Below are 109958 nucleotides of genomic sequence, written 5' to 3'. Positions count from 1 at the left end.
GTCTCGACCAAGCTGACCATCCTGCAAAGCCTGGCCAGCAAGGTCGACGGCCTCATCGTCGGGGGCGGCATCGCCAACACCTTCATGCTGGCCTCGGGCCTGAAGATCGGCAAGTCGCTGGCCGAGCCCGATCTCGTCGACCAGGCCAAGGCCGTCATCGAGGCGATGAAGGCGCGCGGCGCCGAAGTGCCCATCCCCGAGGACGTCGTCACCGCCAAGACCTTCGCGGCTGGTGCGACCGCCTCGGTGAAGGCGGCCGCCGACGTGGAAGACGACGACCTCATCCTCGACATCGGTCCCAAGACCGCCGCCAGGCTGGCCGAGAAGCTGCGCGCTGCGGGCACCATCGTCTGGAACGGCCCGGTCGGCGTGTTCGAGTTCCCGGCCTTCGCGCATGGCACCGAGGCCATTGCACGCGCCATCGCCGAGAGCGTGGCCTTCAGCATCGCCGGTGGCGGCGACACGCTGGCGGCCATCGCCAAGTACGGCATCGAGAAGGACGTCGGCTACATCTCCACTGGCGGCGGCGCCTTCCTGGAGGTGCTGGAAGGCAAGACCCTGCCGGCCTTCGAGATCCTCAGCAAGCGCGCCGCGGGCTGATCGCCGGCCGCCGGCGCGCCGCGCTGGCCTTGTGGCGGCCGGGGCCGCCACAATCGCGGCATGGTTCTGCGCTGGCTGCTCGCCCTGCTCGTCGTCGCGACGCTGCTGGGCCTTTTCGCCAACGCGCGCTGGATGACGCGCCGGCTGGCGCTGGACGGGCGCGGTCCGGGCCAGGGCCTGCAGCTCATCGATGACCGTGGCAGCGGCGGTGCCAGCCGGGCCGAGCTGGTCGAAGGCGCCGCGGGCGGGCCGATCGCGATGCGCTGCGAAATCCGCCGCGGCTTCGAGTGGCCCTTCTGCGAGCTGCAGATCGAGATGCTGGGCCATGACCTGAACCTCGGCGCCTTCAGCCACATCCGGCTGTGGCTGCATGCCGAGGGCCCCACGCTCGACGGTGGCCCGGCCCAGGTGCGCGTCTTCCTGCGCAACTTCGACCCGGCCTATTCGGCCAAGGGCGGCGCCATCGACCTCAAGCCTCACGAGGTCGTGCTGGCGCCCGGGGCGCAGCCGGTGCCCGTGGAGCTGCGGCTGTCGCAGTTCATGGTCAGCTCCTGGTGGGCGCAGAGCCACCCGCTGCCGGTGCCGCTGATGGGGCCGCAGCTGGACCGCGTGCGCGTGTTCAGCCTCAGCACCGGCGGCCAGGTGGCGCCGGGCCTGCACCTGATCCGGCTGGAGCGGGCCGAGCTCGTCGGCAACTGGGTGGCGCCCGAGACCTTCCGCCTCGGCCTCGTCGGGCTGTGGATGTTCAGCCTGCTGGCCTATCTGGCCTGGGAGGCCTGGGCCATGCGTGGCCGGCTGCGGCACTCGATGCGGCGCTCGCGCATGCTGGAGCAGATGGCGCTGCGCGACCCGCTGACCCGCATCGCCAACCGCGACGGCCTGAACCGCGCGCTGGACCTGCTGATGCAGGTGCAGGGCGACATGGCCTTCCCGCTGTCCGTCGTCTTCGTCGATGCCGACCACTTCAAGCGCATCAACGACGAGCATGGCCACGAGGTGGGCGACCAGGTGCTGACCCTGCTGGCCCAGACCCTGCGCGCCAACCTGCCGCGCGACGACCTGCTGGCGCGCTGGGGCGGCGAGGAGTTCGTCATCGTCATGCCGCAGACACCGGTCGAGGAGGCCGTGGCGGTGGCCGAGCGGCTGCGGCAGGTGCTCGCGCGCACCGAGTGGCCGGCCGGCCTGAAGGTGTCGGCGAGCTGGGGCGTGGCCCAGGCTTCGGCGCTGGGCGAGCTTGACCGTGCATTGCACGAAGCCGACCAGGCCATGTATCGCGCCAAGCAGGGGGGGCGCGACCGCGTGATATCGGCTTAGGCATAGATCGCCAGCAAACCTGCATCGGCCGCGGGCTGAAACCCGGCGTAACCTCATGGGTTCCCCTCTGGAGACCCGCTGCCATGGAAAAGAACAACACTCCCCTGTCGCCTGCCGAAACCGCGTTGCGCGACGCCGCCCGCGACTACCACCGCAGCCCGACGCGCGGCAAGATTTCGATCACGCCGACCAAGGCGCTCTCCAACCAGCGCGACCTGTCCCTGGCCTACTCGCCCGGCGTGGCCTACCCCTGCCTCGACATCGAGCGCGACCCGTCGCTCGCGGCCGACTTCACGTCGCGCGGCAACCTCGTCGGCGTCATCACCAACGGCACGGCCGTGCTGGGCCTGGGCGACATCGGCCCGCTGGCAGCCAAGCCGGTCATGGAGGGCAAGGGCTGCCTGTTCAAGAAGTTCGCCGGCATCGACGTCTTCGACATCGAGCTGGCCGAGCGCGACCCGGACAAGCTCATCGCCATCATCGCGGCCATGGAGCCGACGCTGGGCGGCATCAACCTCGAGGACATCAAGGCGCCCGAGTGCTTCTACATCGAGCGCGAACTGTCCAAGCGCATGAACATCCCCGTCTTCCACGACGACCAGCACGGCACGGCCATCATCTCGTCGGCTGCGCTGCTGAACGGCCTGGAGCTGGTGGGCAAGGACATCGCGAAGGTCAAGGTCGCCGTGTCGGGCGCGGGCGCCGCGGCCATCGCCTGCCTGGACGTGATGGTGTGCCTGGGCGTGCGTCGCGAGAACGTCTTCGTCTGCGACTCGCGCGGCCTCATCCAGAGCGAGCGCGAGGATGCCAAGGCCGGCAAGCTGGACGAGTCCAAGCAGCGCTACTGCCAGGTCACGGCCGCACGCACGCTGGCCGACGTCGTCGACGGCGCCGATGTCTTCCTCGGCTGCTCGGCCGCCGGGGTGCTCTCCGCCGACATGGTCAAGACCATGGCCGACAAGCCCATCATCCTGGCCCTGGCCAACCCCGAGCCGGAGATCCGCCCCGAGCTGGCCAAGGCCGTGCGCCCGGACTGCATCGTTGCCACGGGCCGCTCGGACTACCCCAACCAGGTCAACAACGTCCTGTGCTTCCCCTACATCTTCCGCGGCGCGCTGGACTGTGGCGCGACCAAGATCACCGCGGGCATGAAGCTGGCCTGCGTGCGCGAGATCGCCGCGCTTGCCAAGGCCGAGACGAGTGACGAGGTGGCGGCGGCCTATGCCGGCCAGGAGCTGGCCTTCGGCCCCGACTACCTGATCCCCAAGCCCTTCGACGCACGCCTGATCCTGCGCATCGCGCCCGCCGTCGCCAAGGCCGCGGCCGTGGACGGCGTGGCCGTGCGGCCCATCGCCGATCTCGAGGCCTATCGCCAGTCGCTGGAGCGCTTCGTCTACCAGACCGGCATGTTCATGCGCCCGGTGTTCACGGCGGCCAGGGCCGAGTGCGCCCGCGTCATCTACGCCGAGGGCGAGGACGAGCGCGTGCTGCGCGCCGTGCAGGTGGCGCTGGACGAGGGCCTGTGCAAGCCCACGCTGATCGGCCGCCCGGCCGTGCTGCAGGCGCGCATCCAGCGCGCCGGCCTGCGCTTGAGGCTCGGCGAGGACGTGGTCGTCATCGACCCCGAGGACGACCCGCGCTTCCGCCAGTACTGGGAGGCCTACCACGCGCGCATGAAGCGCAACGGCGTGACGCCGGAGATGGCCAAGTCGGCCGTGCGCCGCTCCAACACGGCCATCGGCGCGCTGGCCATCGAGCTGGGCGACGCGGACGCGATGATCTGCGGCCTGGTCGGCCGCTTCGACCGCCACCTGGAGCAGGTGCGCGACCTCGTCGGCCTGCACGAGGGCGCGCGCCAGTTCGCCGCGATGAACGCGCTGATGCTGGACAAGATGACGCTGTTCCTCACCGACACCTTCGTCAACGACGACCCGAGCGCCGAGGACCTGGCCGACATCGCGGCGATGGCCGCCGAGGAGGTGCGCCGCTTCGGCCTGCCGCCCAAGCTGGCCTTCGTCAGCCACTCCATGTTCGGCTCCAGCACGCGGCCGTCGGCGCTGAAGATGCGCCGCGCGCACGAGCTGTTCGCGCAGGCCCACCCCGAGGTCGAGTCCGATGGCGAGATGCATGGCGACGCGGCCCTGTCCGAGAGCGTGCGCCACGCCTTCCTGCCCGACAGCAGGCTCACGGGCGCGGCCAACTTGCTCGTGCTGCCGACGCTGGACGCCGCCAACATCCTGTTCAATGTGCTGAAGATCAGCTCCGGCCAGGGCGTGACGGTGGGCCCCATCCTGCTCGGCGCGGCCAGGCCCGTGCACATCCTGACGCCGTCGGCGACGGTACGCCGCATCGTCAACATGACGGCGCTGGCGGTGGCCGACGTGCGCGAGGCGCGGCTCGCCGGCGTAACCGGCGTCTAACCGGCGCGGGTTCAGACCTGTCGCCGCAGGCGTGGCGCCCCCGCCGGGCCTGCGCAGCGGGGCGGGTGGGGCTTGAAACGTCGCGAAACTTCGGCGGGGCCTGGCGGACCATAATTCCGCGCCCCTCAAAGACATTCGAGACAGCCATGACCCGCGCCACCAAGATCGTCGCCACCCTCGGCCCCGCCTCCAACACGCCGGAGGTGCTGGAGCAGATGATCCGCGCCGGCGTCGACGTCGTGCGGCTGAACTTCTCCCACGGCAAGGCCCAGGACCACATCGACCGCGCGACCATGGTCCGCGCCGTGGCCGAGAAGGTCGGCAAGTCCGTGGCCATCATGGCCGACCTGCAGGGGCCCAAGATCCGCGTCGGCAAGTTCGAGAACGGCAAGATCGAGCTCGTGCCCGGCACGCCCTTCATCCTCGACGCCGACCGCACCGAGCTCGGCAACCAGGACATCGTCGGCCTCGACTACAAGGAGCTGCCGCGCGATGTGAAGCCCGGCGACACGCTGCTGCTCAACGACGGCCTGCTGGTGCTGACCGTCGAGGCCGTGCGTGGGCCCCAGGTGCACACCGTCGTCAAGCTCGGCGGCGAGCTGTCCAACAACAAGGGCATCAACAAGCAGGGCGGCGGCCTGACCGCGCCGGCCCTGACCGGCAAGGACATGGAGGACATCAAGACCGCGATGTCCTTCCAGTGCGAATACCTGGCCGTGAGCTTCCCGAAGAACGCGACCGACATGGAGATGGCGCGCCAGCTGGCCAACGTGGCCGGCGAACCCTATCGCCACAAGCCGGCCATGATCGCCAAGATCGAGCGCTACGAGGCCATCCCCCATCTGGAAGCCATCCTGAAGGCCAGCGACGGCATCATGGTGGCGCGCGGCGACCTCGCCGTGGAGGTCGGCAACGCGGCCGTGCCGGCGCTGCAGAAGCGCATGATCAAGATGGCCCGCGAGCTGGACAAGGTCGCCATCACGGCCACGCAGATGATGGAGTCCATGATCGTGAACCCGGTGCCCACGCGCGCCGAGGTCAGCGACGTGGCCAACGCGGTGCTGGACGGCACCGACGCCGTGATGCTGTCCGCCGAGACGGCCGCCGGCAAGTTCCCCATCGAGACCGTCGAGCAGATGGCCGCCATCGCGCTGGAGGCCGAGCGCGCCGAGTTCGTCAGCCTCGACACCGATTTCGCCGGCCGCCAGTTCGGCCGCATCGACCAGTCGATCGCGATGGGCGCGCTGTTCACGGCCTACCACCTCGGCTGCAAGGCCATCCTGGCGCTGACCGAGTCCGGCTCGACGGCGCTGTGGATGAGCCGCCACCGCATCCAGGTGCCCATCTACGCGCTGACGACCCAGCCCATCAGCCAGCGCAAGATGGCGCTCTACCGCAATGTGCGCCCGCTGCTGATGCCCAAGTACGACGACCGCGACGTGGCCCTGGCCGCGGCCGAGAAGATCCTCGTCGAGCGCGGCGTGCTGATGCCGGGCGACACCTATGCCATCACCTGCGGCGAACCCATGGGCTATCCCGGCGGCACCAACATGCTGAAGGTCTGCCGGGTGGCCTGACCCACCCCCTACCGGGCTTTGCCGTGCCAAGGCCAGAGGCCTTGGCCTTCGGCAGGCACAAAGAGTCCTCAGGACCCTTTGTGTCCGGCCTCAGTCCCCTCAAGGGGGCACTGCCAGCGGCCCGGCAAAGCCGGTTCCGCGGCAGTCGCTGGAGGAAGCGCCTGCCGCAAGCGGCTAGGCGCATCGACAATGCGGAAATGAATACCGAACCCCGCCCTGCCCGCGCCAGCCTCGACGTGGTGCTGCCCGCCTACAACGAGGCGGCCTCGCTGCCGCAGCTGCTGCCCATGCTCGCCCAGATGCTGGAGCCGCTGTCGGCGCGCTGGCGCCTCATCATCGTGGACGACGGCAGCGCCGACGCGACGCCTGCCGTCGTGCAGCAGGCCATCACCGCGGGCGTGCCCATCCGCTATCTGCGCCTGTCGCGCAACTTCGGCAAGGAGGCCGCGCTGACCGCGGGCCTGGCCGTTGCCGATGCCGATCGCGTGCTGCTGATGGATGCCGACGGCCAGCATGCGCCCGAGCTGATCGCACAGATGGACGCGGCCTGGCAGCGCGGCGCCGACACGGTCTGCGCGGTGCGCGCCAGCCGCGACGAGGAAGGCGCGCTCAAGCGCCTCGGCACCAGCCTGTTCTACCGCATCGTCAACGCGTCCTCGCAGCTGCAGATCCCGCCCGACGCGGGCGACTTCCGGCTGCTGGACCGGCGCGTCGTCGCGGCCCTGAACGCGCTGCCCGAGCGCAACCGCTTCATGAAGGGCCTGTACGCCTGGGTGGGTTTCCGCACCGAATTCCTGCCCTACACGCCGCGGGCCCGCACCGCCGGCAGCAGCAGCTTCTCGATGCGCCGCCTGATCCGCCTGGCGCTGACCGGCGTCACCGCCTTCAGCAACCTGCCGCTGCGCATCTGGAGCGGCCTGGGCGCGCTGGTGGCCCTGTGCGGCCTGGGCTATGGCGCCTGGATCGTTGTCGAGCACCTGATCTTCGGCGACCAGATCCCCGGCTGGGCGACGATGGTCGTCGGGCTGATGTTCTTCGGCGGCATCCAGATGCTGTCCATCGGCATCATCGGCGAGTACGTCGGCCGCATCTTCGACGAGGTCAAGCAGCGGCCCGTCTACGTCGTCGCCCACGACACCGGCGAGCCGCGGTGAAGCGGCTGGCCGTCTGCGCCGACGACTACGGCCTCGGCCCGGCCGTCGACCGCGGCATCCTCGCGCTGGTCGGGCAGGGCCGCATCACGGCGCTGAGCGCCCTGGTCACGGCGCTGCGCTGGGCCCAGGCCGGGCCGGCGCTGCGCGAGGTCGGCGCCGACATCACCGGCCTGCACTTCAACCTGACCGAGGGTGAGCCGCTCAGCGCCGAGCTGCGCCGCCACTGGCCGCGCTTCCCCTCCCTCGGCGCCGTCATCGCCCAGGCCTTCCTCGGCCGGCTGCCGGGCGCGCTGGCCGGCGAGTTCGAGGCCCAGCTGCAGCGCTTCATCGACGTCACGGGGCGCGCGCCGGCCTTCATCGACGGCCGCCAGCATGTGCATGCGCTGCCGGGTGTGCGCCCCTTCGTGCTGGAGGCGGCAGCCCGGCTGGGCGTGCCGTTGCGCAACACCGGCCGGCTGCCGGGCCCGGGCTTCGCGTTCAAGCGCCGTGTCATCGAAGCCTGCGGCGGCCGAGCGCTGGTCGCCGAGATGCGCGCCCGCGGCCTGCGCGCCGCGCCGGCCCTGGTGGGCGTCTATGGCTTCGACCCGCAGGCCGACTATCGCGCGCTGATGCGTGGCTGGCTGGGCAGCGCGCCCGATGGCGCCCTGCTGTTCTGCCACCCGGCGCAGGGCGGGCCCGATGCCGGCGACGCGATAGGCGCGGCGCGGGTCAGGGAGATGGCCTATCTGGCCAGCGAGGCCTTTGCGGCGGACCTGGCCGAGTTCGGCGTCACCCTCAGCGGTGTCTGAAAGTCCAGGCCCGGTTTGCGGCGAAGCTGATCAGCATGACGATGACGGTCGCCGCCGCCTGGGCCAGCAGATAGTGCAGGCCGGCGCGCACGCCGAGCTCGACCAGCAGCATGCCCAACAGCGCGCCCGCGCCGGCGGTGGCGTGGAAGCGGCACCAGGCCGGCCACCAGGGGCCGCGATGGTCGAAGGTGTAGCGCCGGTTGGCCCAGAAGGCGATCTGGGCGCCGAGCAGCGCGCCGGCACCCGAGCCCAGCCAGGCCGGCCAGTGCCAGGCCTCGACCACCAGCACCAGCAGCGCGTAATGCGCCGCCGTGGCGCCGACGCCGACGCTGGCGTAGCGCGCCAGCCGCTTCATGGGCAGGTGGCGGGCGGCAGCTCGAACAGCGTGGCGCGGCGACCGGTGAACACGGGCCGCGCGTCGGGCAGGGCGTCGGTCGGTGCGGCGACGAGCCAGATGCGGCCCGGCCGGCAGCGCTCGCGGGCCAGGCGGGCCGGCGTCCACAGCACCTGATCGCCACGCACGGGGTCGAAGCGGGCCGCGTCCAGCAGCTCCTGCCGCCAGCTGTCGCCGCCCCGGGTGCGCAGCGCGTCCCAGTCGTCCAGCACGGCGGGCGGTGCATCTAGGCGGGCCTGGAAGCGCAGGTCGAAGAAGGAGCCGCCGGTCAGCAGCACGCGGTCGCCGGGCGCCAGGCGCTCGCGCAGTGCGGCGCCGATGTCGCTGTGGTCGGGCCTGCCCCAGTACACGACGGCCGGCACCGTGAGCACGCAGATCAGCGCGCCGACGATCCAGGCCGCTCGCGCGCCGCGCCGCTCGCGCCAGGCCTCGAACAGCAGCAGCGCCAGCGGCAGCAGCGCCGGCAGCACATAGCCGACCAGCTTGGAGCGCGGCATCGAGAAGAAGGCCAGGATGACGATGACCCACCAGAGATCGAAGCCCATGCGGCGCAGCGCACCGGGCAGCCGCAGGCTCAGCGGCAGCGTGCCCAGCGGCAGCACGGCGAGGAAGAACCACCAGGGCTGGGCATTGTTGAAGCGCGCCTGGGTGTAACGGGCGAAATGCTGCTCGATGATGAAGTAGTCGAAGAAGCCGGGGAAGCGCTGCTGCATGACCAGCATCCAGGGCAGCGCGATGGCCGCGAAGACGGCGAGCGCCAGTGGGTGCAGCGCGAAGCGCAGGTCGGCCCAGCGCCGGTTCAGCAGCAGCCAGGGGAGCACGATGAGGCCGGGCAGCACGACGCCGATCAGGCCCTTGGACAGCAGGGCCAGCGCCATCGCGGCCCAGGCCGTGCACAGCCAGGCGAGGCTGCGCTGCCCGGGCGCCAGCGCGCGCCGCGCCGCGACGACGGCCAGCGAGATCCAGCCGGCCACCAGCATGTCGTGGTTGGCGTACTGGCCGCCGAGGTAGAACAGCGGCAGCACGGCCAGCAGGGCCAGGGCCTGCCGGGCGCCGTCGCGGCCATAGCGCGTGCCGGCCTCGATCCACAGCGCCAGGCCCATCACCCAGGCGCCCAGCAGCGGCGCCACGCGCAGCGCCAGCGCCGTCGGGCCGAGCAGGCTCAGGGCCGCCATGTCGATCCAGTACATCAGCGGCGGCTTGTGGAAATAGGGCAGGCCTAAGAGGGTGGGCGTCAGCCCGTCGCCGCTGCGCAGCATCTCGTAGGCCACGCCGCCGTAGCGGCCCTCGTCGGGCAGGGCGACGGGGCGCCAGCCGGCCACGGCGACGAGCCACAGCGCGAGCAGGGCGAGCGGCCACCAGGGCGGCAGACGGCGGGTGAAGTCGGCAATTGAACGCATTGCGGCGGCCTGGTGAAAAGGGGGTGACGGCAGGTGCCGCTGGCGGGTGCGGGGCTGGGCCGGCTGCGTGGGTGTCCGGCGTGTCCCCGGCCTGGCCTCGCGGCCCGGCGCTGTCTGCGCGGATTATGGCGTGGGCCTGGATGAAGCCGGGGCCGGCCGGCTCACCGCGTGACGATGTCGCGGTGGTGGAAGGCGAGCCGCGCGAGCAGCCGGTTCTGCGTCGCGAAGGGCAGGCCGGCGGCATCCATCGCCTGCTGCAGGTCCTCGACCAGTGCGTCGAAATCGCCCTTGGTGATGCCCAGGCCGGCGTGGGCGTTGTGCATGCTGACGCCGTCGTAGTCGCAGGGGCCGCCGGCGCTCACGCAGAAGTAGTCGGCCAGCGCGCCCTTCAGATAGGCGGCGTTGATGCCGTCGAAGAAATGCGCGATGCGCGCGTCCTTCAGCATGCGGTCGTAGAAGTCGTCGGTGAAGCGCCGGATGGCCTCCTGGCCGCCGAGCTCGCGGTAGAGCGCATCGTCGCGGGCGCGGATCACGGTCGGCCCGCCCTGGCCGGGCGCCGACTGGGCCCGGGCCGGCACCGGGAGGCCCAAGGCCAGCGCGAGGGCGATGGAGAGCACCGGACAGGGCTTCATTGCGGGCGGCTCCAGCAAAGGCGAGCCGGCAGTCTAGGGCCCGCCGGTGAGCAATCCGGCGCGCAATCCGTGGCGGCGGGTGCGCGCTGGTTGCGCTGGCCGGCGCAACCAGCGGCATCATCGCCAGCCATGGACACGAGACCTTGGTGGGCCCTGCTCGCATCGGTGGTCGCCGGCTTCTGCGCCGCCGCGTCGGCCAAGCCCCTCGTCATGCTCGAGGACACCGGGGCGTTGATGCCCCATGCGCGCATCGAGAACGGCCGTGTCGTCGAGGGCGTCCGTGCCGACCTGGGCGCGGCGCTGGCTCGCCGGCTGGGCCGCGACCTGCAGTTGCGCACCATGTCGCGCAAGCGCATGGCCCAGGCCCTGGCGCGCGGCGAGGCCGACATGGTCTGCGGCTATCAGCGCGACTGGCTGCCCGGGCCCTTCGGCTGGAGTCATGCCTTCATCCCCGACGAGTCCCTGCTCGTGACCTCGGCCAGCGCGCCCGCGCCGCGCGGCCTGGCCGATCTGGCCGGCCAGCCGGTGGGCACGGTGCTGGGCCATGTCTACCCGGAGATGGATGAGGTGCTGCATGGTGGCTTCGTGCGCGACGACGCGCCCAACGCCGTCACCAACCTGCACAAGCTCCAGGCCGGCCGCGTGCAGCATGCGCTGATCGGCCGGCGCATGCTGGAGTACCAGCAGCGCATCGGGCATTTCCGCCTCGTGCTGCATCCGCCCGTGGTCGTGTCCAGGGTGCTGGCCCAGTGCGCGCTCGGGCCCGCCAGCCCGGTCGGCCTGCCGGCGCTGAACAGCGCGATCGACGGCCTGGTGGCCGAGGGCGAGCTGACCCGCATCCTCGCCAGATACCGTTAGGGCTGCGCTGCCTCGGGCCTCAGCCTTCGGCGATGCGCCTGGCCAGATGCGCCAGCGCCTCCTCCACCTGGTCGACCAGCACCAGGCACAGGTCGCCCGGCTGCAGGCGCGCGAGCGCCCGGTCGATGGCGATGAACTCGCCGACGATCTCCTCGATGTGCCGAGTGCGCGAGGCGCCCTGCAGGCCCTGGCGCAGCAGCGCGACGACCTCGCCGGCCGCGCGGCCGCGCTGGCAGGCGTCTTCGTAGAGGATGACCTCGTCGAAGGCGGCGCCGAGGATCTCGGTCTGCACGCGGATGTCCTCGTCGCGGCGGTCGCCCGCGCCACTGATGACGACGCTGCGCTTGTTGGCCGGCAGCGCGGCCACCGCGCCCACCAGGGCCTTCATCGCATCGCCGTTATGCCCGTAGTCGGCAATGACGGTGGCGCCCTTGTAGTCCATCACGTTGAAGCGGCCCGGCGCGTTGTCGGCGTCGTTGGCGAAGCTGCCCACGCCGCGGCGGATGGTGTCCCAGTCCAGGCCCACGCCCCAGGCGGCGGCCACGGCGGCCATCGCGTTCTCGACCTGGAAGCCGATCAGGCCGCCGCGCGTCAGCGGGATGTCGCGCAGCGGGATGCTCTCGCGCCAGACGCCTTGGGCCGCGACGAGCTGGTCGCCGTCCACATAGACGCAGCGCTTGCCCTGGGCGCGGTGCGTGGCCATCAGCGGGTGGTGGCGGTCAGCCGCGAAATAGATGGCCTGGCCGGGGCAGACGGCGGCCATCTGCGCGGTCAGCGGGTCGGTCGCGTTCAGCACCGCATAGCCGTTGGGCGCCACGTTCTGCACGATGACGCGCTTGACCAGCACCAGGTCTTCCGCGGTGTGCAGGAAGTTCATGCCCAGATGGTCGCCCGCGCCGACGTTGGTGACGACGGCGACCTGGCAGCGGTCGAAGCCCAGGCCCTCGCGCAGGATGCCGCCGCGGGCGGTCTCCAGCACGGCGGCTTCCACGTCCGGGTGCATCAGCACATTGCGGGCGCTCTTGGGGCCGGAGCAGTCGCCGCTGTCGATCTGGCGGCCGTCCACATAGACGCCGTCGGTGTTGGTCATGCCGACCTTCAGGCCGCAGCTGGCGAACAGATGGGCGATCAGGCGCGTGACCGTGGTCTTGCCGTTGGTGCCGGTGACGGCGACGACCGGGATGCGGCCATCCTCCGCCGCGCTGCCGGACTTCTGCGTGCTGCCGAACAGATGGCCGACGATGGCCTCGCCGACGTTGCGGCCCTTGCCGAAGCTGGGGCTCAGGTGCATGCGCAGGCCCGGCGCGGCATTGACCTCGACGATGCCGCCGTTGATCTCCTCCAGCGGGCGCAGCACGCTCTCGGCCACCACGTCCACGCCGCAGACATGCAGGCCCACGACCTGGGCCGCCGCGATGGCGCGGGCGGCCACCTCGGGGTGCACGTCGTCGGTCACGTCGGTGGCCGTGCCGCCGGTGGACAGGTTGGCGTTGTTGCGCAGGATGACGCGCTGGCCCTTCTCGGGCACGGATTCGGGGCTGAGGCCCTGCTGCGTGAGCCGCGCGACGGCGATGTCGTCGAAGCGGATCTTGGTGAGGGATGTCGCATGGCCGTCGCCGCGGCGCGGGTCGGCGTTGACCTTGTCGACCAGCTGCTTGACCGTGTGCACGCCATCGCCGATGACATGGGGCGGGTCGCGGCGCGCGGCGGCGATGAGCTTGTCGCCGATGACGAGCAGCCGGTAGTCCGAGCCCGGCAGGAACTTCTCGACCATCACGGGGCCGATCTCGTCGGCGGCCTTGTAGGCGATCTCGAAGTGCTCGCGCGTGACCACGTTGACCGTCACGCCCTTGCCCTGGTTGCCGTCCTGGGGCTTCACGACGACGGGCAGGCCGATCTCCTCGGCGACGGCCCAGCCGTCGTCGGGCGAATCGACCGGCCGGCCGGTGGGCACCGGCACGCCGGCGGCCTGCAGCAGGCGCTTGCAGAGATCCTTGTCCTGGGCGATGGATTCGCTGACGGCGCTGGTCGCGTCCACCTCGGCGGCCCAGATGCGGCGCTGCTTGGCGCCCCAGCCGAACTGCACCAGGCTGCCCTGGGTCAGGCGGCGGTAGGGAATGCCGCGGGCGATGGCCGCGTTGACGATGGAGCCGGTGGAGGGGCCGAGGCGGATGTCCTCGTCGAGCTCACGCAGCTGGGCGATGACGGCATCGTCGTCGAACTCGCCGCCGGTGAGGGCGGCCTGCACGAGCTTCAGGGCCTGCTCGAAGGCCATGCGGCCGACGTCTTCCTCGCTGTACTCGATGACGAGCTGGTAGGTGCCGGCCTCGGGCGTGATGTGGGTCTGGCTGAAGGTGACCGGGCAGCCGGCCTGGGCCTGCAGGGCCAGCGTGGCCTGCTCCAGCACCTGGGCCAGCGAGGCGTCGGCACGCAGCTCGCCGATGGTGGGGAAGAGCTGGCGCAGGCGGGCCTCGAAGCCGGGCAGGCGTTCGAGAGAGCGTTCGGCGTCGGTGCAATGCACGACGGCCTCGATGGCCGTGTGGCGGCTCCACATGTTCGGGCCGCGCAGCGCGCGGGTACGGGAAACGTCCATGTTCGTTCTTGTTTACGCGAGGTGGAGTTCGGGGACGAAGGTGTCCAGGCCGGCGGCGATCAGCTCGGGCGAGATGCCCAGGGCCCAGGCGGCGGCGACGGCGGCGAGCAGCGTGGCGGCGTCCACCGCAGCGCTGCCGAAACGGCGCAGCAGGGCCTCGATGTTGGCGCCGGGCGTCTCGGCCGGGCCTTGCGCCAGCACGGCGGCGCCGCCGCGCAGGAAGACGGCGCGGCCGCCGCGGTCGCGGTGGTGCAGGATGGCCTCCAGCGCGCCGTCCTCGGCGTAGAAGACGACCTCGCCGTCGCTGAGCTCGGCCATGTCGACGAGGCGGGCGTGGGCCGCGTGCAGCACGCTGGCGCCGTCGCTGAGCACGACGTCGATCTGGGTGCGCAGCACCTTGTAGAGCTGGTCGCCGTCCTGCACGTCGAACTCGGCCAGCGCGGCGATGCCGTCCAGGTCGGTGACGACGCCGACGGCCGCGCGGTCATAGGCCAGGCCGTCGCGCAGGATGGAGGCGGCGTCGTTCTCGACGACGACGGCGTTGACGCCGCGGTTCATCAGCAGGCGGTGGGCCGCGTCCCAGCGGGCGCTGTTGCGCTTCTCGACGCGGCGCGTGCCGAGGAAGAGGCCGTCCTTGCAGGCCAGGCCCACATGGCGGCCGTTCAGATGCAGCAGCCAGGCGACGAGGCGTGTGATCTGGTGGCCGCCGCGCGAGCCGGCGACGCCGACGATGGGGATGCGGCCGGACTCGTCCTCGGCGAACAGGTGGTCGATGATGGCCTGGCCCACGGGCTGGGGCGCGCCGCCGGCGGGCTTGAGGTGCATCAGCAGGCCCGGGCCGGCGTTGACCTCGACGATGGCGCCGCCGGTCTCGGCCAGCGGCTTGCCGATGTCCTCGGTGACGAGGTCGACGCCGGCGATGTCCAGGCCCACGGTGCGCGCGGCCAGCGACACGGCGTGCGCCACCTCGGGGTGGACCTCGGAGGTGCAGTCGATGGCGACGTTGCCGTTGCGCTGGATCAGCACCTGGCGGCCGGCCTCGGGCACGGAATCCGGCGTCAGGCCCTGGCGCTGCAGGTCCAGCAGGATGACGCCGTCTTCGGCGATGCGGACGCGGTTGAGCGGGAAGTCCTCCGTCAGGCCGCGGCGCGGGTCGACGTTGATCTGGCTGTCGACCAGCTGGGCGACCGTCTGGCGGCCGTCGCCGTGGACCCAGGCCGCCTCGCCGCGCGCGGCCGCGACGACCTGGCCGCCGACGACGAGCAGCCGGTGTTCGTTGCCGCGGATATAGCTCTCCACCAGCACCGACGAGCCGTGCGCGTCGGCCAGCTTGAAGGCGGCCTCGCAGTCGGCCTCGGTCTGGATGTCCAGCGTGACGCCGCGGCCGTGGTTGCCGTCGCTGGGCTTGACGACGACCGGCAGGCCGACGTCCTGCGCGGCCTCCCAGGCCTCGGCGGCGGTCTTGATCTCGCGGCCCGCGGGCACCGGCACGCCGACGGCCTTCAGCAGGGACTTGGTCAGGTCCTTGTCACTGGCGATGCCCTCGGCGATCGCGCTGGTCATGTCGGTCTCGGCCGTCCAGATGCGGCGCTGGCGCTGGCCGTGGCCGAGCTGCACGAGGTTGCCGTCGTTCAGGCGGATGTGGGGGATGCGGCGGTCCGTGGCCGCGGCCACGATGGCGGCCGTGGAGGGCCCCAGGTAGCAGTCGTCCAGCTTGTCGCGCACGCGGGCCACGGCAGCGGGCACGTCGAAGGCCTCGGCGTTGATGGTCGCCATCAGCAGCGCATGGCCCTCGGCCAGCGCCGCGCGGGCGACCTGCTCGTCGCGGGCGCGGAAGACCATGCGGTAGACGCCGCGCTGGCTGGTGGCACGGGTCTGGCCGAAGCCGGTGGGCATGCCGGCCAGGTTCAGCAGCTCGATGACGATGTGCTCCAGCACATGGCCCATCCAGGTGCCGTCGCGCAGGCGCTCGATGAAGCCGCCGCGCTCGCCGACGCCGCAGTGGTGTTCGATCAGGGCGGGCAGGGCGGTGGTCAGGCGGTCGTTGAAGCCGGGCAGCAGGTTGGAGGGGTAGTCCTCCAGCTCGCCCAGGTCCAGCCAGACCTCCAGCACCGGCCGGTAGGTCCACATATTCGGCCCGCGCAGGTAGTTGATGCGCAGCAGGCGGATGTCGTTCTTCTTGCTCATGGAGTCTGGATGTTGGGCGCCGGGAAGCGCGTGGAATTGTGCGCCGAAGTCATCGGGGAGAATTGCGACAGCCCGTAGGAAGCAAGAACAACATGCAAGACCATCCTCCCGTCATCACGCCTCATCCTCAAATGGCTGCCCTGCAGGGGCGCCTCCTGGCTGGCGAGAACGTGGTGGCGACGCTGGAGGTTGACCTGGGCGCCGACGGCCGCTTCGCCCAGGGCCTGGTTGCGCTGACGAATTCACGCCTGCTGGCCTTCGAGCCGGCCGGAGGCGGCTGGGCCGAGTTCCCGCTGGCCGTGGGCCAGAGCCTCAAGCTCAGCGACCACGGCGGCCTGGCCTTCATGGAGTTGTTCGGCGCCGACCGCCGCCTGGCGCGCTGGCGCTTCACGCTGGCCTGCAACCCGGCCGCCGTGCGCTTTGCCGACAGTTTCGACCGCGAGGTGCAGCGCCTGGCCGGCCATGTCGTGCATGACGAGGAGGAAGAGGGCGAGGACTCGGCCTTCGACTTCGGCGAGGCCAGCACGCCGCCTAGCACCTGGGTGCTGCTGCGCCTGTGGCGCTTCGCGCGGCCCTACCAGGGCCAGCTGCTGCTCGGCTTCGCGCTGATGATGGGCGCCACCGGCGCGACGCTGGTTTCGCCCTATCTGACCATGCCCCTGATGGACAAGGTGCTGATTCCCTTCCAGAACGGCCAGGCCATCGACCCCAACCTCGTCACTTGGCTGCTAGGCGGCCTGCTCGGCGCGGCACTGTTCTCCTGGGCCATGGGCTGGGCCAAGACCTATCTGCTGGCCCTCGTTTCGGAGCGCATCGCCGCGGACCTGCGCACGGCCACCTTCGAGCATCTGCTGGGCCTGTCGCTCGAATACTTCGGCAACAAGCGCACCGGCGACCTGATGTCGCGCATCGGCTCGGAGACGGACCGCATCTCGGTGTTCCTGAGCCTGCACGCGCTGGACTTCATCACCGACGTGCTGATGCTGGCGATGACGGCGTTGATCCTGTTCAGCATCCACCCCGGCCTGGCCCTGGCGACGCTGGTGCCGCTGCCCTTCATCGCCTGGCTGATCCACCTGGTGCGCGACCGGCTGCGCACCGGCTTCGAGAAGATCGACCGCGTCTGGGGCGAGATCACCAATGTGCTGGCCGACACCATTCCCGGCATCCGCGTCGTCAAGGCCTTCGCGCAGGAGAAGCGCGAGGCCACGCGCTTTCGCGAGGCCAATGTGAAGAACCTGCAGGTCAACGACCGGCTGAACAAGACCTGGAGCCTGTTCACGCCCAGCGTCGCGATGCTGACCGAGATGGGCCTGCTGGTGGTCTGGGGCGTGGGCATCTGGCTGATCGCCCACCAGAGCATCACGGTCGGCACACTGACCGCTTTCCTGGCCTACATCGGCCGCTTCTACGGTCGGCTGGATTCGATGAGCCGCATCGTCTCCGTCACGCAGAAGGCCGCGGCGGGCGCCAAGCGCATCTTCGACATCCTGGACCACGTCTCCAACGTGCCCGACCCGGTCAACCCCCAGCCCTTCGAGAACGTGAAGGGCGCGATCTCCATGCAGGGCGTCAACTTCCGCTACGGCTCGCGCTCGGTCATCCGCACGCTGAACCTGGACATCCGCCCCGGCGAGATGGTGGGCCTTGTGGGCCACAGCGGCTCGGGCAAGAGCACGCTGGTGAACCTGATCTGCCGCTTCTACGACGTGACCGAGGGCGCCATCAAGGTCGACGGCGTGGACCTGCGCCGCGTCAAGGTGGCCGACTACCGCCGCCACATCGGCCTGGTGCTGCAGGAGCCCTTCCTGTTCTTCGGCACCATCGCCGAGAACATCGCCTACGGCAAGCCCGACGCGACGCGCGACGAGATCGTCGCCGCCGCCCGCGCCGCCCATGCCCACGAGTTCATCCTGCGCCTGCCGCATGGCTACGACAGCCTGGTCGGCGAGCGCGGCCAGGGCCTGTCCGGCGGCGAGCGCCAGCGCATCTCCATCGCCCGCGCGCTGCTGATCGACCCGGCCATCCTCATCCTCGACGAGGCCACCAGCGCGGTGGACACCGAGACCGAGAAGGAGATCCAGCGCGCGCTGGACAACCTCGTGAAGGGCCGCACCACCATCGCCATCGCCCACCGCCTGTCCACGCTGCGCAAGGCCGACCGCCTCGTCGTGATGGACCGTGGCGAGATCGTCGAGCTGGGCCCGCACGACGAGCTGATCGCCCAGCAGGGCCACTACTGGCGGCTGTGGGAGGCCCAGGCCCGCCGCGTCGATGCCGAGACGGCCGAGGACGCCGGTCTGATGGTCGTGGCCCCCAACCCGAACGCGCACACGGTGAACGCATGAGCACGACGCTTCCCTTCCGCGACCTGCATCTCGATGCCAACGGCCGGCTCGTGCTGACCGACCTGAACGGCGACAGCCACGTCGGCGTGATGCCGGTGCGCGCCCACCCCATCTCCGCGCCGGACGAGGGCCTGTCCCTGGTCGGCAGCCATGGCCACGAACTGGCCTGGGTCGAACGTGTGTCGGCGCTGCCGGACGGCCCGCGCCGCCTGCTGGAGGCCGAGCTTGCGGCGCGCGAATTCCATCCGACGCTCAAGCGCCTGATCGCGGTCAACACCTTCGGCACGCCCAGCACCTGGCGCATCGAGACCGACCGCGGCGAGGTCGACTTCGTGCTGAAGAGCGAGGAAGACATCCGCCGCCTGGAAGAAGGGCGGCTGCTGATCACGTCCACGCACGGCGTGCAGCTGCAGGTGCCGGACCGCTGGGCGCTGGACCGGCATTCGAAGCGCTTGCTGGAGCGCTTCCTGTAACTCAGCTCGGCTCGCCCATCTGGGATTGCAGATAGTTCTGCGCGCCGACGGTGTCGACCAGCTCCAGCTGGGTTTCGAGGTGGTCGATGTGCTCCTCGGTGTCGTCGAGGATCTCGACGAAGATTTCCCGGGAGACGTAGTCGCGCACGCTCTCGCAGTGGGCGATGGCCTCCTTCAGGTGGGCGTGGCCGGCCTTCTCGATCTTCAGGTCGCACTCCATCGTCTCGACGGCGTTCTCGCCGATCAGCAGCTTGCCGAGGTCCTGCAGATTGGGCAGGCCGTCCAGCATCAGCACGCGCTCGATGAGCTTGTCGGCGTGCTTCATCTCCTCGATGGACTCCTCGTACTCGTGCTTGGCCATCTTCATCAGGCCCCAGTTCTTCAGCATGCGGGCATGCAGGAAGTACTGGTTGATGGCCGTCAGCTCCAGCTTGAGCTGCTGGTTGAGATGGACGATGACCTGAGCGTCGCCTTGCATGGGGCTCTCCGAAACGTGAAATCGGTCCGCAGTATCCCCAGCGGAAGCCTCCAGGCAAAGTCGCCATTATTGCAAATGAGACTGATTCGCATTAGACTTCGGTCCCATGATTGTCTGTGTCTGCCACCGCGTCTCCGATCGCGACATCGCGATTGCCGCCTCCAGCGGCTGCCCGAGCTTCGAGGCCCTGCAGGACGAATTGCGCGTGGCCACGGCCTGCGGCGCCTGTCGTGATTGCGCCTGCGCGGTCTTCGAGGAGAGCCGCGTCGAGGGCGGTGCGCCACGGGCGCGCGGCATGGCCGTTGCCATCCGGCCCCTGCGGACCGCCTGAGCGCCTACAATCCGGCACTTCGGTCGGCATCCGCCGCCGGCGTCCGCTTTGTCTGATCTTGAGTGTTGTGTTTTGCCGCAGCCGCTCGGGCTGCGGATGAATCCTGATTCAACGACACCAAGGAAATCTTTCATGAGCACCATGCAAACCGGCATCGTCAAGTGGTTTGACGACGGCAAGGGCTTCGGCTTCATCACCCCCGCCGACGGCGGCAAGGATCTGTTCGCCCACCACAGCGAGATTAAGAACAACGGCGGTTTCCGCACGCTGGCCGAAGGCGCCCAGGTCGAGTTCGAAGTGAAGCAGGGCCCCAAGGGCCTGCAGGCCGCGAACATCCGCGCGCTGTAATTCACGCGTCGCCCTGACACAAAGCCCGCGCCTGGCGCGGGCTTTGTGCTTTCCGGGGTCGCCCAACGACAATCGATGGCTATGTCCGCACTGCCCGCCACGCCCCCGAAGGCGCTGACCGCTTACCGCCCGTTCTGGGCCAAGCGCTTCGGCCCCGCACCCTTCCTGCCCATGAGCCGGCAGGAGATGGAGCAACTCGGCTGGGATTCCTGCGACATCGTCATCGTGACGGGCGACGCCTACGTCGACCACCCCAGCTTCGGCATGGCCGTCATCGGCCGCACGCTGGAGGCCCAGGGCTTTCGCGTCGGCATCATTGCCCAGCCGGACTGGAGCAGCGCCGACGCCTTCAAGGCGCTGGGCCGGCCCAACCTCTTCTTCGGCGTCGCGGCCGGCAACATGGACTCGATGATCAACCGCTACACGGCTGATCGGAAGATCCGCAGCGACGACGCCTACACGCCCGGCGGCGAGGGCGGCAAGCGGCCCGACCGCGCGACGCTGGTCTACACGCAGCGCTGCCAGGAGGCGTTCAAGGACGTGCCCGTCGTCATCGGCGGCATCGAGGCCAGCCTGCGCCGCATCGCGCACTACGACTACTGGCAGGACAAGGTGCGCCGCTCCATCCTCGTGGACAGCAAGGCCGACCTGCTGGTCTATGGCAATGCCGAGCGCGCCATCGTCGAGATCGCCCACCGCCTGGCGCGCCGCGAGCCTATCGAAAGTCTGACCGACGTGCGCGGCACGGCCTTCATGCGCCGTAGTGACGATCCGTCCGCCGAGGGCTGGTTCGTGCTGGACTCGGCCGAGGTGGACCGCCCGGGCCGCGTCGACGAGTTGATCAGCCCCTACCAGATGGTGGACGAGGGCAAGGCCTGCGCATCCAATGACGAGGTCAAGCCGATCACTATCCACAAGACCGGTCGCATCACGATGCCGCCGCGCGAGCACACGGTGGTGCGCCTGCCCGCCTACGAGAAGGTCAGGAGCGACCCGGTGCTCTATGCCCACGCCAACCGCGTGCTGCACCTGGAGACCAACCCCGGCAACGCGCGCGCGCTGGTGCAGCGCTACGACTTCAACGGCGTCGAGCGCGACCTCTGGATCAATCCGCCGCCGATCCCGCTGACGACGCCGGAGATGGATCACGTCTTCGACCTGCCATACGCGCGCAGCCCGCACCCGCGCTATGCGGACGAGGCCGGCGGCCATGACGGCGCGACCAAGATCCCGGCCTGGGAAATGATCCGCTTCAGCGTGAACATCATGCGCGGCTGCTTCGGCGGCTGCACCTTCTGCTCCATCACCGAGCACGAGGGCCGCATCATCCAGAGCCGCAGCGAAGACTCCGTGATCCGCGAGATCGAGGAGATGCGCGACAAGGTCAATGGCTTCACCGGCATCGTGTCGGACCTCGGCGGCCCGACGGCCAACATGTACCGCCTGGGCTGCAAGAGCCCCGAGATCGAGGCCGCCTGCCGCAAGCCCAGCTGCGTCTATCCGGGCATCTGCCAGAACCTGAAGACCGACCACGGCCCGCTGATCAGCATGTACCGCCGCGCCCGTGCGCTGCCGGGCGTGAAGAAGATCCTGATTGGCTCCGGCCTGCGCTACGACCTGGCCGTGCAGTCGCCCGAGTACGTGAAGGAGCTGGTCAGCCACCACGTCGGCGGCTACCTGAAGATCGCGCCCGAGCACACCGAGGGCGGGCCGCTGTCCAAGATGATGAAGCCGGGCATAGCCACCTATGACCGCTTCAAGCAGATGTTCGAGGCGGCGAGCGCGGCGGCCGGCAAGAAGCAGTACCTGATCCCCTACTTCATCGCCGCCCATCCCGGCACCAGCGACGAGGACATGATGAACCTCGCCGTCTGGCTGAAGAAGAACGGCTTCCGGGCCGACCAGGTGCAGACCTTCTACCCGAGCCCGATGGCCACGGCCACGGCGATGTACCACTCCGGGCTCAACCCGCTGAAGGGCATCAGCCGCGACGAGACGCGTGGCGAGAAGGTCGACGTCGTGCGCGGCGAGCGCCGCCGCCGGCTGCACAAGGCCTTCCTGCGCTATCACGACGCCAACAACTGGCCGCTGCTGCGCGAGGCCCTCAAGGCCATGGGCCGCGCCGACCTGATCGGCAACGGCAAGCACCACCTGATCCCGAGCTATCAGCCCGTCACCGACGGCAGCTACGAGAGCGCGCGGCGCAAGAACTCGACCATGGCCAAGGCGGCCATGCCGCGCAAGGGCCAACTGCTGACCCAGCACACCGGCCTGCCGCCGCGCGTGACCGGTGCGGCCCGCCCCGCTGCCTCGCGTCCGGGCAAACCCGGTAAACGTTGAGGGCGCCTGCGGGACATTTGCCCGCGCTTTTCGTGACATGCCGCTTGCGGATGCACTACGCTTGCGGCTCTTGACCGACGAGGCCGCTGCCGCCGTGGCTGCCGCCCGTGCCCGGAGCCCTCGCCCCCATGCAAGAAACGCCCGCCGCTGACGACGATTTGCTCGAACTGCTCGACGAGCCCGAGCACGCCGACGCGGAACATCGCCCCCACGACCGGCCCTGGCGCATCCTGATCGTCGACGACGACGGTGACGTCCACAAGGCCACCGAACTGGCCATGCAGGGCCTGACCGTCGAAGGCCAACCCCTGGTCTTCCTGCACGCCTCCTCCGCCGCCCAGGCCCGCCAGCTGCTCGCCAGCGAAGACGACCTCGCCGTCGTGCTGCTGGACGTCGTCATGGAGAGCGAAGACGCCGGCCTGCAGCTCGTGCGCCATATCCGCGAGGAACTGCGCCTGAACGCCGTGCGCATCGTGCTGCGCACCGGTCAGCCCGGCTATGCACCCGAGATCGAGACGGTGCAGGCCTATGACATCAACGACTACAAGACCAAGTCCGAGCTGACCCGCACGCGGCTCTACACCGTGCTGACCGCGGCCGTGCGCTCCTACCGCCAGATCTGTGCGCTGGAGGCCAACCGCCGCGGCCTGGAGATGATCGTCGAGAGCAGCACCTCGCTGTCGCGCATGCGCGGCCTGTCGCGCTTCGCCGAAGGCGTCGTCACCCAGCTCTGCGCCCTGCTCGGCATCCTGCCAGAGGGCCTGGTCTGCGCCCAGGTCCATGGCGACGGCGGCGACGAGGTGCGCATCGTCGCCGCGGCCGGCCAGTACAGCGGCCTCATCGACCGTCCGCTGGCCCAGGTCAAGATCGCCGCCGTGCGCGAGCGCCTGGAGCGCTGCCTGCGCGAGCAGCGCAGCATCTACGACGACGGCACCTGCCTCTACTTCGGCATGGGCCAGGGCCGTGCGATGGCGGCGCTGGTGGACGTGGGCCGCGAGCTCGACGAGCTCGACCAGCAGCTGCTGCGCGCCTTCTGCTCCAACATCGCGGTCGGCTTCGAGAACGTCGTGCTGTACAGCCAGTTGCTGGACCAGGCCTACAACGACCCGCTGCTGCGCCTGCCCAACCGCAACCGCTTCGTCGAGCTGCTCGACAAGAACCTGAAAGACCCGTCCGGCGTCACGCTTGCGCTGATCGACATCGACGACTTCTCCGACATCAACGACGCCTTCGGCCACCACTTCGGCGACCAGGTGCTGCAGGCCGTCGTGCACCGCATGAGCGAGATGCTGGGCCTGAACACGGCCATGGCCCGCGTCGGCGCCGACACCTTCGGCGTGCTTGGCGAGCATGCCAAGGTCTGCCCGGAGAGCGTGCAGGCCGTCTTCGCCGAGCCCTTCATGGTGGCCGGCGAGCGGCTGCAACTGTCGGCCACGACCGGCCTCGTGCGCCTGGGCGAGTCCAAGGCCGTCGGCTCCGAGCTGCTGCTGGACGCCCAGATCGCGCTCAAGCGCGCCAAGCAGCACCAGCGCGGCGCTTCGCAGTACTTCTCCGCCGCCATGGGCAGCGACGCGCGCGAGCGCTTCAAGCTGCTCAAGGGCCTGCGCACCGGCTTCGAGGAGAACCGCCTCTTCGTCGTCTACCAGCCCCAGGTCGACCTGGGCAGCGGGCGCGTGCTGGGCGCCGAGGCGCTGCTGCGCTGGCGCACCGACGATGGTCGCTTCATCCCGCCGGACCAGTTCATTCCGCTGGCCGAGCAGAGCGGCCTCATCATCCCGATCGGCGAGTTCGTCATGCGCACGGCCTGCCACCAGCTCAGGAGGCTGCAGGCCCAGGGCCATGCCGACTTCCGCATGGCGGTCAACATCTCGATGGCCCAGTTCCGCCACCCGGCCTTCCTGGACATGCTGGCCCGCGCGCTGAAGGACGGCGGCGTTGCCGGCCAGAACCTCGAGCTCGAGATCACCGAGTCCATGGCCATGGAGGACGCCGATCTCGTGCTGCGTGTGCTGGCCGACATCAAGCAACTCGGCTTCAGCGTCGCCATCGACGACTTCGGCACCGGCTTCTCGTCGCTGAGCCAGCTGCGCCAGTTGCAGGTGGACCGCCTCAAGATCGACCGCGCCTTCGTGCAGGAGGCACAGGCCTCGTCCGCCGGGTCCACCATCGCGCAGATGGTCGTCAACCTCGGCCATGGCCTGGGCCTCACCGTCATCGCCGAAGGCATCGAGACCGAGGAGCAGCGCCAGTACCTGATCGGACTGGGCTGCCACGAAGGCCAGGGCTGGCTGTTCGCCAAGCCCATGCCGGCGGAGCAGCTCGAAGCCTGGATGCCGAAATGAGGCCCCTCGTCCGCTTGCGCCGCTGAACGCGGGCGCATCCGGCCGGTCCCCCGAGGGGACGACGATGCTTGCGGCATTGAGCCGCAAGCACATCGCCGGCGCGGGCCGGCTTGGGCCGGCCCGGCGCTCGGCCCCAATACAAATCGTGCGCGGCGTCGCCGCGCTCCTAAACTGCGCCGTCGATTGACGACTGCCAGGAGCGTCCATGAGCCTCGCCAAGATCCTCGTCGCCCAGGGCGGCGGCCCCACCGCCGTCATCAACCAGAGCCTTGTCGGCGTCGTGCTCGAAGCGCGGCGGCAGGCCGGTGTCGGCAAGGTCTACGGCGCGCGCCACGGCGTGCGCGGCATCGTCAACGAGGACTTCGTCGACCTGATGCAGGAGACCAGCCACAACCTGGAACTGGTGGCCAACACGCCCGCCTCGGCGCTCGGCTCAACGCGCGACAAGCCCGACGCCGCCTACTGCCGCGAGATCTTCACCGTGCTGCAGGCCCATGGCATCACGCACTTCTTCTACATCGGCGGCAACGACTCGTCGGACACCGTGCGCATCGTGTCCGAGGAGGCCGCCGCGGCCGGCTATCCGCTGCGCTGCATCCACATCCCCAAGACCATCGACAACGACCTGGTCGGCAACGACCACACGCCCGGCTACGCCTCCGCCGCGCGCTTCGTCGCCCAGGCCTTTGCCGGTGCCAACCTCGACAACGCGGCCCTGCCGGGCGTCTATGTCGGCGTCGTCATGGGCCGCCACGCCGGCTTCCTGACCGCCGCTGCGGCCCTGGGCAAGAAGTTCGACGACGACGGCCCGCATCTCATCTACCTGCCCGAGCGCAGCTTCGACATCGAGCAGTTCCTGCATGACGTGAAGGCCACGCATGAACGCTACGGCCGCTGCGTCATCGCCGTCAGCGAGGGCATCCACGACGCCTCGGGCGCGCCCATGCTGGCCAAGCTCGCCGGCGACCTGGAGCGCGACGCCCACGGCAATGTGCAGCTCAGCGGCACCGGTGCCTTGGCCGACCTGCTCTGCGAGGAGATCAAGTCCCGCTTGAGCATCAAGCGCGTGCGCGGCGACACCTTCGGCTATCTGCAGCGCAGCTTCCTCGGCTGCGTCAGCGACGTCGACCAGCGCGAGGCCCGCGAGGTCGGCGAGAAGGCCGTTCAATACGCCTTCCACGGCGACCGCGACGGCTCCGTCGCGATCAGGCGCGTGGGTTATTACTCGGTCGACTACGAACTGCTGCCGCTGGCCGCCGTCGCCGGCAGGACGCGCACGATGGAAGACCATTTCATCAACGCCGCCGGCACCGACGTGACCGACGCCTTCCGCCTCTACCTGCGGCCGCTGCTGGGCTCGGGCATGCCGGATGCGTACCGGCTGCGGCCGAATCCGGTGGCCAAGGTGCTCAATCGCGGTTGAGGTTCATGCCCGCCGGCCTGCATGCCGACGGGCCTTCGGCGAGCGTCGCGCAGTGCGCAGGCACTGCGCTTGGTCCCGCCTCAGGGCTTGGGCTTGATCAGCCGGTTGTGCTGGTCGTTGACGCCGACCAGCGCGGCCGAGCCGTAGTGCTTGTGCAGCTCCGGCACCATCTCGCCGTTGATGACGACCGGGTCGGTCTCCACGGCCTTGCGGGCCACGTCCAGGTCGGCGGTGGCGAAGATGAAGAGGCCGCGCCAGCCGTCCACGCCGTCCAGCGGGCCCGCGTACACCAGCAGGCCCTCGTTGGCCAGGCGCTGGATGTTGGCGAAATGGCCCTTGAACATCTCGTCGCGCGCCGGGCCGTCGGGCATGCGCTTGGGGCCGGTCTTCAGCAGCACGAAGGTGTAGGCGCGCATGCCGTTGTCGTTGGCGCCCCAGGCCTGGGCCTTGGCGGCGTCGTAGGCGGGCGCCGCTTCCTGGGCATGGGCGGCCAGCGTGCAGAACAGGGCGAGCAGGGCGGCGGCGTTGGGCTTCATGGTGTGGCGGCGCGGCAGTGGCGGTGCGAGGATTGAACCGCAACCCCGCTTCCCGGAGACTGCGATGAAACCCACCCCGCCCGGATGGCCGCGCCTGTCGTCGGCCCTGTACTGCGAGAACGCCCGCGAGGCCATCGCCTGGTACCAGCGTGCCTTCGGCTTCGAGGTCGAGATCGTCGTGGATGCGCCGGATGGCGGCGTCATGCACAGCGAGCTGCGCTACGGCGAGGCCATCGTCATGGTCGCCGAGGGCAGCGCGGAGCGCGAGGCGCGCTTCGGCGTGCCGGGCCGTGCGCCCCGGGCCATCGGCGGCGCCAACACGCAGAGCCTCTTCCTCTACGTCGACGACGTGGACGCGCATTGCGCGCAGGCCCGCGCGGCTGGCGCCCGCGTGACCTACGAGCCGGCCGATAACGACTACGGCGCCGAGTACTGGTGTGACCGCAGCTACGGCTGCGTGGATCCGGACGGCCATCTGTGGTGGTTCAGCCAGCGCCTCAGGAACCCGCCTGTCTGATTCCTGGCAAAAGCCGCTTGCGGCGTTTGCATTGATCTTCTACATTTGTAGTACGACAACTGTAGAAGGTCGCGATGGAGCAGGATCTGGACAGTGCAGACGTGTCGCTGAGCGAACTGCAGCTTGGCCTGATGCGTGTGCTGTGGGCGCGCGGCGAGGCCAGCACGGCCGAAGTGGCGGAGGCCCTGCGGGGCGAGCGCGACCTGGCCCACACCACGGTGGCCACGCTGCTGACGCGGCTGGAGAAACGCGGCCTGCTGAGCAGCCGCCGCGAGGGCCGGGCGCTGCTCTATACGCCGCGGGTCAGCGAGGCCGACGTGCAGCGCTCCATGGTCGGCAGCCTGGTGGACAGCCTGTTCGCCGGCCGCGCCAGCGCCCTCGTCAGCCATCTGCTGGACGCGCGCGGCGTGGATGCCAAGGAGCTGGCCGCGTTGCAGGCCTTGCTGAAGCAGCGCAAGTTGGAGGCCCGCCATGACTGATGCGCTGCTGACCTGGCTGTGCAGCTATCTGCTGCACAGCAGCCTGCTGATCGCCGGCCTGTGGGCGGCCGAGCGCGCCGGCCTGCTGGGCCGCCTGGGGATGCGGACGCAGGAGGCGCTGTGGCGCCTGGCCCTGCTCGGTGGACTGGTCAGCGCCTGCCTGCCTCTGCTGCCCACCCTGCCGGCGGGCGCGCCGCCGGCCGATACCGCGCGGCCCCGCCTCGCTGCGCCGGCCCCGGTGCTGGTGGCCAGCGCCCGCCCTGCCGTCGTCGGGGTACCGGCCGCGGCCAGCCTCAGCCCCAGTGCCCGGCTCGGCGGGCTGCCGATCACGGCGCGCATCGCGCCGCAGGCCCACGATGCCGCTCTCGGCTTCGTCGCGCTGTGGCTGGCCGGCGCGCTGCTGATGCTGGCCGGCCTGATGCTGCAATGGGCCTGGCTGCGCCGTGCGGTGGGCCGCCTGCCCGAGTTGGCCGACCCGCGCTGGCAGCGCCTCGCGGCGCGGCTGGCGGCCACGATGCGCGTGCCCCTGCCGGCTCTGCGCCACGCCCGTGCCGGCTGGGCCAGCCCGTTGCTCGCGCCCGGCCGGGCGCTGTGCCTGCCGGCCTGGTGCCTGGACCTGCCCGACGACGAGGCCCGCGCGGTGCTGGGCCACGAGCTGGCGCACCTGCGCCGGCACGACCCGGCCTGGCGCCTGCTCGCCGCCGCCGTCGCGGCGCTGCTGTGGCCGCAGCTGCTGAACCGGCTGGCGCTGCGGCGCCTGGCCCTGCTGGCCGAGTTGGCCTGCGACGCCGCAGCCGCCGCGCCCGCGGGCCAGCGCCTGGCCCTGGCGCAAAGCCTGCTGCGCTGTGCCGAGGCCCTGCGGACCCAGGGCGGCCGCGCCGGCCCGGCCCTGGCCTGCGGCGCGGCGGGCAGCGGCTCGCCCTTGCTGGCCCGCGTGCGCCGCCTGCTCAGGCCCGAGGCGGACGAGGCCGCGCCGCGCGAGCGCCGCGCGCTGCGCTGGGGGCTGCTCGCGGCCATGCTCGCGGTGCTGGTCGCGCTGCCCGCCGTCGTCGTCAGCCGCACCGATGCGCGCGAGCTGCTGGAGCGCTTCAACCTGGGCGATGTCGCCGAGCCGGGCTTCTTCTCGGCCGGCACGCGCATCGTCAGCCGCTACCCGGGCGGCAGCTTCTCCGTGATGCTGGATGGGCAGGTCGGCTTCAACGAGGCCGAGGACGATGTCCAGACGCTGAGCGGCCGCCTCGTCGTGCGCGAGCGCGGCGGCGGGCAGACGCGCGAGATGTCGCTCAAGTCCACGGCCGACGGGCGCATCGAGCGCGACTACCGCGTCGGCCGCGTGAGCCGGCCCATGGACGAGGCCGCGCACCGGTGGTGGGGCCAGGCCGTGCGCCGCATGTCCGAGCAGCTGACCGACCCGCTGGTGCGGGCGCGCAAGCTGTTCGCCAAGGGCGGCATGCCGGCCGTGCTGGCCGACCTCGAGGCCGCGCAGGACGACTATCCGCGCCGCCAGCGCATCGAGGCCGTCCTCAAGCTCGGCGAGCCGCTGGACGCCGCAACGCTGGAGCGCCTCATTGCACTGGCACAGCGCGTCGGCGGCAGCTTCGAGCGGCGCGAGGCGTTGAGCGCCATCGCCCGGCTGCCGTTGGCCGATGCCCAGCAGCTCGCCTGGCTGCAGGCCGCCGCCGGCATCGACGGCGACTTCGATCGCCGCGAGACGCTCGGCGCACTGGCGCCGCGGCTGTCGATGGCGCCCGCCGTCGTCGAGGCCTGGCAGCAGGCGCTGGGCCGCATCAGCGGCGACTTCGACCTGCGCTCGACCATCGAAACCCAGGTGGCCGCCACGCCCGAGCCGGCCCTGCTGCGCGGCGCGCTGCAGGCTGCCGACAAGCTGCAGGGCGACTTCGACAAGCGCGAGGCGCTGGACGCCGTGGCCCGGCAGCTGCACGGCGACGAGGCCGAGCTGGTGCAGGCCTACGCCCGCGTCGCCGCCGGCATCCACGGCGACTTCGACAAGCGCGAGGCCCTGATCGCGCTGCTGGATCGCGCGACGCTGCCGGCGGCCGGCCTGGAGCAGGTCATCGCCGCGGCCGAGGGCATGGACGCCGGCTTCGACCGCCTGCAGGTGCTGCTGCGCGTGGCCGGCAAGCTGGCCGAGTTACCGGCTGCCGGCGCCGGCCTGACCGAGCGCCTGCGCCGCGCCGGCCGCGGCCTGGGCGAGTTCGAGCGTGGCCAGCTGGAGACGGCGCTGGACCGGTTGGGCTAGGGCCTGTTCCCCCTACGGCAGTAGGTCGCGAATGGCCTTCCCTTCGGGTTGTGACCAGAAAGCCCGCGCGCGGCGTTGCAAATCCTCGCCGGGCAGCCAGCCCGGCTCCGGCTTGCGCCTTGCTCGCGGGCTTTCTGGTCACAACGCGACCTGCTGCCCTAGTCCGAACTTTGGCGCCTCTGCGAACGTAAGTCGGCGCCCCGCTTGAACTTTGCGTTCGCGGGGTGTGCAGCTACTGGGTACAGGCCGGGTTCAGGCCGAGCAACTCGAAGGCCTTGGCCTGCACAGGTGTGGGCCGCGTGGTGAGGACGATCTTGGCCTCGGGGTTGAGTGCGGTGTGGGTGACGTTGTATGCCAGCGTGGCGAGGTCCTGCAGCAGCGTCCTGAAGCTGTGCAGCGGCAGCCCGTCATCGGCCGTCTTGCTCGCGTCCTTGGCCTTGGCCTGCTCGGAGCGGACCGCCTTGAGCACGGGCGAGGCGCGGCTGGCGCTGGCCTCGTCGAGGTGCTCGTCGTCGAAGAGCATGGGCTTGAGCCGTGCCCGCATGTGCCATTCGACGTAGTAGGCCAGCATGCACAGGAACACGTGCGAGCGCACGCGCTGGGCGTTGTAGTGGAAGACCGGGCGCACGTGCAGGTCCACCGTCTTGATCGAGCGGAACGCCCGCTCCACATGCGACAAGCTCTTGTAGGCGGCTACCGCCGCGGCGGCGTCAAGCTGCGCGGCCGGCACGCTGGTGCGGATCACGTACAGGCCGTCGAGCGCGGCCTCCTGCGCGATGGCCTCCTGGCGGCGCTGCCAGCTCAGCGACGTGTCGGTGATCGACAGCTCGAGGTGCTTGGCCATGTGAAAGCGCTCGATCACGCGGCCCACGCGCAGAGCGATCGCCTGCTCGCCGCGCAGCGGCTGGCGCTCGCGCCGCGTGGCCGCGGCGATCTTGGCCAGATCGGCCTCGGTGGCGGCGAGCAGCTCGCCGCGCTTGCGCGCGCGCTCTTCGGCCAGCAGCGGGTTGCGGCACACCACCAGGCGCTCGCCGGGGAAGTGCTCGCTGGTGAGCTCCAGCAGGTTGCGCTCGTCGAACAGCGAGGGCTGCAAGGGCCCGTGCTCGGCGGCCAGCTGCGCGATCTGCGGCGCGCGCAAAGAGCTCACCCAATCCATGCCCTGGGGCTTGAGCACTTGCTCGATGCGCGCCGAGGTGAGCATGCCGCGGTCGCCGGCCCACACGATGTGCTCGATGCCGAAGCGCTCGCGCAGCTTGCTCACCTGCGCGGCCACGGTGGCCGGATCGACGGTGTTGCCGGGGAACACCTCCACCGCGACGGGGCAGCCCGTAGCGGTGCAGATCAGGCCGAAGACGATCTGCGGATCGTCGCGCTTGCCATCGCGCGAGTGGCCGCGCGCGGCCAGCTCGCAGCAGCGCCCCGTCAGCCAGGTCGAGGTCAGGTCGTACAGCACGAGCGTGGAGCCCACCAGGTGCTGGCGCGCCAGGCGGCGCTCGATCGCCGGCTGGGCCTCATGCAGCCAGTCCAGCGCCCGGTACAAGTCATCGGCACTGCACTGGCCCACCCCGAGCACCCGCCCGAGCGAGGAGCTGGCGGTGTCGTCGTGCAGCACGCGATGCGTGGCCAGCTTGGAGGCGGGCACGATCACGCGCGCGACCAGCATCGCCAGCAGCAGCGGCTGAAGCTCCTTGGGGGCCGAGGCGAACCAGCTGGCGGCCCCGGCGCCACGCGCGCAGCCCAGCACCGCGGCCACGTGGCCGTGAGGCAGGCTGCGCTCGACGCTGAAGACCGCCTCGGCGCTGGGCACGGCGACCCCGCCGCGCAGTAGCAGCTTCAGGCCCTCGATCACCTCGGTGGGCAGGCACGACAGATTGGCCAGGGTGCGCTTGCGGACCTTGCCGTCTTCGCGATAGGACTCGCGCAGCAGGATCGCGGGGGGAGAGTCGCGGTTGGGGACAGACTCGATGTACATGGCTTCATGTATAGGCGATGCACTGCGCAAATCAAGCCAACAATGGCCTATTTACATGGGTACAAACCCGGCCCCAAAAAAGGCCGTAACCCGCATCACTGCTGGGTTACGGCCAGATCAGTCGGTCAAAGTTCGGCCTAGGGTGAACAGGCCTCTAGCCCGCGCGCTTGGCCAGCATCGCGCGCGCGACGCGCGACACCGGCGCGCGGCCCAGCACGCCGGAGATGAAGGCGCCGGCATCCACCAGCTTGTCGAGGTCGATGCCGGTGGCGATGCCGAGGCCGTTCAGCATGAACACCACGTCCTCGGTCGCGACATTGCCCGTCGCACCCTTCGCATAGGGGCAGCCGCCCAGGCCCGCGACGCTGGCGTGGAAGCTGTGCACGCCCAGTTCCAGGCTGGCGTAGATATTGGTCAGCGCCTGGCCATAGGTGTCGTGGAAATGGCCCGACACCTCCGCGAGCGGGAAGTGCTTCAGCGCGCGCTCCATCGCCGCCTGCACCTTGCGCGGCGTGCCGACGCCGATGGTGTCGGCGATGTCGATGGCGTCCACGCCCAGCGCGCGCAGCGGCTTCACGACGCGCTCAACCTGGTCGGCCGTGATCTCGCCCTCGTAGGGGCAGCCCAACGCACACGACAGCGCCGCACGCACCTTGAGGCCGGCCGCGTGCGCGCCTTCGATGACCGGCGCGAAGCGCTCCAGGCTCTCGGCGATGGAGCAGTTGATGTTCTTCTGCGTGAAGGCTTCGCTGGCTGCCGTAAAGACGAGGATCTCGTCGGGCTTGGCAGCCAGCGCCGGCTCCAGGCCCTTGGTGTTGGGCACCAGCACCGAATACCTCACATCGGCACGCCGGGCGATCGCGGCCATCACCGCCGTGTTGTCGCCCATCTGCGGCACCCACTTCGGGCTGACGAAGCTGGTGACCTCGATCTCCTTCAGGCCGGCGTCCTGCAGCATCGCGACGAGTTGGGCCTTGTGCTCGGTGGAGACGTTCTCCTTCTCGTTCTGCAGGCCGTCGCGCGGGCCGACGTCGAGGATCTTGACGTGGGTGGGGAGTGCCATGGGTTCAATCCTTGTCGTCGAGCGCTTCGAGGTCGGCCAGGTCCTTGAGCCGACCGCTCGCGCGCTTGTTGGCCTTGAAGTCGTCAAGGCCGATGAAGTTCAGGGGCAAGCCGTCGATCGCGACGACCTCGCGACGCGCGAAGCAGGCGTCGAATTCGACGCCATCGATGCCCATCAGCAGGTCGATGCGGCGGGGCGGCTGACCCAGCTGGATCACCGAGTCCGGCGCCAAGTCGGCGGCCTGCAGCTTGAGCGATCCGAAGCCGAACTCCTGCAGCACGGTGAGCAGCCGGCCGATGTTCTCGGGGCTGCGGGCCAGCCAGAAGTCGATGTCGCCCGTGTAGCGCGGGTGCCCGTGGGCCGCCAGCGCATAGCCGCCGACGACCAGGTAGTCAACGCGGTGTGCGTTGAGTAACTCGGCAAACTCTTTGAAGTCGGGGTTGAGCATCGGGATGTTCCGACAGGCCCTCGTGCTGCAGGCGCAATTGCTCCACCGCGGCCAGCCGCTCGGCAGCCGGGCGCGAGCGCCAATACGCCAGGTCTTCGTTGGTCTGGCGTTTCGCGGTGGTGATCGTCAGCGTGCGCAGCATGGCTGGATTGTCAGGCTTCCAGCTTCAGCAGCTCGGCGCCGTCGGTAACCTGGTCGCCGATGGCGAACAGCAGCTCGGCGACCTTGCCATCGCGCGGCGAGGAGATGGTGTGCTCCATCTTCATCGCCTCCATGACGGCCAGCGGCTGGCCCTTGGTGACGCTGTCGCCGGCCTTGGCCAGGAAGGCGATCAGCTTGCCGGGCATGGGCGCGGTCAGACGGCCGCCCTCGGCCGGGCCGTCGCCGGCGTGGGCGATCAGGTCCACCTCGGTCAGCACGGCCGAGCCGGTCGCGGCGAAGACGGCGACGCGCTCGCCCTGGGCATAGGTCTTCACGCGGATGCGTTCACCGGCAAGGAAGAACTCGTGCGTCTCCGCGTCGCTCGACTGCACGGCGAAGGCTATGGCCTCGCCTTCGACGGTCAGCGTCATGCCGCCGCGGTGGTGGCGCGACAGCAGCACCTCGTGATGCGTGCCGCCGGCTTCGAGGTCGAAGCGGCGCGCGGCCGAGCCGAACATGCGCCAGCCGTCGCGGGCGCTCCACGGGTCGGGCCCTTGAGTCGCGGCTTCGAGGGCCAGCGTGTGGGCGACGACGGCGGCAGCGCTGATGCGCAGCGGCAGGCCCGGCTGGTCGAACAGCACGGCCTTCTCGCGCTCGATGAGGCCGGTGTCGAGGTCGGCGCCCGTGAAGGACGCCGTGGCCGCGCAGCGGCGCAGGAAGGCGACGTTGGTGTGCAGGCCGACGATGTGGGTGTCGCGCAGCGCTGCGTCCAGGCGGGCCAGCGCCTGGGCGCGGTCCTCGCCCCAGACGATGAGCTTGGCGATCATCGAGTCGTAATAGGGGCTGATCGCATCGCCCTCGCGCACGCCGGCGTCGATGCGGACATCGCCGCGCTCGAAGGCCACATGCGCCGGCCAGCGTGCCACGTCCAGCCTGCCGGTGGCGGGCAGGAAGCCGCCGTCCGGGTTCTCGGCGCAGATGCGGGCCTCGATGGCATGGCCGTGCATGCGCAGCTCCGATTGCTTCAGCGGCAGCGGTTCTCCTGCGGCGACGCGCAGCTGCCACTCGACCAGGTCCTGGCCCGTGATCGCCTCGGTGACCGGGTGCTCGACCTGCAGCCGCGTATTCATCTCCATGAAGTAGAAGCGGCCGTCTTGTTCCGCGATGAACTCCACGGTGCCGGCGCCGACGTAGCCGACCGCCTTGGCGGCGGCCACGGCGGCCTCGCCCATCTGCGCGCGGCGCTCGGCCGTCATGCCCGGCGCGGGCGCTTCCTCCAGCACCTTCTGGTGGCGGCGCTGCACGGAGCAGTCGCGCTCGAAGAGATAGACGCAGTCGCCGTGCGAGTCGCCGAAGACCTGGATCTCGATGTGGCGAGGCTTTTGCACATAACGCTCAATCAGCACCGCGTCGTCGCCGAAGCTGTTGATGGCCTCGCGCTTGCACGAGGCCAGCGCGGCATCGAACTCGTCGGCGCCGTAGACCGCGCGCATGCCCTTGCCGCCGCCGCCGGCGCTGGCCTTGATCAGCACGGGGTAGCCGATGCGGTCGGCCTCGCGCTTGAGCAGCGCCGGGTCCTGGTCGGCGCCGTGATAGCCCGGCACCAGCGGCACCTTGGCCGCTTCCATCAGCCGCTTGGACTCGGCCTTCAGGCCCATGGCCAGGATGGCACTGGGCGGCGGGCCGATGAAGACGAGGCCGGCGTCCGCGCAGGCCTGGGCGAAGGCCTCGTTCTCCGACAGGAAGCCGTAGCCTGGGTGCACGGCCTGCGCGCCGGTGGCCTTGGCGGCTTCGAGGATGCGCTGCCACTGCAGATAGGAGTCGCGCGGCGCCGGGCCGCCGATCAGCACCGCCTCGTCGCAGGCCTGCACATGCTGCGCATTGGCGTCGGCTTCGGAATAGACCGCGACGGTCTGGATGCCGAGGCGCTTGGCGGTGGCCGCGACACGGCAGGCGATTTCACCCCGATTGGCGATCAAGATCTTCTTAAACATGGCGGTTCCTTGGGGTGAACTCGCCTGTGTGCTCGGCTGTGCCGATCACCATGCAATTTGTCGCTTGCGCGACCGCGCCAGCGGCGCGAGCACCGCGGTTGGCGATCGGGATCTTCTTGAACATCTTTGCTATCTCCTCAGCCGTCTTCTTGTGGATTCGGGATCGGCGCGCGCCGCAGGCCTGTGGGCCATCGGCGCGCTGAGCTGCAGGCGCTCAGTGCGCCCGGCACACCTCGACCTTGGCCGCCGCATCGGACGGCGTCAGCTCGGCCTCGGTCGAGCAGCGCATGCCCAGGCGCTCCAGCAGCGCGCGGTCCTTCTCGGCCTGGGGGTTGCTGGTGGTCAGCAGCTTGTCGCCGTAGAACATCGAGTTCGCGCCGGCCAGGAAACAGAGGACCTGCATGGTCTCGGGCATTTCCTCGCGGCCGGCGGACAGGCGCACCATGGCGCGCGGCATCGTGATACGGGCCACCGCCACGGTGCGGATGAACTCCAGCGGGTCCAGCGGCGCGGTGCCGGCCAGCGGCGTGCCTTCGACCTGCACGAGGTTGTTGATGGGCACGCTCTCGGGATAGGGGGCGAGGTTGGCCAGCTGCACGATGAGGCCGGCGCGCTCGCGGCGCGTCTCGCCCATGCCGACGATGCCGCCCGAGCAGACCTTCATGCCCTGCTGGCGCACGCGGTCCAGCGTGTCCAGGCGGTCCTGATAGGTGCGCGTCGTGATGATCTGGCCGTAGAACTCGGGCGAGGTGTCGAGGTTGTGGTTGTAGTAGTCCAGGCCCGCGCTTTTCAGCTGCTCGGCCTGGCCGTCTTCCAGCATGCCGGCGGTCAGGCAGGTTTCCAGGCCCAGGGCCTTGACCTCGGAAATCATCTCGCCGATGGCTTCCAGGTGGCGCGGCTTGGGCGAGCGCCAGGCGGCGCCCATGCAGAAGCGCGTCGCGCCATTGGCCTTGGCGGCGCGGGCGGCTTCCATCACCTCTTGCAGCGGAATCAGCTTCTCGGCCTTCAGGCCGGTGTCGAAGTGGGCCGACTGCGGGCAGTAGGCGCAGTCCTCCTCGCAGCCGCCGGTCTTGATGGACAACAGCGTGGACAGCTGTACCGCGTTGGCGTCGAAGTGCTCGCGGTGCACGGTCTGCGCGCGGAACAGCAGGTCGTTGAAGGGCAGCTCGAACAGGGCCGCGACCTCGGCAACGGTCCAGGGCTTGGCCTGGCGGCGTTCGGCGTCGGTGGTGGGCGTGAGCGATTGGATCTGGTTGGGGTTCATGCGAGGAGGTGTCCGAGCAGGGGGGCTAGCGACAGATGGCGTGCCATCGTGGCGTGGTCGGCGTGGGCCAGGCGGGGCACATGGCCGAGGCAGGGGGCCTGCAGGCCCGATTGCAGAGCCTGCAGATTGTCGGTGACGTGGGGCTGGTGCTCGTCCACCGTGTTGGCCACCCAGGCGGCCAGCGTCAGGCCGCGGGCGCGCACGGCCTCGGCCGTCAGCAGCGCGTGGTTGATGCAACCCAGACGCAGGCCGACGACGAGGATGACGGGCAGGCCGAGGTCGGCGGCGAGGTCGGCCGTGTCCCAGTCGTCGTTCAGCGGCACGCGAAAGCCGCCGACGCCTTCGACGAGGGCCACGTCGGCGCGGCCGCCGACCCAGCGCAGCGCATGCAGCAGCGGCTCGCGGGCGATGGCCTCGTTCTCGATGCGGGCGGCGATGTGGGGCGCGCAGGCGGTGCGCAGCTGCAGTGCGCCGACCTCGGCGGACGTGAGGCCCATGTTGCCGGCGGCGAGCAGGCGCTCGACGTCGTCGTTGAGCCAGTGGCCGTCGACGAAGTCCAGGCCGGCCGAGATGGGCTTGAGCGCGGCGACGCGCCGGCCGCCCAGCGCAAAGGCATGCGCGAGGCCGGCCGTGACGGCGGTCTTGCCGATCTCGGTGTCGGTGCCGGTGATGAAGAAGCCCTTCATCATGCAGCCCGTTCCTGGGAAGCTGCGGCGCGCTCCAGCGCAATCAGCAGCGCATCGACGTCCGCCTCCGTGTGCGTGCCGCACAGCGTGATGCGCAGCCGCGCCGTGCCGGCGGCGACCGTGGGCGGGCGGATGCCCGGCACGCGCAGGCCGGCATGCTCCAGCGCTGCGGCCAGGGCCATCACTTCGGCATTGCCGCCGACGATCAGCGGCTGGATGGGCGTGGCGGCATCGGTCAGCGCCCAGCCCAGATGAGGGTGGCGGTTGATGAGGGCCATCAGGCCGTTGCGCAACTGGGCCTGGCGTGCGACGAGGTTGGCCCGGCGCGCGGCACCGACCGGGCCGTCGATCAGCGCGAAGCTGGTCAGCAGCGCATGCTCGACGGCCGGCGGCGAGGCGGTCGAGAAGATGAAGTTGCGCGCCGCCTGCAGCAGATAGTCCACGATGGTGGCGTGGGCCGCGACGAAGGCGCCCGCGAGGCCGGCGGCCTTGCCCAGCGTGCCGACGAGGATCAGGCGCTCGCTGCTCAGGCCTAAGTGCTCCAGCGAGCCGCGGCCCTTCTCGCCCAGCACGCCGAAGCCGTGGGCGTCATCGACGATGAGCCAGGCGTCGAACTCCTCGGCCAGCGCGAGCAGGCCGGGCAGGGGAGCCAGGTCGCCGTCCATGCTGAAGACGGCGTCGGTGACGATCAGCTTGATCTTGGCGGTGCTGGCGGCCAGCAGAGTGCGCAGGCCGGTCACGTCGGCGTGTGCATAGCGCGTGATGCGGGCCCTGGCCAGACGGGCCGCGTCGATCAGCGAGGCGTGGTTGAGCTGCTCCGAGAAGATCTCGGTGTGCTCGTCGCCCAGCGCCGTGACGACGGCGAGGTTGGCCATATAGCCGGTGCAGAAGCCGATGGCGCGGGCCTGCGGGATGTGCGGCGCAAACCAGGCCGCCAGCGTGTCGGCGACGGCCTCGTGCGCGGCGCTGTGGCCGCTGACCAGGGGCGAGGCGCCCGAGCCGCCGCCCCAGCGGCGTGCGCCTTCGGCCAGGGCCTCGGCAATCGCCGGCTCGGCGGCCAGGCCCAGATAGTCGTTGGAGCAGAACATCAGCAGCTCGCGGCCGTTGATGGTCTGGCGGGGCGCGGTGCCGGTATCGGCGCGGCGCAGGCTGCGCTTGAGGCTCTGCGCCGAGATGGCGTCGAGCTTGGCGTTCAGGTGTTCAAGCAAGGACATCGTTCAAGGTCGCCGTCACGGCCCCGGCCAGGAAGGCCGCGGTCGCGTCGTCGATCAGATAAGGGGGCATCAGGTAGACCGTCGATCCGATCGGGCGGATCAGCAGTTCGTGCTCGCGCGCCTTCAGGTGGAAGGCTTCCGCGAAGCGCGGTGGCGCTTCAGGCACATCGAAGGCGAGGATCATGCCGCGCTGGCGCAGATGACTGACTCGTGAGGACAAGGGCGCGAACGCACGGGTGAGGCGTTCGGCCTGGGCGCGGTTGGCGTCGAGCTGGCCGGCGTCGAAGCGGTCCAGCACGGCATTCGCCGCCGCGCAGGCCAGCGGGTTGCCGGTGTAGGAGTGCGAGTGCAGGAAGCCGCGCGTGACGTCCTCGCTCCAGAAGGCGGCGAACACGTCATCGGTCGTCAGCACCAGCGACAGGGCCATGGTGCCGCCGGTGATGCCTTTGCTCAGCAGCAGGAAGTCCGGCCAGTCGGCTTGGGACTGCTCCCACGCGAAGAAAGAGCCGGTGCGGCCGCAGCCCACGGCGATCTCATCGGCGATCAGGTGCACGCCGAACTCGCGCGTCAGCTCGCGCAGGCCCTTCAGATAGCCCGGCGAATACATGACCATGCCGGCCGCGCCCTGCACCAGGGGTTCGACGATGACGCAGGCGATGGAGGCGTACCGCTCGGCCAGCAGCGCGCGCATCGCGGCCAGGGCTTCGGCCTCGTTGCCCAACCGCCCGTCCGGCGAGGCCACGATGTGGCTGCGCAGCAGCAGCGGGTCGTAGGCGTCGCGGAAGACCTGCACGTCGGTCACGCTGAGCGCGCCCAGCGTCTCGCCGTGATAGCTGTTCTTCAGGCAGACGAACTCGCGCTTGTCCGCATGGCCGCGGTTCTTCCACGAATGGAAGCTCTGCTTCAACGCGATCTCGACGGCGCTGGCGCCATCGCTGCCGAAGAACACATGGCCCAGCGCGCCACCGGTGCGGGCCGACAGGCGCTCGGCCAGGCGCACCGCGGGCTCGTGCGTGCAGCCGGCCAGCATCACATGGGGCAGGGTGTCCAGTTGCGCCTTGATGGCGTCGTGCAGCGGCTTGTCGCTGTGGCCGAACAGGTTGACCCACCAGGACGAGTTGGCGTCGAAATAGCGATTGCCGTCGGTGTCGAACAGCCAGGGGCCTTCGCCGTGCGCAATGGGCAGGGGCGGCACGGCGTCCAGGCGAGCCATCTGCGTGCAGGGATGCCAGACGGCCTGGCGGCTGCGGTCTTGGAGGGAAGTCATGCGGGACGTCATGCAGGAGCTGAGCGTCGCACGCGGCGGAGCAGCGCGCGCAGGAAACGGAAGCAGAACCAGATCAGCGTGGCCATGACGGCGAGCGACAGCGCCAGCAGCGGGAAGAAGACGAAGGGATGCGCCCAGGCCAGCCACAGCATGGTCGGCACGGCCACGTCGCCCATCAGCGACAGGCCGATGTTGGAGAAGGGCTCGGGCGAGGTGTTGGCCGCTGCGCGCGTGCTGGCCTTGGCCGCATGGGCCGTGGCCGCGAGGCCGCCGCCCAGCAGCGCGGCCATGGCCGTCCAGGCCTCGCCATGGTCGCCGGCCCAGCCGCTCACCAGCCCGGCCACGAGGGCCGCACCAGCCGGGATGCGAATCAGCGTGTGCAGCGCGTCCCAGGCGCTGTCCACCAGCGGGATCTTGTCGGCCAGGAACTCGATCAGTGCGAGCACCGCCGCGCAGCCCATGACCAGCGGCGAGGCCAGCACCTGCAGGCCCGGCGGCAATGTGATCCAGCCCCAGTGCCCGGCAATGCCGACCAGCAGCACCGTCAGGTACAGGCGCAGGCCGCTGGCCCAGCCGAGGGCGGCGGCGAGGGCGAGCAGGTGGGCGGTGTCGAGATTCATCCCGGCAGCCAGGACGGCCTGGACTTGTTCAGGAAGCTCTGCACGCCCTCGCGCCCCTCGGCGCTGGCGCGGATGTCGGCGATGCGCCGCGCGGTGTCGTCGCGCAGCGCCAGCGTGATCTCGCGGGGGGCCACGTCCTTGACGAGTTTCTTGCAGGCGCGCACGGCAGCGGGGCCGTTGGCGGCGATGGCGGCAGCGAGCTCGTCGACCTTGGCGTCCAGCGCATCCGCCGCGACGACCTCATGCACCAGGCCCAGGCGCTTGGCCTCGTCGGCCGAAAAGCGCTCCGCCGTCACGAAATAGCGCCGCGAGGCCTGCTCGCCCAGGGCCTTGACGACATAGGGCCCGATGGTGGCCGGCAGCAGGCCCAGCTTGGCCTCGCTGAGGCAGAAGCCCGCTGTGTCTACCGCCACGACGATGTCCGCGCAGGCCACCAGGCCCACGCCGCCGGCGTAGACGTCGCCCTGCACGCGCACGATGACCGGCACCGGGCAGCTGTAGATCGCCCACAGCATGTCGGCCAGGCGGGTCGCGTCGGCATGGTTCTCGTCCCACGAGTAGGCGGCCATGGCCTTCATCCAGTTCAGGTCGGCACCGGCGCAGAAGGCCTTGCCCTCGGCGGCAAGCACGATGGCGCGCAGGTCATCGCGGGCGCCGAGTTCGGTGAAGGCCGCGGTCAGCTCGGCGATCAGGCCCTCGTTGAAGGCGTTGCGGACCTCGGGGCGGTTCAGCGTGACGCGGGCGACGGGGCCGGCGATGGCGAGATTCAGGGCGGGAGCGGTCATGGTCGTCAGTGCAGCGGGCGCAGCAGGCGCAGGCCGAAGTGGGTCTCGAAGGGAACGAAGTCGCGGTCGCGTTGCAGCAGGATCAAGTCGTGGTCGATGCAATAGGAGGCCAGCAGCACGTCGATGCTGCTGCGCACCGTGATGCCGGCTTCGCGCAGGCGGCGATAGCGTTGCGCGGCCCGTTCCGCCGCGGCGGGGTCGACGGCGCCTGTCATCTGCAAGGCCTGAAAGGCCGCGTGAGCCAGCCGCTGGGCGCGCTCGTGATGAAAGCCGCGCAGCACTTCGAACAGCACGAGGTCGGGCACGATGAGCTGGGACGGGCTGTTGCGCAGCAGCTCGCGCAAGGTGTCGCGCTCGATCGAGGGCAGGCCCTTGAAGTAGTCGATCCAGACGCTGCTGTCGGCGACGATCACCGCGCGCTCCTGCGGTCTGGTGTGCGCGCCGGCTTGGCAGCCGCCGGCCGGCGGGCGGTGGGTTTGGCGGCCGGTTTGGCGGCCGGTTTGGCGGCGCCGGCAGGCGGGGCCGTCGTCGACCAGTTGGCTTCACCGTTCAGCCGCTCCTCGCCCTCCCAGCCCCAGTCGAGCTTGCCTTCGAGCCTCAGGAGTTCGCGCACCGCCGCCTGCTTTTCCAGCATGCGCAGCCCGGCCTCGACGGCTTCCCGCTTCGTCTTGAACGGGCCGGCTGCCATTGCGGCGGCCATCAAGTCGTCGTCAATGTCGATGTTGGTGCGCATGGTGTGTACGAATGGTGATGTTCTTGTGTATTTTATGCGTTGCGGCTCAGGCAGCGAGCCGCTTGCTCATCAGCACCGACGCATAGGTCTTGCCCTGCCACTGCACGGCGCCCACCGTGACATAGCCGCGCCGCTCATAGCGGCGGCGCAGTGCGGCGGCGGGTTCGGCCGTGTCCAGCGCCAGCTGCGCAAATCCCTGACCGAGCGCCCAGGCCTCGGCGGCGTCCATCAGCCGCTCGCCCAGGCCCAGGCCGCGGCAGTCCGGGTGGACGGCGAGCTGGGCCAGGATGGCCGTACCGGGCGTCGTGTACAGCGGCGGTGGCGGGTCGGCGATGTAGGCCTCGCCGGCGGGCTTGGGGCCGCGCACGGCCACGGTGCCGACGATGCGGCCATCCAGCTCGGCGACGAAGCCCTGGGCGCCGGCCAGGCGCTCGCGCGTGACGTCCACACTCTGGTCCACGGCCGTGAAGTTCCAGCCCTGAGCGGCCAGGCTGGCGTAGGCGGCGTGCAGCAGCGCGGTGAGCGTCTCGAAGGAGTCGCCGGGTTGGAGGGGGCGAATCATCATCACATCCGGAACACGCCGAACTTGGTGTCGGGAATCGGCGCATTCAGCGATGCCGACAGCCCGAGCGCCAGCACGCGGCGCGTGTCGGCCGGGTCGATGACGCCGTCGTCCCACAGCCGCGCTGACGCGTAATAGGGGTGGCCCTGGTCCTCGTACTGCTGGCGGATCGGCGCCTTGAAGGCTTCTTCCTCGTCGGCGCTCCAACTGCCGCCCTTGGCCTCGATGCCATCGCGGCGGATCGTGCTCAGCACGCTGGCCGCCTGCTCGCCACCCATCACGGAGATGCGCGCGTTGGGCCACATCCACAGGAAGCGCGGGCTGTAGGCGCGGCCGCACATGCCGTAGTTGCCGGCGCCAAAAGAGCCGCCAATGATGACGGTGAACTTGGGCACCTGGGCGCAGGCCACCGCCGTCACCATCTTGGCGCCGGCGCGGGCGATGCCCTCGTTCTCGTATTTGCGGCCGACCATGAAGCCGGTGATGTTCTGCAGGAAGACCAGCGGCACCTTGCGCTGGCAGCACAGCTCGATGAAGTGGGCGCCCTTGTTGGCGCTTTCCGCGAACAGGATGCCGTTGTTGGCGACGATGCCCACCGGCATGCCCTCGATGTGGGCGAAGCCGCAGACCAGGGTCGTGCCGTAGCGGGCCTTGAACTCGTCGAACTCCGAGCCGTCGACGATGCGGGCGATGACCTCGCGCACGTCAAAGGGCTTGCGGGTGTCGGTCGGGATCACGCCGTGCAGCTCTGCGGGGTCGAAGGCGGGCGCTTTCGGCTGCTGCATTGCAAGCGGGTTGGCCTTGCTCCAGTTCAGCCGCGCGACCGAGTTGCGGGCGATGGCCAGTGCATGCGTGTCGTTGTTGGCGAGATGGTCGGCAACGCCGGAAAGGCGGGTGTGCACGTCGCCGCCGCCCAGGTCCTCGGCCGTGACGACTTCGCCGGTGGCCGCCTTCACGAGCGGCGGGCCGCCCAGGAAGATGGTGCCCTGGTTCTTCACGATGATGGTCTCGTCGCTCATCGCCGGCACATAGGCGCCGCCGGCCGTGCACGAGCCCATCACGACGGCGATCTGCGGGATGCCTTCGGCGCTCAGGTTGGCCTGGTTGAAGAAGATGCGGCCGAAGTGGTCGCGGTCGGGGAAGACCTCGTCCTGGTTGGGCAGGTTGGCGCCGCCGCTGTCCACGAGGTAGATGCAGGGCAAGCGGTTCTGCTGGGCGATCTCCTGCGCGCGCAGATGCTTCTTGACGGTGATGGGATAGTAGGTGCCGCCCTTCACGGTGGCGTCGTTGCACACCACCATGCACTCCACGCCCGCCACGCGGCCGATGCCGGCCACGACGCCGCCGCCCGGGGCCGCGTTGTCATACATGTTCAGGCCGGCCAGCGGGGCCAGTTCGAGGAAGGGCGTGCCCGGGTCCAGCAGCATCTCGACGCGGTCGCGCGGCAGCAGCTTGCCGCGCGCCGTGTGCTTGGCGCGCGCGGCCTCGCCGCCGCCCTGGGCGATCCGGCCCAGGCGCGCGTTCAGGTCGTCGATGAGGCCGTGCATCGCGTCGGCATTGGCCTTGAAATCGGCGGAGCGGGGGTTGAGCTGGGTGGTCAGGACCGGCATGGAGTCTCCCGGCGAGGGCCGCTTAAGCGACACTCAATTTATGAATGGGCGGCCTCGTGAGCCGCATGAGGTGCGTCAGGATAATCCAGGGTGAACACGGATGCAATGGCGACTTGAGTGTGACTCAATAATTGCGCAGAATACGCTCGATGAGCCCTGCAGCCACCGCCGCCCCGCAACGCCGATCCCCCGCCGGCCCCAAGGCCGAGCAGCGCGTGCGCGACATCCTGCGCATCGGCCGCGAGGTGTTCGCCGAGCGCGGCTACGAGGGCGCGACGACCACCGAGATCGCCCAGCGCCTGGGCATCTCCGAAGCGACTATCTTCACCTACTTCCGCGCCAAGCGCGAGCTCTGCCAGCGGGTCATTCAGGACTGGTACGACGAGAACATCGCGGCCATGGAAGCCGGGCTGCCGCGCGCCGCGCCGGTGCGCGAGCAGCTGGAATACCTCGTGCTGATGAACCTGCGGGTCTTCCTCGTCCAGGGCACGGGGATCTGCGCGCTGGTGCTGTCGGAGGGCCGGGCCAAGGGCCAGGACCTCGACCTGGGTGAAGGCCTCGTCGAACTGCAGCGCCGCTATACCGCGCCGTTGATGGAGTTGCTGGCGCGTGGCCAGGAGGCCGGCGAGGTGCGGCGCGACATCCCGCTGCGCCTGCTGCGCTCGCTGGTTTTCGGGCCGATCGAGCAGATGCTGTGGGAGGTCGTCATCACCGGCCGCCAGATCGACGTGGAGGCCAGCGCCCGCGATCTCGTCGCGCTGCTGTGGCCGGCCCTGCAAGCGCCCGGCCAGGAACTGCAGCGGCTGCGCCGGCTGCGTTCCCAGTTGCAGGACGCCATGGCCGCTAGCGCGTGACCGACTGCACCAGCACCGTCTCGCAGACCTTGAACAGCAGCCAGGCCGCCATCGCCGCGACGGTGGTGGCCGCCAGCTCCAGCAGCTGACGCAGGCCGCCGTCCATCAGGCCCTGCCAGCCGTTCTCGGACAGAAAGGCCGCGTTCGCGCCGACGACGCGCACCAGGTCCAGCGTCAGCAGCCCGAAGGCGATGAAGCCCAGCACCATCAGGCCGAAGCAGGCGAGCGGGTGGCGGCGAAGCCAGCCGACAAAGCGAGAAATCGCTGACATCAAGCCCTCCTCTTTCGGTTCGGCATTCTCGGGCAGTCGCTAGGATGAGCCTCCCTGCGGAGGAGGTGGGCGTGGCGATGAACCGACTGAGAGTCTGGCTGACGGCGATGCTGTGCTTGGGGGCGGGCGCACTGCACGCGGAGCCCGATGGCGCGGACCTGGACTGGCGCTATCGCATCGCGGCCGGCGACACGCTGATCTCGCTGACCGACGCCTGGCTGGCGCCGCCCCGGACCCGGCGCGACCTGCAGAAGCTCAACCACGTGGCCGACCCGCTGCATCTCAGGCCCGGCGCGACGCTGCGCATGCCGGTGGCCTGGCTGAGGCGCGAGGCCAGCGTGGCCGAGGCCGTCTTCGTGAAGGGTGACGTGAAGCGCCAGCGCGGCGGCACCGACGAGGCCCTCGCCACCGGCGCGACGCTGCAAGGCGGCGACCGCATCCGCACCGGCGCCCAGGCCAGCGCCAGCCTGCGCTTCGCCGACGGCTCGCGCCTGCTGGTGCCGCCCGAGAGCGAGGTCACGCTGGAGCAGCTCCTCGTGCTCGGCCGCGGCGCCATCCCCGCCGTCACGCTGAACCTGGGCAAGGGCGGCGCGGACAACCATGTCGTGCCCAATGTCCAGCGCGTGCCGCTGTACGAACTGCGCACGCCCCACGTCAACCTCGGCGTGCGCGGCACCGAGTTCCGCGTGCAGACGGCCGGCGCGCAGAGTCGCATGCAGGTGCTGAGTGGCGCGGTGCATGCCGACGGCCTCGGCCCCAATGTCGCCAGCGGCCAGGGCCTGCTGGCCGAAGGCTCGGCGCGCAGCGTCGCGCCGCTGCTGCCGGCGCCCGACCTGACCACGCTGCCGCGCACCGCCGAGCGCCTGCCGCTGCGCCTGGCCTGGACAGCGTCGCCGGCCGGCGCCGTGGCCTGGCGCGCCCAGCTCTACGCCAAGGGCGACTTCGAACGCCTGCTGCTGGACGCGCGCGTGACCGAGCCCGTGGCCGCCTGGCCCGAGGCACGCGAGCTGCCCGATGGCGACTACACGCTGCGCCTGCGCGGCATCGACGTCCGTGGCCAGGAAGGCGCCGCGGCGGATGCCGAGATCCATCTGCAGGCCCGCCCCGAGCCGCCCTTCATCCAGGCGCCGGCCGACGGCGCCGTCAGCTACAGCGGCGGCATCAACCTGGCCTGGAGCCGCAACACGGCAGCGCCCGGCGTGCGCCTCCAGATCGCGCGCGATGCCGGCTTCAAGGACCTGGCCCTGCAGCCGCCCATCGACGCGGCGGGCTACGACGCGAAATTGCCGGATGGCCTCTACCACTGGCGCATCGCCGCCGTCGAGGCGAACGGCCATGCCGGCCCCTTCGGCGACCCGCAGCGCTTCGAGATCAAGCCGCCGCCGCCCGCGCCGCCGCCGGCCGAGCCGCGGGTGGACGGCGACCAGCTCCGGCTGCGCTGGCGCGCGGACGAGGGCGTCGCGCGCTACGAGCTGGAGTGGGCGAAGACCGAGGCCTTCGACGGCGCCGACGTGCAGCGCTTCTCGACCGACAAGCCCGAGCTCGTGATGCCCAAGCCTTCGCCCGGCAAGTACTTCCTGCGTGCGCGGGCCTTCAACGCCGCGGGTGCGGCCAGCCCCTGGGGGCAGACGCAGATGATCGAGCAGCCCTACCCGCGCTGGCTCTGGCTGCTGCCGCTCGTGCTGGTGCCGCTGCTCTGATGCGCTGGCCCGGGCTCGCCCTGCCCGGAGCGCTCGTGCTCTGGGCTCTGCTGAGCCTGCTGGGCGTGCAGCCGCGGGTCGACCGGGTCTTGGGCGACGCCCTCGTGCGCGCCGCGGCGCCCGCGCCGGCCGCCGAGCCCGGCAGCGTCATCGTCGACATCGACGACGCCTCGCTGCGAGCGCTGCGCGAGCCGCTGGGCGAGTGGCCGTACTCGCGCGAGGTCTATGCGCTGATGCTGGACTATCTGCGCCAGGCCGGAGCCCGCCTCGTCGTCATCGACATCGTCTTCGCCGGCCCGCGCGAGGGCGACGCCCGCTTCGCCGAGGCCCTTGCCGGCAACCTGCCGACGGTGCTGGCCGCGGCTGGCCTCGCGCCGCAGCAGCGCGCCGGCGTCGAGCTGGCCGGGGCCACGCCGCCCGAAGCGGCGGCGCTGCGGCGCGTGGGCGCCGCGCCGGCCGGCCTTTCCTGGGCCGGGCTGACGGCGCCGTCCGACCCGCTGCTGGACGCCCTGACCCTGCCCGGCAGCCTGGGCCTCATCTCGGTCGCGCTGGACGACGACGGCCTGCTGCGCCAGCTGCCCCTGCTGCACCAGGTGCGGGGCCGCGGCCTGCCCAGCCTGGCCCTGGCCGCGCGGCTGCGGGCCGACGGCGCCACCGGCTGGCGCGTCGAGGCCGGCGAGCTGGTCGCCGGTGCGCGCCGCTGGCCGGTGGACGAACAGGGCCGGCTGCGCCTGCGCCTGCCGCTGAACGGTGGCGAGCTGGCGCGCATTTCCTGGCAGCGCCTGATGCGGGCGGCCCTGGGCGAGGTCGACGATACCGGGCTGGCCAGGCAACTGGCCGGCCGCAGCGTGTTTGTCGGCAGCAGCGCCTTTTTTGCGGACGAGGTCATGACACCCCAGGGCCGGCTCAGCGGCATGGCGCTGAACGCCGCCGTGTTCGAGGCCCTGGGCGCCGAGCCCGGCCTCGTGCTGCGCGACCGCGGCGCGCCGGCCTGGGCCCTGGGCGCGCTGCTGCTGGCCTGCGCCGCGCTGCCTTTGGGCTTCAGGCGCCAGGCGCCCGTGGCGGTGCTCGCGCTGGCGCTGATCCTGCTGGTCGCCTGGGCCGCCACGCGGGCCGGCTGGCTGGCCACCGTCGCGCCGGCGCTGTATGCGCTGTGCCTGGTGCTGCTGGCCTCGGCGCTGGAGCAGCGCCGCCGGGCCCTGACGCGGGAGCGCGAGCTGACCCGCGAGCGCGAGCTCGCCGAGGCCCGCAGCCGCGCCAAGACCGAGCTGCTGGCCCAGGTCAGCCATGAGATGCGCACGCCGATGAACGCCGTGCTGGGCTTTTCCGACATCCTGGCCCGCTCGCCGCTCAAGCCCGACCAGGCCCACTACGTCGAAGTGCTGGGCCACGCCGGCCGCCAGGTCTTCGCGTTGATCAACGACCTGCTGGACAACGCCCGCATCGAGAGCGGTAGGCTCGAGCTGGTCGCCCACGCCTTCAACCTCGTCGACCTGGTCGAACTGCAGCTCGAGCTGCTGCGCGAGCGCGCCCAGAGCCAGGGCCTGTGGCTGCGCCTGTTCGCGCGCCCCGAGGCCACAGGCTGGGTGCTGGGCGACCCGCAGCGCGTGGCGCAGATCGTCAACAACCTCGTCGGCAACGCGATCAAGTTCACGAAGGCCGGCGGCGTGACGGTGGAGCTGTCGCGCGATGCCGCCGGCCTGGTCGCCCTGAGCGTGAAGGACACCGGCATCGGCATCGCGCCCGAGCGGCTGGAGCGCATCTTCCAGCCCTTTGCGCAGGCCGACGCCAGCATCGAACGCGAGTTCGGCGGCACCGGCCTGGGCCTGTCAATCACGCGCAGCCTCGCGCGGCTGATGGGCGGCGAGGTCGGCGTGCGCAGCCGCCCGGGCGAGGGCAGCCGCTTCGAGGTGACGCTGGACCTGCCCGATACCCCCGCGCCGCAGGCCGACCTGGCCCCGCCGCGCGCCGAGCGCGTCGCGCCGGGCCGGCCGCTGGCGCTGCTGCTGGCCGAGGACAACGACGTCAACGTGCTCGTCATCGAGGGCATGCTGCAGCCGCTGGGCCACCGCATTACACGCGTGCGCGACGGCGAGCAGGCCCTGGCCGCGCTGCGCAGCCAGGACTTCGACCTCGTGCTGATGGACATGCTGATGCCGGTGCTGGACGGGCTCGCGGCCACGCGCCGCTGGCGGGCCATCGAGTCCTCCGAAGGGCGGCCGCGCATGCCCATCGTCGCGCTGACGGCCAATGCCTTCGACACCGACGTGCAGCAGTCCCTGCAGGCCGGCTGCGATGCCCATCTGACCAAGCCGCTCAGCCTGGCCGCGCTGCTGCAGGCCCTGGCCAAGTACGCCAAAGCCTGAGTGAATTGCATGGATAGAGCTTCTGGCTAGAGTCGCCGGCTTCCACCCCAGGAGGCTCTCATGATCAACCTGAACGTCAATGGTCGCGCCGTCGCGCTGGACGCCGACCCCGACATGCCCCTGCTGTGGGCGGTGCGCGAGGAGCTGCAGCTGACCGGCGCCAAGTTCGGCTGCGGCGCGGCCCAGTGCGGCGCCTGCACGATGCATGTGGCCGGCACGCCGGTGCGCAGCTGCATGATGCCGGTCTCCGCCGTGGCCGGCGCCCAGGTCACGACCATCGAGGGCCTTGCCGGCGACAAGGTCGGCCAGGCCGTGCAGGCCGCCTGGGTCGAGCATGACGTGGCGCAGTGCGGCTACTGCCAGAGCGGCCAGGTCATGAGCGCCGTCGCCCTGCTGCGCGGCAACAAAAAGCCCACCGACGCGCAGATCGACGCGGCCATGGCCGGCAACCTCTGCCGCTGTGGCACCTACACCCGCATCCGCGCCGCCATCCACGCGGCCGCGGCCAAGCTCGCTTGAGGAGGCTGTCATGCTGAACCCGCAACGCATCGATCAAATAGTGAGCGGTCGCGGCCTGAGCCGCCGCGCCTTCGTCACCACCACCGTCGGCGGCGCCGTCGGCCTGGCGCTCCTTCCCGGTATCGCCGTGGCGCAGGACGCCAAGGCCAGGCCCGGCTCCAGGCCGACCGAGCAGCCGCTGGCCTTCGTCAACATCGCGAAAGACGGCACGACCACCATCCTGTGCAACCGCATGGACATGGGCCAGGGCATCGAGACCGGCTTGGCCATGATCTGCGCCGAGGAGCTGGACGCCGATTGGTCCCAGGTCCGCACCGGCTTCGGCGACCAGAAGGGCGAGTACGTCGACCCGCTGTTCGGCATCCACCTGACCGGCGGCTCCAACTCGGTGAAGAACAGCTACCAGCAGTACCGCGAGCTCGGCGCGCGTGCCAAGGCCATGCTGGTCGCGGCCGCGGCCCAGAGCTGGGGCATGCCGGCTTCGTCGCTGAAGGCCGAGAACGGCGTCATCAGCGGCGGCGGCAGGAGTGCCGGCTATGGTGAGTTCTTCGACGCGGCGATGAAGCTGCCGGTGCCCGAGGCCGTCACGCTGAAGGACCCGAAGAGCTTCAGGCGCATCGGCCAGCCGACGACGCTGACCGTGGCCAAGGCCAAGAGCACCGGCACCCAGGCCTATGGCATGGACGTGCAGCTGCCCGGCATGGTGGTGGCCGTCATCCAGCGCCCGCCGGTCTTCAACGGCAAGGTCGCGAAGCTCGACAGCAGCGAGGCGCTGAAGGTCAAGGGCGTCAAGGCCGTGCTGCCGGTGACGCTGGACCGCGGCGGCCAGGGCGTGGCCGTCGTCGCCAGCGGCTACTGGGCCGCCAAGAAGGGCCGCGATGCGCTGAAGATAGCCTGGGACCTGGCCGGCACGCCCAAGCCCGACACGGCGGCGCTGACGGCCCAGTACCTGGCGCTGGCCAGGACGCCCGGCACGCCGGCACCCAAGCCCGAGCTGCAAGCCGACGCCAGCGCCTGGAGCAAGGCGCCGAAGAAGATCGTCGCGGACTTCGTCTTCCCCTACCTCAACCACGCCCAGATGGAGCCGCTGGCCTGCACGGTGGACCTGAAGGCCGACCGCTGCGATTTCTACTACGCGTCCCAGATGCCCGGCATCGACGCGATGAACCTGGCCAAGGCCGTGGGCCTGAAGCCCGAGCAGGTGCAGATCCACGTGCTGATGGCCGGCGGCGGCTTCGGCCGCCGCGCGACGCCCGCGACCGAATGGCCGCGCGAGGCGGCGGCTGTGGCCGTGGCCCTCGCCCAGGCGGGCCAGCCCATGCCGGTCAAGGTGATCTGGAGCCGCGAGGACGACATGAAGGCCGGCTACTACCGGCCCATGACCGTGCACCGTGCCGAGATCGGCTTCGACGCCGCCGGCAAGGTCGTCGGCTGGCAGCACCGCATCGTCAGCCAGAGCATCCTGAAGGGCTCGCCGCTGGAAGGCTTCGGCTACCAGAAGGGCGTGGACGGCACCAGCATCGAGGGCATGCGCGAGCCCTACGAGCTGCCGATGAACCTCAGCGTCCACCATCCCGACGTCAACGTGCCGGTGCTGTGGTGGCGCTCGGTGGGCTCGACGCACACGGCCTATGTCATGGAGACGCTGGTGGACGAGATCGCGTTCGCGACGCAGCAGGACCCGGTCGCCTATCGCATGAAGCTGATGGAGGGCAACGCCAAGGCCGAGCGCCACCGCCAGGCCCTGCAGGCCGCCGTCGACAAGAGTGGCTATGGCAAGCGCAAGCTCAAGGCCGGTCAGGCCTGGGGTGTGGCCCTGCACGAGAGCTTCGAGTCCGTCGTCGCCTACGTCGTCGTCGCCAGCCTGAAGGGCAAGGGCAAGGACCGCCGGCCGGTGCTGGAGGAGGTGCATGCCGGCGTGCACTGCAACCTCTGCGTGAACCCGCGCGCGGTCGAGACCCAGGTGCAGGGCGCGGCCATCATGGCGCTGGGCACGACGATGCCGACCCACCGCATCACGTTCAAGGACGGCGTGGTGGAGCAGGGCAACTTCCAGGACGTGGCCATGCCGCGCATGCCGGACGCGCCCAAGGTGATGACCGTCAGCATCGTGCCCAGCAACGACCCGCCCAAGGGCATGGGCGAGCCGGGCCTGCCGGCGCTGGCGCCGGCACTCGCCAATGCGGTGGCCCGGCTGACAGGCCAGCGCCAGCGCGAGCTGCCCTTCCGCTTCGCCTGAGCTTCAGGCCGGCGTTGCCGGGGCCGGCGGGTAGCCGGCCTCGGTCAGCGCCGCAGCCAGGGCCTCGCGGGGCAGGGCGCTGCCCACCTCGGCCGTCCTGGCCTCGCGGTCGACCTGGATCTCAGCCTGGGCGTCGGCGGTCTTCAGGGCCTCGGTGATGGCCGCGACGCAATGGCCGCAGCTCATGTCGGGCAGGGTGAAGCGGTGCTGCATCGTGGGATCGCTGTTTCGAGTCGGGCAGGCCGTCATCCTATGACGGGCAAGTTGCCCATGCGTCCTGGCATCATGGCCGTCTCATTGCCATGAGGGGCTCCATGAAGATCATCGCCTTGAGCGGCGCGCTGCGTCGCGCCTCCTACAACACGGCCCTGCTGCGTGCCGCCGCCGGCATGGCGCCCGCGGGAGTCAGCATCGAGCTGCGCACGCTGCATGGCATCCCGCTGTACGACGGCGACGTCGAGGCCCAGGGCATCCCCGAGGCGGTCACCACGCTGCGCGAGGCCATCCGTGCGGCGGATGCGCTGCTGATCGGCACGCCCGAGTACAACAACGGCATCCCCGGCGTGCTGAAGAACGGGCTTGACTGGCTGTCGCGCCCCAGCGGCGAGGGCACGAAGCTGTTCGGCGGCAAGCCCACCGGCCTGGTCGGCGCGACGCCCGGCGGTTTCGGCACCGTGCAGTCGCAGGATGCGCTGCTGTCGGTGCTGCGGGCCTTCGGCTGCGACTTCTGGATGGCCGGACGGCTGATGGTGTCGCGGGCCGGCACGGTCTTCGATGCCGACGGCCATCTCGTCGACGACAGAGTGCGCGAGCAACTTGGCCAGTTCGTGCAGGGCTTTGTCGGCTTTGTCGGCAGGAGGTCGTCATGAGCGTCTTCGTCGAGCGCATCGAGAGCCACGTCAGCGATGTCGGCGGCCTGCCCATCCAGCGCTCGCTGCCGAACAAGGGGCGCCGCACGGTTGGCGCCTGGTGCTTCGCCGACCATGCCGGCCCGGCCACGCTGCCGCGCGACAAGCGCATGAACGTCGGCCCGCATCCGCACACGGGGCTGGCCACCTTCAGCTGGATGATCGAAGGCGAGATCCGGCACCGCGACAGCCTGGGCTCGGAGCAGGTGCTGCGTGCCGGCGAGGTCAACCTGATGACGGCCGGCCACGGCATCTCGCACAGCGAGGAGTCGCTGTCCGACCGCATCCACCTCGCGCAGCTGTGGATCGCGCTGCCCGATGCCGAACGCGAGAGGGCTCCGAGCTTCCAGCATTTCCCCGACCTGCCGCGGGCCGCGCTGGGCGAGGGCTGGGACGCGACCGTGCTGGTCGGCGAACTCGCCGGCCGGCGCTCGCCGGTGCCCAGCTTCACGCCGCTGCTGGGCGTGGACCTGGCGGCCACCGGGCCGGCCTGCGCGACGCTGGCGCTGGATGCCCGCTTCGAGCACGGCTTCATGCTGCTCGAGGGCGAGGTGGATGTGAGCCCGGCCGGCCACGATGCGGTCGAGACCGTCAGGCCGGGCACGCTGCTCTACGTCGGCGCGGGTTGCGAGGCGGTCGAGCTGCGCTGCGCGGCGGCCACGCGCCTGCTGCTGCTCGGCGGCGAGCCCTGGGCCCAGCCGCCGTTGCTGTGGTGGAACTTCGTCGGCCGCGAGCCGGCCGAGATGCAGGCCTGGGCGGCCGACTGGGCGCGCGAGGATGGCGGCCGCTTCGGCGTCGTCAAGGGCTATGTCGGCCCGCGCATCCCGGTGCCGCCGGTGCCGGCGCTCAGAAAGCCTTAGCCCGCCCGCGCGCTCTGCACCAGCGCCGCTATCCGCGGCGTTGCGTTCACCGCCACCAGTTCGATCTGCGGATGGGCCCTGGCGAACACGCGGAACAGCTCGTCCGTGAAGCCGTGGCCCACGTCGGTCACGCCGTCGAAGTCGATCTCCGCGCGCTTGAAGGTCGTCAGCCGCGAGCCGACGCGGCGGGCGGCGGCGCGCGAGTCCAGGGCCTGGCCTTCGCCGGCCAGCAGGCGCAGCTGCACGCGCGTCTGGTCGAAGGCTATGCCGTCACCGGCGATGCTCCAGGCCGCCATGACGCCGTCCAGCGTGCGCGTCGTGTTCAGCGCGATGGCCATATAGATGCTGCTGCCCTGGCGCGGCAGTGCGCGGCCCTTCTTCCAGCCGCTGCTCTCCCAGGCGCGGCGCTGGTAGGCGGTGTTGTTGGCGTGGATGTCGAACACGTCGGCCAGCTGGCTGCTGAAGAACAGGCCGCGGCCGGTGTGGGCGTCGGGCGCGCTGGTCAGGCGGCCCTTGCTGAGCTCCAGCATCGCGTGCTGGCTGTCCTCGAGCTGGAAGGCGGTGCAGATCTTGTCGAACACGCCACAGCCGTCGTCGCTGACCAGCAACTGCACATGCGTGGGCGTCTGGCGCAGCGACACGGTGACGCTGCTGCCGCCGGAGTGGTCGGCCGCGTTGTTGACCAGCTCGGTGAAGCCGTGCTGCACCATGCGTTCGACGTGTTTGGGCAGCGCGAAATGGGGTGCGAAGTCGCGCTGCCAGGGCAGGTCTTCCTGCAGCCCGTAGAGGGTGTAGCTGCGCGCCACCTGGCGCAGGCTGCCGGGGGCGAATACCGGGCGGCGGCCGGTGCCGCTGCGGGCCAGCCAGCCGGCGTCGACCAGGCGTTTCAGCGCCGACAGCACGGCGCGGTGGCTGGCGCCGGTGCGCTCCTCGACATGGGCCACCAGGTCGTGCGAATGCTCGCTGGCCGCGGCGGTGATCCAGTTGATGAGGTGGTCGAAGACGAGGCGCGTCATGGCCGGGCATTGTGGTGGCTACTCTCATCCATGGGGGTGGGGCATGCCCGCGACTCCATAGAATCCCCACTCAGTTACGACGCGGTTACCAACTACGGTTGGCGTCGCAGTCGGCCCAGATTTCTCAACTCCACCGGGGAATTCCCATGCCTCTCGTCTCCATGCGCCAGTTGCTGGACCACGCCGCCGAAAACGGCTACGGCATCCCAGCCTTCAACGTCAACAACCTGGAGCAGGTGCAGGCCGTCATGGCCGCGGCCGACGAGGTCGGTGCACCCGTCATCCTGCAGGCCTCGGCCGGCGCCCGCAAATATGCCGGCGAGCCCTTCATCAAGCACCTGATCCAGGCCGCGGCCGAGATGTACCCGCACATCCCCCTGGTCATGCACCAGGACCACGGCACCAGCCCCAAGGTCTGCGCCGGCGCCATCGACCTGGGCTTCGGCTCGGTCATGATGGACGGCTCGCTGATGGAAGACGGCAAGACGCCGTCCTCCTTCGACTACAACATGGACGTGACCCGCCGCGTTGTCGAGATGGCGCACAAGGTCGGCGTCACCGTCGAGGGCGAGCTGGGCTGCCTGGGCAACCTCGAGACCGGCGACGCCGGCGAGGAAGACGGCATCGGCGCCGAGGGCAAGCTGGACCACAGCCAGATGCTGACCGACCCCGAGGAGGCCGCCGTCTTCGTGAAAGCCACCCAGCTCGACGCGCTGGCCATCGCCATCGGCACCAGCCACGGCGCCTACAAGTTCAGCCGCAAGCCCACGGGCGACATCCTGGCCATCGGCCGCGTGAAGGAAATCCACGCGCGCATCCCCAACACCCACCTCGTCATGCACGGCTCGTCCAGCGTGCCGCAGGACCTGCTGGCCATCATCAATCAGTACGGCGGCAAGATGAAGGAGACCTTCGGCGTGCCGGTCGAGGAGATCCAGGAAGCCATCAAGCATGGCGTGCGCAAGATCAACATCGACACCGACATCCGCCTCGCGATGACGGGCGCGGTGCGCAAGTTCCTGGCCGAGAACCCCGACAAGTTCGACGCCCGCGAATGGCTCAAGCCCGCCCGCGAGGCCGCCAAGGCCATCTGCAAGCAGCGCTATATGGAGTTCGGCTGCGAAGGCCAGGCCGCCAAGATCAAGGCGCGCACGCTGGTCGACATCGCCGGCGCCTACGCGCGCGGCGAGCTGGCGCAAAAGGTTCAGTGACCCGTCACTGCTTCACCTACGGCTCGCTGATGTGGGCCGACATCATGGCCCGCGTCTGCGGCCGCGTTCGTCAGCGAGCCCGCCTCGCTGGCGGGCCACGCGCGCCATCCGGTGCGCGGCCAGGATTACCCTGGCCTGGTGGTGGCGCCGGGCGGCATGGTGAGCGGGTGCCTCTACCGTGATGTCGACGCCGACGCTCTGGCGCGCCTGGATGCCTTCGAGGGCCGGGAGTACGAGCGTGTGCGCGTCGAGGTGATGCTGGACGGTGGCGGCGCCGTGGCCGCCTGGGTCTACCGCTTCCGCCCGGAGTTCGCCGCCCGACTGCTGCCCGGCGACTGGGACCCGACGCCTTCGCACGCGAAGGCCATGCACGCTTCAGTGCCCGCTACGTCGGCTTCGACGTGCTGAGCGCCGGCAATAAGCCCCATTGACGGCCGGGTCATCCCACGCAGCGGGATCACAATCGCCCGGCTAACTCTGCTGTCGTGGGGTTGGGGAGCGTGCAATGGACGAGCTGACCGGAGTCGTCGCGCGGGCGGGCTTTCTGCCGCACGGCTACTGCTTCCAGTGGTCGCCGGGCCTGCTGTGGAGCATGGTGGGGGCCGACCTGGCTACCGCCCTGGCCTATTTCTCCATCCCCCTCGTCATCGCGAGCTATGCGCGCCAGCGCCCGCAGGTCAATCTCGGCAGCCTGGCGACGCTGTTCGCCATTTTCATCTTCGCCTGCGGCATCACCCATGTGCTGGACGTCTGGACGATCTGGCGCCCCGACTACGGGCTGCAGACCTCGGCCAAGGTCTTCACCGCGCTGGCCTCGGTGCTGACGGCCGGCGTCGCCTGGCGGCTGATGCCCAAGCTGCTGGCCCTGCCCTCGGCGGAGGAGATGCGTGTCGCCAACGAGGCTCTGCGCCGCGAGATGGACCGCCGCCACAGCGCCGAGGACCATCTGCTCGAAGCCGAGCAGAACCTGGCCGCGACGCTGGCGAGCATCGATGCCGGCTTCCTCTCGACCGACGAGGCAGGCCGCGTCAAGCGACTGAACCCCGTCGCGGAGCACATCACCGGCTGGCCGGCCGCCGAGGCCCTGGGCCGCTCGGTCTGGGAGGTTTTCGTGCGCGACGGCGCGCCGGCCGACCCCGGCAGCCCCATCGAGCTGCTGCGCGAACGCGAGCGCGACGGTGCCTTCCGCCGCCAGGCCGTCTGCATCGGCCGCGATGGCACGGCACGGCCCATCGAGGTGCATGCCGAGCTGACCCGGCATGCCGACGGCCGCGTGCGTGGCGTCGCCATCGTCTTCCGTGACGTCGGCCGGCTGACCGAGGCCGAGGCCGAGGTGCGCCGGCTGGCCGCCGTCGTCGAGTCCTCGGCCGACGCCATCATCGTCAAGTCCCTCGACGGGCGGATCACGAACTGGAACGCCGCCGCCGAGCGCATGTTCGGCTACACGGCCGCGCAGGCCGTCGGCCAGCCGGTGCAGATGCTGGTACCGCCCGAGCGCGAGGCCGAGGAGGCCCGCATCCGCGCCGAGCTGGCCCGCGGGCAGCAGGTGCCGCCGCAGCGCACCGTGCGCGTCGCCAGCGATGGGCGGCGCATCGAGGTCTCGGTGCAGTTCTCGCTGCTGCGCGACGCGGCCGGCCGCGTCATCGGCGCCGTCAAGTCGGCGCGCGACCTGACCCATCAGCGGCAGATCGAAGCCGCGCTGCGCCAGAGCGAGGCGCGGCTGCGCTTCGCCCTCGAGTCCGCCGCCATCGGCGACTGGGAGATGGAGCTGGAGGGCGGCCGCATCCACCGCTCGCGCCGCTACGACCAGTGCTTCGGCCTGCCCGACGCCGGCGGCGACTGGGACCGCGAGCGCCTGCTCGCCGCCGTGCATGCCGACGACCGCGCGATGGTCGAGGCCGCGCTGAACGCGCTGCAGACCCGCACCGAAGGCCATCTGCCCTGGCATGCCGAGTTCCGCGTCGCCTGGCCCGACGACAGCATGCACTGGCTGCGACTGGACGCCCGCGTCACGGGCGACGACGCCGGCAGCCCGCGGCTGGTGGGCATCGTCGCCGACGTGACCGCGATGCGCACCGCCGAACAGGCCCGCCAGCAGGCCATCTGGCTGGCCGCCGAGAACCGCCGCGTGCAGGAGAGCAGCCGGCTCAAGAGCCTGTTCCTGGCCAATATGTCGCACGAGCTGCGCACGCCGCTGAACGCCGTCATCGGCTTCGCCGACCTGCTGACGATCGGCGCCCACCCGCCGGACCCGGTGCGCGAGCGCGAATGGCTGCAGCACATCGCCAGCAGCGGCCGCCATCTGCTGAACATGATCAACGACGTGCTCGACCTGTCCAAGATCGAGGCCGGCAAGATGGACTTCCATCCCGAGCCCGTCGCGCTGCCGGCCCTGGTCGACGACGTGATGGCCACCGTGGCCGTGCTGGCCGGGCAGCGCGGCCTGAGCCTGACGACGGTCATCGCGCCCGAGCTGCGCGACCTCGTGCTCGACCCCGCGCGGCTCAGGCAGGTGCTGCTGAACTACCTGTCCAACGCGATCAAGTTCACGCCCGCCGGCGGCCGAGTCGAGCTGCGCATGCTGGGCGAAGGCCCGCGGCTGTGGCGGCTGGAGGTCGAGGACAGCGGCATCGGCATCGCGTCCGAGCGCCTGGACCAGCTCTTCGTCGAGTTCCAGCAGCTCGACGACGGGCTGACCAAGCGCCACCAGGGCACGGGCCTGGGACTGGCGCTGACGCGCCGCCTCGTCAAGGCCCAGGGGGGGCGCGTCGGCGTCTACAGCGAGGCCGGCCGCGGCAGCTGCTTCTACGCGGTGCTGCCGCGCCGCCCCGGCGATGCCGATGTCGACGCGCCCGGCCCGCAGCAGCTCGTCGCGCTCGGCGACCACCCGCTGCGCGACGGCCTGGCCCGCGAGCTGGCCCAGGCCGGCGTCAATGCCGACACGGCCGCGACGGCCGCCGAGATGCTGCGCCTGGCGCGCGAGCGCCGCTACACCGAGCTGGCCATCGACCTGGCCCTGCCCGACTCGCCCGGCCTGGCCACGCTGGCCGCACTGCGCACCGGCGGGCCGTCCATGCATGCCGCCGTGAAGGCGCTGGCCCTCAACGCGCCCGCGGGCGCTGGCGTCGCCTTCCCGGTGTCCGACGTGCTGGCCAAGCCCCTGCGCCGCGCCGCGCTGGCGCGCGCCCTGGTGCCGCTGCGCCAGCGCTTCGGGCCCGGGCGGCCGGTGCTCGTCGTCGACGACGAGGCCGCGGCGCGCGAGCTGATGTGCGCGGCCCTGCTCGGCCACGGCATCGAGGCCATCGCCGTGGCCGGCGGCGCCGAGGCCCTGCAGGCCCTGCCGGCGCTGCGGCCCGCCGCCGTCGTGCTCGACCTGATGATGCCCGGCGTCGACGGCTTCCAGGTGCTGCACGAACTGCGCCGCGACCCGCGCTGGGCCGAACTGCCCGTCATCGTCTGGACCTCGCTGATCCTGAGCGCCGAGGACATCCAGGCGCTCGCCCGCTCGGCCGCCGCACTCGATGGCCGCCGCGAGCCCCGGCCCGAGGTGCGCGACGCGCTGCTGCGCGCCGCCCGCCAGGACCGCCGCGGCCGGCGCCAGACGGTGGAGGGCGAAGCATGAGCCTTGCACGCGCCCTGGTCGTCGACGACCACCAGCTCAACCTCGACCTGGCGCGCTATGTGCTGGAGGCCGATGGATTCATCGTCGACGAGGCCCTGCATGCCGACGCGGCCTGGGCCAGCCTGCGCGCCTGCCGGCCGGACGTCGTGCTCGTCGACATCCAGCTGCCCGGCACCGACGGCTTGACCCTCGTACGGGCCATCAAGGCCACGCCCGGCCTGGCCGACATCCCCTGCATTGCCTTCACGGCCTATGCGATGCAGGGCGACGAGCAGCGCTTTCGCGCCGCCGGCTGCGATGGCTATCTGGTCAAGCCCATCGACGTGCGCAGCTTCGCGGCCTGCGTGCGCAGCCACCTGGCCAACTGAGCGGCGCCTCGCGGTGCCGGCGATTTGACGTGCGTCAAACACCCGCGAAAGCGCGGGCTCTAATATTCATGCATTCTGTATGCATATTTAGGAGCCCAGGCGATGAGCAAGCCACCCACCCCGGTCGATCTGCGCGGCCTTGCCGCCGAATCCAGGCCGGACCGCGTCCACGGCATCCTGCTGGGACTGAGCCCCGGTGACGTCGCCGAGCTGATCGACGACCGCGATCCCAACCCCATGCTGATGCAGCTGCTGCGCGAGTCGCCCAACTCCTTCACATGGGATGCCGGCCCGGCAGGCGACGGCGTCTGGCGCGCGCGGCTTGCACGCGCCGCGGCCGGCGGGCACGGCGAAGGCCGTTGCTGCGGCTCCTGCGGCGGCCATTGACCCGCACACATCGAGCACTTGAGAAGGAAACATCATGAAGTCCACAAAAAGGCTCTGGCGTTGGCTGGGCCTGATCTTTGTCCTGTCGTTCGGTGCCCTGGGCTACCTGGGCTGGCAGATCTATCTGTCGGCGCCGCCGATCCCGAACCGGGTGGTCAGCGCGGACGGCGACGTGCTGTTCACGCACGACCAGATCCAGCTCGGCCAGCAGGCCTGGCTGTCCGCCGGCGGCCAGCAGCTCGGCACCGTCTGGGGCCACGGGGCCTATGTCGCGCCCGACTGGTCGGCCGACTGGCTGCACCGCGAGGCGGTCGGCCTGCAGGCCAGGCGCCTGGCCGAGCAGCAGCAGGGCGGCCTGCCGGTCAGCGACGTCCAGCGCGCCGCGGTCGACCAGGCCGTGCGCGACGAGATGCGCCGCAACACCTATGACGACGCCAGCGGCGATGTGCGCGTCACCGATGCGCGCGCCCAGGTCATCCGCGAGGTGGCCGCGCACTACGAGGGCCTGTTCGGCACCGACCCGGCGCTGGAGAAGCTGCGCGACCAGTACGCGATGACGGCCGGCGCCCTGCCCGAGGCCGAGCAGCGCAAGGCGCTGGCGGCGTTCTTCTTCTGGACCGCATGGTCCGCGACGACGGACCGCCCGGGCGAAGCCGGCCTGTCCTACACCAGCAACTGGCCGCATGAGCCCATGGTCGGCAACACGATGAGCACCTCGGCCGCGATGTGGTCGATGGCCAGCATCATCCTGCTGCTGGCCGGCATCGCGGCGATGCTGTGGCTGCACAAGGCCGACGAGGGCGATACCGTCGCCGTCGTGCCCAAGGCCGACCCGCTGCTGGGCGCCAAGGCCACGCCGTCGATGAAGGCCACGCGCAAATACTTCTTCATCGTCATCGCGCTGATGCTGCTGCAGATCGGCATGGGCGCCATCACCGCCCACTATGCGGTGGAGGGCCAGTCCTTCTTCGGCCTGCCGCTGGCGCAGATCCTGCCGTACACCATCAGCCGCACCGTGCACACCCAGATCGGCGTGTTCTGGATCGCCACCGCCTGGCTGGCCACGGGCCTGTATGTCGCGCCGCTGCTGTCGGGGCGTGAACCCAAGCTGCAGAAGCTCGGCGTGGACGCGCTGTTCTGGGCCCTCATCGTCGTCGTGCTGGGCTCGACGATCACCGGCTGGCTGGGCACGCTGCAGCATCTCGGCGTCGACTTCAGCTTCTGGTTCGGCAACCAGGGCCTGGAGTACACGAGCATGGGCCGCTTCTGGCAGATCCTACTCTTCGTCGGCCTGCTGTTCTGGGTCTTCCTGCTCGGCCGTGCACTGTGGCCGGCGCTGAAGAAGCCGTCCGAGACCCGCGGCCTCATCGCGATGGTCTTCCTGTCGGCGACCTGCATCGGCGGCTTCTACGCCACCTCGCTCGCCTGGGGACAGCACACCCACTATTCGATGGTCGAGTACTGGCGCTGGTGGCTGGTGCACCTGTGGGTGGAGGGCTTCTTCGAGGTCTTCGCCACCGCCGTCGTCGCGCTGATCTTCACCAACCTCGGCCTGGTGAGCGCACCGTCGGCCAACCGTGCCATCGTCGCGGAGACCATCGTCTTCCTGTTCGGCGGCATCCTGGGCACGCTGCACCACCTCTACTGGACCGGCACGCCCACCTCGGTGATCGCCGTCGGCGCCGTGTTCTCGGCGCTGGAAGTGGTGCCGCTGACGCTGATCGGCCTGGAGGCGCTGCAGACCTATCGCCGCTCGAAGAACGTGGCCTGGCTGGGTGCCTACAAGTGGGTCATCATGTCCTTCGTCGCCGTGGGCTTCTGGAACACCGTCGGCGCCGGCCTGCTGGGCTTTGCCATCAACCCGCCGGCCTCGCTGTACTACGTGCAGGGCCTGAACATGACGGCGGCCCACGGCCACGCGGCGCTGTTCGGCGTCTACGGCATGCTGGGCATCGGCCTGATGCTGTTCTGCCTGCGCGGCCTCTACGACCGTGCGCTGCACGCCGACCGCTTCCTCAAGCCCGCCTTCTGGAGCCTGAACATCGGCCTGGCGATGATGGTCTTCATGTCGCTGCTGCCGGCCGGCATCTACCAAGCCTATGAGAGCATCACCCGCGGCCTGTGGTACGCCCGCTCGCCCGAGGTCATCCACTCCAAGCTGATGGAGACTCTGGTGTGGCTGCGCGTGCCGGGCGATATCGTGTTCGCGGTGGGTGCCCTGCTCCTCGCCGTGTATGCGCTGTTCCTGCTGCGCCGCCGCGCAACCGACAGGCTGCCGGTCGACGCCGCCCCGGCCCGCGGTCGTTGAAATGCAGGCCCGGCCCAGCGGTTACGCTGGGCCGCCCCCTCGCGAGGGGGCAATGGGCTTGCGGCTGGATGCCGCAAGCCCATTGCCGGCGCGTCACGGACCACCGAAACGAGAGTATCGAAACCATGCGGCTCACCGCTTTCACCGACTACAGCCTGCGCGTGCTGATCTACCTGGCCGCCGAGCCCGAGAGGCGGGCCACGGTGGGCGAGATCTGCGCGGCCTTCGACATCAAGGTCAACCACCTGACCAAGGTCGTGCACCACCTCGCCCGGTGCGGCTGGCTGACGACCGTGCGCGGCAAGGGCGGCGGGCTGACGCTGGCCAAGCCTGCAGAACGCATCTGCGTCGGCCAGGTCGTGCGCGACACCGAGGGCCAAGCCCTGCCGGCCGAATGCTTCTCGGCCGAGGACAGCCACTGCGCCATCCTGAGCCAGTGCCGGCTCAAGGGTGTGCTGGCCGAGGCCGTGCAGGCCTTCTACGCCGTGCTGGATCGCTATACCCTGGCCGACATCACGGCCAACCGGCAGGAGCTGGTGCAGGTGCTGCGCTTCATGGCGCCCACCCTCGCGCCGACCCAGGCGGCATCATGAGCGAGCCCTATCCCTACGAAGGCCCTGAGGTACTGCGAGAGCCCATCCTGGCGGCGCTGCGCCGCGTGGTGGACCCCGAGGTGGCGATGTCCATCGTCGACGTCGGCCTGGTCTATGGCGTGACGGTGACGGCCGACGGCGTGAAGGTGTTGATGACCATGACGTCGGCAGCCTGCCCGGCCACCGACGTCATCGTCGACGACAGCTGCAACGAGCTGGACCGTGTCGTGCCCGAGGGCCTGCGCATCGACGTCGAGCTGGTGTGGGAGCCGCCCTGGACGACCGACCGCATGAGCGCCCGGGCCAAGGCCTTCATGGGCTGGTAGGGGCGGGCGATGCGACGCACCCCCGCGCTGCTGCCGCGACTGGCCTTCGCCGCCCTGGTTGCCACGGCGCTGCTGAGCGGCATCGCCGGCGGCCTGGTGCGCGCGGGCGTCGCGGTGCCCGTGGGCGCCCCGGCGGTCGTCGGCCATGCCTTCCTGATGGTCTGCGCCTTCATGGGCACGGTCATCGGCATCGAGCGGGCCGTGGCGGTCAAGCATCCGGCGGCCTACGCCGGGCCGCTGGCCTCGGGTGCCGCCGGCCTGATCGCGCTCGGCGGTGCGCCGGCCGCTGCAGCGTGGTTGGCGGCCGTGGCCGCGCTGGCCTTCGTCGGCGTGAACCTCGTCGTCGTGGGGCGCCAGCGCGCCACCCACACCCTGCTGCTGCTGGCCGGCGCGCTGGCCTGGGCCGCCGGCAGCCTGCTGCAGGCGCTGGGCCTGCTGGCCGGTGCCGTCGTGCCGCTGTGGCTGTGCTTCCTGGTGTTCACCATCGCGGCCGAGCGGCTGGAGATGACGCGGCTGATGCGCCGCCATGCCGGTGCCGGCCCGGCCCTGGTCGCCATCCTGGCCGCGGCGGCCTGCGGTGCGCTGCTGTCCGGCCTGGCCGCCGGCTGGGGGGGGCTGCTCTATGGCCTGTCGCTGCTCGCGCTGGCGGCCTGGCTGATCGCCTTCGACATCGCGCGCCGCACCGTGCGCGCCGCGGGCCTGAGCCGCTATATGGCGGTCTGCCTGCTGGCGGGCTATGCCTGGCTGGCCGTCGCCGGCCTGGCCTGGGCCGGTACCGCGCTGGGCCAGCCCTGGCGCGACGCCGCCCTGCATGCGCTCGCGCTGGGCTTCGTCTTCAGCATGGTGCTGGGCCATGCCCCCGTCATCCTGCCGGCCGTCACCCGCGTGAAGGTGGCGTTCGGCTGGCCCTTCTACCTGCCGCTGTTGCTGCTGCATGCGTCGCTGGCCTTGCGCCTCGTGGGCGGCCTCGCCGACCCGGGCCTGAAGGCCACCGGCGCCGCCGGCAATGCGCTGGCCATCGCGGCCTTCGCGCTCACGCTGGCCGTCTCTGCCCTGGTCTGGCGGGCACGGCACGAGCATCGCCCTCGGAACCCTGCACATGAACCCCTTGCTGAGAATTGAAGAACCGCCCCGGGCCGCACCCGCGGGCTTCGCGTTGTTCGCGCTGGGCTTCAGGCCCTTCTACCTGCTGGCCAGCGTGTTCGCGGCGCTGTCCATCCCGCTGTGGGCGCTGCAGTTCTCGGGCCTGCTGCCGCATGCCTATCTGGCCGGGCCGATCTGGCATGCCCACGAGATGCTGTTCGGCTTCACGCTCGCCGTGATCGTCGGCTTCCTGTTCACGGCCGGGCGCAACTGGACCAACCTGCCCACGCCCACCGGCTGGACGCTGGGCGCGCTGGCGGCGCTGTGGCTGGCCGCCCGCGTGCTGGTGCTGACGCCCCATGCCGTGGCGGCCGCCGCCGCCAACGTCACCTTCCCGCTGGCCGCGGCGGTGGCGCTGGCCGTGCCCTTCTTCAAGTCGAGGAACCGGCGCAATTACTTCTTCGTCGGGCTGCTCGCGCTGCTGGCGCTGGCCGCGGCCTGCGTGCACGCGGCGCAGCTGGGCGTCATCTCGGTACCCGGCTGGCTGGGCATACAGCTGGCGCTGGACGTGGTGCTCTTCATCCTGTCCGTCATGGGCGGGCGGGTCATCCCGATGTTCACGAACAACGGCGTGCCGGGCGCCGGTGCGGTGCGCGACGAGCGGGTCGAGAAGGCCGCGCTCGGCGCCACGCTGGCGCTGCTGGCCGCCGACGCGCTCGGGCTGCACGGCGCGGTGCTGGCCGGCATCGCCCTCGTCGCCTGCGCGGCCCAGGCCTGGCGCTGGGCGCTGTGGCGGCCGTGGCGGACGCTGCAGGTGCCCCTCGTCTGGGTGCTGCACCTGGCCTATCTCTGGGTGCCCGTGCACCTGCTGCTGCGCGCCGCGGCCGAGTTGGGCTGGGTGCTGCCGTCGGTGGCCACGCATGCGCTGACGGTGGGCGCCGTGGGCGGTCTCATCATCGGCATGATGACGCGCACCGCGCGCGGCCACACCGGGCGGCTGCTGAAGGCCGACCGCTACGAGGTGGCCTGCTACCTGCTGGTGGCCGGGGCGGCGGCCGTGCGCGTGCTGCTGCCGCTGGCGGCGCCGGGCCAGATCGTGCATGCGGCGCTGGCCTCGGCGGCGCTGTGGTCCGCGGGCTTCGGCCTGTACGCGCTGCGCTACTGGCCCGTGCTGTCACGCCCGCGCATCGACGGCCGCCCAGGCTGAACCGACTTCTCTCCAACTTCCATCCCGACGACAGCAGACCATGAAGCTGCCCGACTATTTCGACGACATCCCGCGCCTCAAGGTGCAGGATCCACTGGCCCGGGTGCTGGGCTGCGCCGAGGACGGCATCCTCGAATACGGCTTCGGCGACGCCGTCAGGCTCACGGGGCATTCCTGCGTGAGCGTGGCCTCGGCCTACTGGCTGACCTGGCTGGCGCTGGAGCAGCTCTACCCGGGCGAGCAGCCGCAGCGCGGCGGCATCAAGGTGGAGTTCCGCGATGACGTGCGCTCGGGCAGCAGCGGCGTCATCGCGACGGTGGTGCAGATGCTCACGGGCGCGGCCGGTGGCTCCGGCTTCAAGGGCCTGGGCGGGCGCTTCAGCCGGGCCGGCCTGATCCGCAGCAAGCCCGACCTGATGCTGGCGCTGCGCTTCACGCGGCTCGACACCCATGCCGCGGTGGACGTGGGCGTGGACACCGCGTCGCTGCCGGTCCCGCCCGAGCTGGAGCGGCTGGTGGGCCTGCTGTCCGCGGGCCGCCTGACGCCGGCGCAGGAGGGCGAGCTGGGCCAGTTGTGGCAGCAGCGCGTGCGCTCCCTGGTGCTGGAGCATGGCCGCGACCGCACCGTCTTCATGGTGCGCCCGGTGCTGCGGCACGGCTGCGAGCTGGCGGCCTGAACGAGCGGCAGGAGGCAGGGCAGCATGGCCAAGAAATTCCCGATCAAGCCGGCCAACCCGGGCCGCATCTGCTGGGGCTGCGACCGCTACTGCCCGGCCGACGCCATGCAGTGCGGCAACGGCTCGCTGGCCACGCCGCATCCGAGCGAGCTTTTCGGCGAGGACTGGATGGACTGGGGCCTGGACGCGAACGCGCCGGCCCCGGCGCAGGCGGCGCCGCATGCCGAGGATTCCGCAGCGGCCACGCCTACGCAGGCGAATCGTCCCGAAGCTTGAGCGAGATCAAGGTCCGGCGGTTTGGGCTGCACAGAATGCGCGCCATGTCAAAGGGCTGGAATCGCGCGCGCCTTGCCACCAAGGTCGGCATCCTGGGGGCCGGGCTGCTGTTCATCGCGCTGGCCTCCATCGGGTTGACGCTGTGGATAGGCTGGCAGCTGGAGGGGGGCGCCGCCGCGGTCAACGAGGCGGGGCGGCTGCGCATGCAGACCTGGCGCCTGGCCCACCAGGGCGCCGTCGGTGCCGGTGATGAGCTGCCGGCCCTGATGCAGGCCTACGACGCCTCGCTGGAGCTGCTGGTGCATGGCGACCCGGCCCGGCCGCTGTTCCTGCCGCGCGACGAGCGCACGCTGCGCGCCTACGCGCAGGTGAGCGAGGCCTGGCGCCAGCTCAGGGCCGGCAGCGGCCTGCATGTGCTCACCGGCGCGCAGGCCGAGGCGCTGGTGAAGCACATCGACGTCCTCGTCGATGCCGTCGAGGCGCGCATGGCGGGCTGGAGCTCGCTGCTGTCCACCGTGCAGCTGGCGCTGGTGGGCATCGCCATCGCCGCCGCGATGATCTTCCTGTACGCCTCGCATCTGGTCGTGTTCGCGCCGGTGGACCGGCTGCGCCGCGGCCTGCAGGCGCTGGAGCAGGGCACGCTGGGCGCGCGCGTGGCCGAGGATTCGCAGGACGAGTTCGGCGAGCTGGCGCGCGGCTTCAACCGCATGGCGCAGCGGCTGGAGGCCGTCTACCGCGGCATGGAGGACGAAGTGCGCGCTAAGACCGCCGACCTGCGCCAGGAGCAGCAGCGCCTGGCCGCGCTCTACGAGGCCACCGCCTTCGCCGCGGGGGCCGCGTCGCCGCGCGAGCTGGCCAGCGGTTTCGCCGACCGCATGCGCCGCGTCGCCGGCGCCGACGCCATCATGCTGCGCTGGATGGACGCCAGCCAGCAGCGCATGGTGCTGCTGGCGGCGCAGGGCCTGCCGCCGGCCATGCTGGAGGCCGAGCGCTGCTTGGCGCCGGGCGAATGCCATTGCGGCAGCCCCGGGGCCCAGGCCCGCGTCATCCCCATCACTGCGCAGCACGATCACGGCTCGCACTGCACCAAGGCGGGTTTCGTCGCCGTGACGGCGGTCGCGCTGACGGTGCAGGGGCGGGTGATGGGCGAGGCCGACCTGCTGTTCCGCGAGCTGCCCCAGCCCGCCAGGGCCGACCGCGAGCTGCTGGACAGCATGGCCAGCCACCTGGCCAGCGCGATGGAGGGACTGCGCAACGAGGCCATGCAGCGCGAGGCCGCCGTCGCCGAGGAGCGCGGCATGCTGGCGCGCGAGTTGCACGACTCCATCGCGCAGAGCCTGGCCTTCATGAAGATCCAGCTGCAGTTGCTGAAGGACGCCCAGCAGGGCGGCAAGGCCGCCGTGGCGGCCCGCCTCGTCGAGGAGCTGGAGCTGGGCCTGAAGGAGAGCACCGCCGACGTGCGCGCGCTGCTGATGCACTTCCGCACCCGCACCGACGGCGACGACCTGCTGCCCGCGCTGCAGCAGACGCTGCAGAAGTTCCGGCTGCAGAGCGGCGTGCCGGCCGAGCTGGAGGTCGCCGGCCATGGCGCGCCGCTGGCGGCCGACGTGCAGGTGCAGCTGCTGCACGTGGTGCAGGAGGCCCTGTCCAACATCCGCAAGCACGCCCAGGCCAGCCAGGTGCAGGTGAGCCTGAGGCACCAGCCGCACTGGCAGATCGACGTGCGCGACGACGGCCGTGGCTTCGACCCCGTGCTCGACGTGCCGGACGACAGCCATGTGGGCCTGCGCATCATGCGCGAGCGTGCTGCCAAGGTGGGCGCCGCCGTGGCGCTCGAATCCCAACCCGGGCGGGGCACGCTGGTGCGCATCTCGCTTCCCGAATCCGAGGCCCTGCATCCATGAATGCCGCCCCCATCCGCGTGCTCGTCGTCGATGATCACACCCTGTTCCGCCGCGGCCTGATCGCGCTGCTGGCGACTCAGCCGCAGCTGCAGGTCGTCGGCGAGGCCGGCGATGCCGGTGGCGCCGAGCGCCTGGCCGCGGAGCTGCAGCCCCAGGTCGTGCTGCTGGACAACCACCTGCCCGGCGTGTCGGGCGTGCAGGCCCTGCCGGCGCTGAAGGCCGCGGCGCCTTCGGCCCAGGTGCTGATGCTGACGATGAGCGAATCCGAGGCCGACCTCGGCGCCGCGCTGCGCGCCGGGGCCTGCGGCTATCTGCTGAAGACGGCCGACAACCAGGAGCTGACTCAGGCCATCGAGCGCGCGGCGCGCGGCGTGTCCAGCTTCAGCGCCGAGATGGCGGGCAAGCTGGCCACGGCCTTCCGCCACGACGCCGAGGCCGCCTCCACGGCCGCCGCGCCGCCGCCCGACCCGCTCTCCACGCTGTCGCCGCGCGAGCGCGAGATCGTCGACCTGATCGCCCGCGGCGACTCCAACAAGCAGATCGCCCGCGAGCTCGGCATCGCCGAGACGACGGTGAAGATCCATGTGCAGCACCTGCTGCGCAAGCTCGACCTGGACTCGCGGGTGCAGGCGGCGGTGCTGGTCACCCAACAACGCGCCTAGTTCTTTAGGACGAGGCGGCCGGCGCCGCCGTCCTCCCAGCGGGCGGTGCCCGGCTGGTCTGGCGGTGAATGGGCGGCAGGCCCGCCGCGCGGGACAGTCTCCTCATGTTCACTGAGGAGCAAACCGCATGAGCGCAGCCTCCATCGACCGCAGGGCCTGGTCGGTGCTGATCGTCAGCACCCTGGCCTTCACCGTCTGCTTCATGGTGTGGATGATGTTCGGCGTCATCGGCATCCCGATCAAGAAGCAGCTCGGCCTCAACGCGACCGAGTTCGGGCTGCTGACCGCCATGCCGGTGCTGACCGGCTCGCTGGTGCGCGTGCCGCTGGGCATCTGGACGGACCGTTATGGCGGCCGCATCGTCATGGCCCTGCTGATGGCCGCCACCGTACCCGCCATCTGGCTGATGGCCTATGCCACGCAGTACTGGCACTTCCTCGTCATCGGCCTGTTCGTCGGCCTGGCCGGCGGCTCCTTCTCGGTGGGCACGCCCTATGTCGCGCGCTGGTTCCCGAAGAGCCGCCAGGGCATGGCCATGGGCGTCTATGGCGCCGGCAACTCGGGCTCGGCCGTCAACAAATTCGTCGCCCCGGTGCTGCTGGTCAGCTTCGGCTGGGCCATGGTGCCCCAGGTCTATGCGGCCATCATGGCCGGCACCGTCGTGCTGTTCTGGCTGTTCAGCTACAGCAACCCGGCCCACCTCGTGGCCAGCAACGTCAGCTTCCGCGAGCAGCTCAAGGCGCTGAAGGATCCGCGCGTGCTGAAGTACTGCCAGTTCTACAGCATCGTGTTCGGCGGCTATGTCGCGCTGGCGCTGTGGATGGTGCAGTACTACGTCGGCGAGTTCAGCCTCGACATCCGCGTCGCGGCCCTGCTCGCGGCCTGCTTCAGCCTGCCGGGCGGCGTGCTGCGCGCCATCGGCGGCCTGCTGTCCGACAAGTACGGCGCCCACAAGGTGACCTGGTGGGTGATGTGGGTGAGCTGGATCTGCCTCTTCCTGCTCAGCTACCCGCAGACCGACTTCACCGTCGTGACCATCGCCGGCGCCAGGACCTTCCACATCGGCCTGAACGTCTACACCTTCACCGCGCTGCTGGCCGTGCTGGGCGTGGCCTTCGCCTTCGGCAAGGCCTCGGTCTTCAAGTACATCAGTGACGACTACCCCGGCAACATCGGCGCCATCAGCGGCATCGTCGGTCTGGCCGGTGGCCTCGGCGGCTTCGTGCTGCCCATCCTGTTCGGTGCGCTGCTGGACCTCACCGGCATCCGCTCCAGCGCCTTCATGCTGATGTACGGCGTCGTCTGGGTCTCGCTGATCTGGATGTACTGGACCGAGGTGCGCCGTACTGAAGTGATGGGTCGCAACGCACCCGAGTTCCACGTCGCCGGCTGAGCCCGGCAAAGGACAAGACATGAGCAAGAACGACATCGCCGACTGGCGCCCGGAAGACGACGGCTTCTGGAACACGGTCGGCAAGGCCATCGCCTACCGCAACCTGTGGATCTCCATCCCGGCCCTGTTGTGCGGCTTCGCCGTCTGGGGCATGTGGGGCATCATTGCCGTGCAGATGCTGAACCTGGGCTTCCCGTTCAGCCAGGCCGAGCTGTTTACGCTGACCGCCATCGCCGGCATCGCCGGCGCCACGATGCGCATCCCGGCCTCCTTCCTGATCCGGCTGGCCGGCGGGCGCAACACCATCTTCCTGACCACCTCCATGCTGTTGGCCCCGGCCATCGGCACCGGCATCGTGCTGCAGCACAAGGACTGGCCGCTGTGGGCCTTCCAGCTGATGGCACTGTGGTCGGGCGTGGGCGGCGGCAATTTCGCGTCGTCGATGTCCAACATCAGCGGCTTCTTCCCGAAGCGGCTGCAGGGCACGGCCCTGGGCCTGAACGCGGGCCTGGGAAATTTCGGCGTGACGACGATGCAGATCGTCATCCCGCTGGTGATGACGCTGCCGCTGCTGGGCGCCCTGGGTGGCGCGCCCGAGCTGCTGCTGAAGGACAGCGGCTGGATCTTCGGCAAGATCGCCGCCGGCACGCCGACCTGGATCCAGAACGCCGGCTTCGCCTGGGTGTTCTCGCTCATTCCCCTGGGCGCGCTGTGCTGGTTCGGCATGAGCAACCTCAAGACCGTGTCGCCCGACACCGGCTCGCCCCTCGTCGCCTTCGCCAAGATCACCTATCTGTACACGCTGGCCTTCGTGCCGACCATCTTCATGCTCTGGCTCTACCTGCCCAAGCCCACCGGCCTGGGCCTGCTGAGCATGTGGGTGGCGATTCCGCTGGACATCATCATGGCGCTGACCGTCATGCGGCTGGCGGCCTTCGGCGAGATGAAGGAGGGCGTGAAGAAGCAGTTCGCGATCTTCAAGAACAAGCACACCTGGAGCCTGACGGCGCTCTACATCGTCACCTTCGGCTCCTTCATCGGCTTCTCGATGGCGCTGCCGCTGGCGATGAAGGTGATCTTCGGCATCAGCCATGTGGCCGGCCCCAACGGCGTCATGCAGCACACGCTGAACAACCCGAACGCCCCGACCGTGCTGGCCTATGCCTGGATCGGCCCCTTCGTCGGTGCCGCGGTGCGGCCGGTCGGTGGCTGGATCTCGGACAAGGTCGGCGGCTCCATCGTCACCCAGCTCATCTCGGCCGTGATGGTGTTCGCGTCGGTCGCGGTCGGCTATGTGATGCAGCAGGCCTATGGCTCGGCGACGCCCGAGCAGTACTTCCCGACCTTCATGGGCCTGATGGTGCTGCTGTTCGCGGCCAGCGGCATCGGCAACGGCTCGACCTTCCGTTCGGTCGGCGTCATCTTCGACCGCCAGCAGGCCGGCCCCGTGCTGGGCTGGACCTCGGCCGTCGCCGCCTACGGCGCCTTCATCGCGCCGGTGCTGATCGGCGAGCAGATCAAGGCCGGCACGCCCCAGCTGGCCTTCTACGGCTTCGCGGCCTTCTATGCCGTCTGCCTGGTGCTGAACTGGTGGTTCTACCTGCGCCGCGGCGCGGAAATCAAGAACCCCTGACCGTCGCCGCCCATCGTCCGAAAGAACGATGGGCGCACCCGCCCGCCTCGTCCTTCCGCGCCGGCCCGACCCGACCGGCGATGGATGGCCCCGCAGGCGCCGGGCGTGGAGCATGAGCATCGTGTCCAAGACCCTGTCCCTACCGTTGCGCTGGAATCCGGAAGACCCTGATTTCTGGGCCAGCCGTGGCCGCGAGGTGGCCCTGCGCAACCTCGGCTGCGCGCTGCCGGCGCTGGCGCTGTCGTTCGCGGTGTGGATGCTCTGGTCGGTGCTGGTCGTCTATCTGCCGGCGGCGGGCTTCCGCTACAGCACCAACCAGCTGTTCTGGCTCAGCGCGCTGCCGGCCCTGTGCGGCGCGACGCTGCGCATCTTCTACGGCTTCGCGGTGTCCTGGGCCGGCGGGCGGCGCTGGACGGCGCTGTCCACGGCCAGCCTGCTGGCCCCGGTCGCCGGCGTCGCGCAGGCCGTGCAGGACCCGTCCACGCCCTATGAGTGGATGGTCGTGCTGGCCCTGCTGTGCGGCCTGGGCGGCGCCAACTTCGCCAGCGGCATGGCCCATATCAGCGCCTGCTTCCCGGCGCGCGAGCAGGGCGTGGCCCTCGGCCTTGGCGCGGGCTTCGCCCACCTGGGCGTGGGCCTGGTGCAGTGGCTGGTGCCGGCAGCCATCGCGCTGGACCTCTTCGGCCTGCCGCCGCAGGGCGCGGGCCTGTGGCTGCAGAACGCCGGCCTCGTCTGGTTGCCGCTGATCGCTGCGGCCAGCCTGCTGGCCTGGCTTGGCATGGACGACCTGCCCGGCGACGGCGTCGGCCTGGCCGAGCAGGCCCAGCTCTTCACGCGCCGCCACAGCTGGCTGATGAGCTGGCTCTACCTCGGCAGCTTCGGCAGCTTCATCGGCTTCGCCGCGGCCTACCCGCTGCTGCTGCGCAGCCAGTTCCCGGGTCTGGAGGCGGCCCAGCAGCTGGCCTGGATCGGCCCGCTGCTCGGCGCGATGGTGCGGCCGCTGGGAGGCTGGGCGGCCGACGACTTCGGCGGCGCGCGCATCAGCCTGGCCTGTTTCGCCGCGATGGCCCTGGGCGTCGGCGGCGTGGTCGCGAGCCTGGGCTTGAACGGCGCGGGGGGCGGCGCGCCGCTCTTCATCGCCAGCTTCGTGCTGCTCTTCCTGGCAGCCGGTGTCGCCAACGGCAGCACCTTCCGCATGGTGCCGCTGGGCTTCGTGCGCGAGGCCCAGGCCGGGCGCGGCTCGCTGCTCGAGGCACAGGCCCGGGGTGCCGCGGCGCTCGGCCTGTGCTCGGCCGTCGGTGCCTACGGCGGCTTCTTCATCCCCAAGAGCTTCGGCAGCGCGATCGCGCTGAACGGCGGCCCCCAGGCCGCGCTCTATTGCTTCCTGGCGTTCTATCTGAGCTGCATGGCCATCTGCTGGTGGTTCTACGGCCGTCGCAACGCCCCCCTGTCCTGTTAACGGAGAAACGCATGTCCCACTTTCTGGATCGACTGACCGCCTTCCAGCTGCCGAAGGAAGTCTTCGCCGGCGGCCACGGCGTGAGCACCGGCGAGGACCGCACCTGGGAGGATGCCTACCGCAACCGCTGGGCCCACGACAAGATCGTGCGCTCCACCCACGGCGTGAACTGCACCGGCTCCTGCTCGTGGAAGATCTACGTCAAGGGCGGCATCGTCACCTGGGAAACCCAGCAGACCGACTACCCGCGCACGCGGGCCGACCTGCCCAACCACGAGCCGCGCGGCTGCGCCCGTGGCGCCAGCTACAGCTGGTATCTCTACAGCGCCAACCGCGTGAAGTACCCGATGGTGCGCGGCCGCCTGCTCAAGTGCTGGCGCGAGGCCCTGGCCGTCGCCAAGAGCCCGGTGGACGCCTGGGCGCTGATTCAGGCCGACGAGGCGGCGCGGCGCGACTACCAGCATCTGCGCGGCATGGGCGGCTTCGTGCGCTCCACCTGGGACGAGGTCAACCAGCTGATCGCCGCGGCCAATGTCTACACGATCAAGCAGCATGGCCCCGACCGCATCATCGGCTTCTCGCCCATACCGGCGATGTCGATGGTGAGCTATGCGGCCGGCAGCCGGTATCTCAGCCTGATCGGCGGCGTCTGCATGAGCTTCTACGACTGGTACTGCGACCTGCCGCCGAGCAGCCCGCAGGTCTGGGGCGAGCAGACCGACGTGCCCGAATCGGCCGACTGGTACAACAGCAACTACATCATCGCCTGGGGCAGCAACGTGCCGCAGACGCGCACGCCGGACGCCCACTTCTTCACCGAGGTGCGCTACAAGGGCGCGAAGACGGTGGCCGTGACGCCCGACTACTCCGAGGTCGCCAAGCTGGCCGACCTGTGGCTGCACCCCAAGCAGGGCACGGATGCGGCGCTGGCCATGGCCATGGGCCATGTCGCGCTCAACGAGTTCTACTTCAAGCAGCGCAGCCCCTACTTCGACGACTACGCGCGCCGCTACACCGACCTGCCGCTGCTGGTGCTGCTGGAAGAGCAGACCCTGGCCGACGGAAGCAAGGCCCGCGTGCCGACGCGCTATCTGCGCGCCAGCGACCTGCAAGGCCAGATGGGCCAGAGCAACAACCCCGAGTGGAAGACGCTGGCCTATGACGCCGACGGCCGCCTCGTGCTGCCCAACGGCTCCATCGGCTTCCGCTGGGGCGCCGAGGGCCGCGACGACGCCGGCAAGTGGAACCTGGAGGCCAAGGAGGCCGAGGGCAATGCCGACGTCAAGCTCAAGCTGTCGCTGGTCGAGGACGGCGCGCAGGCGCATGAGTTCGCCGACGTGGCCTTCCCCTATTTCGCCGGCAGCGCCAGCGAGCACTTCACGCCCAACCCGCAGCAGGACGGCGCCAGCCACCGCGCCCGCGTGCCGGCCACGCGCCTGAAGACGCAGGACGGCGAAGCCATCGTCGCCACCGTGTTCGATCTGCAGGCCGCGCAATACGGCATCGACCGCGGCTTCGGCTCGGGCGCCAAGAGCTACGACGACAACGCCCCCTACACGCCGGCCTGGCAGGAGGCCATCACCGGCGTGCCGCGCGCCCAGGTGATCCGCGTCGCGCGCGAGTTCGCCGAGAACGCGCACAAGACCCAGGGCAAGTCGATGATCATCATCGGCGCCGCGATGAACCACTGGTACCACTGCGACATGAACTACCGCGGTGTCATCAACCTCTTGATGATGTGCGGCTGCATCGGCCAGAGCGGCGGCGGCTGGGCGCACTACGTGGGCCAGGAGAAGCTGCGCCCGCAGACCGGCTGGACGGCGCTGGCCTTCGCGCTGGACTGGATCCGCCCGCCGCGCCAGATGAACAGCACCAGCTTCTTCTACGCCCACACCGACCAGTGGCGCTACGAGAAGCTGGGCGTCGACGAGGTGCTGTCGCCGCTGGCCACCGAGGCCGAGCGCGCCGAGTTCAACGGCAGCATGATCGACTGCAATGTGCGCGCCGAGCGCATGGGCTGGCTGCCCAGCGCGCCCCAGCTCAAGACCAACCCGATGCAGGTCGTCAAGGACGCCGCGGCCGCGGGCCTGGCGCCCAAGGACTATGTGGTGCAGGGCCTGCGCGACGGCTCGCTGCAGCTCAGCTGCGAGGACCCGGACGCGCCGCAGAACTGGCCGCGCAATATGTTCGTCTGGCGCTCCAACCTGCTGGGCTCCAGCGGCAAGGGCCACGAGTATTTCTGCAAGCATTTGCTGGGCACCGAGAACGGCGTGCAGGGCAAGGACCTGGGCGCCGATGACGCCAAGCCGCGCGAGGTGCGCTGGCATGCACAGGCGCCGCAGGGCAAGCTGGACCTGCTCGTGACGCTGGATTTCCGCATGAGCACGACCTGTTTGTACTCAGACATCGTGCTGCCCACGGCCAGCTGGTACGAGAAGAACGACCTCAACACCAGCGACATGCACCCCTTCATCCACCCGCTGTCCGCGGCGGTGGACCCGGTCTGGCAGTCGCGCTCCGACTGGGAGATCTACAAGGGCTTCGCCAAGGCCTTCAGCGAGGTCTGCAAGGGCCATCTGGGCGTGGAGAAGGAAGTCGTGATGTCGCCGCTGATGCACGACACCCCGGCCGAACTGGCCCAGCCCTTCGGTGTGCAGGACTGGAAGAAGGGCGAGTGCGAGCTCATCCCCGGCAAGACGGCGCCCAATATCGCCGTCGTCGAGCGCGACTACCCGGCCACCTACGAGCGCTTCACGGCCCTCGGCCCCTTGATGGAGAAGCTGGGCAACGGCGGCAAGGGCATAGGCTGGGACACCAAGACCGAGGTCGCCCAGCTCGCCGAGCTGAATGGCGTTGACGCCGCCGGGCGCGCCCGCATCGTCAGCGATATCGATGCCTGCGAGGTCATCCTGCAGCTGGCGCCCGAGACCAACGGCCATGTCGCCGTGAAGGCCTGGGATGCGCTGTCCAAGTTCACCGGCCGCGAGCACGAGCACCTGGCCCTGCACCGTGAGGACGAGAAGATCCGCTACCGCGACGTGCAGGCCCAGCCGCGCAAGATCATCAGCTCGCCGACCTGGAGCGGCCTGGAGAGCGAGAAGGTCTCCTACAACGCCGGCTACACCAATGTGCACGAACTGATCCCATGGCGCACGCTGACCGGCCGCCAGCAGTTCTACCAGGACCATCCGTGGATGCGCGCCTTCGGCGAGGGCTTCACCAGCTACCGCCCGCCGGTGGACCTGAAGACGACCGGCGAGATCCAGGGCATCAAGTCCAACGGCAACCCGGAGATCGTGCTGAACTTCATCACGCCGCACCAGAAATGGGGCATCCACAGCACCTACAGCGACAACCTGCTGATGCTGACGCTGAACCGCGGCGGCCCCGTCATCTGGCTCAGCGAGGACGACGCGAAAAAGGCCGGCATCGCCGACAACGACTGGGTGGAGCTGTTCAACGTCAACGGCGCCATCGCGGCGCGTGCGGTGGTCAGCCAGCGCGTGAACCCCGGCATGACGCTGATGTATCACGCGCAGGAAAAGATCATCAACACGCCCGGCAGCGAGATCACCGGCGTGCGCGGCGGCATCCACAACTCGGTGACCCGCATCGTCACCAAGCCGACCCACATGATCGGCGGCTACGCCCAGTACAGCTACGGCTTCAACTACTACGGAACCATCGGCACCAACCGCGACGAGTTCGTCGTGGTGCGCAAGATGAACAAGGTGGACTGGCTCGACACCCCGCGTGACGACCACCTCGCCGCGGCCTACCAGTCGCAAGGCGAAAACCCCTGAAACGCGAGGAGTACGCAATGAAGATTCGCGCACAGATCGGCATGGTCCTGAACCTGGACAAGTGCATAGGCTGCCACACCTGCTCGGTGACCTGCAAGAACGTCTGGACCAGCCGCCCCGGCGTCGAGTACGCCTGGTTCAACAACGTCGAGACCAAGCCCGGCATCGGCTATCCCAAGGAATGGGAGAACCAGGACAAGTGGAACGGCGGCTGGGTCCGCAAGGCGGACGGCAAGCTGGAGCCGCGCCAGGGGGGCAAATGGAAGCTCCTGATGAAGATCTTCGCCAACCCCAACCTGCCGGAGATCGACGACTACTACGAGCCCTTCACCTTCGACTACGACCACCTGCAGTCGGCGCCCGAGATGAAGCATGCGCCGACGGCCCGCCCGCGCAGCCTCATCACCGGCCAGCGCATGGAGAAGATCGAGTGGGGCCCGAACTGGGAGGAGATCCTCGGCGGCGAGTTCAGCAAGCGCAGCCGCGACAAGAACTTCGACGACGTGCAGAAGGAGATGTACGGCAAGTTCGAGAACACCTTCATGATGTACCTGCCCAGGCTGTGCGAGCACTGCCTGAACCCGGCCTGCGTCGCGAGCTGCCCCTCGGGCTCGATCTACAAGCGCGAGGAAGACGGCATCGTGCTGATCGACCAGGACAAGTGCCGCGGCTGGCGCATGTGCGTGTCGGGCTGCCCCTACAAGAAGATCTACTACAACTGGAAGAGCGGCAAGGCCGAGAAGTGCATCTTCTGCTACCCGCGCATCGAGGCCGGCCAGCCCACGGTCTGCTCCGAGACCTGCGTCGGCCGCATCCGCTACCTGGGCGTGCTGCTCTATGACGCCGACCGCATCGCCGAGGCCGCCGCCACGCCCCACGACAAGGACCTCTACCAGGCCCAGCTCGACATCTTCCTGGACCCGCACGACCCCGAGGTCATCGCCCAGGCGCGCCGCGACGGCATCCCCGACAACTGGCTGGAGGCGGCGAAGAACAGCCCCGTCTACAAGATGGCCGTGGACTGGAAGGTGGCCCTGCCGCTGCACCCCGAGTACCGCACCCTGCCCATGGTCTGGTATGTGCCGCCGCTGTCGCCCATCAGCGCGGCGGCCAACGCCGGCCAGCTCGGCGTCAACGGCGAGATCCCCGACGTGCGCCAGCTGCGCATCCCGGTGCAATACCTGGCCAACCTGCTGACGGCCGGCGACGTCTGGCCCGTCGAGCGGGCGCTGGAGCGCATGCTGGCCATGCGCGCCTACCAGCGCGGCAAGCATGTGGACCGCATCGAGAACCGCGCGGTGCTGGACCAGGTGGGCCTGCTGCCCGCCGACGTCGAGGCCATGTACCGCGTGATGGCCATCGCCAACTACGAGGACCGCTTCGTCATCCCGACGACGCACCGCGAATACGCCGAGAACGCCTTCAATGTGCGCGGCGGCTGCGGCTTCAGCTTTGGCAACGGCTGCTCCGAGGGCGTCACCGAGACCAGCCTGTTCGGCTCGGAGAAGAAGCGGACGATTCCCATCAAGGCGACGATCTGAAGAGGGCGACGACGATGTTCAACAAGCCCACCCACTCCCCCTTGAGCCTGCGCGTGCTCGCCGCGCTGCTGCGCTACCCCGACGCCGAGTTCCGTGCCGCCGTGCCCGAGCTGCAGCAGGCCCTTCGTGCTGAGGCCGCGCTGCCCGGGGCCCGCATCGACGAGCTCTGCGCGCTGCTGCAGCGCCTGCAGCAGGCCGACCCCTTCACGGTCGAGGCCGAGTTCGTCGACCTCTTCGACCGCGGCCGCGGCACCGCCCTGCACCTGTTCGAGCATGTGCACGGCGACTCGCGCGAGCGCGGCCCGGCCATGGTCGACCTGCAGCAGACCTATGAGCGCGCCGGCCTCTACCTCGCGCCCGGCGAGCTTCCCGACCATCTCGCCGTCGTGCTCGAGTTCGCCAGCACCCAGCCTTCCCGCGAGGCGCGCGATTTCCTGGCCGAGATCGCCCACATCAACCGCGCCATCTTCAGCGCGCTGCAGCGCCGCCAGAGCCCCTACGCCAGCGTGCTGGCCGCGGTGCTCGAACTGGCCGGCGAGGCCGCCGAGCGGGTCGACATCCCGCCCGAGCCCGAGCTCGACGAGGCCTGGGCCGAGCCCGAGGCCTTCGGCGGCTGCTCCAGCGCCGGCCAGTCCCGCCCCGAGCAGCCGCAACCCATCCACATCGTGCGCAAGCAAAGCGCCCACCAGCCGGGAGCCCAGGCATGAACGCCCTGCATAACTTCCTGTTCGTCGTCTACCCCTACATCTGCCTGGCCGTCTTCCTGATGGGCAGCCTGGCGCGCTTCGACCGCGACCAGTACACCTGGAAAAGCGACAGCTCCCAGCTGCTGCGCGGGCGCGGCATGCGCTGGGCCAGCAACCTCTTCCATGCCGGCATCCTGTTCCTGATGGTGGGCCACACGGCCGGCATGCTGACGCCGCACGCCCTCTACGAGCACTTCATCAGCCCGGCCAACAAGCAGATGCTGGCCATCGTCGCCGGCGGCGTGGCCGGCACGTTCTGCTTCATCGGCCTCTCCATGCTGATCTGGCGCCGTATGACCGACCCGCGCATCCGCCTGACCAGCCACCGCACCGACCTGGCCATCCTGTGGATCCTGTGGCTGCAGCTCAGCCTGGGCCTCATCACGCTGCCCTTCTCGCTGCACCATGCCGATGGCTCGGTCATGCTGGTGCTGTCGGACTGGGCCCAGCGCATCGTCACGCTCAACCCCGACGCGAGCGGCCTCGTGCCCCTGGCCTGGCCCTACAAGGTCCACATGGTGCTGGGCATGACCATCTTCCTGCTCTTCCCCTTCAGCCGCCTCGTGCACGTCTGGAGCGGTCTGGCCTCGGTGTTCTACGTGTTCCGTCCCTACCAGGTGGTGCGCTCGCGCCGCCTCAACCTGCCCAAGCAAGGCTGAGCCATGGTCACCGTCAACGACATCGCGATCGCCACCGCCGACGAGGCGCTGGACGAGGAAGCGCTGCGCCAGCGTGCCTGCACCGAGCTGTTGCGCCAGCGTGCCATCGAACTGGGCCTGCTGGCCGAGGACGACCCGGCACCGCGCGAGGGCGCCGTCAGCGAGGCCGCCAGCGCGGCCATCGAGGCCCTGCTGATGCAGGAGCTTGCCGGCCCCGAGCCCGACGAGGTCGCCTGCCGACGCCACTTCGAGGCCAATGCGCGCCACTTCGCGCAGGGCGAGCGCGTGCAGGTGCGCCATCTGCTGTTCGCCGTCACGCCCGGCGTGGACGTGGACAGGCTCCGTCAGCATGCCGAGGGGCACTTGATCGCGCTGCGCGCCAGTGACGCGGCTGCCTTCACCGAGGCCGCCAAGACCCTGTCCAACTGCCCGAGCGGCGCCGACGGCGGCCGCCTGGGCTGGCTGACCGCCGACGACTGTGCGCCCGAGTTCGCCCGCGAGCTGTTCGGCCGCAGCGAGATCGGGGTGCTGCCGCAGCTGCTGCACAGCCGCTTCGGCCTGCACATCGTCGCCGTCGATGCGCGCGAGCCCGGCCGCCTGCCCGCCTTCGAGCAGGTGCGCGAGGCCGTGGCCCAGCAGATGCGCCAGCGCCACCAGATCAGCGCGGTGCGTCAATACCTGCAGACGCTGGCGGCCGACGCGCGGCTGCAGGGCGTGGAGTTGCAACAGGCGACGTCCCCGCTCGTTCAGTAAGCTCCATGCCCGACGAGCTGCTCGAACGCCTGCGCCGCTTCCAGGAAGACGCCTTCCCCCAGCAGCGCTCGCTGTTCCGCCATCTCGTCGACGAGGGCCAGCATCCGCTCACACTCTTTATCGGCTGTTCGGACTCGCGCCTCGTCCCCTATCTGCTCACCGGCGCCGGGCCGGGCGAGCTCTTCCTGGTGCGCAACGTCGGCGCCTTCGTGCCGCCCCACGACCAGAGCCAGGGCTTCCACGGCACCGCGGCGGCCATCGAGTTCGCCGTGCTCAACCTGCAGGTGCGCCGCATCATCGTCTGCGGCCACAGCCACTGCGGCGCCATCCGCGCCCTCTACGGCGAGGTGCCGGCCGCTGCGCAGAACCTGGCCTGCTGGCTGGATCTCGGCCGCGAGGCCATGTTGCCGGTGGCCGAGCCCGGCCCCGAGGTCATGCGCCGCACCGAGCAGCGCGCCGTCGTGCTGCAGCTCGAGCGGCTGATGGACTACCCCATGGTGCGCGAGCGCGTTGAGGCGCGCGCGCTGACGCTGCACGGCTGGCACTACGTCATCGAGGATGGCGAGGTCCATGTCTTCGACGTCGGCGTCGGCGCCTTCGTGCCGGCCTCGCGCGCCGAGCATGCCGGCACCGGCCCCTATGTTCTCGGCGACGACGACAGCGGCCTGGGCGCCAGCGGCGTGCCGCTGTCTTGAACTGGTTCAAGGCGGGCCGAGGTCGCCAGCCCTAGGCTGACGACCCATGAACAACGCCCTCCACGACCTCCGCCCGCTCGCCCCCGCGCAGCGCCACCAGCTCGCCTTCCAGTGCTTCGACGCGCTGGCCGAAGGCGAGGCCTTCGAACTGGTCAACGACCACGAGCCGCGCGGCCTGCTGATGCAGTTCCACGCCTACCGCCCGCAGACCTTCGGCTGGCAGGTGGTGCAGGCCGATCCGGGCTACTGGCGCATCCGCATCAGCCGCGCCGCGCCCGGCGAGGCCACCGCCCCGATGCCGCAAGGCGGCGGTTGCGGCTGCGGCGGCGGCGGCGGTTGTTCCTGAAACCCCTCGGCCGGTCGCGCCTCGCTGGACGCGGGCGTGCCCAGCCGGTCCCCCGAGGGGACGGCGATGCTCGCGGCATCGAGCCGCGAGCACATCGCCAACCGGGCCGGCTTGGGAGCGGCCCGGCGCTCGGCCCGCAAGCCAAAAGATCGTATGACTCTGATGTCCGCTGATTACTCCCCGCCGTCACGCAAGCCCGAACTGGTCTGCCCGGCCGGCTCTCTGCGCGCGCTGCAACTGGCCCTCGAGGCCGGTGCCGATGCCGTCTACCTGGGCCTGAAGGACGCCACCAATGCGCGCAACTTCGCCGGCCTGAACTTCGACGCCGCCCAGGTGCGCGAAGGCGTGGCGCTCGCGCACCGCCAGGGCCGCCAGGTGCTGATGGCGCTGAACACCTTTGCCGATGCGCGCGACACGGCGCCCTGGCAGCGTGCCGTCGACCAGGCCGCCGAGCTCGGCGCCGATGCCCTCATCGTGGCCGACAGCGCCGTGCTGGTCGACGCGCGCCGCCGCCATCCGCAGGTGCGCCTGCATCTGTCGGTGCAGGCCTCGGCCACCAATCACGAGGCTATCGCCTTCTACCGCGAGCGTTACGGCATCGAGCGCGCCGTGCTGCCGCGCGTGCTGACGCTGCAGCAGGTGCAGCAGCTGATCCGGCACTGCGAGGTGCCGGTCGAGGTCTTCGGCTTCGGCAGCCTGTGCGTGATGGTGGAGGGGCGCTGCGCGCTGTCCAGCTACGCGACGGGCCAGTCGCCCAACACGGCCGGCGTCTGCTCGCCGCCCGCGGCGGTGCGCTGGGACGAGGCCGCGGACGGCGTGCGTGCCCGCCTGGGTGGCGTGCTGATCGACCACTACCGCCCCGGCGAGCCGCGCGGCTACCCGACGCTGTGCAAGGGCCGCTTCGAGGTCGGCGCATTGGCGCGCGACTACGCGCTGGAAGAGCCCACCAGCCTCAACACCCTGGCCCTGCTGCCGCAGCTGATCGCCTCCGGCGTCAGCGCGATCAAGATCGAGGGCCGTCAGCGCAGCCCGGCCTATGTGGCCGAGGTCACCAAGGTCTGGCGCAGCGCCATCGACACCGCCTGGGCCGCCCATGTGGGCCGCGGCCGCTACAGCGTGCAGCCGGCCTGGGACGGCCAGCTCGCCCGCTGGGCCGAGGGCCAGCAGCACACGCTGGGCGCCTACGACAAGCCCTGGAGGTGAATAGACCCCCCCGTAGGCGCTGCGCGCCTCCCCCCAGGGGCGCCGCCAGTGGCCCGGCAAAGCCGGTTCCACGGCGGCTGCTTGATGGGGTGCCCGGCTCGCGCCGGGCGCCGTGCATGTATTGATGGAGTATTTGATGATCGAGCTTTCGGTAGGGCCGCTGCTGTACTGGTGGCCGCGCGAGGCGCTGCTGAACTTCTATGCCGACCTGGCCGACGCGCCGGTGCACAGCATCGTGCTCGGCGAGCTGGTCTGCTCGCGGCGCAACGAGATCAGGTTCGACGACTGGCTGGCCATCGCCCGCGAGCTTCGTGCGGCCGGCAAGGAGGTGCGCCTGGCGACGATGGCCCTGGTCATGAGCGAGGCCGAGCTGCGCACGCTGCGCCGCGTCTGCGAGCAGGACGAGTTCCCGGTCGAGGCCGGCGACGCGGCCGCGCTGCAGGTGCTGTCGCGCCTGGGCCGCCGGCCGCTGACGCTGGGCCCGCACATCAACATCTACAACGCCGCCGCGCTGGCCGAGCATGCGGTGCTGGGCGCTGATCGCTGGGTCGCGCCGGTCGAGCTGTCGCTGGACGCGGTGGGCCGCATCAACCCGGCGCCGTCGGCCATCCAGACTGAGGTCTGGGGCTTTGGCCGCCTGCCGCTGGCCTTCTCGGCGCGCTGCTTCACGGCCCGCCACCACCGGCTGCAGAAGGACGACTGCCAGTTCCGCTGCCGCGACGATGCCGACGGCCTGCTGCTGAAGACCGGGGAGGGCGAGGACTTCCTCGCGCTCAACGGCATCCAGACGCAGAGCGCGGCGCTGCAATGCCTGCTCGGCCACGGCGCGGCGCTGCGCGAGGCCGGCGTGGGCCTGCTGCGGCTGTCGCCTTGTGGCGCGCATTTCGGCCGCGTCGTCGAGCTCTTCGACGCGGTGTTCGCGCGGGGTACCGATGCCGCAGATGCGCTGGCCGAGCTGCGCGCGCTGCCTCTGTCCGGCCGCCTGGTGGACGGCTTTGCGCGCCGTGAGGCGGGTTTGAAGGAAGCCGCATGAACACGACGCTGCCCAGCCTGCCCGCCCAATGGCGCGAGCGTGTCGCCCGCCTGCCCAGCCGCCCGCCGTCCACGCTGCTGGCGCTGTTGCTGGACCGCCTGCTGCTGCCGCGGCTGGACGCGTCGCAGCGCCAGGCCCTGCAGGGCCAGACCGTCGAGATCGAGCTGCAGGAGCTGGGCGCCCGCGTGCGGCTGCTTCTCGGCGAGCGGGGCTTTCGCGCGGCCGGGGAGGGCGGCGCGGCGCGGTTGCGCCTGCGTGCCCGCGCCGATGCGCTGTGGCGGCTGCTGCGCGGCCAGGACGACGCCGATCGCCTGTTCTTCGACGGTGCCCTGGTCATGGAGGGCGACACCGAATACGGCCTGATCCTGAAGAACACGCTGGACGCCATCGGGCCGCTGTGGAGTGCGCCCGTTTCTTGACTTGGTTCAAGGACGCCGCTGCCCGCGCTGAACACACTGCGCGCCACTAGATGTAGCGCCGCTGTGGAGCTGCAAACACCATAGGTAGCGCATGAGCCTCTATCCCCAGCAGGTGCTGAAACGCGATGGCCGCCTCCAGGCCTTCGATGCCGGCAAGATCGCCCAGGCCCTGGCCGCCGCCGGCCGGGCCAGCGCGGAGTTCGGCGAGGACGAGGCGCGCTGGCTGACCGAGAACGGCGTGCTGCCCGAGCTGATGGCCCACACCCTGCCCGGCATCGAGCAGATCCAGGACGCCGTCGAGTCCACGCTGTTCGGTGCCGGCTGGCGCCGCACGCTGCGCGCCTACACCGTCTACCGCGAGCAGCACCGCCGCCTGCGCGATGCGCGCCAGACCCTGGTCGACGTGCAGGCGACGATGGACGAATACCTGCAGCAGCGCGACTGGCGCATCCAGGCCAACGCCAACCAGGGCTGGAGCCTGGGTGGGCTGATCCTGAACGTGTCGGGCAAGGTGGTGGCCAACTACTGGCTGGACCATGTCTACCCGCCCGAGGTCGGCCGCGCCCACCGCGAGGCCGACATCCACATCCACGACCTCGACATGCTCAGCGGCTATTGCGCCGGCTGGAGCCTGCGCACGCTGCTGCACGAGGGGCTCAACGGCGTGCCGGGCAAGGTGGAGGCGGGGCCGCCCAAGCACCTTTCAAGCGCGGTCGGCCAGATCGTCAACTTCCTCGGCACGCTGCAGAACGAATGGGCCGGCGCCCAGGCCTTCTCCAGCTTCGACACCTATCTGGCGCCCTATGTGCGCAAGGATGGCCTGAGCTACGAGCAGGTGCGCCAGTGCCTGCAGGAGCTGATCTACAACCTCAACGTACCCTCGCGCTGGGGCACGCAGACGCCCTTCACCAACCTCACCTTCGACTGGACCTGCCCGGCCGACCTCGCCGAGCAGGTGCCCGTCATCGCCGGCGAGGAGCAGTCCTTCTGCTATGGCGAGCTGCAGGCCGAGATGGACCTCATCAACCGCGCCTACATCGACGTGATGACGGCCGGCGACGCCAAGGGCCGCGTCTTCACCTTCCCCATCCCGACCTACAACATCACGAAGGACTTCGACTGGGCCCATCCCAACACCGAGGCCTTGTTCGAGATGACGGCGCGCTACGGCCTGCCCTACTTCCAGAACTTCCTGAACTCCGACCTGGAGCCGCAGATGGTGCGCTCCATGTGCTGCCGCCTGCAGCTGGACCTGCGCGAGCTGCTCAAGCGCGGCAACGGCCTGTTCGGCTCGGCCGAGCAGACCGGCTCGGTCGGCGTCGTCACCGTCAACTGCGCGCGCCTCGGGCATCTGTTCGCTGGCGACGAGGCCGGCCTGCTGACCCGCCTGGACCGCCTGCTGGAACTGGGCCGCGACAGCCTGGAGATCAAGCGCAAGCTGATCCAGCGCCTCATCGACCAGGGCCTCTTCCCCTACACGCGGCGCTATCTGCGCACGCTGCGCAACCACTTCTCGACGCTGGGCGTGAACGGCATCAACGAGATGGTGCGCAACTTCACGCGCGGTGAGTGCGACATCACGGCGCCTGAGGGCCATGCGCTCGCCGTGCGCCTGCTGGACCATGTGCGCGCGCGCATGGTCGAGTTCCAGGAGCAGACCGGCCACCTCTACAACCTCGAGGCCACGCCGGCCGAGGGCACGACCTACCGCTTCGCGAAGGAAGACCGCCGCCGCTGGCCCGCCATCCTGCAGGCCGGCACCGACGCGAATCCCTATTACACGAACAGCTCGCAGCTGCCCGTCGGCTTCACCGACGACCCCTTCGAGGCGCTGGAGCGCCAGGAGGAGCTGCAGCGCAAATACACCGGCGGCACGGTGCTGCACCTCTATATGAGCGAGCGCATCAGCTCGGCCACCGCCTGCCGCGAACTGGTCAGGCGCGCGCTGAGCCACCACCGCCTGCCCTATGTCACCGTCACGCCGACCTTCTCGATCTGCCCGACCCACGGCTATCTGAGCGGCCACCACGAGTTCTGCCCCAAGTGCGACGAGGAACGCCTCGCCCGCAAGCAGCGCGAATCCCAACCCCAACCCGCCTGAAGGACATCCCCATGAACGCTGTCATCGAACGCCAAGAACAGGACATCACGCTGAGCGACGAGGAACGCCAGCGCTGCGAGGTCTGGACCCGTGTGATGGGCTACCACCGGCCCGTCGCGAGCTTCAACATCGGCAAGCAGGGCGAGTTCGCCGAGCGTGTGCACTTCGAGGAGGCATGCGTGCCGTCGTGAGCGCCGACGCGCTGGCCGTTGCCGGCCTGCAGCCCTTCAGCAGCGTCGACCTCCCCGGCCGGCTCGCGGCCGTCGTCTTCCTGCAGGGCTGCCCCTGGCGCTGCGGCTACTGCCACAACCCGGCGCTGCAGGCGAAGGGCGAGGGCAGCGGGCCGCGGTGGCCGGCGCTGCGCGACTGGCTGGAAGACCGCCTGGGGCGGCTCGACGGCGTCGTCTTCAGCGGCGGCGAGCCGACGCTGGACCCGGCCCTGCCGGCCGCCATCGACGAACTGCGCGGCCTCGGCTATGCCATCGGCCTGCACACGGCCGGCCTCGCGCCGCGCCGCCTGGCCGCGCTGCTGCCGCGGCTCGACTGGGTGGGGCTGGACATCAAGGCCGCGCCCGGCGACGCGGGCTTGCACGACCGCATCACCGGCCGGCGCGGCGGCCTGCGCGCGGTGCGCGAATCGCTGGCCCTGCTGCAGGACAGTGGCCTGGACTTTGAGTGCCGCAGCACCGTCCATCCGAACTGGTTCGACGATGTCGGCCTGCTGCGCCTCGTGCGCGAGCTGGCTGATGTGCCCCGCCATGTGTTGCAGCTGGCCCGCCTGCCCGACGCGTCGGGCGCGCTGCGAACTCCCGTGGCCTGGCCGTCGCCGGCCCTGCTGGCCCAGGCGCGGGCGATCAGGCCGGGCCTGCAGCTGCGGGGCTGAGAAGCTCCCGGCAATGCGCGAGCAACGCCTCGGCCTGGGCCGGGTCGAAGTCGCCATGCTGGACCTTGCGCACGCCCTGCTCGTGCAGGCGCAGCTCGGTGCTGGCCGTCACGCCGACGCGGGCCAGGCAGGCGCGCACGCAGGCCAGCGGGCAGCCGTCGATGGCGAGGATGGGCCGGCCGCTCTCGGCCGCGCGCTGTGCGGTTCGCACTAGCGCCTTCACGCCGCCGCCGACGCCGGCGATGCAGGACATCTCCGCCGCGCCGCTGCGGTCCAGGCGCACGGCCAGGTGGTTGGCGAGCTGGGCCGCGCTGGAGCAGCCCGAGCAGGCGTAGACCAGCGGCAGTTCGCTCATCGCGCTCAGCCGATCAGCACCACCTCGCCGGCCGGGTTGAAGGGCAGCAGGCCGCCGAACTCGCCGGCCTCGACGCGCTTGACCAGCAGGTCCAGCATGCGCTGGATCTCGCTCGCGCTGGTGCGGCCGGCCAGCGCCGCGGTAAACAACAGGCTCCACGGCGGGCCGGCATCACGGGCCTCGGCGGCCAGGGCCGCGAAGTCGGCGAGCTCTTCGGGCGCCTTGTCCACGCACATCAGCGGGCGCAGCACGCCACCCTCGCCGGCCGCGTGGGCGGCCCGCTGGGCGGGCGTCGCGTCGGGCTCGCATTCGGCCGTGGTGAAGACCATCAGCAGCCGCTGCGGCTGGGTCTGAGCGCGGGCCATGGCCAGCAGGTCGTCGAAATGCTCGATGTTCATGGCCGCCACATTAGCGCGGGCGCGTGCCGGCGTGCGCCTCCGACGGACGAGGCGGGGGTCCGCCGAAGGGAGTAGGTCGGGGGTGCCTGCGTCCTGCCACGGCCGGATGGGGCGGGCCGGCTGCGCCACCCAGAATCGCCGCATGGACGCGAGGACCGCCCCTTTGCTTTGGATGCCGCGCGGCGCGGCCCAGTCGCAGCCGGCCGACGGCGCGCTGCGCGACCAGCGCCTGCGCCCCTGGCGCGACCTGCGCATCTCGCTGACCGACCGCTGCAACTTCCGCTGCGGCTACTGCATGCCGCGCAGCCGCTTCGGCCCCGGCCATCGCTTCCAGCCGCAGGCACATCTGCTGAGCTTCGAGGAGATTGCCCAGGTCGCCCGCCAGGCCCTGGCCCTGGGCGTGCGCACTCTGCGCCTGACCGGCGGCGAGCCGCTGCTGCGCCGCGACCTGCCCGAGCTGGTGCGCCAGCTGAGCCGCCTGCGCACGCTGGACGGCACGCCGCCCGACCTCGCGCTGACGACCAACGGCAGCCTGCTCGCCGGCCAGGCCCGCGAGCTGCGCGAGGCCGGCCTGGGCCGGCTCACGGTCAGCCTGGACGCCCTCGACGACGCGGTGTTCCAGCGCATGAACGATGTCGGCTTCCCGGTGGCCGAGGTGCTGCGCGGGCTGGAGGTGGCTGCGCAGGCCGGCTTCGAGCGCATCAAGATCAATATGGTGGTGCGTCGCGGCGTCAACGACGACGAGGCGCTGCCGCTGGCCGAACACTTCAGGGGCAGCGGCATGGTGCTGCGCTTCATCGAGTTCATGGACGCCGGCAGCCACAACGGCTGGAAGCTCGACGAGGTGTTGCCCAGCGACGAGCTGCGCGCGCGCATCCACGCGCACTGGCCGTTGCTGCCGCTGCAGGCCACGCGTGGCGGCGAGACGGCGCAGCGCTGGCGCTATGCCGACGGTGGCGGCGAGGTCGGCTTCATCAGCAGCGTCAGCCACGCTTTCTGCGGCGACTGCACGCGTGCCCGGCTGACGGCCGAAGGCCGCCTCTACACCTGCCTGTTCGCGGCCCGGGGCCACGACCTGCGCCCGCTGCTGCGCGGCGCCCAGGGCGGCGAAGCCGAGCTGCGGGAGCAGCTCGCAGCGATCTGGGCCCAGCGGGCCGATGCCTATTCTGAGCAGCGTGAACGGCTGCGGGCCGAGCAGCACGAGCGCGCCGACATGCATGTGCTGGGTGGCTGAGCCCGCATGAGGCCGCAGCACTGGGACCCGCGGCGCCTGCTCGGCGCGCCGCACCGGCTGGGTTTCGCCATGGGTGCCGGGTTGATGAGCCTGATGGCGCTGTGGTGGCTGGCGGTGCTGGCGGCGTCGGCGCTGGGCCTGGCCCCGGGCTGGGCCGTGCCGCCCGTGCAGGCCCATGGCCTGCTGTTCACGCTGGGCTTCATGCCGGCCTTCATGGCGGGCTTCCTGTTCACCGCGGGGCCGCGCTGGCTGGCGCTGCCCGGCGTCGAGGCGCACGTCCTGCTGGCGCCGCTGCTGCAGTTCGGTGCCGGCTGGGTGGCCGTGCTGTTCGGCGTGCATCTGGCCAGCCCGCTGGCGGCCTTCGGCATGGCGCTCGCGGCGGTCGGCTGGCTGCGGCTGTACCTGAGCTTCGCGGCGCTGCTGCGCGCCAGCCGGGTGCCCGGCCGCCTGCACGCCCGCTGCATGCTGGCGGCCTGGGCGATGGGAGTGGCCGCGATGCTGCTGGCCTGCCGCGCGCTGGTCCAGGGTGATGCCGGGCAGCTGCGCGCCGCGACGCAGCTCGGCCTGTGGGCCTTCGTCGTACCCGTCTTCGTGCTGGCCTGGCACCGCATGATCCCGCTGTTCGCGGCCGCCGCGCTGCCGCGGCTGGAGGCCCTGGGCGAGCGCCGGCAGCTGCTGTTGCTGCTCGGTGGACCGGCGCTGATGGGCCTGGCCCAGCAGGCCTGGCTGCCGCCGTGCCTGCTGGCCCTGCCGCTGGCGCTGGCCGCACTGGCGCTACTGGCACTGGTGCTGCGCTGGCGGCGGGCTCAGCCCGCCTTGGGCGAGGCCGGCCGGCTGCCGGCCATGCTGCGCGGCGGCTTCGCCTGGCTGGGCCTGGCCCTGGCGCTGCAGGCCCTGTCGCTCGGGCTGCAGGCCGTTGGGCGGCCAGGCCTCGGGGCGGCACCCCTGCATGCCTTCACGCTCGGCTATCTGGGCTGCATGCTGGTCGCGATGGCCACGCGGGTGGTTGCCGGGCACAGCGGCCGGCCGATCGCCATCGACCGGATCGGCTGGCGCATCCATCGCCTGCTCCAGCTCGGCGTGCTGCTGCGCCTGGCCGCGGCGCTGGGCCCGGGAGGCGGTGTCGCGCTGCTGCTGGCCGCGCTGGCCTGGGCGGGCGTCGTTGCTGCCTGGACGTTGCGTTATGGGTTCTGGCTGGGGCTGCCGCGAGCCGACGGCAGGGCGGATTGAAGCGATGGATGCTCAGCTTGCCCAGCGATGGCTGCAGCGATTGCCGCTGTTCAGCGAGGCCGGCCCCGATTCGCTGCAGCAGCTCGCCGCAGCGGCGCGGCTGCAGACGCTGGAGAAGGGCGCGTTCGCGCTGCGCGCCGGCGATGCCTGCGGGGCCTTCTTCGTCAACCTCGGCCAGCCGGTGAAGCTCTTCGTGATCGCGCCCAATGGCAACGAGAAGGTCGTCGAGCTGGTCGCCGCGGGGCAGAGCTTCGCCGAGGCACTGATGTTCCTCGGCCGGCCCAGCCCCGTGCATGCACAGGCGTTGGGAGACACCCAGTTGCTGGTGCTGCCGCGCGAGGCCGTGCTCGGCGCGATGGCGGCGGACCAGCGCCTGGCGCTGCGCATGCTGGCCGGCCTGAGCCGGCGCCTGCACGGCCTGGTGGCCGACGTGCAGGCCTATGCGCTGCAGTCCGGCGTGCAGCGCGTTATCGGCTATCTGCTGCGCGACGCCGCCGGCCCCGGTGCCTGTACGGTCGAGCTGCCCGTCAGCAAGGCCACGCTTGCGTCGCGGCTGTCGCTGACGCCGGAGTATTTCTCGCGCGTGCTGCGCGAGCTGGAAGAGGGGGGGCTGATCGCCGTCGAGGGGCGCCGCATCCACATCGCTTCCGTCGAACGCCTGGCCGCCTACCCGCAGGGCTGAGCCGCGACCTGGGTGCGGAAGAGCAGGGCCTGGTCGCGCGGCCGGTCGATCTGCAGGCGCGCGTGCTGGTCGGGCATGCGCAGCCCCGCGTCGGCGACGAGTTCGCGCAGTTGGTCCATGGCCAGCTGCGGCGTGGCGAGCAGCACCAGGCTCAGCCGCCAGGGCCAGGCGGCCATGCCGGGCGCGCTGACGAGGCGGTCGACGTTGGCATGGGCCTGCAGCCGGGCGAGGCTGGCGGCCGGGGGCTCGATGTGCTTCCACAGCGCCAGCACGCCGGGCTGCGGCACGCGGGTGGGCGCGGGCTTCAGCGCCAGGCCGAGCAGCTGGTGGCCGCGTCGCCAGGCCTGCAGCTTGGCCAGCAGCTTGTACTCGCTGCAGCCGAGCTGGCGCGAGCATTCGGCGAAGGGCCGGGAGCACAGCTGCAGACCCTCCTCGAGGCGCTCCGCGAGCCGCGGGTCGTCGCAGGTCAGGCTGGTGTCGGCGGGCGGCGACGGCAGCCGCAGCCGGGCCGAGGGCTGGTGCTGCAGGCGCTGCAGCTGGCGGGCCAGCGCGGCCTCGTCCAGCGCTTCGATCTCGGCCCACAGCGTGGGCATGCCGGGTTGCGGCTCGCAGCGCTCGACTCGGATGCAGCCCGGCAGCGCCGCCAGGGCCGCGGCCAGGGCCGCACCGTCGGCCACGGGCTCGAAGGCGAAGCGCCAGCGCTCGCGGCGCAGGCCGTCGCCCCAGCAGGGCTGGATGCTCTGCAGGGCGCCGTTGCGGTGCAGCTCCTGGCAGACGCCCAGCAGTTCGCGCGGTGTGGAGCCGCTGCGCGCGGCCATCTGACGGAAGGGCGACGCATGCAGGGGGAAAGTCTGCTGCCAACCCTGCAGCAGGGTTTGGCGCAGGCTGGCGCAGCAGCTTGCATGAGGCGATGAGTCAGGCATGGTGAGCCTGAATGCTCGGCGCTGCGATCTGAAGCGTCCTTGATCTGCTTCAAGACTGTTCGCAGATGAGCGCCGGGATATCCCCCGGCCCGGTGCCCTCAGCCGTGCCAGCGCCGGGCCGCGCGGCGCACGACCTCGGGCAGCAGGCGGTGCTCGTCCTCGAGCTGGCGCAGCCAGGCGGCGTCGTTGCCGGCGCCGTTGATCTCGCGGCGCAGATATTGCAGCGCGGCCTCGGCCTGCAGGTCGCCGGCGTGCGGGTCCAGGCGCGCCAGCACGGCGCTGAGGTCGTCGCGCAGCACGCGGTGCTCGCTGGTCTCGGGGTCGACGAAGGTGCCGTCCAGCCCGAAGCGGCAGGCCTGGAAGCGGTTGAAGGTGTAGGGCAGGTAGTCGTCCTCGCTGAGCTTGAACGGTTTCTCCACCGTCATCCAGCGCGCCAGGCACTGGATGAGGCCGGCCAGGGCGGCAGCCTTCTCGATGGTCAGCGGCGTGTCCAGCACGCGGACCTCGATGGTGCCGAACTCGGGCTTGGGGCGGATGTCCCAGTAGAAATCCTTCATGCCCGAGACGACGCCGGTGCGCGCCATCTTCTCGAAGAACACGCCGAAGTCGTCCCAGGTCTGCACGAAGGGCGCGCGGCCCGACAGCGGGAAGGCGAACACCGAGTTCAGCCGTGCCGAGTCGAAGCCCGTGTCCTCGCCCTGCACGAAGGGCGACGAGGCCGCGAGCGCGATCAGGTGGGGGATGAAGCGGCTCATGCCGTGCAGCAGCACCAGGGCTTCGTCGGCACTGGGGCAGCCCACGTGCACATGCTGGCCGAACACGGTGAACTGCTTGGACAGGTAGCCGTACAGCGAAGAGAGCTCGTGAAAACGCGGCGTCTCGAAGATGCGCCGGCGCGTCCAGTGCTGGAAGGGGTGGGTGCCGCCGCCGCACAGGCTCACGTCCAGGCGCTCGGCGCAGTCCACCAGCGCGTCCCGGATCTGGCCCAGCTCCGACAACGCCTGGCCGTAGCCGGTGCAGACGCCGGTGGACAGCTCGATCATGCTGCTGGTGATCTCGGGCTTCACGTCGCCGGGGATGCTGCGCTTTTTCATCAGCCGCAGCAGGTCGCCCGAGACGGGCGCGAGGTCGTAGTCGTCGTTGTTGACGATCTGCAGCTCCAGCTCGACGCCCAGCGTCAGCGGTTGCGATTTGGAGAAGAGGCCCAGGCTCATCAACGGCCCTCCTTGTTGCGCGGGGCGCGTTGTGCCACGTGCGGCAGCTCGCCGGCCAGGCGCAGCGCCAGTTGCACGGCGATCGGGCCGGCCAGCTCCAGCACGGCGATGCTGGTCAGGATGATGGGCACCACGCCAGCCGCCAGGCCGGGCTCGGCGCGCAGCAGCTCGCTGAGCATGACGAGGGCGGTGGCCGACAGCGGCGTCATCGTGATCGACAGCGCCAGGCCCTGGCGCCAGCTTGCCTTGGCCGCGGGCGCCAGCGCGACGATGGCCAGCGTCTTGGCGGCACAGCGCGCCGCCAGCAGGGCCAGCGCCGCGAAGCCGCCGGCGAGCAGCGTCTGCGGCGTCCACGCCGAGCCGACGATGACGAAGAGCATCAGCACCAGCACGCCGCCCGAGGTGCCGAAGTGGCGCGGCCAGACCCAGGGCCGCTCGCCGGTGTTGCGCAGCAGCAGGCCGGCCAGCAGCGGCATCAGCAGCGTCGACACGCCGAGGGCGCGGGCCGCGACGATGGCGAAGGCGACCAGGCCGAACAGCAGCAACACGGCGCTCTCGTTGCGCAGGTCCAGCCGCCGCGCGACGAGGTAGACGGCCACGGCCAGCAGCGTGGCCAGGCCCAGCGTCGTCAGCAGCGAGATGGACAGGCCGGCCAGCGCCTGCGGCAGGCTGCCGCCGTCGCCGGCCGCCCACCAGGCGCGCATCAGCACCAGCGCGATGACGGCATACAGCGTGTTCAGCGCCGTCAGCACGTTGACGCGCTGCGTGACCTGGCCCTCGGCACCCAGCTCCAGCGCGACGCGGCCCGCCACGGCGGCCGGGGCCGGCATGGCCAGGATGGCGCAGGCCACGGCCGTCTGCCAGCCGATGTTCAGGAGGCGCAGCGCCAGGGCCACGGCCACCGCGCTGAGCAGGGCCTCGGCGAGGCTGGTGGCCGCGAGGCCGGGGTTGCGGCGCAGCCAGCGCAGGCGCACGCGGCAGCCGATCTCGAACAGCAGCAGGCCGAGCGCGAGGTCGCAGACCACCTGGGCCGCGCCGCCCAGCGGCATCGTGACGCCATGGCCCAGGGCCGCGGCGACGCAGCCGGCCAGCGTGTAGCCGACGACCCGCGGCAACCGCGTCGTCGCGGCGATGAACTCGCCCGCCAGCGCGCCGGCCAGCAGCACGCCCACGACGAACATCAGATCGCTGGACGGTGCGACAGCCAGGCTGGCCCAGACCCTAGTGCCACTGTCGAATGCAGTCATGCAGCTCCCTTCGAAAGTCGGGCCGAGTCTAGACCGATGGGATTCGGTCACCCTTGCGGCCTCCCGGACAATGGCGGGCATGCAAGTCGTCAGCGTCAACACCGCCCGTGCCGAGCACTTCGTCGCGACCGATGGCCAATCCCTGGCCTCGGCCATCCGCAAGCGTGCCCGCAGCGGGCCGGTGAATGTCGGCCCGCTCGGCCTGGACGGCGACGAGCAGGCCGACCCCAGCGTGCACGGCGGCCTGTCCAAGGCCGTCTACGCCTACCCGCAGGAGCATTACGAGTTCTGGACCACGGTGCGTGGCCAGGCCAAGGTGGCGGGCGCGCTGCAGCCAGGCGACTGCGGCGAGAACCTGACGCTCGCCGGCCTGCTGGAAAGCAAGGTCTGGATCGGCGATGTGCTGCGCTTTGCCGGCTGCGAGCTGGTCGTGTCCGAGCCGCGCTTCCCCTGCTTCAAGTTCAACGCCCACATGGGTTTCAACCAGGCGGCCAAGTTGATGGCCCAGAGCGGCTGGTGCGGCTTCTACCTGGCCGTGCGGCGCGAGGGCAGCATTGCGGCCGGCGAGGCCTTCGAGCTGCTGCCGGGGCCGCGCGAGGTCGGCATCGTCGAGCTGTTCAAGGCCAAGATGAGGAAATGATGCGCCCCTCGCCCAACCTCGCGTCGCTGTACGCGAGCGAGTCTGGTCGGTCTTGCAGACCGCGCCGCGACTTACTCCGCAGCTCTTCGGCAGGCACGGCGAGTCCACTGGACTCACCGTGTCCGGCCTCAGCCCCCGAGGGGACGGCGATGCCCGCGGCGTTGAGCCGCGAGCACATCGCCAGCGCGGGCCGGCTTGGGAGCGGCCCGGCGCTCGGCCCGCAAGTTCAGGGGGCTGCCGTATTGCGGCGCCGCGAACTGCTGGCGGCCGCGGGCCTGCTGCCGCTGGCCGCGCATGCCGGCACGGTGCTGAAGGTCGGCCCGCGTCGGGCCGTCAGGTCGCTAGCCGCGGCGGCCCGCCAGGCGCGCGACGGCATGCTGATCGAGATCGACGCCGGCGACTATGTCGGCGACGCCGCCGTGTGGACGCAGAGCGACCTGACGCTGCGAGCCGTCGGCGGCCGCGTGAGCCTGGTCGCCGCGGGCGCCCACGCCCAGGGCAAGGGCCTGTTCGTGACGACGGGCCGGCGCATGCGCATCGAGGGCCTGGACTTCAGCGGCGCCACCGTGCCGGACCGCAACGGCGCCGGCATCCGGCTGGAGGCCGGCTCGCTGACGCTGCTGGACTGCGGCTTCCGCGACAACGAGAACGGCCTGCTGACGGCCAACCAGGACGACATCGAGCTCGACATCGTCGACTGCGACTTCGGCACCATCCTGCCGCGCGAGGGCAAGACGCACAACCTCTACGTCGGTGCGATCAAGCGCCTGGCCGTCACGGGCAGCTACTTCCACCATGGCCTGCATGGCCATCTGCTGAAGAGCCGCGCGGCGCTGAACCACATCCTCTACAACCGCCTGTCCGACGAGATCGGCGGGCGGGCCAGCTATGAGCTGGAGTTCCCGAACGGTGGCGTCGCCGTCGTCATGGGCAACCTCATCGTGCAGAGCTCGACGACGGAGAACCCGCACGTGATCTCCTTCGGCGTCGAGGGCGCGACCTGGGCCAGGCAGGCCCTCTACCTCGTCAACAACACGCTGGTGGACCAGCTGCCCAGCGGCGGCATCTGGCTGCGCGTGACGCCGCCGCAGGCCGAGGTGGTGCTGGCCAACAACCTGCTCGTGGGCGGACCTAAGCTGGCGGCCGAGGGCTACTGGACGCGGCGTGCCAACTTCAGCGCCGACTGGAGCGAGTTCGTGCAGGCGGCACGCGACGACTACCGGCTCAAGCCGGACTCGGCGCTGCGAGGCAGGGCGCAGGAGGCCGGCGAGGGCGGTGGCCTGAAGCTCGCGCCGACGCGCGAGTACCGCCACCCGCACGGCACGGTGGCGCTCAGCGGGCCGGCGCGGAACCCGGGGGCTTTCCAGGGCTGAAGCCCAGTTGCTCGCTGGCCACGCGCTGCAACGCGCGCGCCGTCGTCGCGTCTATGCCGGGGTCGATGGCGGCCTGCTCGCCGCTGCCCAGCGTCGGCGGGTCGCGGCCGGTACCGGTGGGGCGGCCATCGAGGCCGGCGATGGCCGGCCGCTTGGGCGCATCGGCCTCGGCCATGTCGGGCCGCGCCCAGGTCGGTTCGAGATAGACGCGCGCGGCGGGGTTGGCGTCATCGAAGCCGGCCGTCAGGTCGTGCATGGCGGCGGCCTTGCCGCCCGGGACCTGGGCCGGCCGCAGCCTGCCCATGGGCTCAGGCCCGCTTCAGCTCGGCGGCGGGGTAGTCCGTATAGCCCTCGGCGCCGCCGCCGTAGAAGCTCTCCTTCTGCGGCGCGGCCCACGGCAGGTCGTGGCGGATGCGCTCGACCAGGTCGGGGTTGGCGATGAAGGGCCGGCCGATGGCCACGGCGTCCGCCCGGCCACTGGCCACGGCGTCCAGGGCCAGCGCGCGGTCGTAGCCGTTGTTGGCGATATAGGAGCCGCTGAAGCGGCGGCGCAGCGCCGCGTAGTCGAAGGGCGCGTTGTCGCGCGGGCCGCCGGTGGCGCCCTCGACGACCTCCAGGAAGGCCAGCTTCAGCGGGCTGAGCTGCTCGGCCACGTAGTTGAACAGGGCCTGCGGGTTGCTGTCCTGGCCGATGTCGTTGCTGGGCGTGACCGGGCTCAGGCGCAGCGCGGTGCGGCCCGCGCCGATGGCGCCGGCCACGGCCGTCATCACCTCGATCAGCAGCCGCGCGCGGTTCTCGATGGAGCCGCCGTATTCGTCGCTGCGGTCGTTGGCGCTGTCGCGCAGGAACTGGTCGAGCAGATAGCCGTTGGCGGCGTGCACCTCGACGCCGTCGAAGCCGGCAGCCATCGCGTTCTTCGCGGCCTGCACATAGTCGGCGATCAGCTGCGGGAGCTCGTGCGTCTCCAGCGCGCGCGGCGCGTCGGTCGGCACGAGCTCGCCATAGGCCGCGTAGGTGCGGGTCTTGGCCGCGCGGTGGGTGGACGACACCGGCTGCTGGCCGCCCGGCTGCAGGCTTTTCAGCGAGATGCGGCCCACATGCCAGAGCTGCACGACGATCCTGCCGCCCGCGGCGTGCACGGCGTCGGTCACCTGCTTCCAGGCGGCGACCTGCTCGGGGCTGTGGATGCCGGGGGTGTCGAAATAGCCCTGGCCGTCGGGGCGGATCTGGGTCGCCTCCGTGATGATGAGGCCGGCGCCGGCGCGCTGGCGGTAGTACTCGACATGCAGTGCCTGGGGCGTCTGCTGCGTCGCGCGGTTGCGCGTCAGAGGCGCCATGACGACGCGGTTGGCCAGCTGGATGTCGCCGAAGCGGACGGGATCGAAGAGGGTGGTCATGGGAGAGTGGGCGGAAGAAACGATGGCGCGCAGGCTACGCAGGCAGGCTCAGCCCTGCGCGGCGTGCGGTTGCTGGGGAGTGTGATATCCGCGCAGATGTCGGCGCCTTGATGAAACTCAAGGGCCGGGCTTGGCGACAATCCCCCCATGCTCGCCTACCGCCACGCCTTCCATGCCGGCAACCATGCCGACGTCCTCAAGCACCTCGTGCTGACCCGCGTGCTGCGCTATATGGGCGAAAAGGACAAGCCCTACACGCTGATCGACACCCATGCCGGCGCCGGCGGCTACTCGGTCGAGGGCCGCTATGCGCAGAAGAACGCCGAGTACGCGACCGGCATCGCCCGCCTCTATGACGACGTCGACAAGCTGCCCGCTCCGCTGGCCGACTATGTGAGCCTGGTGCGCGCCTTCAACCCCGACGGCCAGCTGCGCCAGTACCCCGGCTCCCCGGCCATCGCCAACTTCGTGCTGCGCGAGACCGACCGGCTGCGTGCCTACGAGCTGCACCCGACCGACCACCGCATCCTGGCCAGCTATCTCGAGAGCCGCCCCAACACCCAGGTCAGCGACCGCGACGGCTTTGCGGCCATCAAGGCCGAGCTGCCGTCGCCGACGCGCCGCGCGGCCCTGCTGATGGACCCCCCCTACGAGATCAAGACCGACTACGCCAAGGTGCTGTCGGCGCTGCGCGAGGCGCTGGAGCGGGCGCCGGACACGGTCGTCATGGTCTGGTACCCGCAGCTGCAATTGCTGGAGTCCACCCAGCTCGCGGCGCGCCTGAAGGCCAGCGCCGATGCCGCCGCCAAGAAAGGCTGGCTGCACGTGCGCCTGACCGTGACCCAGGCCGACGAGCGCGGCTTCGGCATGCTGGGCAGCGGCATGTTCATCGCGAACCCGCCGTTCACGCTGCACGACGAACTGGCCGAGTGCCTGCCGCTGCTCGTCGAGCGGCTGGGGCAGTACGACGGCGCCAACTACGTGCTGGAGCAGAAGGCGGTTTAGCGGCTGCGCTGGGTGGCTGCCGGCTTGCCTTTGCGGGGATGCTGTCGGCTCGGTGCGCCGGGTGGAAAACGCCCCCGGCAGAAGCCGGCCGGCCAATGTTTCGCGCCGGACACAATCTGCCGATTCCCTCGATACATCGCGGCGTTGCAATCGCTCCAATCCCAGCCGACGGAGCACGCATTGCACGACCACGACCGGGGCCTGGCCCACGACCTCGGCCGCCTCCAGCAACAGGCCCGTGAGCGCCGCGTCGCGCTGCGCTGGCTGTTGGGCGCGGGTGCGCTGACGGTGGGCGGCATCGTGCGCAGCGACATCCGCGCGAGCATCGCCGGCGCCACCGGTGTCGCCACGGGCGTGCCGCCACAGGTCATCATCGAGCTCGTGAACGCCAACGCCTCCTGCGCCGACCTGTCCGGCTACGCCATCTACCTCTGGCAATGCGATGCCGAGGGCCGCTACTCCATGTACTCCAGCGGCGCGACGGCCGAGAACGACCTGCGCGGCGTGCAGGCCACCGCCGGCGACGGCATCTTCAGCATCGCCGGTTCGGTCGGCGCGGGCTACGTGGCCAGACTGCAGGTGGGAATTGCCGCATGAACGGACATTGCCTCGTCGTCGATGACGACGCCGAGATCCGCACCAGCCTGGCGGCCTATCTGCAGGGTTTCGGCTGGCAGGTCGACGCGGCGGCGGACGGCGGGGCGATGCGCCAGCTGCTGGCCCAGGTCAAGGCCGACGTCATCGTGCTGGACCTGATGCTGCCCGGCGAGGACGGCCTGGCCCTGCTGCGCTGGCTCTCCACCCAGCCCGACGCGCCGCCGGTGCTGATGCTGACGGCGCGCGGCGACACGATGAGCCGCGTCATCGGCCTGGAGCTGGGGGCCGACGACTATCTGGCCAAGCCCTTCGAGCCGCGCGAGCTGGTGGCGCGGCTGCAGGCCCTGGTCAGGCGTACCAGCCGGGGCGGCGCGCTGCAGGACGACACGCGCATGCTGCGCTTCGGCCGCTGGCGCTTCGACCGCCTGGCGCGCCAGCTGCTGAGCGCCGATGACGTGGGCATCGCGCTGTCCAGCGCCGAGTTCCGCTTGCTCGCGGCCTTCGTGCAGCGCCCGGGCCGCGTGCTCGGCCGCGACCAGCTCATCGAGATGACCCGCGCGCCCGGCGTGAAGGTGAACGACCGCAGCATCGACCTGGCCGTGTCCAGGCTGCGCGCCAAGCTCGGCGACACGGCGCGCGAGCCGGCGCTGATCCGCACCGTGCGCGGCGAGGGCTATCTGTTCGACGCCGAGGTGGTGCCATGCTGAAGCGCAAGAACTGGGACCGCCTGGGCCTGCGCCTGTTCCTGCTGATGTGGGGGGCGCTGGTGCTCAGCCATGTCAGCGCCTGGATGCTGGCCTCGCAGACCCTGCACGGCCCGGTCGGGACGCACGAGCGGCCGGCCCCGCATGCCGAGGACGGCGGGCCACCGATGCCGCCGCCGGAGGGCTTCGGCGAGGGCCCGCGGCGGCCCCATGAGCCGGGCGGGCACGAGGAGCATGAGCCGCACGGCCCGCCGGGCATGGCCTGGCATCTGCCGCTCGCGCCGTCTCTGCCGCCCTCGTTGCCCTGGCGCACCGGCCTGCTCGACTACGGCGTGCGCCTGCTCGTCATCGCGCTGGCGGCCTGGTGGGGCTCGCGCTGGCTGGCGCTGCCGGTGCGCCGCCTCGTCAGCGCGGCCCAGCGGCTGACGCCCGCGCTGGCCCAGGGCCGGCCCGCGCCCCGGTTGCATGAGGACGAGGGCACGTGCGAGGTGCGCGACGCCGCGGCCGTCTTCAACCGCATGGCCGCCGAGCTGAGCGGCCAGTTCGAGGAGCGCGGCCTGATGATCGCCGCCATCTCCCACGACCTGCGCACGCCGCTGACGCGCATGCGCCTGCGGCTGGAGACGGGCGAGGTCGAGGCCGGCGTGCGCGAGCGCTGCGTGGACGACATCCGCGAGATGAACCGGCTGGTGGAGAGCGTCATCGAGGTCTTCCGCCCGGCCGATGCGGCGCCGGCCCGGCGCGTCGACCTGTCGGCCCTGGCCCAGTCGGCCGTGGACGACCTCGCCGAGACCGGCGCCGCCGTCAACTTCGAGGGGCCGGCCGCGGTCGTGGCGGCCGACCCGCTGGCGCTGCGCCGCGTCATCGACAACCTCGTCGGCAATGCGCTGCGCTATGCCGGCAGCGCGAGGGTGAGCGTGGCGCTGTCGGCCGGCGTCACGCGCCTCGTCGTCGAGGACGACGGCCCCGGCATCCCCGAGGCCGAACTGCAGCGCGTGCGCCAGCCCTTCCGCCGCGTCGAGGGCTCGCGCAACCGCGCCACCGGCGGCACGGGTCTGGGCCTGTACATCGCGCAGCAGCTGGTGCGCCGGCAGGGCGCCGTGCTGGTGCTCGGCAACCGTCCCGAGGGCGGGCTCAGGGCCGAGGTGGTCTTTTAGCGGGGGTTCACCAGGCCCCGGTGTTGGGCATCGACGCCCAGGGCTCGGCCGGGGCGAGCGCGGGGCCGGCCTGCAGCAGTTCGACGGAGATGCCATCGGGCGAGCGCACGAAGGCCATGCGGCCGTCGCGCGGCGGGCGGTTGATCGTCACGCCCTGGTCGGCCAGCCGCTGGCAGGTGGCATAGATGTCGTCCACCGCATAGGCCACATGGCCGAAGTTGCGGCCGCCGCCGTAGGCCTCGACCTGGCCGCTGGCGTCGGGCCAGTTGTAGGTCAGCTCGATCTGGGCGTCCTCGTCGCCGGGTGCGGCGAGATAGACGAGGGTGAAGCGGCCGGCCTCGTGCTCGGAGCGCCTGACCTCGCGCAGGCCGAGGGCGTCGCGGTAGAACTTCATCGACGCGTCCAGGTCATGGACGCGGACCATGGTGTGCAGGTATTTCATGGCCGAATTGTCGGGGCGTCAGGGCTTTGCACCGGCCGCGGCGAGCGTCTCGGCCTGCTGCTCGGCATGCGTCTTCATGGCGAGCAGGCCGGCCTCGATCATCCGGGTGATGGCCGGCGCCATCGCATCGGGCAACAGGTCGGCGATCCAGGCGACCCGGCAATGCGTCCCGCCTTCATCGAAGACCTGGGCCGAGGCGTTGTGGTGCGTCAGCCGCCCGCCCGCGGCCGACCAGACGAGGCGGCGCGAGGCTCCATCGACGGTGACGATGAGTTCGCGAGCCTCGACGCCGTTGGCGAAGCGGATCTGGCGCGCGGCGTCGCCGTCCATCTCGCAGTGCGTGACGAAGCCGGGTGCGAGGCGGGTGTGCAGCGCGCCGATGTCGAGCAAGGCGTCCCAAAGGGCGGTGGCGGGGGCGTGGATGAGGATGTCGCGGTGGATGGAGGCCATGGCCATCTCCTGGAGTGATGGCCCATTCTGGTGGCGCGCCCGGCGGCGCGCCGGCCGGAAACGGACATCTCCAACCGTCGCCCGCGCGTCAGTAGTCCAGCCACTCCATCGGCGCGACGACGGCACTGCCGCGGATGCGCTCCAGCGTGGCCGTCATCACGTCGATGTTGTTGTCGAAGCTGCCATGGCTGGCGTCGATCTGGTCGCCGGTCTTGGTCGTGCGGACCTTGGGCGCCGTGACCTTGTTCAGCAGCGCGCCGCCGGGCCAGAGCTTGAGCCAGGCGGCGACGTCGGCATTGGGCGGGCCGGCCCATTGGTCGTCGACCCAGGCCGGGTCGGGCTTCATCAGCGCACGCTCCATGCCGAGCAGGGGCTGCTTGCGGATGTCGTCCAGCGCGCGCGACACGAGGTAGAGCAGGCTCTTGCCGTAGATGTCGCGCTCGGCGCTGGGCAGGCCATCGGCGCGCTCGTTGGCGTCGGTCAGCACGTTCAGGCGCAAGGCCTGCAGCGGCAGCACGCCGGCCTTGTGGGCCGCGCCGTAGTGCTGCACCGCGAAGCCGCTGGAGCAGGCGGCGGCATGCAGCTCGCAGCTGGCGACCTTGACGACGTCGGCGCCGGCCAGGCGGTCCAGCAGGTGGCCGAGCAGGATGGAGCCGGCCGAATGCCCGATGAGGTGGACCTCCAGCGCTTTGCCGCCCTTGGCCAGCGTGTCGCGCAGTTCGCGCAGCATGTGCGCGGCCAGGTCCAGCGCATGGCCGGCCACGCCGCCGCCCGCGGCGTTCTCGCGCATCTCGCTCCAGACGCCGCGCGCGAACTGGTGGCCCACGGCCTCGACGGCGCGGTCCTTGGCTTCGGCGGCGGCCTCGCGGAGCTGGTCGAGCACGCCCGCGCTGCGGTCGTCGTTGCCGCCGCCGATGACGCGGTGCTTCAGGTCCTCGAGCATGTCCGCCAGCGTCTCGCCGGGGCCGGTCTTCCAGGTGAAGAACAGCGGGTAGATGCCGTTGGCGAGGAAGTAGGGCGCCAGCACGCGGATGCGCTGGATGGAGTCGTTCTCGGAGTTCAGGCCACCATGGGCATAGACGGCGAGCTTCAGGGTCTTGCTCTGCTTGCCGGCCCCGCCGGCTTTCAGCCAGCCCATCGGCCGCTCGACGACGAGTTCCCGCGCCAGGCCTTCGCGGTCGGCGCGCGCGCGGGTGAAGTCGGTCGACATCAGCTGGCCGTCGTTGCCGGAGACCAGGGTGTGGGCGTAGGCCGCGGTCGTGCGCAGCGGCTGGTAGGGCTGGTGCGCGAAGACATGGTTGAAGGGCCAGGGGTCGTCGCGCGGGTTGTCCTCGACGCGCAGCGTCGCGCCGACCTCGGCCAGGCCGCAGCCTGCCGCGACGCGAAAGCCGCTGGCGGCGGGCGCTGCCTTGGCAGCCGTCTTGCCGGCGGGCTTGGCATCGGCCTGGGCGGCGCGCAGGTCGGAGAGATCCTGCGGCACGCCCAGGGCCACGGCCCAGCAGTCGGTGCCGTTGGTGACCCAGTCCTCGTAGCCGAGGATGGCGAAGCCGCTCGCGCCCCAGCCCCTGCCCCAGCTGTTCTGCACGACGAAGCCATGCTCGTTGAAGCCGACCAGCGCGAAGGCGTGGCCGCCGGTCTTGCGCGCCATGCGCTTGATGCGTGGCAGCTGGCCATGGTTGGCGGGCATGACGGTGGCGTCCAGGCCCCAGCCGTCGTGCACGGAGCCGGACACATAGACAGCGCCGATCTCGTAGATGGCGGCCTGTATGTCGACGACGCTCTTCTTGTCGACGCGGTAGTAGACGCCCAGCGGCCGGCCGGTCGCGTCCTCGTCCCAGCCCGGCGACGGGCGCACGAACACGCCGGCGTTGTTCTTGTCGATCGGGTAGGGCCAGAGGTCCCAGCTGCAGACGCCATGCTTGTGCCAGCCCTTGAGCGCGCCGCGGCAGGACGAGCCCTCGTAGTCCTGGCCGGGCCATTCGTCGTAGAGCTTGGCCAGCTCGTAGAACATGCGCGGGCTGACCAGGGGCGGCGCCTTGCTGCGCGGCGTGTCGAGGTGGCGCAGCCAGTAGAGGTAGTTGGTCACGCAGGCCAGGCCGAAGCCGGTGCAGGCGCCCTCGTTGCCCTGGTTCAGGATGCGGCCGGCCTTCACATAGGCGGGCAGCAGCTTCTTCAGGTCCGAATCAAGCGGCCAGCGCCCGGGCAGGGAGCGCAGCGGCGGGCGGTAGGGCAGGTCGCGCAGGTCGAGCCGGTCGGGGCGGGCGTCCAGCGTGGGCTTGGGCGCGTTGTCGTGGATCGCCGGTGCTGCCGCTGCGGGCCTGCTTTTTCTTGCCGGGCTGGCCATGGCTGTTCCTCCTGATTGATCGGCGCATCATGGCCGCGGGCCCGGGCCGGGACAAGACGGCCTGCCCGGCTGATCCCCAGGTTTGAGGTTGTCAGGGCCTGACCCGTGCCCAGCGCTCGTGGTCGCGCCGGCGGCCGCTGCGTCGGTGGCGCGGATCGCCGCCGCTTCACCGGCCCAGCGGCGCGATGCCCAGCCAGGCTGCGTGCGCCCAGAAGGCGAACAAGGCCCACAGCGCGACGCCGACGACGACGGTGGCCGCCGTGCCTGCCACGGTCGGCGGCGGCGACACCGGCGCCGGGCGGCGCCGCGCGGCACGGAAGACGAGGATGGACCAGACCAGGAAGCTGCCGAACAGCATCACGTCGGCCAGGCTGTTGTTGGCGATCAGGTGGGCGAAGGCCCAGACCTTGACCGCCAGCGTCATCGGGTGCTGCAGCCTGGCCTTCAGGTGGTTGCGCGGCACATAGGCCGCGGCCAGCAGGACCATGGCCACCAGCATCAGCGCCGCCGTCGCGTGGTGGATGCCGGGGATGCGCGGCCACAACAGGACGGGCTGCTGGCGCGCCTGCGAAAAGCCCCACAGGATCAGCCCGAAGCCGGCCAGGGACACCGCGGTGTAGAGGCCCTTCCAGCCCTTGTCGCCGAGGCGGGCGATGCGGCCCTCGCGCCAGGCGGGCGCGACGGCGCGGGTCAGGTGGATGCCGAGGAAAAGGGCGAGGCCGAGGGCAAGCCAGGTCATCGAGAGTCTCCGTTGGGGTCAGGTCTGTCTGTCGACGCGCAGCGCCAGCACGACCGAGCTGTTGGTGCGCAGCACGCCGTCGATCTCGCCGATCTCGTCGAGCAGCGCGTCGAGCCGGGCCGTAGTGTCGGCGCGCAGCAGCGCCATGTAGTCGAATTCACCGCTGACGCTGGCGAGCTGGCGCAATTCGGGCAGCTCTGATAGGCGCTTGACCACCTCGCGCCCGGCCTTGGGGCTCACCGTGATGCCGACGAAGGCCTGCACGCTGCGGCCGGCCTCGTCCCCGCCCAGCCGCGCCGTGTAGCCGACGATGCGGCCGCTGGCCTCCAGCCGGGCCAGCCGCGCGACGACGGTGGTGCGCGCCACGCCCAGCTTGCGCGCGAGCAGGGCCGTGCTCTCGCGGGCATTGGCCTGCAGCAGCAGGATCAGCCGGCGGTCGAGGTCGTCGGGCGTGGCGCCGGGGAGGGCGGGATTTACCTGTGTTTCATCCATATCGGCGAATCATCGCGACGAAACGTCTAATAATCAATTGATTTCGTCGGAGTAGTGCTTTATTTCGTCGTCGCTCCTGCCTAGAGTCCGCGCCAACGACAACCCTCTTTCGACGGAGCCTCCCATGAAGATCGCCCTGCTCGGCGCCGGCCACATCGGCCAGACCATCGCCCGCCTGCTGCACGCCACCGGCGACTACCAGGTCACCGTGCTCGACAAGAACCCCGGCTATCTGAAGACGCTGGCCGACGAGGGCATCGCCACCGCCGAGGTCGACAGCGACAACCGCGCCGCGCTGGCGGCCCAACTGCGCGGCAAGGATGCCGTCGTCAACGCGCTGCCCTACCACCTGGCCATCACTGCCGCCGAGCTGGCGCTGGAATGCGGCTGCCACTACTTCGACCTGACCGAGGACGTGGCCGCCACCAAGGCCATCAAGGAAATGGCCAAGGGCGCCAAGACCGCCTTCATGCCGCAGTGCGGCCTGGCGCCGGGCTTCATCGGCATCGTGGCCCACCACCTGGCCAGCGGCTTCGACGCGGTGCGCGACGTGCAGATGCGCGTCGGCGCGCTGCCGGCCTTCCCGACCAATGCGTTGAAATACAACCTGACCTGGTCGGTCGACGGTCTCATCAACGAGTATTGCCACCCCTGCGAGTCCATCCACGACGGCGAGACCATCGCCGCGCTGCCGCTGGAGGGCCTCGAGCACTTCAGCCTGGACGGCACCGAGTACGAGGCCTTCAACACCTCCGGCGGTCTGGGCACGCTGTGCGAGACCTGGGCGGGCAAAGTGCGCAACCTCGACTACAAGACCGTGCGCTACCCCGGCCACCGCGACCTGATGCAGTTCCTGCTCGGCGACCTGGGCCTGAAGGGCGATCAGGGCAATCTGAAGGACATCATGCGCAAGAGCATGCCGGCGACGATGCAGGACGTGGTCCTCGTCTTCGTGACGGTGTCCGGCATGAAGAACGGCGTGCTGCTGCAGGAGGTGTTCGCGCGCAAGATCTTCGCCACGCGCGACGGCGCCCAGCCGCTGAGCGCCATCCAGATCACGACGGCCGCCGGCATCTGCGCCGCGGTGGACCTGTTCCGCTCGGGCAAGCTGCCGCAGAAGGGCTTCATCCGCCAGGAGGAGGTCAGGCTGCCCGACTTCCTTGCCAACCGCTTCGGCTCGGCGTATCAACAGTCCCGCCAGGTGGAATCCATCTCCTGAGGACAATGTTCGTCATGAAGCAACAGACCCTCTCCCTCCTCGACGCCCTGGGCGTCCACCTGCCGCCCGGCGGCGACCTGAGCGTGCGCTCGCCCATCGACGGCGGCCTGCTGGCCCAGATCCCGACGGCCAGCGCCGCCGACATGAAGGCGGCCGTCGGCCGCGCCCACGAGGCCTTCAAGGCCTGGCGTGTCGTGCCGGCGCCCAAGCGCGGCGAACTCGTGCGGCTGTTCGGCGAAGAGCTGCGTGCGCACAAGGCCCAATTGGCCCAGCTCGTCTCGGTCGAAGCCGGCAAGGTCACCAGCGAAGGCCTGGGCGAAGTCCAGGAAATGATCGACATCTGCGAGTTCGCCGTCGGCCTGAGCCGCCAGCTGCATGGTCTGACCATCGCCAGCGAGCGCCCCGGCCATCGCATGATGGAGCAGTGGCTGCCGCTGGGCGTCGTCGGCATCATCTCGGCCTTCAATTTCCCCGTCGCCGTCTGGGCCTGGAACTCGGCCCTGGCCCTGGTGGCCGGCGACGCCTGCGTGTGGAAGCCGAGCGAGAAGACCCCGCTGACCGCGCTCGCCACGCAGGCCCTGTTCGAGCGCGCGCTGAAGGCCTATCGCGCCGCCGGCCATGCCGCGTCGGACGGCCTGTCCGAGCTGATCATCGGCCGCGCCGACGTCGGCGAAGCGCTTGTTGACGACGCCCGCGTGGCGCTGGTCAGCGCCACCGGCTCCACCCGCATGGGCCGCGCCGTCGGCCCGCGCGTGGCGGCGCGCTTCGGCCGTTGCCTGCTGGAGCTGGGCGGCAACAACGCCATCATCGTGACGCCCAGCGCCGACCTGGACCTGGCGGTGCGCGGCATCCTGTTCGGCGCCTACGGCACGGCTGGCCAGCGCTGCACGACGACGCGTCGCGTCATCGCCCACGAGAGCATTCACGACGCCCTCGTCGAGCGCCTGGAGCGCGCCCGCGCCCAGTTGCCCATCGGCTCGCCGCTGGAGCAGGGCACGCTGATCGGCCCGCTGATCGACGCCCAGGCCTTCGACGCGATGCAGTCCGCGCTGAAGGCGGCGCGCGAGCAGGGTGGCCAGGTCAGTGGCGGCGAGCGTGCGCTGGCCGAGCGCTATCCCGAAGCCTTCTACGCCGCACCGGCGCTGGTGCGCATGCCGGCGCAGACCGAGGTCGTCTGCCACGAGACCTTCGCGCCCATCCTCTACACGCTGAAGTACCGCACGTTGGAAGAAGCCATCGCGCTGCAGAACGGCGTGCCCCAGGGCCTGTCCTCGGCCATCTTCACGACCGACCTGCGCGAGGCCGAAGCCTTCATGAGCGCGGCCGGTAGCGACTGCGGCATCGCCAACGTCAACATCGGCACGTCGGGCGCGGAGATCGGCGGCGCCTTCGGCGGCGAGAAGGAGACCGGCGGTGGCCGCGAGAGCGGCTCCGACGCATGGAAGGCCTATATGCGCCGCACGACCAACACCGTGAACTATTCGAGCGAGCTGCCGCTGGCCCAGGGCGTGAAGTTCGACATCTGAGTCGACTTCGCCGGGGGAGGCCAAAAATTGGGCTATAGTCCGGCCTCCCTGAAAGCCCAGGTGGCGGAATTGGTAGACGCACTAGTTTCAGGTACTAGCGGGTAACTCCGTGGAGGTTCGAGTCCTCTCCTGGGCACCAAACAAAGCAAAAGGCCATCGCGAAAGCGATGGCCTTTTTGCTTTGGTGCCCAGGAGAGGACTCGAAGGGCGAGTCGTCGGGGACCGAGGACAAGCCGGTGGCTTGTCCGACGCCGCGACGAAGGCGTCGCGCTGGCGCGGCGCCGGCCGCCGGGGTCGCCGGAGGTGACCGAGTCCCCGCTGAACCTAGATCCGGCAGTTACCCCGTCGCTGGCAGCGCGTTGAGCGGCGGCGAAGGGGCAATGGACGGCGCGATGCGCTGGCAGATGTAGCGCACG

102 protein-coding genes, 1 tRNA gene and 1 pseudogene (1 of these 104 running past the window's edge) are annotated in these 109958 nt (G+C 70.7%); 66 read left to right on the top strand and 38 right to left on the bottom strand.

The window, feature by feature from the left end; genetic code table 11:
• The 6 genes from EV671_RS12545 to EV671_RS12520 form a co-directional block, all read left to right on the top strand.
• A protein-coding gene (locus tag EV671_RS12545; protein ID WP_132571741.1) for a phosphoglycerate kinase crosses the window boundary here: on the top strand, positions 1 to 600 show its 3' portion. 594 nt of this gene lie to the left of the window's left edge; the window shows 600 of its 1194 coding nt (coding positions 595–1194); the start codon falls outside the window, past its left edge; it ends in the stop codon at positions 598 to 600.
• Between the two features lie 60 nt (positions 601 to 660).
• On the top strand, positions 661 to 1914 hold the full coding sequence (locus EV671_RS12540; protein ID WP_132571740.1) for a GGDEF domain-containing protein: 1254 nt from the start codon (positions 661 to 663) through the stop codon (positions 1912 to 1914).
• 83 nt (positions 1915 to 1997) lie between these two features.
• Positions 1998 to 4334, top strand: a complete 2337-nt coding sequence (locus EV671_RS12535; protein WP_132571739.1) for an NADP-dependent malic enzyme — start codon at positions 1998 to 2000, stop codon at positions 4332 to 4334.
• 146 nt (positions 4335 to 4480) lie between these two features.
• Positions 4481 to 5911: a pyruvate kinase gene (pyk, locus tag EV671_RS12530; protein ID WP_132571738.1), complete on the top strand. Its 1431-nt coding sequence runs from the start codon at positions 4481 to 4483 to the stop codon at positions 5909 to 5911.
• 197 nt (positions 5912 to 6108) lie between these two features.
• Positions 6109 to 7065: a glycosyltransferase family 2 protein gene (locus EV671_RS12525; RefSeq protein WP_132571737.1), complete on the top strand. Its 957-nt coding sequence runs from the start codon at positions 6109 to 6111 to the stop codon at positions 7063 to 7065.
• Entirely contained in the window at positions 7062 to 7853 is a 792-nt protein-coding gene (locus tag EV671_RS12520) for a ChbG/HpnK family deacetylase (protein ID WP_132571735.1), read from the top strand. Before EV671_RS12525 ends, EV671_RS12520 begins: the two co-directional genes overlap by 4 nt.
• Here the strand turns inward: EV671_RS12520 and EV671_RS12515 are convergent.
• The 3 genes from EV671_RS12515 to EV671_RS12505 form a co-directional block, all read right to left on the bottom strand.
• Entirely contained in the window at positions 7840 to 8208 is a 369-nt protein-coding gene (locus tag EV671_RS12515) for a GtrA family protein (protein WP_132571733.1), read from the bottom strand. The two genes, EV671_RS12520 and EV671_RS12515, sit on opposite strands and share 14 nt — an antisense overlap.
• Positions 8205 to 9647 carry a glycosyltransferase family 39 protein gene (locus EV671_RS12510; RefSeq protein ID WP_132571731.1) on the bottom strand — a complete coding sequence of 481 codons (1443 nt, stop codon included), beginning with the start codon at positions 9645 to 9647 and terminating at the stop codon, positions 8205 to 8207. The genes EV671_RS12515 and EV671_RS12510 overlap by 4 nt, the downstream gene beginning before the upstream one ends.
• Positions 9648 to 9808: 161 nt before the next feature.
• Positions 9809 to 10279: a group I truncated hemoglobin gene (locus EV671_RS12505; protein WP_132571729.1), complete on the bottom strand. Its 471-nt coding sequence runs from the start codon at positions 10277 to 10279 to the stop codon at positions 9809 to 9811.
• Between the two features lie 129 nt (positions 10280 to 10408).
• On the opposite strand from EV671_RS12505, the gene EV671_RS12500 reads away from it, so the two are divergent.
• Positions 10409 to 11137, top strand: a complete 729-nt coding sequence (locus EV671_RS12500) for a substrate-binding periplasmic protein (protein ID WP_132571727.1) — start codon at positions 10409 to 10411, stop codon at positions 11135 to 11137.
• A gap of 19 nt (positions 11138 to 11156) precedes the next feature.
• Here the strand turns inward: EV671_RS12500 and cphA are convergent, their stop codons facing one another.
• Together cphA and EV671_RS12490 are read right to left on the bottom strand one after the other, a co-directional pair.
• Entirely contained in the window at positions 11157 to 13730 is a 2574-nt protein-coding gene (cphA, locus tag EV671_RS12495; RefSeq protein WP_132571725.1) for a cyanophycin synthetase, read from the bottom strand.
• A gap of 12 nt (positions 13731 to 13742) precedes the next feature.
• Complete coding sequence (locus tag EV671_RS12490; RefSeq protein WP_132571723.1) at positions 13743 to 15917, bottom strand: cyanophycin synthetase; 2175 nt, start codon at positions 15915 to 15917, stop codon at positions 13743 to 13745.
• A gap of 92 nt (positions 15918 to 16009) precedes the next feature.
• Between EV671_RS12490 and EV671_RS12485 the strand changes: the two genes are divergently transcribed.
• Both EV671_RS12485 and EV671_RS12480 read left to right on the top strand, forming a co-directional pair.
• Positions 16010 to 18265, top strand: a complete 2256-nt coding sequence (locus EV671_RS12485) for a cyanophycin metabolism-associated ABC transporter (RefSeq protein WP_132571721.1) — start codon at positions 16010 to 16012, stop codon at positions 18263 to 18265.
• Positions 18262 to 18738 carry a cyanophycin metabolism-associated DUF1854 family protein gene (locus EV671_RS12480; RefSeq protein WP_132571719.1) on the top strand — a complete coding sequence of 159 codons (477 nt, stop codon included), beginning with the start codon at positions 18262 to 18264 and terminating at the stop codon, positions 18736 to 18738. The genes EV671_RS12485 and EV671_RS12480 overlap by 4 nt, the downstream gene beginning before the upstream one ends.
• 1 nt (position 18739) lies before the next feature.
• Here EV671_RS12480 and bfr read toward each other — a convergent pair whose 3' ends face one another.
• Positions 18740 to 19216 carry a bacterioferritin gene (gene bfr, locus EV671_RS12475; protein WP_132571717.1) on the bottom strand — a complete coding sequence of 159 codons (477 nt, stop codon included), beginning with the start codon at positions 19214 to 19216 and terminating at the stop codon, positions 18740 to 18742.
• Between the two features lie 106 nt (positions 19217 to 19322).
• Here bfr and EV671_RS12470 point away from each other — a divergent pair, with 106 nt between their 5' ends.
• From EV671_RS12470 to EV671_RS12450, 5 genes are all read left to right on the top strand, one after another.
• On the top strand, positions 19323 to 19547 hold the full coding sequence (locus tag EV671_RS12470; RefSeq protein ID WP_132571715.1) for a (2Fe-2S)-binding protein: 225 nt from the start codon (positions 19323 to 19325) through the stop codon (positions 19545 to 19547).
• A 141-nt stretch (positions 19548 to 19688) separates the two neighbouring features.
• Positions 19689 to 19895, top strand: a complete 207-nt coding sequence (locus EV671_RS12465) for a cold-shock protein (RefSeq protein ID WP_207911143.1) — start codon at positions 19689 to 19691, stop codon at positions 19893 to 19895.
• A gap of 81 nt (positions 19896 to 19976) precedes the next feature.
• Complete coding sequence (locus tag EV671_RS12460; RefSeq protein WP_243655702.1) at positions 19977 to 22235, top strand: YgiQ family radical SAM protein; 2259 nt, start codon at positions 19977 to 19979, stop codon at positions 22233 to 22235.
• Positions 22236 to 22363: 128 nt separating this feature from the next.
• A complete protein-coding gene (locus tag EV671_RS12455) occupies positions 22364 to 24577 on the top strand; it encodes a putative bifunctional diguanylate cyclase/phosphodiesterase (RefSeq protein ID WP_132571709.1) in 2214 nt (737 codons plus the stop codon).
• Positions 24578 to 24782: 205 nt separating this feature from the next.
• Positions 24783 to 26000 (top strand): 6-phosphofructokinase, encoded by a 1218-nt coding sequence (locus EV671_RS12450; protein ID WP_132571707.1) that lies wholly within the window; start codon positions 24783 to 24785, stop codon positions 25998 to 26000.
• A gap of 80 nt (positions 26001 to 26080) precedes the next feature.
• On the opposite strand, the gene EV671_RS12445 is transcribed toward EV671_RS12450, so the two are convergent.
• Entirely contained in the window at positions 26081 to 26536 is a 456-nt protein-coding gene (locus EV671_RS12445; protein WP_165917546.1) for a YciI family protein, read from the bottom strand.
• A gap of 64 nt (positions 26537 to 26600) precedes the next feature.
• On the opposite strand from EV671_RS12445, the gene EV671_RS12440 reads away from it, so the two are divergent.
• The 3 genes from EV671_RS12440 (at position 26601) to EV671_RS12430 (ending at position 29792) form a co-directional block, all read left to right on the top strand.
• Positions 26601 to 27053 (top strand): VOC family protein, encoded by a 453-nt coding sequence (locus tag EV671_RS12440; protein WP_132571703.1) that lies wholly within the window; start codon positions 26601 to 26603, stop codon positions 27051 to 27053.
• Between the two features lie 74 nt (positions 27054 to 27127).
• Entirely contained in the window at positions 27128 to 27532 is a 405-nt protein-coding gene (locus EV671_RS12435) for a BlaI/MecI/CopY family transcriptional regulator (protein WP_132571701.1), read from the top strand.
• The gene (locus EV671_RS12430) at positions 27525 to 29792 is read left to right on the top strand and encodes a M56 family metallopeptidase (RefSeq protein WP_132571699.1); all 2268 of its coding nucleotides are present in this window, start codon (positions 27525 to 27527) and stop codon (positions 29790 to 29792) included. The genes EV671_RS12435 and EV671_RS12430 overlap by 8 nt, the downstream gene beginning before the upstream one ends.
• A 232-nt stretch (positions 29793 to 30024) precedes the next feature.
• On the opposite strand, the gene EV671_RS12425 is transcribed toward EV671_RS12430, so the two are convergent.
• The 16 genes from EV671_RS12425 to EV671_RS12355 all read right to left on the bottom strand — a co-directional run bounded on the left by EV671_RS12425 (position 30025) and on the right by EV671_RS12355 (position 44151).
• Positions 30025 to 31764, bottom strand: coding sequence for an IS1634 family transposase (locus EV671_RS12425; protein ID WP_132571697.1), 1740 nt, complete (start codon positions 31762 to 31764; stop codon positions 30025 to 30027).
• A gap of 154 nt (positions 31765 to 31918) precedes the next feature.
• Positions 31919 to 32827: a hydroxymethylglutaryl-CoA lyase gene (locus EV671_RS12420; protein ID WP_132571695.1), complete on the bottom strand. Its 909-nt coding sequence runs from the start codon at positions 32825 to 32827 to the stop codon at positions 31919 to 31921.
• 4 nt (positions 32828 to 32831) lie between these two features.
• The gene (locus EV671_RS12415; RefSeq protein WP_132571693.1) at positions 32832 to 33275 is read right to left on the bottom strand and encodes a hypothetical protein; all 444 of its coding nucleotides are present in this window, start codon (positions 33273 to 33275) and stop codon (positions 32832 to 32834) included.
• Positions 33220 to 33417, bottom strand: coding sequence for a hypothetical protein (locus EV671_RS12410; RefSeq protein ID WP_132571691.1), 198 nt, complete (start codon positions 33415 to 33417; stop codon positions 33220 to 33222). Before EV671_RS12410 ends, EV671_RS12415 begins: the two co-directional genes overlap by 56 nt.
• A 10-nt stretch (positions 33418 to 33427) precedes the next feature.
• On the bottom strand, positions 33428 to 35410 hold the full coding sequence (locus EV671_RS12405; protein WP_132571689.1) for an acetyl-CoA carboxylase biotin carboxylase subunit: 1983 nt from the start codon (positions 35408 to 35410) through the stop codon (positions 33428 to 33430).
• Positions 35403 to 35534, bottom strand: a complete 132-nt coding sequence (locus EV671_RS27765; protein ID WP_277592376.1) for a hypothetical protein — start codon at positions 35532 to 35534, stop codon at positions 35403 to 35405. The genes EV671_RS12405 and EV671_RS27765 overlap by 8 nt, the downstream gene beginning before the upstream one ends.
• Positions 35535 to 35624: 90 nt before the next feature.
• Positions 35625 to 36674, bottom strand: a complete 1050-nt coding sequence (gene bioB / locus EV671_RS12400; RefSeq protein ID WP_132571687.1) for a biotin synthase BioB — start codon at positions 36672 to 36674, stop codon at positions 35625 to 35627.
• Complete coding sequence (gene bioD, locus EV671_RS12395) at positions 36671 to 37363, bottom strand: dethiobiotin synthase (protein ID WP_243655701.1); 693 nt, start codon at positions 37361 to 37363, stop codon at positions 36671 to 36673. Before bioD ends, bioB begins: the two co-directional genes overlap by 4 nt.
• Complete coding sequence (locus EV671_RS12390) at positions 37360 to 38574, bottom strand: 8-amino-7-oxononanoate synthase (protein ID WP_132571685.1); 1215 nt, start codon at positions 38572 to 38574, stop codon at positions 37360 to 37362. Before EV671_RS12390 ends, bioD begins: the two co-directional genes overlap by 4 nt.
• A complete protein-coding gene (gene bioA / locus EV671_RS12385; protein ID WP_243655700.1) occupies positions 38561 to 39841 on the bottom strand; it encodes an adenosylmethionine--8-amino-7-oxononanoate transaminase in 1281 nt (426 codons plus the stop codon). Before bioA ends, EV671_RS12390 begins: the two co-directional genes overlap by 14 nt.
• Positions 39842 to 39849: 8 nt before the next feature.
• On the bottom strand, positions 39850 to 40461 hold the full coding sequence (locus EV671_RS12380) for a DUF4126 domain-containing protein (protein ID WP_132571682.1): 612 nt from the start codon (positions 40459 to 40461) through the stop codon (positions 39850 to 39852).
• The gene (locus tag EV671_RS12375) at positions 40458 to 41246 is read right to left on the bottom strand and encodes an enoyl-CoA hydratase/isomerase family protein (protein ID WP_132571681.1); all 789 of its coding nucleotides are present in this window, start codon (positions 41244 to 41246) and stop codon (positions 40458 to 40460) included. The genes EV671_RS12380 and EV671_RS12375 overlap by 4 nt, the downstream gene beginning before the upstream one ends.
• A gap of 5 nt (positions 41247 to 41251) precedes the next feature.
• Complete coding sequence (gene vapC, locus EV671_RS12370; RefSeq protein ID WP_132571680.1) at positions 41252 to 41659, bottom strand: type II toxin-antitoxin system VapC family toxin; 408 nt, start codon at positions 41657 to 41659, stop codon at positions 41252 to 41254.
• Complete coding sequence (locus EV671_RS12365) at positions 41656 to 41979, bottom strand: type II toxin-antitoxin system VapB family antitoxin (RefSeq protein WP_132571679.1); 324 nt, start codon at positions 41977 to 41979, stop codon at positions 41656 to 41658. The genes vapC and EV671_RS12365 overlap by 4 nt, the downstream gene beginning before the upstream one ends.
• A 46-nt stretch (positions 41980 to 42025) precedes the next feature.
• Positions 42026 to 42541, bottom strand: coding sequence for a GNAT family N-acetyltransferase (locus tag EV671_RS12360; protein ID WP_243655699.1), 516 nt, complete (start codon positions 42539 to 42541; stop codon positions 42026 to 42028).
• A gap of 2 nt (positions 42542 to 42543) precedes the next feature.
• The gene (locus EV671_RS12355; protein ID WP_132571677.1) at positions 42544 to 44151 is read right to left on the bottom strand and encodes a carboxyl transferase domain-containing protein; all 1608 of its coding nucleotides are present in this window, start codon (positions 44149 to 44151) and stop codon (positions 42544 to 42546) included.
• Positions 44152 to 44300: 149 nt separating this feature from the next.
• On the opposite strand from EV671_RS12355, the gene EV671_RS12350 reads away from it, so the two are divergent.
• A complete protein-coding gene (locus tag EV671_RS12350) occupies positions 44301 to 45005 on the top strand; it encodes a TetR/AcrR family transcriptional regulator (protein ID WP_132571675.1) in 705 nt (234 codons plus the stop codon).
• Here the strand turns inward: EV671_RS12350 and EV671_RS12345 are convergent.
• Positions 44995 to 45276, bottom strand: a complete 282-nt coding sequence (locus EV671_RS12345) for a DUF2501 domain-containing protein (RefSeq protein WP_132571673.1) — start codon at positions 45274 to 45276, stop codon at positions 44995 to 44997. The genes EV671_RS12350 and EV671_RS12345 overlap by 11 nt on opposite strands.
• 77 nt (positions 45277 to 45353) lie before the next feature.
• Between EV671_RS12345 and EV671_RS12340 the strand changes: the two genes are divergently transcribed.
• Genes EV671_RS12340 through EV671_RS12325 form a run of 4 tightly spaced genes read left to right on the top strand, consistent with a single transcriptional unit; the run spans position 45354 to position 52100 of the window.
• Positions 45354 to 46976 carry a FecR family protein gene (locus tag EV671_RS12340; RefSeq protein WP_165917545.1) on the top strand — a complete coding sequence of 541 codons (1623 nt, stop codon included), beginning with the start codon at positions 45354 to 45356 and terminating at the stop codon, positions 46974 to 46976.
• On the top strand, positions 46976 to 49342 hold the full coding sequence (locus EV671_RS12335; RefSeq protein ID WP_132571669.1) for a hybrid sensor histidine kinase/response regulator: 2367 nt from the start codon (positions 46976 to 46978) through the stop codon (positions 49340 to 49342). Before EV671_RS12340 ends, EV671_RS12335 begins: the two co-directional genes overlap by 1 nt.
• A 60-nt stretch (positions 49343 to 49402) precedes the next feature.
• On the top strand, positions 49403 to 49861 hold the full coding sequence (locus EV671_RS12330; protein WP_132571667.1) for a (2Fe-2S)-binding protein: 459 nt from the start codon (positions 49403 to 49405) through the stop codon (positions 49859 to 49861).
• Positions 49862 to 49871: 10 nt separating this feature from the next.
• Positions 49872 to 52100, top strand: coding sequence for a xanthine dehydrogenase family protein molybdopterin-binding subunit (locus EV671_RS12325; protein WP_132571665.1), 2229 nt, complete (start codon positions 49872 to 49874; stop codon positions 52098 to 52100).
• A 3-nt stretch (positions 52101 to 52103) separates the two neighbouring features.
• Here the strand turns inward: EV671_RS12325 and EV671_RS12320 are convergent, their stop codons facing one another.
• Positions 52104 to 52313 (bottom strand): heavy-metal-associated domain-containing protein, encoded by a 210-nt coding sequence (locus tag EV671_RS12320; protein ID WP_132571663.1) that lies wholly within the window; start codon positions 52311 to 52313, stop codon positions 52104 to 52106.
• Between the two features lie 101 nt (positions 52314 to 52414).
• Between EV671_RS12320 and EV671_RS12315 the strand changes: the two genes are divergently transcribed.
• Positions 52415 to 52969, top strand: a complete 555-nt coding sequence (locus EV671_RS12315) for an NADPH-dependent FMN reductase (RefSeq protein WP_132571661.1) — start codon at positions 52415 to 52417, stop codon at positions 52967 to 52969.
• The gene (locus EV671_RS12310) at positions 52966 to 53868 is read left to right on the top strand and encodes a pirin family protein (RefSeq protein ID WP_132571659.1); all 903 of its coding nucleotides are present in this window, start codon (positions 52966 to 52968) and stop codon (positions 53866 to 53868) included. Before EV671_RS12315 ends, EV671_RS12310 begins: the two co-directional genes overlap by 4 nt.
• Here EV671_RS12310 and EV671_RS12305 read toward each other — a convergent pair.
• Entirely contained in the window at positions 53865 to 54884 is a 1020-nt protein-coding gene (locus tag EV671_RS12305; RefSeq protein WP_132571657.1) for an STAS-like domain-containing protein, read from the bottom strand. The genes EV671_RS12310 and EV671_RS12305 overlap by 4 nt on opposite strands.
• 146 nt (positions 54885 to 55030) lie before the next feature.
• Between EV671_RS12305 and fba the strand changes: the two genes are divergently transcribed.
• The 30 genes and pseudogenes from fba (at position 55031) to EV671_RS12155 (ending at position 88174) form a co-directional block, all read left to right on the top strand.
• Positions 55031 to 56095 carry a class II fructose-bisphosphate aldolase gene (gene fba, locus EV671_RS12300; protein WP_132571655.1) on the top strand — a complete coding sequence of 355 codons (1065 nt, stop codon included), beginning with the start codon at positions 55031 to 55033 and terminating at the stop codon, positions 56093 to 56095.
• 75 nt (positions 56096 to 56170) lie between these two features.
• Positions 56171 to 56503, top strand: a pseudogene (locus EV671_RS12295) (gamma-glutamylcyclotransferase family protein); the annotation flags it as partial.
• A gap of 97 nt (positions 56504 to 56600) precedes the next feature.
• Positions 56601 to 59717: a PAS domain S-box protein gene (locus EV671_RS12290; protein ID WP_132571653.1), complete on the top strand. Its 3117-nt coding sequence runs from the start codon at positions 56601 to 56603 to the stop codon at positions 59715 to 59717.
• Positions 59714 to 60085: a response regulator gene (locus EV671_RS12285; protein WP_132571651.1), complete on the top strand. Its 372-nt coding sequence runs from the start codon at positions 59714 to 59716 to the stop codon at positions 60083 to 60085. The genes EV671_RS12290 and EV671_RS12285 overlap by 4 nt, the downstream gene beginning before the upstream one ends.
• Before the next feature lie 102 nt (positions 60086 to 60187).
• Positions 60188 to 60472, top strand: a complete 285-nt coding sequence (locus EV671_RS12280) for a DUF2249 domain-containing protein (RefSeq protein ID WP_132571649.1) — start codon at positions 60188 to 60190, stop codon at positions 60470 to 60472.
• A gap of 34 nt (positions 60473 to 60506) precedes the next feature.
• Positions 60507 to 62780 (top strand): nitric-oxide reductase large subunit, encoded by a 2274-nt coding sequence (locus tag EV671_RS12275; protein WP_132571647.1) that lies wholly within the window; start codon positions 60507 to 60509, stop codon positions 62778 to 62780.
• A 125-nt stretch (positions 62781 to 62905) separates the two neighbouring features.
• The gene (locus EV671_RS12270; protein ID WP_132571645.1) at positions 62906 to 63373 is read left to right on the top strand and encodes an Rrf2 family transcriptional regulator; all 468 of its coding nucleotides are present in this window, start codon (positions 62906 to 62908) and stop codon (positions 63371 to 63373) included.
• Entirely contained in the window at positions 63370 to 63699 is a 330-nt protein-coding gene (locus EV671_RS12265) for a metal-sulfur cluster assembly factor (RefSeq protein ID WP_132571643.1), read from the top strand. The genes EV671_RS12270 and EV671_RS12265 overlap by 4 nt, the downstream gene beginning before the upstream one ends.
• Positions 63700 to 63708: 9 nt before the next feature.
• A complete protein-coding gene (locus EV671_RS12260; RefSeq protein ID WP_132571641.1) occupies positions 63709 to 64821 on the top strand; it encodes a hypothetical protein in 1113 nt (370 codons plus the stop codon).
• Positions 64799 to 65989, top strand: coding sequence for an NnrS family protein (locus tag EV671_RS12255; RefSeq protein ID WP_132571639.1), 1191 nt, complete (start codon positions 64799 to 64801; stop codon positions 65987 to 65989). The genes EV671_RS12260 and EV671_RS12255 overlap by 23 nt, the downstream gene beginning before the upstream one ends.
• Positions 65990 to 66029: 40 nt before the next feature.
• Positions 66030 to 66665 (top strand): hypothetical protein, encoded by a 636-nt coding sequence (locus EV671_RS12250; protein WP_132571637.1) that lies wholly within the window; start codon positions 66030 to 66032, stop codon positions 66663 to 66665.
• A 24-nt stretch (positions 66666 to 66689) separates the two neighbouring features.
• Positions 66690 to 66941, top strand: coding sequence for a DUF3079 domain-containing protein (locus EV671_RS12245; RefSeq protein ID WP_132571635.1), 252 nt, complete (start codon positions 66690 to 66692; stop codon positions 66939 to 66941).
• Between the two features lie 44 nt (positions 66942 to 66985).
• On the top strand, positions 66986 to 68845 hold the full coding sequence (locus EV671_RS12240; protein WP_132571633.1) for a type IV pili methyl-accepting chemotaxis transducer N-terminal domain-containing protein: 1860 nt from the start codon (positions 66986 to 66988) through the stop codon (positions 68843 to 68845).
• Positions 68842 to 69507: a response regulator gene (locus tag EV671_RS12235; RefSeq protein ID WP_132571631.1), complete on the top strand. Its 666-nt coding sequence runs from the start codon at positions 68842 to 68844 to the stop codon at positions 69505 to 69507. The genes EV671_RS12240 and EV671_RS12235 overlap by 4 nt, the downstream gene beginning before the upstream one ends.
• A gap of 127 nt (positions 69508 to 69634) precedes the next feature.
• Entirely contained in the window at positions 69635 to 70900 is a 1266-nt protein-coding gene (locus EV671_RS27760) for an MFS transporter (RefSeq protein WP_132571629.1), read from the top strand.
• 19 nt (positions 70901 to 70919) lie between these two features.
• On the top strand, positions 70920 to 72533 hold the full coding sequence (locus EV671_RS12225; protein ID WP_132571627.1) for an MFS transporter: 1614 nt from the start codon (positions 70920 to 70922) through the stop codon (positions 72531 to 72533).
• 112 nt (positions 72534 to 72645) lie between these two features.
• Positions 72646 to 73992, top strand: coding sequence for an MFS transporter (locus tag EV671_RS12220; protein ID WP_132571625.1), 1347 nt, complete (start codon positions 72646 to 72648; stop codon positions 73990 to 73992).
• An 11-nt stretch (positions 73993 to 74003) separates the two neighbouring features.
• Positions 74004 to 77795, top strand: coding sequence for a nitrate reductase subunit alpha (locus EV671_RS12215; protein WP_132571623.1), 3792 nt, complete (start codon positions 74004 to 74006; stop codon positions 77793 to 77795).
• A gap of 17 nt (positions 77796 to 77812) precedes the next feature.
• Positions 77813 to 79336 (top strand): nitrate reductase subunit beta, encoded by a 1524-nt coding sequence (gene narH, locus EV671_RS12210; RefSeq protein WP_132571621.1) that lies wholly within the window; start codon positions 77813 to 77815, stop codon positions 79334 to 79336.
• A gap of 14 nt (positions 79337 to 79350) precedes the next feature.
• Positions 79351 to 80043: a nitrate reductase molybdenum cofactor assembly chaperone gene (gene narJ, locus EV671_RS12205; protein ID WP_132571619.1), complete on the top strand. Its 693-nt coding sequence runs from the start codon at positions 79351 to 79353 to the stop codon at positions 80041 to 80043.
• Positions 80040 to 80741 (top strand): respiratory nitrate reductase subunit gamma, encoded by a 702-nt coding sequence (gene narI / locus EV671_RS12200; protein WP_132571617.1) that lies wholly within the window; start codon positions 80040 to 80042, stop codon positions 80739 to 80741. The genes narJ and narI overlap by 4 nt, the downstream gene beginning before the upstream one ends.
• A gap of 3 nt (positions 80742 to 80744) precedes the next feature.
• Positions 80745 to 81494, top strand: a complete 750-nt coding sequence (locus tag EV671_RS12195; protein WP_132571615.1) for a peptidylprolyl isomerase — start codon at positions 80745 to 80747, stop codon at positions 81492 to 81494.
• 5 nt (positions 81495 to 81499) lie between these two features.
• Positions 81500 to 82189 carry a carbonic anhydrase gene (locus EV671_RS12190; RefSeq protein ID WP_132571613.1) on the top strand — a complete coding sequence of 230 codons (690 nt, stop codon included), beginning with the start codon at positions 81500 to 81502 and terminating at the stop codon, positions 82187 to 82189.
• 46 nt (positions 82190 to 82235) lie between these two features.
• Positions 82236 to 82535, top strand: a complete 300-nt coding sequence (locus EV671_RS12185; protein WP_132571611.1) for a DUF2249 domain-containing protein — start codon at positions 82236 to 82238, stop codon at positions 82533 to 82535.
• Between the two features lie 162 nt (positions 82536 to 82697).
• On the top strand, positions 82698 to 83738 hold the full coding sequence (gene ubiU / locus EV671_RS12180; protein WP_132571609.1) for a ubiquinone anaerobic biosynthesis protein UbiU: 1041 nt from the start codon (positions 82698 to 82700) through the stop codon (positions 83736 to 83738).
• A 136-nt stretch (positions 83739 to 83874) separates the two neighbouring features.
• Positions 83875 to 84771: a U32 family peptidase gene (locus EV671_RS12175; RefSeq protein WP_243655697.1), complete on the top strand. Its 897-nt coding sequence runs from the start codon at positions 83875 to 83877 to the stop codon at positions 84769 to 84771.
• The gene (ubiT, locus tag EV671_RS12170) at positions 84768 to 85190 is read left to right on the top strand and encodes a ubiquinone anaerobic biosynthesis accessory factor UbiT (RefSeq protein WP_132571605.1); all 423 of its coding nucleotides are present in this window, start codon (positions 84768 to 84770) and stop codon (positions 85188 to 85190) included. The genes EV671_RS12175 and ubiT overlap by 4 nt, the downstream gene beginning before the upstream one ends.
• Before the next feature lie 91 nt (positions 85191 to 85281).
• Positions 85282 to 87291 (top strand): ribonucleoside triphosphate reductase, encoded by a 2010-nt coding sequence (locus EV671_RS12165; RefSeq protein ID WP_132571603.1) that lies wholly within the window; start codon positions 85282 to 85284, stop codon positions 87289 to 87291.
• Positions 87292 to 87302: 11 nt separating this feature from the next.
• Complete coding sequence (nrdD, locus tag EV671_RS12160) at positions 87303 to 87482, top strand: anaerobic ribonucleoside-triphosphate reductase (protein ID WP_132571601.1); 180 nt, start codon at positions 87303 to 87305, stop codon at positions 87480 to 87482.
• Positions 87467 to 88174: an anaerobic ribonucleoside-triphosphate reductase activating protein gene (locus EV671_RS12155; RefSeq protein ID WP_132571599.1), complete on the top strand. Its 708-nt coding sequence runs from the start codon at positions 87467 to 87469 to the stop codon at positions 88172 to 88174. Before nrdD ends, EV671_RS12155 begins: the two co-directional genes overlap by 16 nt.
• Here EV671_RS12155 and EV671_RS12150 read toward each other — a convergent pair.
• Both EV671_RS12150 and EV671_RS12145 read right to left on the bottom strand, forming a co-directional pair.
• Positions 88146 to 88529: a putative zinc-binding protein gene (locus tag EV671_RS12150; protein ID WP_132571597.1), complete on the bottom strand. Its 384-nt coding sequence runs from the start codon at positions 88527 to 88529 to the stop codon at positions 88146 to 88148. The genes EV671_RS12155 and EV671_RS12150 overlap by 29 nt on opposite strands.
• 5 nt (positions 88530 to 88534) lie before the next feature.
• The gene (locus EV671_RS12145) at positions 88535 to 88927 is read right to left on the bottom strand and encodes a ribonucleotide reductase subunit alpha (protein WP_132571595.1); all 393 of its coding nucleotides are present in this window, start codon (positions 88925 to 88927) and stop codon (positions 88535 to 88537) included.
• A 142-nt stretch (positions 88928 to 89069) separates the two neighbouring features.
• Here EV671_RS12145 and moaA point away from each other — a divergent pair, with 142 nt between their 5' ends.
• From moaA to EV671_RS12130, 3 genes are read left to right on the top strand one after another with little or no spacing between them, the layout of a single operon-like run.
• Positions 89070 to 90161 (top strand): GTP 3',8-cyclase MoaA, encoded by a 1092-nt coding sequence (moaA, locus tag EV671_RS12140; RefSeq protein ID WP_132571593.1) that lies wholly within the window; start codon positions 89070 to 89072, stop codon positions 90159 to 90161.
• 6 nt (positions 90162 to 90167) lie between these two features.
• Positions 90168 to 91391 carry an NnrS family protein gene (locus EV671_RS12135; protein WP_132571591.1) on the top strand — a complete coding sequence of 408 codons (1224 nt, stop codon included), beginning with the start codon at positions 90168 to 90170 and terminating at the stop codon, positions 91389 to 91391.
• A 4-nt stretch (positions 91392 to 91395) separates the two neighbouring features.
• Positions 91396 to 92073 carry a Crp/Fnr family transcriptional regulator gene (locus EV671_RS12130; protein WP_132571589.1) on the top strand — a complete coding sequence of 226 codons (678 nt, stop codon included), beginning with the start codon at positions 91396 to 91398 and terminating at the stop codon, positions 92071 to 92073.
• Here the strand turns inward: EV671_RS12130 and EV671_RS12125 are convergent.
• The 3 genes from EV671_RS12125 to EV671_RS12115 form a co-directional block, all read right to left on the bottom strand.
• Positions 92058 to 92996 (bottom strand): hypothetical protein, encoded by a 939-nt coding sequence (locus EV671_RS12125; RefSeq protein ID WP_132571587.1) that lies wholly within the window; start codon positions 92994 to 92996, stop codon positions 92058 to 92060. The two genes, EV671_RS12130 and EV671_RS12125, sit on opposite strands and share 16 nt — an antisense overlap.
• A 98-nt stretch (positions 92997 to 93094) precedes the next feature.
• The gene (locus EV671_RS12120; protein ID WP_132571585.1) at positions 93095 to 94210 is read right to left on the bottom strand and encodes a YbdK family carboxylate-amine ligase; all 1116 of its coding nucleotides are present in this window, start codon (positions 94208 to 94210) and stop codon (positions 93095 to 93097) included.
• Positions 94210 to 95457, bottom strand: coding sequence for a cation:proton antiporter (locus EV671_RS12115; RefSeq protein ID WP_165917544.1), 1248 nt, complete (start codon positions 95455 to 95457; stop codon positions 94210 to 94212). Before EV671_RS12115 ends, EV671_RS12120 begins: the two co-directional genes overlap by 1 nt.
• Before the next feature lie 79 nt (positions 95458 to 95536).
• Between EV671_RS12115 and EV671_RS12110 the strand changes: the two genes are divergently transcribed.
• Both EV671_RS12110 and EV671_RS12105 read left to right on the top strand, forming a co-directional pair.
• Positions 95537 to 96097, top strand: a complete 561-nt coding sequence (locus tag EV671_RS12110) for an MOSC domain-containing protein (RefSeq protein ID WP_132571582.1) — start codon at positions 95537 to 95539, stop codon at positions 96095 to 96097.
• A 149-nt stretch (positions 96098 to 96246) separates the two neighbouring features.
• The gene (locus EV671_RS12105) at positions 96247 to 97470 is read left to right on the top strand and encodes a hypothetical protein (RefSeq protein WP_132571581.1); all 1224 of its coding nucleotides are present in this window, start codon (positions 96247 to 96249) and stop codon (positions 97468 to 97470) included.
• Here EV671_RS12105 and EV671_RS12100 read toward each other — a convergent pair.
• Both EV671_RS12100 and EV671_RS12095 read right to left on the bottom strand, forming a co-directional pair.
• Positions 97430 to 97774 carry a hypothetical protein gene (locus EV671_RS12100; RefSeq protein WP_132571580.1) on the bottom strand — a complete coding sequence of 115 codons (345 nt, stop codon included), beginning with the start codon at positions 97772 to 97774 and terminating at the stop codon, positions 97430 to 97432. The genes EV671_RS12105 and EV671_RS12100 overlap by 41 nt on opposite strands.
• 4 nt (positions 97775 to 97778) lie before the next feature.
• Positions 97779 to 98867, bottom strand: coding sequence for an alkene reductase (locus EV671_RS12095; RefSeq protein WP_132571579.1), 1089 nt, complete (start codon positions 98865 to 98867; stop codon positions 97779 to 97781).
• A gap of 147 nt (positions 98868 to 99014) precedes the next feature.
• Here EV671_RS12095 and EV671_RS12090 point away from each other — a divergent pair, with 147 nt between their 5' ends.
• From EV671_RS12090 to EV671_RS12075, 4 genes are all read left to right on the top strand, one after another.
• Positions 99015 to 99872, top strand: a complete 858-nt coding sequence (locus EV671_RS12090; protein WP_132571578.1) for a 23S rRNA (adenine(2030)-N(6))-methyltransferase RlmJ — start codon at positions 99015 to 99017, stop codon at positions 99870 to 99872.
• 180 nt (positions 99873 to 100052) lie between these two features.
• Entirely contained in the window at positions 100053 to 100469 is a 417-nt protein-coding gene (locus EV671_RS12085) for a peptidase associated/transthyretin-like domain-containing protein (RefSeq protein ID WP_165917543.1), read from the top strand.
• A complete protein-coding gene (locus EV671_RS12080) occupies positions 100466 to 101176 on the top strand; it encodes a response regulator (RefSeq protein ID WP_132571576.1) in 711 nt (236 codons plus the stop codon). The genes EV671_RS12085 and EV671_RS12080 overlap by 4 nt, the downstream gene beginning before the upstream one ends.
• Complete coding sequence (locus tag EV671_RS12075) at positions 101170 to 102330, top strand: ATP-binding protein (protein WP_132571575.1); 1161 nt, start codon at positions 101170 to 101172, stop codon at positions 102328 to 102330. Before EV671_RS12080 ends, EV671_RS12075 begins: the two co-directional genes overlap by 7 nt.
• A 7-nt stretch (positions 102331 to 102337) precedes the next feature.
• Here the strand turns inward: EV671_RS12075 and EV671_RS12070 are convergent, their stop codons facing one another.
• The 5 genes from EV671_RS12070 to EV671_RS12050 form a co-directional block, all read right to left on the bottom strand.
• Positions 102338 to 102772, bottom strand: a complete 435-nt coding sequence (locus EV671_RS12070) for a VOC family protein (protein WP_132571574.1) — start codon at positions 102770 to 102772, stop codon at positions 102338 to 102340.
• Between the two features lie 18 nt (positions 102773 to 102790).
• Positions 102791 to 103222, bottom strand: a complete 432-nt coding sequence (locus EV671_RS12065) for an SRPBCC family protein (RefSeq protein WP_132571573.1) — start codon at positions 103220 to 103222, stop codon at positions 102791 to 102793.
• Positions 103223 to 103310: 88 nt separating this feature from the next.
• Positions 103311 to 105566: a C1 family peptidase gene (locus EV671_RS12060; protein WP_132571572.1), complete on the bottom strand. Its 2256-nt coding sequence runs from the start codon at positions 105564 to 105566 to the stop codon at positions 103311 to 103313.
• Positions 105567 to 105732: 166 nt separating this feature from the next.
• Positions 105733 to 106305: an NnrU family protein gene (locus EV671_RS12055; protein ID WP_132571571.1), complete on the bottom strand. Its 573-nt coding sequence runs from the start codon at positions 106303 to 106305 to the stop codon at positions 105733 to 105735.
• A gap of 18 nt (positions 106306 to 106323) precedes the next feature.
• On the bottom strand, positions 106324 to 106797 hold the full coding sequence (locus EV671_RS12050; protein ID WP_132571569.1) for an Lrp/AsnC family transcriptional regulator: 474 nt from the start codon (positions 106795 to 106797) through the stop codon (positions 106324 to 106326).
• 124 nt (positions 106798 to 106921) lie between these two features.
• On the opposite strand from EV671_RS12050, the gene EV671_RS12045 reads away from it, so the two are divergent.
• From EV671_RS12045 to EV671_RS12035, 3 genes are all read left to right on the top strand, one after another.
• A complete protein-coding gene (locus EV671_RS12045; protein ID WP_132571567.1) occupies positions 106922 to 108016 on the top strand; it encodes a saccharopine dehydrogenase family protein in 1095 nt (364 codons plus the stop codon).
• 14 nt (positions 108017 to 108030) lie between these two features.
• Positions 108031 to 109542: an L-piperidine-6-carboxylate dehydrogenase gene (amaB, locus tag EV671_RS12040; protein WP_132571565.1), complete on the top strand. Its 1512-nt coding sequence runs from the start codon at positions 108031 to 108033 to the stop codon at positions 109540 to 109542.
• A gap of 54 nt (positions 109543 to 109596) precedes the next feature.
• Positions 109597 to 109681 (top strand) — tRNA-Leu (locus tag EV671_RS12035).
• Positions 109682 to 109958: the final 277 nt, after the last annotated feature.

The organism is Roseateles saccharophilus (genome assembly GCF_004342485.1).
Taxonomy (GTDB): Bacteria; Pseudomonadota; Gammaproteobacteria; order Burkholderiales; family Burkholderiaceae_C; genus Pelomonas; species Pelomonas saccharophila.
The sequence above is the reverse complement of the archived record's forward strand: the minus strand, read 5'-3'. Positions and strand labels throughout refer to the sequence as shown.

What these genes read in the sequence shown, in the direction of transcription:
- EV671_RS12525 (WP_132571737.1), top strand. Translation starts at nt 6,109, where the DNA reads ATGAATACCGAACCCCGCCCTGCCCGCGCCAGCCTCGACGTGGTGCTG.
- EV671_RS12335 (WP_132571669.1), top strand. Translation starts at nt 46,976, where the DNA reads ATGCGCTGGCCCGGGCTCGCCCTGCCCGGAGCGCTCGTGCTCTGGGCT.
- pyk (WP_132571738.1), top strand. Translation starts at nt 4,481, where the DNA reads ATGACCCGCGCCACCAAGATCGTCGCCACCCTCGGCCCCGCCTCCAAC.
- EV671_RS12110 (WP_132571582.1), top strand. Translation starts at nt 95,537, where the DNA reads ATGCAAGTCGTCAGCGTCAACACCGCCCGTGCCGAGCACTTCGTCGCG.
- fba (WP_132571655.1), top strand. Translation starts at nt 55,031, where the DNA reads ATGCCTCTCGTCTCCATGCGCCAGTTGCTGGACCACGCCGCCGAAAAC.
- EV671_RS12130 (WP_132571589.1), top strand. Translation starts at nt 91,396, where the DNA reads ATGGATGCTCAGCTTGCCCAGCGATGGCTGCAGCGATTGCCGCTGTTC.
- EV671_RS12455 (WP_132571709.1), top strand. Translation starts at nt 22,364, where the DNA reads ATGCAAGAAACGCCCGCCGCTGACGACGATTTGCTCGAACTGCTCGAC.
- EV671_RS12420 (WP_132571695.1), bottom strand. Translation starts at nt 32,827, where the DNA reads ATGGCACTCCCCACCCACGTCAAGATCCTCGACGTCGGCCCGCGCGAC.
- bioD (WP_243655701.1), bottom strand. Translation starts at nt 37,363, where the DNA reads ATGATGAAGGGCTTCTTCATCACCGGCACCGACACCGAGATCGGCAAG.
- EV671_RS12325 (WP_132571665.1), top strand. Translation starts at nt 49,872, where the DNA reads ATGCTGAACCCGCAACGCATCGATCAAATAGTGAGCGGTCGCGGCCTG.
- EV671_RS12415 (WP_132571693.1), bottom strand. Translation starts at nt 33,275, where the DNA reads ATGCTCAACCCCGACTTCAAAGAGTTTGCCGAGTTACTCAACGCACAC.
- EV671_RS12280 (WP_132571649.1), top strand. Translation starts at nt 60,188, where the DNA reads ATGAGCAAGCCACCCACCCCGGTCGATCTGCGCGGCCTTGCCGCCGAA.
- EV671_RS12290 (WP_132571653.1), top strand. Translation starts at nt 56,601, where the DNA reads ATGGACGAGCTGACCGGAGTCGTCGCGCGGGCGGGCTTTCTGCCGCAC.
- EV671_RS12275 (WP_132571647.1), top strand. Translation starts at nt 60,507, where the DNA reads ATGAAGTCCACAAAAAGGCTCTGGCGTTGGCTGGGCCTGATCTTTGTC.
- EV671_RS12485 (WP_132571721.1), top strand. Translation starts at nt 16,010, where the DNA reads ATGCAAGACCATCCTCCCGTCATCACGCCTCATCCTCAAATGGCTGCC.
- EV671_RS12070 (WP_132571574.1), bottom strand. Translation starts at nt 102,772, where the DNA reads ATGAAATACCTGCACACCATGGTCCGCGTCCATGACCTGGACGCGTCG.
- EV671_RS12460 (WP_243655702.1), top strand. Translation starts at nt 19,977, where the DNA reads ATGTCCGCACTGCCCGCCACGCCCCCGAAGGCGCTGACCGCTTACCGC.
- EV671_RS12540 (WP_132571740.1), top strand. Translation starts at nt 661, where the DNA reads ATGGTTCTGCGCTGGCTGCTCGCCCTGCTCGTCGTCGCGACGCTGCTG.
- nrdD (WP_132571601.1), top strand. Translation starts at nt 87,303, where the DNA reads ATGAACGCTGTCATCGAACGCCAAGAACAGGACATCACGCTGAGCGAC.
- amaB (WP_132571565.1), top strand. Translation starts at nt 108,031, where the DNA reads ATGAAGCAACAGACCCTCTCCCTCCTCGACGCCCTGGGCGTCCACCTG.
- EV671_RS12505 (WP_132571729.1), bottom strand. Translation starts at nt 10,279, where the DNA reads ATGAAGCCCTGTCCGGTGCTCTCCATCGCCCTCGCGCTGGCCTTGGGC.
- EV671_RS12310 (WP_132571659.1), top strand. Translation starts at nt 52,966, where the DNA reads ATGAGCGTCTTCGTCGAGCGCATCGAGAGCCACGTCAGCGATGTCGGC.
- EV671_RS12270 (WP_132571645.1), top strand. Translation starts at nt 62,906, where the DNA reads ATGCGGCTCACCGCTTTCACCGACTACAGCCTGCGCGTGCTGATCTAC.
- EV671_RS12435 (WP_132571701.1), top strand. Translation starts at nt 27,128, where the DNA reads ATGGAGCAGGATCTGGACAGTGCAGACGTGTCGCTGAGCGAACTGCAG.
- ubiT (WP_132571605.1), top strand. Translation starts at nt 84,768, where the DNA reads ATGAACACGACGCTGCCCAGCCTGCCCGCCCAATGGCGCGAGCGTGTC.
- EV671_RS12430 (WP_132571699.1), top strand. Translation starts at nt 27,525, where the DNA reads ATGACTGATGCGCTGCTGACCTGGCTGTGCAGCTATCTGCTGCACAGC.
- EV671_RS12065 (WP_132571573.1), bottom strand. Translation starts at nt 103,222, where the DNA reads ATGGCCTCCATCCACCGCGACATCCTCATCCACGCCCCCGCCACCGCC.
- EV671_RS12185 (WP_132571611.1), top strand. Translation starts at nt 82,236, where the DNA reads ATGAACAACGCCCTCCACGACCTCCGCCCGCTCGCCCCCGCGCAGCGC.
- narI (WP_132571617.1), top strand. Translation starts at nt 80,040, where the DNA reads ATGAACGCCCTGCATAACTTCCTGTTCGTCGTCTACCCCTACATCTGC.
- EV671_RS12500 (WP_132571727.1), top strand. Translation starts at nt 10,409, where the DNA reads ATGGACACGAGACCTTGGTGGGCCCTGCTCGCATCGGTGGTCGCCGGC.
- EV671_RS12535 (WP_132571739.1), top strand. Translation starts at nt 1,998, where the DNA reads ATGGAAAAGAACAACACTCCCCTGTCGCCTGCCGAAACCGCGTTGCGC.
- ubiU (WP_132571609.1), top strand. Translation starts at nt 82,698, where the DNA reads ATGTCCGCTGATTACTCCCCGCCGTCACGCAAGCCCGAACTGGTCTGC.
- moaA (WP_132571593.1), top strand. Translation starts at nt 89,070, where the DNA reads ATGGACGCGAGGACCGCCCCTTTGCTTTGGATGCCGCGCGGCGCGGCC.
- narJ (WP_132571619.1), top strand. Translation starts at nt 79,351, where the DNA reads ATGTTCAACAAGCCCACCCACTCCCCCTTGAGCCTGCGCGTGCTCGCC.
- EV671_RS12105 (WP_132571581.1), top strand. Translation starts at nt 96,247, where the DNA reads ATGCCCGCGGCGTTGAGCCGCGAGCACATCGCCAGCGCGGGCCGGCTT.
- EV671_RS12340 (WP_165917545.1), top strand. Translation starts at nt 45,354, where the DNA reads ATGAACCGACTGAGAGTCTGGCTGACGGCGATGCTGTGCTTGGGGGCG.
- EV671_RS12195 (WP_132571615.1), top strand. Translation starts at nt 80,745, where the DNA reads ATGGTCACCGTCAACGACATCGCGATCGCCACCGCCGACGAGGCGCTG.
- EV671_RS12320 (WP_132571663.1), bottom strand. Translation starts at nt 52,313, where the DNA reads ATGCAGCACCGCTTCACCCTGCCCGACATGAGCTGCGGCCATTGCGTC.
- EV671_RS12095 (WP_132571579.1), bottom strand. Translation starts at nt 98,867, where the DNA reads ATGACCACCCTCTTCGATCCCGTCCGCTTCGGCGACATCCAGCTGGCC.
- EV671_RS12190 (WP_132571613.1), top strand. Translation starts at nt 81,500, where the DNA reads ATGCCCGACGAGCTGCTCGAACGCCTGCGCCGCTTCCAGGAAGACGCC.
- EV671_RS12360 (WP_243655699.1), bottom strand. Translation starts at nt 42,541, where the DNA reads ATGATTCGCCCCCTCCAACCCGGCGACTCCTTCGAGACGCTCACCGCG.
- EV671_RS12380 (WP_132571682.1), bottom strand. Translation starts at nt 40,461, where the DNA reads ATGAATCTCGACACCGCCCACCTGCTCGCCCTCGCCGCCGCCCTCGGC.
- EV671_RS12045 (WP_132571567.1), top strand. Translation starts at nt 106,922, where the DNA reads ATGAAGATCGCCCTGCTCGGCGCCGGCCACATCGGCCAGACCATCGCC.
- EV671_RS12375 (WP_132571681.1), bottom strand. Translation starts at nt 41,246, where the DNA reads ATGACCGCTCCCGCCCTGAATCTCGCCATCGCCGGCCCCGTCGCCCGC.
- EV671_RS12405 (WP_132571689.1), bottom strand. Translation starts at nt 35,410, where the DNA reads ATGTTTAAGAAGATCTTGATCGCCAATCGGGGTGAAATCGCCTGCCGT.
- EV671_RS12145 (WP_132571595.1), bottom strand. Translation starts at nt 88,927, where the DNA reads ATGAACATCGAGCATTTCGACGACCTGCTGGCCATGGCCCGCGCTCAG.
- EV671_RS12345 (WP_132571673.1), bottom strand. Translation starts at nt 45,276, where the DNA reads ATGTCAGCGATTTCTCGCTTTGTCGGCTGGCTTCGCCGCCACCCGCTC.
- EV671_RS12390 (WP_132571685.1), bottom strand. Translation starts at nt 38,574, where the DNA reads ATGTCCTTGCTTGAACACCTGAACGCCAAGCTCGACGCCATCTCGGCG.
- EV671_RS12490 (WP_132571723.1), bottom strand. Translation starts at nt 15,917, where the DNA reads ATGAGCAAGAAGAACGACATCCGCCTGCTGCGCATCAACTACCTGCGC.
- EV671_RS12450 (WP_132571707.1), top strand. Translation starts at nt 24,783, where the DNA reads ATGAGCCTCGCCAAGATCCTCGTCGCCCAGGGCGGCGGCCCCACCGCC.
- EV671_RS12515 (WP_132571733.1), bottom strand. Translation starts at nt 8,208, where the DNA reads ATGAAGCGGCTGGCGCGCTACGCCAGCGTCGGCGTCGGCGCCACGGCG.
- EV671_RS12480 (WP_132571719.1), top strand. Translation starts at nt 18,262, where the DNA reads ATGAGCACGACGCTTCCCTTCCGCGACCTGCATCTCGATGCCAACGGC.
- EV671_RS12235 (WP_132571631.1), top strand. Translation starts at nt 68,842, where the DNA reads ATGAATGCCGCCCCCATCCGCGTGCTCGTCGTCGATGATCACACCCTG.
- EV671_RS12355 (WP_132571677.1), bottom strand. Translation starts at nt 44,151, where the DNA reads ATGCCGGTCCTGACCACCCAGCTCAACCCCCGCTCCGCCGATTTCAAG.
- EV671_RS12075 (WP_132571575.1), top strand. Translation starts at nt 101,170, where the DNA reads ATGCTGAAGCGCAAGAACTGGGACCGCCTGGGCCTGCGCCTGTTCCTG.
- EV671_RS12175 (WP_243655697.1), top strand. Translation starts at nt 83,875, where the DNA reads ATGATCGAGCTTTCGGTAGGGCCGCTGCTGTACTGGTGGCCGCGCGAG.
- EV671_RS12125 (WP_132571587.1), bottom strand. Translation starts at nt 92,996, where the DNA reads ATGCCTGACTCATCGCCTCATGCAAGCTGCTGCGCCAGCCTGCGCCAA.
- bioA (WP_243655700.1), bottom strand. Translation starts at nt 39,841, where the DNA reads ATGACTTCCCTCCAAGACCGCAGCCGCCAGGCCGTCTGGCATCCCTGC.
- bioB (WP_132571687.1), bottom strand. Translation starts at nt 36,674, where the DNA reads ATGAACCCCAACCAGATCCAATCGCTCACGCCCACCACCGACGCCGAA.
- EV671_RS12265 (WP_132571643.1), top strand. Translation starts at nt 63,370, where the DNA reads ATGAGCGAGCCCTATCCCTACGAAGGCCCTGAGGTACTGCGAGAGCCC.
- EV671_RS12250 (WP_132571637.1), top strand. Translation starts at nt 66,030, where the DNA reads ATGAAGCTGCCCGACTATTTCGACGACATCCCGCGCCTCAAGGTGCAG.
- EV671_RS12285 (WP_132571651.1), top strand. Translation starts at nt 59,714, where the DNA reads ATGAGCCTTGCACGCGCCCTGGTCGTCGACGACCACCAGCTCAACCTC.
- EV671_RS27760 (WP_132571629.1), top strand. Translation starts at nt 69,635, where the DNA reads ATGAGCGCAGCCTCCATCGACCGCAGGGCCTGGTCGGTGCTGATCGTC.
- EV671_RS12055 (WP_132571571.1), bottom strand. Translation starts at nt 106,305, where the DNA reads ATGACCTGGCTTGCCCTCGGCCTCGCCCTTTTCCTCGGCATCCACCTG.
- EV671_RS12465 (WP_207911143.1), top strand. Translation starts at nt 19,689, where the DNA reads ATGCAAACCGGCATCGTCAAGTGGTTTGACGACGGCAAGGGCTTCGGC.
- narH (WP_132571621.1), top strand. Translation starts at nt 77,813, where the DNA reads ATGAAGATTCGCGCACAGATCGGCATGGTCCTGAACCTGGACAAGTGC.
- EV671_RS12350 (WP_132571675.1), top strand. Translation starts at nt 44,301, where the DNA reads ATGAGCCCTGCAGCCACCGCCGCCCCGCAACGCCGATCCCCCGCCGGC.
- EV671_RS12410 (WP_132571691.1), bottom strand. Translation starts at nt 33,417, where the DNA reads ATGCTGCGCACGCTGACGATCACCACCGCGAAACGCCAGACCAACGAA.
- EV671_RS12220 (WP_132571625.1), top strand. Translation starts at nt 72,646, where the DNA reads ATGAGCATCGTGTCCAAGACCCTGTCCCTACCGTTGCGCTGGAATCCG.
- EV671_RS12510 (WP_132571731.1), bottom strand. Translation starts at nt 9,647, where the DNA reads ATGCGTTCAATTGCCGACTTCACCCGCCGTCTGCCGCCCTGGTGGCCG.
- EV671_RS12225 (WP_132571627.1), top strand. Translation starts at nt 70,920, where the DNA reads ATGAGCAAGAACGACATCGCCGACTGGCGCCCGGAAGACGACGGCTTC.
- EV671_RS12365 (WP_132571679.1), bottom strand. Translation starts at nt 41,979, where the DNA reads ATGCGCACCAACATCGACATTGACGACGACTTGATGGCCGCCGCAATG.
- EV671_RS12315 (WP_132571661.1), top strand. Translation starts at nt 52,415, where the DNA reads ATGAAGATCATCGCCTTGAGCGGCGCGCTGCGTCGCGCCTCCTACAAC.
- EV671_RS12135 (WP_132571591.1), top strand. Translation starts at nt 90,168, where the DNA reads ATGAGGCCGCAGCACTGGGACCCGCGGCGCCTGCTCGGCGCGCCGCAC.
- EV671_RS12245 (WP_132571635.1), top strand. Translation starts at nt 66,690, where the DNA reads ATGGCCAAGAAATTCCCGATCAAGCCGGCCAACCCGGGCCGCATCTGC.
- EV671_RS12445 (WP_165917546.1), bottom strand. Translation starts at nt 26,536, where the DNA reads ATGAAGCCCAACGCCGCCGCCCTGCTCGCCCTGTTCTGCACGCTGGCC.
- EV671_RS12330 (WP_132571667.1), top strand. Translation starts at nt 49,403, where the DNA reads ATGATCAACCTGAACGTCAATGGTCGCGCCGTCGCGCTGGACGCCGAC.
- EV671_RS12165 (WP_132571603.1), top strand. Translation starts at nt 85,282, where the DNA reads ATGAGCCTCTATCCCCAGCAGGTGCTGAAACGCGATGGCCGCCTCCAG.
- EV671_RS12260 (WP_132571641.1), top strand. Translation starts at nt 63,709, where the DNA reads ATGCGACGCACCCCCGCGCTGCTGCCGCGACTGGCCTTCGCCGCCCTG.
- EV671_RS12120 (WP_132571585.1), bottom strand. Translation starts at nt 94,210, where the DNA reads ATGAGCCTGGGCCTCTTCTCCAAATCGCAACCGCTGACGCTGGGCGTC.
- EV671_RS12060 (WP_132571572.1), bottom strand. Translation starts at nt 105,566, where the DNA reads ATGGCCAGCCCGGCAAGAAAAAGCAGGCCCGCAGCGGCAGCACCGGCG.
- EV671_RS12050 (WP_132571569.1), bottom strand. Translation starts at nt 106,797, where the DNA reads ATGGATGAAACACAGGTAAATCCCGCCCTCCCCGGCGCCACGCCCGAC.
- EV671_RS12425 (WP_132571697.1), bottom strand. Translation starts at nt 31,764, where the DNA reads ATGTACATCGAGTCTGTCCCCAACCGCGACTCTCCCCCCGCGATCCTG.
- EV671_RS12305 (WP_132571657.1), bottom strand. Translation starts at nt 54,884, where the DNA reads ATGACGCGCCTCGTCTTCGACCACCTCATCAACTGGATCACCGCCGCG.
- EV671_RS12100 (WP_132571580.1), bottom strand. Translation starts at nt 97,774, where the DNA reads ATGGGCAGGCTGCGGCCGGCCCAGGTCCCGGGCGGCAAGGCCGCCGCC.
- EV671_RS12440 (WP_132571703.1), top strand. Translation starts at nt 26,601, where the DNA reads ATGAAACCCACCCCGCCCGGATGGCCGCGCCTGTCGTCGGCCCTGTAC.
- cphA (WP_132571725.1), bottom strand. Translation starts at nt 13,730, where the DNA reads ATGGACGTTTCCCGTACCCGCGCGCTGCGCGGCCCGAACATGTGGAGC.
- EV671_RS12115 (WP_165917544.1), bottom strand. Translation starts at nt 95,457, where the DNA reads ATGACTGCATTCGACAGTGGCACTAGGGTCTGGGCCAGCCTGGCTGTC.
- EV671_RS12080 (WP_132571576.1), top strand. Translation starts at nt 100,466, where the DNA reads ATGAACGGACATTGCCTCGTCGTCGATGACGACGCCGAGATCCGCACC.
- EV671_RS12470 (WP_132571715.1), top strand. Translation starts at nt 19,323, where the DNA reads ATGATTGTCTGTGTCTGCCACCGCGTCTCCGATCGCGACATCGCGATT.
- EV671_RS12255 (WP_132571639.1), top strand. Translation starts at nt 64,799, where the DNA reads ATGAACCCCTTGCTGAGAATTGAAGAACCGCCCCGGGCCGCACCCGCG.
- EV671_RS12215 (WP_132571623.1), top strand. Translation starts at nt 74,004, where the DNA reads ATGTCCCACTTTCTGGATCGACTGACCGCCTTCCAGCTGCCGAAGGAA.
- EV671_RS12150 (WP_132571597.1), bottom strand. Translation starts at nt 88,529, where the DNA reads ATGAGCGAACTGCCGCTGGTCTACGCCTGCTCGGGCTGCTCCAGCGCG.
- bfr (WP_132571717.1), bottom strand. Translation starts at nt 19,216, where the DNA reads ATGCAAGGCGACGCTCAGGTCATCGTCCATCTCAACCAGCAGCTCAAG.
- EV671_RS27765 (WP_277592376.1), bottom strand. Translation starts at nt 35,534, where the DNA reads ATGTTCAAGAAGATCCCGATCGCCAACCGCGGTGCTCGCGCCGCTGGC.
- EV671_RS12240 (WP_132571633.1), top strand. Translation starts at nt 66,986, where the DNA reads ATGTCAAAGGGCTGGAATCGCGCGCGCCTTGCCACCAAGGTCGGCATC.
- EV671_RS12090 (WP_132571578.1), top strand. Translation starts at nt 99,015, where the DNA reads ATGCTCGCCTACCGCCACGCCTTCCATGCCGGCAACCATGCCGACGTC.
- EV671_RS12155 (WP_132571599.1), top strand. Translation starts at nt 87,467, where the DNA reads ATGCGTGCCGTCGTGAGCGCCGACGCGCTGGCCGTTGCCGGCCTGCAG.